The 115,343-nt window shown below is 46.4% G+C and carries 116 protein-coding genes, 2 tRNA genes, 4 pseudogenes and 2 riboswitches (2 of these 124 only partly in view); of the genes and pseudogenes, 74 read left to right on the top strand and 48 right to left on the bottom strand.

Annotated features, from left to right (window positions below):
* From SCIP_RS06680 to SCIP_RS06575, 24 genes are all read left to right on the top strand, one after another.
* Positions 1-514, top strand: the final stretch of a protein-coding gene (locus SCIP_RS06680; protein WP_006293464.1) for a type II restriction enzyme. The gene continues 776 nt to the left of window position 1, outside the view; the window shows 514 of its 1,290 coding nt (coding positions 777-1,290); its start codon lies off the left edge, out of view; its stop codon occupies positions 512-514.
* Positions 515-567: 53 nt separating this feature from the next.
* The gene (locus SCIP_RS07875; RefSeq protein WP_081442843.1) at positions 568-750 is read left to right on the top strand and encodes a hypothetical protein; all 183 of its coding nucleotides are present in this window, start codon (positions 568-570) and stop codon (positions 748-750) included.
* A 394-nt stretch (positions 751-1,144) separates the two neighbouring features.
* The gene (locus SCIP_RS06675; protein ID WP_006293465.1) at positions 1,145-2,116 is read left to right on the top strand and encodes a phosphatase PAP2 family protein; all 972 of its coding nucleotides are present in this window, start codon (positions 1,145-1,147) and stop codon (positions 2,114-2,116) included.
* 114 nt (positions 2,117-2,230) lie between these two features.
* The gene (topA, locus tag SCIP_RS06670; protein ID WP_006293466.1) at positions 2,231-5,107 is read left to right on the top strand and encodes a type I DNA topoisomerase; all 2,877 of its coding nucleotides are present in this window, start codon (positions 2,231-2,233) and stop codon (positions 5,105-5,107) included.
* Positions 5,107-5,757, top strand: a complete 651-nt coding sequence (tmk, locus tag SCIP_RS06665) for a dTMP kinase (RefSeq protein WP_006293467.1) — start codon at positions 5,107-5,109, stop codon at positions 5,755-5,757. The genes topA and tmk overlap by 1 nt, the downstream gene beginning before the upstream one ends.
* Positions 5,754-6,941, top strand: a complete 1,188-nt coding sequence (locus tag SCIP_RS06660) for a DNA polymerase III subunit delta' (RefSeq protein WP_006293468.1) — start codon at positions 5,754-5,756, stop codon at positions 6,939-6,941. The genes tmk and SCIP_RS06660 overlap by 4 nt, the downstream gene beginning before the upstream one ends.
* Positions 6,942-7,088: 147 nt before the next feature.
* Positions 7,089-7,640: a YbhB/YbcL family Raf kinase inhibitor-like protein gene (locus SCIP_RS06655; RefSeq protein ID WP_006293469.1), complete on the top strand. Its 552-nt coding sequence runs from the start codon at positions 7,089-7,091 to the stop codon at positions 7,638-7,640.
* Positions 7,641-7,758: 118 nt separating this feature from the next.
* Entirely contained in the window at positions 7,759-9,297 is a 1,539-nt protein-coding gene (locus tag SCIP_RS06650; RefSeq protein WP_006293471.1) for a C69 family dipeptidase, read from the top strand.
* A 48-nt stretch (positions 9,298-9,345) separates the two neighbouring features.
* Entirely contained in the window at positions 9,346-11,001 is a 1,656-nt protein-coding gene (locus tag SCIP_RS06645; protein WP_006293472.1) for a formate--tetrahydrofolate ligase, read from the top strand.
* 180 nt (positions 11,002-11,181) lie between these two features.
* A tRNA-Lys gene (locus tag SCIP_RS06640) sits at positions 11,182-11,255 on the top strand.
* Between the two features lie 131 nt (positions 11,256-11,386).
* Positions 11,387-12,112, top strand: a complete 726-nt coding sequence (locus SCIP_RS06635; RefSeq protein ID WP_040591255.1) for an MIP/aquaporin family protein — start codon at positions 11,387-11,389, stop codon at positions 12,110-12,112.
* Between the two features lie 201 nt (positions 12,113-12,313).
* Complete coding sequence (locus SCIP_RS06630) at positions 12,314-13,525, top strand: alpha/beta hydrolase (RefSeq protein ID WP_115672852.1); 1,212 nt, start codon at positions 12,314-12,316, stop codon at positions 13,523-13,525.
* A gap of 130 nt (positions 13,526-13,655) precedes the next feature.
* Positions 13,656-14,423, top strand: a complete 768-nt coding sequence (locus SCIP_RS06625; RefSeq protein ID WP_040591383.1) for a YggS family pyridoxal phosphate-dependent enzyme — start codon at positions 13,656-13,658, stop codon at positions 14,421-14,423.
* A 144-nt stretch (positions 14,424-14,567) separates the two neighbouring features.
* A complete protein-coding gene (locus SCIP_RS06620; RefSeq protein WP_006293476.1) occupies positions 14,568-15,386 on the top strand; it encodes a fumarylacetoacetate hydrolase family protein in 819 nt (272 codons plus the stop codon).
* Complete coding sequence (locus tag SCIP_RS06615; protein WP_006293477.1) at positions 15,387-16,523, top strand: homoserine dehydrogenase; 1,137 nt, start codon at positions 15,387-15,389, stop codon at positions 16,521-16,523.
* A gap of 3 nt (positions 16,524-16,526) precedes the next feature.
* The gene (thrB, locus tag SCIP_RS06610; RefSeq protein WP_040591257.1) at positions 16,527-17,462 is read left to right on the top strand and encodes a homoserine kinase; all 936 of its coding nucleotides are present in this window, start codon (positions 16,527-16,529) and stop codon (positions 17,460-17,462) included.
* Positions 17,452-18,999, top strand: coding sequence for a Maf family protein (locus tag SCIP_RS06605; RefSeq protein WP_231288036.1), 1,548 nt, complete (start codon positions 17,452-17,454; stop codon positions 18,997-18,999). Before thrB ends, SCIP_RS06605 begins: the two co-directional genes overlap by 11 nt.
* Complete coding sequence (locus tag SCIP_RS06600) at positions 18,999-19,940, top strand: AEC family transporter (protein ID WP_006293480.1); 942 nt, start codon at positions 18,999-19,001, stop codon at positions 19,938-19,940. The genes SCIP_RS06605 and SCIP_RS06600 overlap by 1 nt, the downstream gene beginning before the upstream one ends.
* 164 nt (positions 19,941-20,104) lie before the next feature.
* On the top strand, positions 20,105-22,168 hold the full coding sequence (gene pulA, locus SCIP_RS06595) for a type I pullulanase (protein WP_040591259.1): 2,064 nt from the start codon (positions 20,105-20,107) through the stop codon (positions 22,166-22,168).
* A gap of 134 nt (positions 22,169-22,302) precedes the next feature.
* Positions 22,303-22,374, top strand: a tRNA-Lys gene (locus SCIP_RS06590).
* A 371-nt stretch (positions 22,375-22,745) separates the two neighbouring features.
* On the top strand, positions 22,746-22,928 hold the full coding sequence (locus SCIP_RS08425; protein WP_050752391.1) for an NAD(P)H-dependent oxidoreductase: 183 nt from the start codon (positions 22,746-22,748) through the stop codon (positions 22,926-22,928).
* Entirely contained in the window at positions 22,928-23,095 is a 168-nt protein-coding gene (locus tag SCIP_RS08420) for an NAD(P)H-dependent oxidoreductase (protein ID WP_269208291.1), read from the top strand. The genes SCIP_RS08425 and SCIP_RS08420 overlap by 1 nt, the downstream gene beginning before the upstream one ends.
* A gap of 264 nt (positions 23,096-23,359) precedes the next feature.
* On the top strand, positions 23,360-23,638 hold the full coding sequence (locus tag SCIP_RS06580) for a type II toxin-antitoxin system RelB/DinJ family antitoxin (protein ID WP_006293482.1): 279 nt from the start codon (positions 23,360-23,362) through the stop codon (positions 23,636-23,638).
* Positions 23,598-23,930 carry a type II toxin-antitoxin system mRNA interferase toxin, RelE/StbE family gene (locus SCIP_RS06575; RefSeq protein ID WP_231851924.1) on the top strand — a complete coding sequence of 111 codons (333 nt, stop codon included), beginning with the start codon at positions 23,598-23,600 and terminating at the stop codon, positions 23,928-23,930. Before SCIP_RS06580 ends, SCIP_RS06575 begins: the two co-directional genes overlap by 41 nt.
* A 90-nt stretch (positions 23,931-24,020) precedes the next feature.
* On the opposite strand, the pseudogene SCIP_RS07870 reads toward SCIP_RS06575, so the two are convergent.
* Together SCIP_RS07870 and SCIP_RS06570 are read right to left on the bottom strand one after the other, a co-directional pair.
* Positions 24,021-24,149: pseudogene (locus SCIP_RS07870) on the bottom strand (TraM recognition domain-containing protein); the annotation flags it as partial.
* A gap of 197 nt (positions 24,150-24,346) precedes the next feature.
* On the bottom strand, positions 24,347-24,640 hold the full coding sequence (locus SCIP_RS06570) for a hypothetical protein (RefSeq protein WP_040591261.1): 294 nt from the start codon (positions 24,638-24,640) through the stop codon (positions 24,347-24,349).
* An 824-nt stretch (positions 24,641-25,464) separates the two neighbouring features.
* On the opposite strand from SCIP_RS06570, the gene SCIP_RS06565 reads away from it, so the two are divergent.
* Positions 25,465-26,748: a mannose-1-phosphate guanylyltransferase gene (locus SCIP_RS06565; protein ID WP_006293484.1), complete on the top strand. Its 1,284-nt coding sequence runs from the start codon at positions 25,465-25,467 to the stop codon at positions 26,746-26,748.
* 153 nt (positions 26,749-26,901) lie between these two features.
* A complete protein-coding gene (gene pgi / locus SCIP_RS06560) occupies positions 26,902-28,596 on the top strand; it encodes a glucose-6-phosphate isomerase (protein ID WP_006293485.1) in 1,695 nt (564 codons plus the stop codon).
* A gap of 154 nt (positions 28,597-28,750) precedes the next feature.
* Here the strand turns inward: pgi and SCIP_RS08000 are convergent, their stop codons facing one another.
* Positions 28,751-29,044, bottom strand: coding sequence for a hypothetical protein (locus SCIP_RS08000; RefSeq protein ID WP_144427354.1), 294 nt, complete (start codon positions 29,042-29,044; stop codon positions 28,751-28,753).
* A 73-nt stretch (positions 29,045-29,117) separates the two neighbouring features.
* Here SCIP_RS08000 and rho point away from each other — a divergent pair, with 73 nt between their 5' ends.
* Positions 29,118-31,253, top strand: a complete 2,136-nt coding sequence (rho, locus tag SCIP_RS06555) for a transcription termination factor Rho (RefSeq protein ID WP_081442844.1) — start codon at positions 29,118-29,120, stop codon at positions 31,251-31,253.
* An 822-nt stretch (positions 31,254-32,075) separates the two neighbouring features.
* On the top strand, positions 32,076-32,390 hold the full coding sequence (locus tag SCIP_RS06545) for a chorismate mutase (RefSeq protein ID WP_050752392.1): 315 nt from the start codon (positions 32,076-32,078) through the stop codon (positions 32,388-32,390).
* Positions 32,391-32,526: 136 nt separating this feature from the next.
* Here SCIP_RS06545 and valS read toward each other — a convergent pair whose 3' ends face one another.
* From valS to nth, 3 genes are all read right to left on the bottom strand, one after another.
* On the bottom strand, positions 32,527-35,502 hold the full coding sequence (gene valS / locus SCIP_RS06540) for a valine--tRNA ligase (protein ID WP_006293488.1): 2,976 nt from the start codon (positions 35,500-35,502) through the stop codon (positions 32,527-32,529).
* Between the two features lie 59 nt (positions 35,503-35,561).
* Positions 35,562-37,277, bottom strand: coding sequence for an ABC transporter substrate-binding protein (locus SCIP_RS06535; RefSeq protein ID WP_115672850.1), 1,716 nt, complete (start codon positions 37,275-37,277; stop codon positions 35,562-35,564).
* Between the two features lie 109 nt (positions 37,278-37,386).
* A complete protein-coding gene (nth, locus tag SCIP_RS06530) occupies positions 37,387-38,019 on the bottom strand; it encodes an endonuclease III (RefSeq protein WP_006293490.1) in 633 nt (210 codons plus the stop codon).
* 266 nt (positions 38,020-38,285) lie between these two features.
* Here nth and SCIP_RS06525 point away from each other — a divergent pair, with 266 nt between their 5' ends.
* Positions 38,286-39,080, top strand: a complete 795-nt coding sequence (locus SCIP_RS06525; protein WP_144427353.1) for a hypothetical protein — start codon at positions 38,286-38,288, stop codon at positions 39,078-39,080.
* A 180-nt stretch (positions 39,081-39,260) separates the two neighbouring features.
* On the opposite strand, the gene SCIP_RS06520 is transcribed toward SCIP_RS06525, so the two are convergent.
* Positions 39,261-39,851, bottom strand: a complete 591-nt coding sequence (locus SCIP_RS06520) for an Hsp20/alpha crystallin family protein (protein WP_040591265.1) — start codon at positions 39,849-39,851, stop codon at positions 39,261-39,263.
* A 286-nt stretch (positions 39,852-40,137) separates the two neighbouring features.
* On the opposite strand from SCIP_RS06520, the gene SCIP_RS06515 reads away from it, so the two are divergent.
* Both SCIP_RS06515 and SCIP_RS06510 read left to right on the top strand, forming a co-directional pair.
* Positions 40,138-40,875, top strand: a complete 738-nt coding sequence (locus SCIP_RS06515) for a glucose 1-dehydrogenase (protein ID WP_006293493.1) — start codon at positions 40,138-40,140, stop codon at positions 40,873-40,875.
* A 173-nt stretch (positions 40,876-41,048) separates the two neighbouring features.
* Positions 41,049-41,465, top strand: a complete 417-nt coding sequence (locus SCIP_RS06510; protein ID WP_040591398.1) for a hypothetical protein — start codon at positions 41,049-41,051, stop codon at positions 41,463-41,465.
* A gap of 178 nt (positions 41,466-41,643) precedes the next feature.
* Here the strand turns inward: SCIP_RS06510 and SCIP_RS06505 are convergent, their stop codons facing one another.
* The 8 genes from SCIP_RS06505 to SCIP_RS06470 all read right to left on the bottom strand — a co-directional run bounded on the left by SCIP_RS06505 (position 41,644) and on the right by SCIP_RS06470 (position 49,146).
* Positions 41,644-42,858, bottom strand: coding sequence for an aminotransferase class I/II-fold pyridoxal phosphate-dependent enzyme (locus tag SCIP_RS06505; RefSeq protein WP_040591400.1), 1,215 nt, complete (start codon positions 42,856-42,858; stop codon positions 41,644-41,646).
* A 167-nt stretch (positions 42,859-43,025) separates the two neighbouring features.
* Complete coding sequence (locus tag SCIP_RS06500; RefSeq protein WP_006293497.1) at positions 43,026-43,313, bottom strand: hypothetical protein; 288 nt, start codon at positions 43,311-43,313, stop codon at positions 43,026-43,028.
* 29 nt (positions 43,314-43,342) lie between these two features.
* Positions 43,343-43,756 (bottom strand): hypothetical protein, encoded by a 414-nt coding sequence (locus tag SCIP_RS06495; protein WP_006293498.1) that lies wholly within the window; start codon positions 43,754-43,756, stop codon positions 43,343-43,345.
* A gap of 2 nt (positions 43,757-43,758) precedes the next feature.
* Positions 43,759-44,427 carry a hypothetical protein gene (locus SCIP_RS07575; protein WP_006293499.1) on the bottom strand — a complete coding sequence of 223 codons (669 nt, stop codon included), beginning with the start codon at positions 44,425-44,427 and terminating at the stop codon, positions 43,759-43,761.
* Between the two features lie 2 nt (positions 44,428-44,429).
* Positions 44,430-45,101 carry a hypothetical protein gene (locus SCIP_RS07570; RefSeq protein WP_006293859.1) on the bottom strand — a complete coding sequence of 224 codons (672 nt, stop codon included), beginning with the start codon at positions 45,099-45,101 and terminating at the stop codon, positions 44,430-44,432.
* Positions 45,102-45,103: 2 nt separating this feature from the next.
* Positions 45,104-47,272, bottom strand: coding sequence for a hypothetical protein (locus SCIP_RS08365; RefSeq protein WP_006293501.1), 2,169 nt, complete (start codon positions 47,270-47,272; stop codon positions 45,104-45,106).
* Positions 47,273-47,438: 166 nt separating this feature from the next.
* On the bottom strand, positions 47,439-48,107 hold the full coding sequence (locus tag SCIP_RS06475; RefSeq protein ID WP_231288042.1) for an endonuclease III domain-containing protein: 669 nt from the start codon (positions 48,105-48,107) through the stop codon (positions 47,439-47,441).
* Positions 48,108-48,120: 13 nt separating this feature from the next.
* On the bottom strand, positions 48,121-49,146 hold the full coding sequence (locus SCIP_RS06470; RefSeq protein WP_006293503.1) for a LacI family DNA-binding transcriptional regulator: 1,026 nt from the start codon (positions 49,144-49,146) through the stop codon (positions 48,121-48,123).
* A gap of 226 nt (positions 49,147-49,372) precedes the next feature.
* On the opposite strand from SCIP_RS06470, the gene SCIP_RS06465 reads away from it, so the two are divergent.
* From SCIP_RS06465 to SCIP_RS08520, 8 genes are all read left to right on the top strand, one after another.
* The gene (locus tag SCIP_RS06465; protein WP_006293504.1) at positions 49,373-50,293 is read left to right on the top strand and encodes a carbohydrate ABC transporter permease; all 921 of its coding nucleotides are present in this window, start codon (positions 49,373-49,375) and stop codon (positions 50,291-50,293) included.
* The gene (locus tag SCIP_RS06460; protein WP_006293505.1) at positions 50,290-51,291 is read left to right on the top strand and encodes a carbohydrate ABC transporter permease; all 1,002 of its coding nucleotides are present in this window, start codon (positions 50,290-50,292) and stop codon (positions 51,289-51,291) included. Before SCIP_RS06465 ends, SCIP_RS06460 begins: the two co-directional genes overlap by 4 nt.
* A gap of 179 nt (positions 51,292-51,470) precedes the next feature.
* Positions 51,471-52,826 carry an ABC transporter substrate-binding protein gene (locus tag SCIP_RS06455; RefSeq protein ID WP_006293506.1) on the top strand — a complete coding sequence of 452 codons (1,356 nt, stop codon included), beginning with the start codon at positions 51,471-51,473 and terminating at the stop codon, positions 52,824-52,826.
* A 275-nt stretch (positions 52,827-53,101) separates the two neighbouring features.
* Positions 53,102-53,728 carry a YesL family protein gene (locus SCIP_RS06450; protein WP_006293507.1) on the top strand — a complete coding sequence of 209 codons (627 nt, stop codon included), beginning with the start codon at positions 53,102-53,104 and terminating at the stop codon, positions 53,726-53,728.
* 171 nt (positions 53,729-53,899) lie between these two features.
* Positions 53,900-55,192, top strand: a complete 1,293-nt coding sequence (locus tag SCIP_RS06445; RefSeq protein ID WP_115672887.1) for an ABC transporter substrate-binding protein — start codon at positions 53,900-53,902, stop codon at positions 55,190-55,192.
* 87 nt (positions 55,193-55,279) lie between these two features.
* A complete protein-coding gene (locus SCIP_RS06440) occupies positions 55,280-56,158 on the top strand; it encodes a carbohydrate ABC transporter permease (RefSeq protein WP_040591267.1) in 879 nt (292 codons plus the stop codon).
* Entirely contained in the window at positions 56,158-57,021 is an 864-nt protein-coding gene (locus SCIP_RS06435) for a carbohydrate ABC transporter permease (protein ID WP_006293510.1), read from the top strand. Before SCIP_RS06440 ends, SCIP_RS06435 begins: the two co-directional genes overlap by 1 nt.
* Before the next feature lie 175 nt (positions 57,022-57,196).
* Positions 57,197-57,958, top strand: coding sequence for an IS30 family transposase (locus tag SCIP_RS08520; RefSeq protein WP_050752393.1), 762 nt, complete (start codon positions 57,197-57,199; stop codon positions 57,956-57,958).
* A 192-nt stretch (positions 57,959-58,150) separates the two neighbouring features.
* Here SCIP_RS08520 and SCIP_RS06425 read toward each other — a convergent pair whose 3' ends face one another.
* Complete coding sequence (locus SCIP_RS06425; protein ID WP_006293511.1) at positions 58,151-58,684, bottom strand: response regulator transcription factor; 534 nt, start codon at positions 58,682-58,684, stop codon at positions 58,151-58,153.
* Positions 58,685-58,934: 250 nt separating this feature from the next.
* The gene (locus tag SCIP_RS06420) at positions 58,935-59,297 is read right to left on the bottom strand and encodes a hypothetical protein (RefSeq protein WP_006293512.1); all 363 of its coding nucleotides are present in this window, start codon (positions 59,295-59,297) and stop codon (positions 58,935-58,937) included.
* Positions 59,298-59,366: 69 nt separating this feature from the next.
* Here SCIP_RS06420 and SCIP_RS07860 point away from each other — a divergent pair, with 69 nt between their 5' ends.
* Both SCIP_RS07860 and SCIP_RS08515 read left to right on the top strand, forming a co-directional pair.
* The gene (locus tag SCIP_RS07860) at positions 59,367-59,678 is read left to right on the top strand and encodes an ArsR/SmtB family transcription factor (protein ID WP_006293513.1); all 312 of its coding nucleotides are present in this window, start codon (positions 59,367-59,369) and stop codon (positions 59,676-59,678) included.
* A 158-nt stretch (positions 59,679-59,836) separates the two neighbouring features.
* Entirely contained in the window at positions 59,837-59,941 is a 105-nt protein-coding gene (locus tag SCIP_RS08515) for a putative holin-like toxin (RefSeq protein ID WP_006293514.1), read from the top strand.
* A 401-nt stretch (positions 59,942-60,342) separates the two neighbouring features.
* Here the strand turns inward: SCIP_RS08515 and SCIP_RS06410 are convergent, their stop codons facing one another.
* From SCIP_RS06410 to SCIP_RS06400, 3 genes are read right to left on the bottom strand one after another with little or no spacing between them, the layout of a single operon-like run.
* The gene (locus SCIP_RS06410; RefSeq protein WP_006293516.1) at positions 60,343-60,918 is read right to left on the bottom strand and encodes a DNA-3-methyladenine glycosylase I; all 576 of its coding nucleotides are present in this window, start codon (positions 60,916-60,918) and stop codon (positions 60,343-60,345) included.
* A complete protein-coding gene (locus SCIP_RS06405; protein ID WP_040591273.1) occupies positions 60,919-61,512 on the bottom strand; it encodes a helix-turn-helix domain-containing protein in 594 nt (197 codons plus the stop codon).
* Entirely contained in the window at positions 61,513-62,637 is a 1,125-nt protein-coding gene (locus SCIP_RS06400) for an ArsR/SmtB family transcription factor (protein WP_006293517.1), read from the bottom strand.
* A gap of 95 nt (positions 62,638-62,732) precedes the next feature.
* Between SCIP_RS06400 and SCIP_RS08360 the strand changes: the two genes are divergently transcribed.
* The 3 genes and pseudogenes from SCIP_RS08360 to dcm all read left to right on the top strand — a co-directional run bounded on the left by SCIP_RS08360 (position 62,733) and on the right by dcm (position 64,848).
* Positions 62,733-62,942, top strand: a complete 210-nt coding sequence (locus tag SCIP_RS08360; RefSeq protein ID WP_219851386.1) for a hypothetical protein — start codon at positions 62,733-62,735, stop codon at positions 62,940-62,942.
* On the top strand, positions 62,939-64,309 hold the full coding sequence (locus tag SCIP_RS06390; protein ID WP_006293518.1) for an MFS transporter: 1,371 nt from the start codon (positions 62,939-62,941) through the stop codon (positions 64,307-64,309). Before SCIP_RS08360 ends, SCIP_RS06390 begins: the two co-directional genes overlap by 4 nt.
* A 282-nt stretch (positions 64,310-64,591) precedes the next feature.
* Positions 64,592-64,848 (top strand): annotated as a pseudogene (gene dcm / locus SCIP_RS07845) (DNA (cytosine-5-)-methyltransferase).
* On the opposite strand, the gene SCIP_RS07985 reads toward dcm, so the two are convergent.
* The gene (locus tag SCIP_RS07985) at positions 64,781-65,404 is read right to left on the bottom strand and encodes an IS30 family transposase (protein WP_048349379.1); all 624 of its coding nucleotides are present in this window, start codon (positions 65,402-65,404) and stop codon (positions 64,781-64,783) included. The pseudogene dcm and the gene SCIP_RS07985 sit on opposite strands and share 68 nt — an antisense overlap.
* Positions 65,405-65,514: 110 nt before the next feature.
* Between SCIP_RS07985 and SCIP_RS08230 the strand changes: the two genes are divergently transcribed.
* Entirely contained in the window at positions 65,515-65,952 is a 438-nt protein-coding gene (locus SCIP_RS08230) for an MFS transporter (protein WP_258190539.1), read from the top strand.
* Entirely contained in the window at positions 65,943-66,554 is a 612-nt protein-coding gene (locus SCIP_RS08225) for an MFS transporter (protein WP_196792709.1), read from the top strand. The genes SCIP_RS08230 and SCIP_RS08225 overlap by 10 nt, the downstream gene beginning before the upstream one ends.
* A gap of 48 nt (positions 66,555-66,602) precedes the next feature.
* Here SCIP_RS08225 and SCIP_RS06375 read toward each other — a convergent pair whose 3' ends face one another.
* From SCIP_RS06375 to hemH, 5 genes are all read right to left on the bottom strand, one after another.
* Positions 66,603-67,283, bottom strand: a complete 681-nt coding sequence (locus tag SCIP_RS06375) for a TenA family protein (RefSeq protein ID WP_006293520.1) — start codon at positions 67,281-67,283, stop codon at positions 66,603-66,605.
* A gap of 20 nt (positions 67,284-67,303) precedes the next feature.
* Entirely contained in the window at positions 67,304-67,945 is a 642-nt protein-coding gene (gene thiE, locus SCIP_RS06370; protein ID WP_006293521.1) for a thiamine phosphate synthase, read from the bottom strand.
* Positions 67,946-67,954: 9 nt separating this feature from the next.
* Positions 67,955-68,752, bottom strand: coding sequence for a bifunctional hydroxymethylpyrimidine kinase/phosphomethylpyrimidine kinase (gene thiD, locus SCIP_RS06365; RefSeq protein WP_006293522.1), 798 nt, complete (start codon positions 68,750-68,752; stop codon positions 67,955-67,957).
* Positions 68,753-68,754: 2 nt separating this feature from the next.
* Positions 68,755-69,543, bottom strand: coding sequence for a hydroxyethylthiazole kinase (thiM, locus tag SCIP_RS06360; RefSeq protein WP_006293523.1), 789 nt, complete (start codon positions 69,541-69,543; stop codon positions 68,755-68,757).
* A gap of 80 nt (positions 69,544-69,623) precedes the next feature.
* Positions 69,624-69,732, bottom strand: a riboswitch (TPP riboswitch).
* A 159-nt stretch (positions 69,733-69,891) separates the two neighbouring features.
* Entirely contained in the window at positions 69,892-70,908 is a 1,017-nt protein-coding gene (hemH, locus tag SCIP_RS06355; RefSeq protein WP_006293524.1) for a ferrochelatase, read from the bottom strand.
* Between the two features lie 257 nt (positions 70,909-71,165).
* A riboswitch (TPP riboswitch) is annotated at positions 71,166-71,255 on the top strand.
* Positions 71,256-71,344: 89 nt separating this feature from the next.
* On the opposite strand from hemH, the gene SCIP_RS06350 reads away from it, so the two are divergent.
* Genes SCIP_RS06350 through SCIP_RS06340 form a run of 3 tightly spaced genes read left to right on the top strand, consistent with a single transcriptional unit; the run spans position 71,345 to position 73,962 of the window.
* Entirely contained in the window at positions 71,345-71,923 is a 579-nt protein-coding gene (locus SCIP_RS06350) for an ECF transporter S component (RefSeq protein WP_006293525.1), read from the top strand.
* A complete protein-coding gene (locus tag SCIP_RS06345; RefSeq protein WP_006293526.1) occupies positions 71,923-73,308 on the top strand; it encodes an ABC transporter ATP-binding protein in 1,386 nt (461 codons plus the stop codon). Before SCIP_RS06350 ends, SCIP_RS06345 begins: the two co-directional genes overlap by 1 nt.
* Entirely contained in the window at positions 73,309-73,962 is a 654-nt protein-coding gene (locus SCIP_RS06340; protein WP_006293527.1) for an energy-coupling factor transporter transmembrane component T family protein, read from the top strand. It begins immediately after the preceding gene.
* 28 nt (positions 73,963-73,990) lie between these two features.
* Here the strand turns inward: SCIP_RS06340 and SCIP_RS06335 are convergent, their stop codons facing one another.
* Positions 73,991-74,941 (bottom strand): IS30 family transposase, encoded by a 951-nt coding sequence (locus SCIP_RS06335; RefSeq protein ID WP_048349283.1) that lies wholly within the window; start codon positions 74,939-74,941, stop codon positions 73,991-73,993.
* Positions 74,875-75,042 carry a hypothetical protein gene (locus SCIP_RS08220; protein WP_006293530.1) on the bottom strand — a complete coding sequence of 56 codons (168 nt, stop codon included), beginning with the start codon at positions 75,040-75,042 and terminating at the stop codon, positions 74,875-74,877. The genes SCIP_RS06335 and SCIP_RS08220 overlap by 67 nt, the downstream gene beginning before the upstream one ends.
* A 144-nt stretch (positions 75,043-75,186) precedes the next feature.
* On the opposite strand from SCIP_RS08220, the gene SCIP_RS08105 reads away from it, so the two are divergent.
* Positions 75,187-75,669 (top strand): hypothetical protein, encoded by a 483-nt coding sequence (locus SCIP_RS08105; protein ID WP_196792710.1) that lies wholly within the window; start codon positions 75,187-75,189, stop codon positions 75,667-75,669.
* A gap of 366 nt (positions 75,670-76,035) precedes the next feature.
* On the opposite strand, the gene SCIP_RS06320 is transcribed toward SCIP_RS08105, so the two are convergent.
* Complete coding sequence (locus SCIP_RS06320; RefSeq protein WP_006293533.1) at positions 76,036-76,428, bottom strand: hypothetical protein; 393 nt, start codon at positions 76,426-76,428, stop codon at positions 76,036-76,038.
* A gap of 80 nt (positions 76,429-76,508) precedes the next feature.
* Here SCIP_RS06320 and SCIP_RS06315 point away from each other — a divergent pair, with 80 nt between their 5' ends.
* A complete protein-coding gene (locus SCIP_RS06315) occupies positions 76,509-77,441 on the top strand; it encodes a helix-turn-helix transcriptional regulator (RefSeq protein WP_171821040.1) in 933 nt (310 codons plus the stop codon).
* A gap of 176 nt (positions 77,442-77,617) precedes the next feature.
* Here the strand turns inward: SCIP_RS06315 and SCIP_RS06310 are convergent.
* The 3 genes and pseudogenes from SCIP_RS06310 to SCIP_RS06300 all read right to left on the bottom strand — a co-directional run.
* A pseudogene (locus tag SCIP_RS06310) lies at positions 77,618-78,082 on the bottom strand (DUF711 family protein); the annotation flags it as partial.
* A gap of 67 nt (positions 78,083-78,149) precedes the next feature.
* Entirely contained in the window at positions 78,150-79,394 is a 1,245-nt protein-coding gene (locus SCIP_RS06305) for an ISL3 family transposase (RefSeq protein WP_006293536.1), read from the bottom strand.
* A gap of 192 nt (positions 79,395-79,586) precedes the next feature.
* Positions 79,587-80,609 (bottom strand): zinc-binding alcohol dehydrogenase family protein, encoded by a 1,023-nt coding sequence (locus tag SCIP_RS06300; protein ID WP_006293537.1) that lies wholly within the window; start codon positions 80,607-80,609, stop codon positions 79,587-79,589.
* 91 nt (positions 80,610-80,700) lie between these two features.
* Here SCIP_RS06300 and SCIP_RS06295 point away from each other — a divergent pair, with 91 nt between their 5' ends.
* Positions 80,701-81,099 (top strand): winged helix-turn-helix transcriptional regulator, encoded by a 399-nt coding sequence (locus SCIP_RS06295; RefSeq protein ID WP_219851382.1) that lies wholly within the window; start codon positions 80,701-80,703, stop codon positions 81,097-81,099.
* Positions 81,100-81,229: 130 nt separating this feature from the next.
* Here the strand turns inward: SCIP_RS06295 and SCIP_RS08510 are convergent, their stop codons facing one another.
* Both SCIP_RS08510 and SCIP_RS08210 read right to left on the bottom strand, forming a co-directional pair.
* The gene (locus SCIP_RS08510; protein ID WP_196792715.1) at positions 81,230-81,388 is read right to left on the bottom strand and encodes an IS3 family transposase; all 159 of its coding nucleotides are present in this window, start codon (positions 81,386-81,388) and stop codon (positions 81,230-81,232) included.
* Positions 81,389-81,400: 12 nt separating this feature from the next.
* On the bottom strand, positions 81,401-81,943 hold the full coding sequence (locus SCIP_RS08210; protein ID WP_196792712.1) for a DDE-type integrase/transposase/recombinase: 543 nt from the start codon (positions 81,941-81,943) through the stop codon (positions 81,401-81,403).
* Here SCIP_RS08210 and SCIP_RS06285 point away from each other — a divergent pair.
* Positions 81,931-82,287, top strand: coding sequence for a transposase (locus SCIP_RS06285; protein ID WP_048349282.1), 357 nt, complete (start codon positions 81,931-81,933; stop codon positions 82,285-82,287). The two genes, SCIP_RS08210 and SCIP_RS06285, sit on opposite strands and share 13 nt — an antisense overlap.
* On the opposite strand, the gene SCIP_RS08205 is transcribed toward SCIP_RS06285, so the two are convergent.
* Positions 82,284-82,682: a hypothetical protein gene (locus tag SCIP_RS08205; protein WP_196792713.1), complete on the bottom strand. Its 399-nt coding sequence runs from the start codon at positions 82,680-82,682 to the stop codon at positions 82,284-82,286. The genes SCIP_RS06285 and SCIP_RS08205 overlap by 4 nt on opposite strands.
* Before the next feature lie 720 nt (positions 82,683-83,402).
* On the opposite strand from SCIP_RS08205, the gene SCIP_RS06275 reads away from it, so the two are divergent.
* From SCIP_RS06275 to SCIP_RS06265, 4 genes are read left to right on the top strand one after another with little or no spacing between them, the layout of a single operon-like run.
* Complete coding sequence (locus tag SCIP_RS06275; RefSeq protein ID WP_006293539.1) at positions 83,403-83,849, top strand: hypothetical protein; 447 nt, start codon at positions 83,403-83,405, stop codon at positions 83,847-83,849.
* Between the two features lie 12 nt (positions 83,850-83,861).
* A complete protein-coding gene (locus SCIP_RS06270) occupies positions 83,862-84,311 on the top strand; it encodes a hypothetical protein (RefSeq protein ID WP_040591280.1) in 450 nt (149 codons plus the stop codon).
* Positions 84,304-84,447, top strand: a complete 144-nt coding sequence (locus SCIP_RS08100; protein WP_006293541.1) for a hypothetical protein — start codon at positions 84,304-84,306, stop codon at positions 84,445-84,447. Before SCIP_RS06270 ends, SCIP_RS08100 begins: the two co-directional genes overlap by 8 nt.
* A gap of 2 nt (positions 84,448-84,449) precedes the next feature.
* Positions 84,450-84,839, top strand: coding sequence for a hypothetical protein (locus SCIP_RS06265; protein ID WP_006293542.1), 390 nt, complete (start codon positions 84,450-84,452; stop codon positions 84,837-84,839).
* A gap of 154 nt (positions 84,840-84,993) precedes the next feature.
* Here the strand turns inward: SCIP_RS06265 and SCIP_RS08505 are convergent, their stop codons facing one another.
* The 6 genes from SCIP_RS08505 to SCIP_RS08345 all read right to left on the bottom strand — a co-directional run bounded on the left by SCIP_RS08505 (position 84,994) and on the right by SCIP_RS08345 (position 87,855).
* Positions 84,994-85,131 (bottom strand): putative holin-like toxin, encoded by a 138-nt coding sequence (locus SCIP_RS08505; RefSeq protein ID WP_006293544.1) that lies wholly within the window; start codon positions 85,129-85,131, stop codon positions 84,994-84,996.
* A 316-nt stretch (positions 85,132-85,447) separates the two neighbouring features.
* Positions 85,448-86,425, bottom strand: a complete 978-nt coding sequence (locus SCIP_RS06255) for an LtrC-like protein (protein ID WP_115672848.1) — start codon at positions 86,423-86,425, stop codon at positions 85,448-85,450.
* On the bottom strand, positions 86,422-86,925 hold the full coding sequence (locus SCIP_RS07975; RefSeq protein ID WP_006293551.1) for a DUF3991 domain-containing protein: 504 nt from the start codon (positions 86,923-86,925) through the stop codon (positions 86,422-86,424). Before SCIP_RS07975 ends, SCIP_RS06255 begins: the two co-directional genes overlap by 4 nt.
* A 92-nt stretch (positions 86,926-87,017) precedes the next feature.
* The gene (locus SCIP_RS06250) at positions 87,018-87,488 is read right to left on the bottom strand and encodes an IS5 family transposase (RefSeq protein ID WP_040591282.1); all 471 of its coding nucleotides are present in this window, start codon (positions 87,486-87,488) and stop codon (positions 87,018-87,020) included.
* On the bottom strand, positions 87,485-87,691 hold the full coding sequence (locus SCIP_RS08350; protein ID WP_048349281.1) for a transposase: 207 nt from the start codon (positions 87,689-87,691) through the stop codon (positions 87,485-87,487). Before SCIP_RS08350 ends, SCIP_RS06250 begins: the two co-directional genes overlap by 4 nt.
* A 38-nt stretch (positions 87,692-87,729) precedes the next feature.
* On the bottom strand, positions 87,730-87,855 hold the full coding sequence (locus SCIP_RS08345) for a recombinase family protein (protein WP_219851403.1): 126 nt from the start codon (positions 87,853-87,855) through the stop codon (positions 87,730-87,732).
* 171 nt (positions 87,856-88,026) lie between these two features.
* Here SCIP_RS08345 and SCIP_RS06240 point away from each other — a divergent pair, with 171 nt between their 5' ends.
* On the top strand, positions 88,027-89,358 hold the full coding sequence (locus SCIP_RS06240) for an FAD-dependent oxidoreductase (RefSeq protein ID WP_006293552.1): 1,332 nt from the start codon (positions 88,027-88,029) through the stop codon (positions 89,356-89,358).
* A 69-nt stretch (positions 89,359-89,427) separates the two neighbouring features.
* On the opposite strand, the gene SCIP_RS08200 is transcribed toward SCIP_RS06240, so the two are convergent.
* Together SCIP_RS08200 and SCIP_RS08500 are read right to left on the bottom strand one after the other, a co-directional pair.
* Positions 89,428-89,979 (bottom strand): hypothetical protein, encoded by a 552-nt coding sequence (locus SCIP_RS08200; RefSeq protein ID WP_040591284.1) that lies wholly within the window; start codon positions 89,977-89,979, stop codon positions 89,428-89,430.
* Positions 89,980-90,087 (bottom strand): transposase, encoded by a 108-nt coding sequence (locus SCIP_RS08500; protein ID WP_407695027.1) that lies wholly within the window; start codon positions 90,085-90,087, stop codon positions 89,980-89,982.
* Positions 90,088-90,472: 385 nt separating this feature from the next.
* Here SCIP_RS08500 and SCIP_RS08495 point away from each other — a divergent pair, with 385 nt between their 5' ends.
* Together SCIP_RS08495 and SCIP_RS06230 are read left to right on the top strand one after the other, a co-directional pair.
* The gene (locus tag SCIP_RS08495) at positions 90,473-90,721 is read left to right on the top strand and encodes an ArsR/SmtB family transcription factor (protein ID WP_006293553.1); all 249 of its coding nucleotides are present in this window, start codon (positions 90,473-90,475) and stop codon (positions 90,719-90,721) included.
* Positions 90,722-90,769: 48 nt separating this feature from the next.
* On the top strand, positions 90,770-91,414 hold the full coding sequence (locus SCIP_RS06230; protein WP_006293554.1) for a glutathione S-transferase N-terminal domain-containing protein: 645 nt from the start codon (positions 90,770-90,772) through the stop codon (positions 91,412-91,414).
* A 153-nt stretch (positions 91,415-91,567) separates the two neighbouring features.
* Here the strand turns inward: SCIP_RS06230 and SCIP_RS06225 are convergent, their stop codons facing one another.
* The 3 genes from SCIP_RS06225 to SCIP_RS06220 all read right to left on the bottom strand — a co-directional run bounded on the left by SCIP_RS06225 (position 91,568) and on the right by SCIP_RS06220 (position 95,362).
* A complete protein-coding gene (locus SCIP_RS06225) occupies positions 91,568-93,112 on the bottom strand; it encodes an MFS transporter (protein WP_006293555.1) in 1,545 nt (514 codons plus the stop codon).
* Between the two features lie 161 nt (positions 93,113-93,273).
* Positions 93,274-93,681: a hypothetical protein gene (locus SCIP_RS08490; protein WP_006293556.1), complete on the bottom strand. Its 408-nt coding sequence runs from the start codon at positions 93,679-93,681 to the stop codon at positions 93,274-93,276.
* A gap of 574 nt (positions 93,682-94,255) precedes the next feature.
* Positions 94,256-95,362, bottom strand: a complete 1,107-nt coding sequence (locus tag SCIP_RS06220; protein WP_006293557.1) for a lactate oxidase — start codon at positions 95,360-95,362, stop codon at positions 94,256-94,258.
* 145 nt (positions 95,363-95,507) lie between these two features.
* Here SCIP_RS06220 and SCIP_RS06215 point away from each other — a divergent pair, with 145 nt between their 5' ends.
* On the top strand, positions 95,508-95,960 hold the full coding sequence (locus SCIP_RS06215; protein ID WP_006293558.1) for an Rrf2 family transcriptional regulator: 453 nt from the start codon (positions 95,508-95,510) through the stop codon (positions 95,958-95,960).
* 65 nt (positions 95,961-96,025) lie between these two features.
* Here SCIP_RS06215 and SCIP_RS06210 read toward each other — a convergent pair whose 3' ends face one another.
* Positions 96,026-97,063, bottom strand: coding sequence for a LacI family DNA-binding transcriptional regulator (locus tag SCIP_RS06210; protein ID WP_048349280.1), 1,038 nt, complete (start codon positions 97,061-97,063; stop codon positions 96,026-96,028).
* Between the two features lie 248 nt (positions 97,064-97,311).
* On the opposite strand from SCIP_RS06210, the gene SCIP_RS06205 reads away from it, so the two are divergent.
* The 10 genes and pseudogenes from SCIP_RS06205 to SCIP_RS06160 all read left to right on the top strand — a co-directional run bounded on the left by SCIP_RS06205 (position 97,312) and on the right by SCIP_RS06160 (position 111,182).
* On the top strand, positions 97,312-98,601 hold the full coding sequence (locus SCIP_RS06205; RefSeq protein ID WP_040591285.1) for an ABC transporter substrate-binding protein: 1,290 nt from the start codon (positions 97,312-97,314) through the stop codon (positions 98,599-98,601).
* A gap of 192 nt (positions 98,602-98,793) precedes the next feature.
* Entirely contained in the window at positions 98,794-99,846 is a 1,053-nt protein-coding gene (locus tag SCIP_RS06200; RefSeq protein ID WP_006293563.1) for a carbohydrate ABC transporter permease, read from the top strand.
* Positions 99,847-99,855: 9 nt separating this feature from the next.
* Positions 99,856-100,734, top strand: a pseudogene (locus SCIP_RS06195) (carbohydrate ABC transporter permease).
* A 102-nt stretch (positions 100,735-100,836) separates the two neighbouring features.
* The gene (locus SCIP_RS06190) at positions 100,837-102,534 is read left to right on the top strand and encodes a glycoside hydrolase family 43 protein (RefSeq protein ID WP_006293570.1); all 1,698 of its coding nucleotides are present in this window, start codon (positions 100,837-100,839) and stop codon (positions 102,532-102,534) included.
* A gap of 498 nt (positions 102,535-103,032) precedes the next feature.
* Positions 103,033-104,028 carry a LacI family DNA-binding transcriptional regulator gene (locus tag SCIP_RS06185; protein WP_006293572.1) on the top strand — a complete coding sequence of 332 codons (996 nt, stop codon included), beginning with the start codon at positions 103,033-103,035 and terminating at the stop codon, positions 104,026-104,028.
* Between the two features lie 140 nt (positions 104,029-104,168).
* Positions 104,169-105,506, top strand: a complete 1,338-nt coding sequence (locus tag SCIP_RS06180; RefSeq protein ID WP_231288047.1) for an ABC transporter substrate-binding protein — start codon at positions 104,169-104,171, stop codon at positions 105,504-105,506.
* 61 nt (positions 105,507-105,567) lie between these two features.
* Positions 105,568-106,524, top strand: a complete 957-nt coding sequence (locus SCIP_RS06175; protein ID WP_006293576.1) for a carbohydrate ABC transporter permease — start codon at positions 105,568-105,570, stop codon at positions 106,522-106,524.
* A 2-nt stretch (positions 106,525-106,526) separates the two neighbouring features.
* On the top strand, positions 106,527-107,396 hold the full coding sequence (locus SCIP_RS06170; protein ID WP_006293578.1) for a carbohydrate ABC transporter permease: 870 nt from the start codon (positions 106,527-106,529) through the stop codon (positions 107,394-107,396).
* Complete coding sequence (gene yicI, locus SCIP_RS06165; protein WP_006293580.1) at positions 107,396-109,810, top strand: alpha-xylosidase; 2,415 nt, start codon at positions 107,396-107,398, stop codon at positions 109,808-109,810. The genes SCIP_RS06170 and yicI overlap by 1 nt, the downstream gene beginning before the upstream one ends.
* A gap of 448 nt (positions 109,811-110,258) precedes the next feature.
* Complete coding sequence (locus SCIP_RS06160) at positions 110,259-111,182, top strand: alpha/beta hydrolase (protein ID WP_006293581.1); 924 nt, start codon at positions 110,259-110,261, stop codon at positions 111,180-111,182.
* Positions 111,183-111,223: 41 nt separating this feature from the next.
* On the opposite strand, the gene SCIP_RS06155 is transcribed toward SCIP_RS06160, so the two are convergent.
* Positions 111,224-111,859, bottom strand: coding sequence for a YesL family protein (locus SCIP_RS06155; protein ID WP_006293582.1), 636 nt, complete (start codon positions 111,857-111,859; stop codon positions 111,224-111,226).
* A gap of 262 nt (positions 111,860-112,121) precedes the next feature.
* Here SCIP_RS06155 and SCIP_RS06150 point away from each other — a divergent pair, with 262 nt between their 5' ends.
* The 3 genes from SCIP_RS06150 to SCIP_RS06140 all read left to right on the top strand — a co-directional run.
* Positions 112,122-113,018 carry an ABC transporter permease gene (locus tag SCIP_RS06150; RefSeq protein ID WP_407695026.1) on the top strand — a complete coding sequence of 299 codons (897 nt, stop codon included), beginning with the start codon at positions 112,122-112,124 and terminating at the stop codon, positions 113,016-113,018.
* Between the two features lie 77 nt (positions 113,019-113,095).
* Positions 113,096-114,049, top strand: a complete 954-nt coding sequence (locus SCIP_RS06145) for a carbohydrate ABC transporter permease (protein WP_006293584.1) — start codon at positions 113,096-113,098, stop codon at positions 114,047-114,049.
* Between the two features lie 49 nt (positions 114,050-114,098).
* On the top strand, positions 114,099-115,343 hold the 5' portion of the coding sequence (locus SCIP_RS06140; RefSeq protein WP_006293585.1) for a type 2 periplasmic-binding domain-containing protein. The gene runs 513 nt beyond the window's last position; only the first 1,245 of its 1,758 coding nucleotides appear in the window; it begins with the start codon at positions 114,099-114,101; its stop codon lies beyond the right edge, outside the window.

Raw genomic sequence — 115,343 nt, 5'->3', positions numbered from 1 at the left:
TATTTCCAATGCATGGTCATCTGTTAATAACAATCTTGTAGAAGATCGTGCTGACGATAATACAATTTTCATTCAGGCAGATAGTGTTGGAAAAGTTATAGCGCTTGTAGAGAGTCTTTCTCGTGTTGGAAGCATGAGTAAAGAAGAGATTGCAGAAGAGTTGGAGTTTACTACTAGGCAAAGTGATTATTATTCAAATGCTGGGAAATATCTGGGTTTGATTTCTAAAAAGAACTCTTATTCAGAGCTTACCGCAGAAGGAAAGAAAGTAGCATCACTACCATACAAAGAAAAGCAGCTTCGTATGGTTCAGCTTATGTGTAAACACAGTATATTCCACCACTTTGTAGAAGTTGCGATGAACACAGGAGATATTGCACCTGTGGAAGAAATACAGCATTATATGTATGAGCATAATACAACGACAAAAGGTGTCATAGAGCGTAGGGCTGGTAGTGTGAGGCGCTGGCTAACTTGGATATTTTCTTTGCCGAAAGTCACTAATGCTGAATAATGCTGTTGTGCATTGAATTGTAACGTTCGTTTCTTGTAGAAGGATTTTAAATAATGACTAACGATCAAAAACCGATAATTAATTCAAATGGATATAATGGCTCTGAACCCACCAGAGAATGTCCGAATTGCGGAAAAACAAAACCAATTAGTGAATTTGGCTACCGTAGTATGTCAGATGGTAAAATAAGAAATCAGTCTTGGTGCAGAGAATGTAGAGCAAAGAAGAAGATGTAAAGGTCATCACTACAGCTTTGTGTTTTATCCTTAGAAATGAGCGTAGCTCCAAGATATTTACTTAATTGAATCAATTCTTTCCTTAGACTATACGTTTCCACAGTACAATATGGTTACATTGCCTTTAGTAGTCACTGTGTGTCTTTAAGCGAAACGCTTGCAAAGCTTATACATATTTATCTAATCAATCTTCTTTCTTCTTTTGCAAGTATAAATTAATAATTTATTCAGATGTTTCATTTAATTAGTTGTTATATATGTATATGGGAAAATTTTCTATCTGCTTTTTATATACACCCGAATGGGGAGATGAATATTTTCCTCAGTGCAGGGCTTGTGGGACTATGGGAAGATAGATTATACGACAGGCAGTCACAACAGTAAGGTGGTTGAAATGGCTCGATCAGAAGCGACAGAGGAAGATAGTCTGTCAAGGCGGGAAGACCGACTCCTGGTACGGCCCCGACCGGCAGTAATTGTTGGATCTGCCCTGCTGGGTCTGTTTTTTCTTGCAGCAGCGGCAGCGGTCTGGGTCGCCGGAGTAACCACTTACCGGGGACAGAAATTTGATGACTGGGTCTGGCAGCGCTTCTATGAAACCTATTCCAAGGCCAATATTTTGAACTCGGTTTTTGCTAATTCTCACCTGGTTATTGGGGTCTCCATTGCTATTATTGCTGTTTCTCTTGTGACTGTCCTGATACGTCGGCGCTGGCAGCTCCTCCTGCAGGTGGCAGTTTTTGGGGCCATGTCTTTCATTACAGCCTGGAGTCTCAAACGGGTTCTTATCAGGCCGGTTATTGACAGGACAATCAGCAATCCAGCTAATTCCGCTCCCTCTGGACATACTGCTCTGGCGATGGCGGCAGCGGTGATCCTCGTCATGTGTGTTCCCAGAGCCCTGAGAGCCCTCTGTGCTCTGGCGGGAACGGCTTTCGTTGATCTGGTTGCCTTCAGCGTGATGGCGGAGAAATGGCACCGCCCCACCGATGTGCTCATGTCTATTTTGCTGGTTGCTGGCCTGGGCCTGATTGTTCTTGCTTTCAGTCATGGAAGCGGGATGGATCAACCTGGCAAGAGGTTCTCTTCTGTTGGTGTGCAGGTTTGTTCCTCTATTTTAATCACCGCCGGCATCATGATGGAAGTTTATGTAGGTTATATGGTCTGGCAACTGTGGGATTATATTCTTAACCAGCCGATAGCTTTTGCCCGCCAGGTAAACATTACTATTATTTTTGCGGTCCTGGGCTGCAGTTTTATATCTTTTGGTGTCTTGGCAGCTTTTCGGCAGGCGACGGCCGCGCCCCTGTCCAGATCTGGCATGGTTGGCGCTCCTCCGGCTCCTCCCAAGCAGTGGGAAAACTAATGACTGGATGCTGACTGAAGCCGCAGACTGCAGAGGAATTTTTACGCTTGTAGGTGCGTGTGTTATAGTACCTTTCGGAAGACCACACCAGAAGGTGCCAAGAAAGGGGCCTAGATGACAGGGAACAAACTTGTGATTGTGGAGTCGCCAACGAAGGCGCGAAAGATCGGCGGTTACCTGGGTAAAGGGTACACGGTCATGGCCTCGGTTGGTCATATCCGCGATCTGGCTCAGCCCTCACAAATACCTGCTGCTGACAAAGAAAAATATGGCAAGTTCGGGGTGGATGTGGACGACGGATTCCTCCCTTATTACATTGTTGGCAATGACAAAAAGAAAACCGTATCTGACCTGCGCAAAGCCCTGAAGACCGCTGATGAGCTTTATCTGGCAACTGATGAGGATCGGGAAGGTGAAGCCATTGCCTGGCACCTGGTTCAGACCCTGAAACCCAAGGTTCCTGTCAAGCGCATGGTTTTCCATGAAATTACCAAAAATGCCATTGAAAATTCTCTGGACCAAACCCGGGATGTGGACCTGAACATGGTGGATGCACAGGAGACTCGTCGTGTTTTGGATAGGCTTTATGGCTATGAGCTTTCCCCCGTCCTCTGGCGTAAGGTTGGACCCGGCCTGTCGGCTGGCCGTGTTCAGTCTGTTGCTACCCGCCTGATTGTGGAACGGGAACGGGAACGGATGGCTTTTGTAAGGACTTCTTACTGGGATTTGGTGGCCCGGGTATCCGCTTCAGCTGCGGTCGGCCGCGATTCGCAGGGACAGACGGTAACAGGTGATAAGGCCGAGGACACCTCTTTCCGCTCCCGTCTGGTTTCTCTGGGTGGCCGCAGGATTGCCGGCTCCAAGGATTTCGACAGTGTGGGCCAGCCTACGGCAGCTATGACCAAAGATAATGCCTGGGCCCTGGACCAGCAGACTGCCACAGCTGTGGCCGAGGCTCTTGCCGATCAGGATTTCACTGTTGATTCTGTGGAGACTAAGCCTTATCATCGCCGACCTCTTCCTCCCTTTACTACCTCAACCCTTCAACAGGCAGCTGGAAACAGGTTGGGCATGTCGTCCCGGATGACGATGAGGGCAGCCCAGGGATTATATGAGAACGGCTATATCACCTATATGCGTACCGATTCCGTTACCCTATCGGGAGAGGCTATTTCCGCAGCCCGCGAGCAGGTGGAAGACAAGTGGGGACATCAGTATTTATCCGACAAGCCGAAACAGTATGCCACTACCTCTGCCGGAGCTCAGGAAGCGCATGAGGCTATTCGTCCGGCCGGAGCACACTTCAGGACTCCAGAATCCCTGGAAGGGAAAGTCCCCTCTGACCAGCTGCGTCTTTACCGCTTGATTTGGCAGAGAACCCTGGCTTCTCAGATGGCTGATGCGGCTGGTTCCACAGCAACGGTACGCCTGTCAGCCCCCGCCGGTCAATTTGGGCAGGCAATCTTCCAGGCCTCGGGAACAGTCATTGATTTTCTTGGATTTCTGAGGGCTTATGGTGATGGGACTCCTCATAGAGGCTCTCAGGAGGCAGCCTCCTCAGCAGCTGCTTCTTCAGCTGCAACAGATAATGAAGCCTTGCCAGCTCTTAATAGAGGAGACACCCTCTACGTTCGTGAGATTGAACCCGCCGGGCATGAAACCCAGCCCCCGGCTCGCTATACGGAGGCTTCTCTGGTCAAGACCTTGGAGGCCAAGGAAATTGGCCGTCCTTCAACCTACGCCAGCATTATCACCACCATTATTGATCGCGGATATGTATATGAGCGCGGGCGGGCCCTGATCCCCTCGTGGCTGGCTTTTGCTGTTATTAAGCTGTTGGAGCAGAACTTCCCCCAGTATGTGGATTATCAGTTCACAGCAAAAATGGAGAATGGCCTGGACATGATTGCCCAAGGCAAGGAGACAGGCAAGAGCTGGCTGGCGGATTTTTACTTTGGATCTGGGGCGGATTCTGCTCACAATGCCCGTGAAGCTCACGAAGGTCTGCACGATCAGGTGGCTCAGCTGGGGGATATTGATGCTCGTGCCATCAACACTATCGAGATTGGAGATGGGCTTCAGGTGAGGGTCGGCCGGTATGGCCCCTATCTGGAAGATACGGTCAATCTCGATGCCGAAGGCAAGCCCAGGAGGGCCTCTCTGCCTGATACCATGGCTCCAGACGAGCTGACAGTGCAGGCTGGCCACGAGCTGATCAACAACACTTCTGCCGGCCCCCGTCAGCTGGGTACCGATCCGCAGACAGGCGGAACTGTTGAGGTGAGAACTGGCCGTTTTGGCCCCTATGTTGCCCTGGTCATCGAGGGAGAAGATAAGCCTAAAATGGCATCTCTCTTTAAGACCATGGATGTAGAATCCATCACCCTGGATGATGCCCTGAAACTCCTGCGCTTGCCCCGGCTGGTAGGAACACTTCAGGAGGCTGATGGAGACTCTGGTCAGACGAAAGATGTTGAGGTTCTGGCCAATAACGGCCGTTATGGTCCCTACCTGTCAAAGATTGGCGCTGATGGAAAGCAGGACACCCGGTCTCTGTCCAGCGAAGATGAGATTTTCACTGTCGACCTGGCCAAGGCCCAGGAACTTTTTGCTCAGCCCAAGTATGGCCGCCGAACCAGGGCAGCTGCCAAACCTCCGCTGAGGGATCTGGGTCCGGATCCAGAAACCGGTAAGCCGGTAACCATTAAAGATGGCTTCTACGGCACATACATTACTGACGGTCAAACTAACCGGACTCTGCCCAAACAGTATACAGTCGAATCGATTGAACCAGCTGAAGCCTTCCGTCTGCTGGCAGAAAAGCGGGCTGCCGGGCCTGTTAAGCGCCGCAGCCGACGCTCAGCCGCGAAAAAGACAGGAAGCAGCAAATCGACAACTAAAGCACCTAAAATAGGCAAAACTGTTAAAACGGCAAGGAAAACAACTGCCAGAAGGACATCTATCAGGAAGACCTCAGTAGAAGGCATATAATGGCAGCCAAGAACAGCAGGAAATACCCCTTCCCAGGTCTCTTTGTGACCTTTGAAGGCGTTGATGGAGTAGGGAAAACCACTCAGGCAACCCGACTGAAGAATTACCTGATTCACCAAGGCAGGCAGGTTCTCATAACCCGGGAGCCGGGCGGCACCCACTTAGGTGAGCAGATTCGTCAGCTCCTCCTGCATGGAGATGATGAAGCTCCCCGAACCGAAGCCCTGTTGTATGCCGCTTCTCGGGCACAGCTGGTTTTTCAGGAAATTCGCCCCGCCCTGAATATGGGGAAAGTCGTGATTAGTGATCGTTATATTGACAGTTCCCTGGCCTACCAGGCAGGGGGCAGGGAACTGACCATGGAGCAGATTCGGCAGCTGAATGAGTGGGCAACCAACGGTCTCTGGCCCCAGCGGACCTACCTCTTAGATATGGATTTTGAGCAGGCTCAGGCCAGGCTCAGCGGGCCCAAAGACCGGCTGGAATCATCCGGAGCAGACTTCTTTAACCGTACCCGGCAGGCTTTTTTGGATTTAGCCGGCCAGGAACCTGACCGATTTGTGATTCTTAATGCTTCCCTGTCAGTTGACCAGGTGTGGGATGCTGTTAAAGCCGACATAGATTCTTTGCTTGCCCGGAGAGACTCATGACTGTGTGGGATTCAATTGTGGGGCAGAAGCCGGTAGTAGATCTGCTCAGGGCTACAGTCCGTTCTGGACGTTCCGGAGCTGACCTGACTGGCTCTGATGTGCCTGATTCCCCAGCCATTGCTCAATCCTGGCTGATTTGCGGCCCTCCGGGATCCGGTCGCTCACAGGTAGCCCGGGCTTTTGCTGCCGCTCTGGAATGTCCTCGGGGAGGTTGCGGAACTTGCCCTGTCTGCAGACAGATTATGAAAGATGAGCACCCTGACGTAACCGTGCTGGCAACAAATAAAATAACGATTTCTATTGATCAGGTTCGGAGTCTGATTGCCGATTCTGAACAAATGCCAGTGACTGCTCCCTGGCGTATTATCATTATCGAAGATGTGGATCGGATGCTGGAAAGAACAACCAATGTTCTGCTCAAAGAAATAGAGGAGCCGGCCCCTAAGACTATCTGGCTTTTATGCGCTCCCAGTTCTCAGGATGTCCTGCCGACCATCCTTTCCCGGACCAGAATAGTCAACCTTGCTGTTCCTCAAACCCGTGATATTGCTTCTTTCTTAGTGTCTTCCCTGGAGGTTGATCAGGCAACCGCTGCCCGCTGTGCCAGGCTGGCCCAGGGTCACATTGGCATTGCCCGTCTGTATGCCCGGGATGATCAGGCTCTGGCAGACAGGGATGAGATTGTTGTTGGTGTTCTCAATCTGCACAGGACCTCAGACGCTGTTGTTTTAGCTGCGTCCATGGTGGATAATGCCAACCGTCAGGCTAAGGCTGAGGTTGATCAGGCCGTAATGCGTGAGCAGGCTGAATTCAGAGCCCTGAATGGCCTAGCCGAGGGGGAGAAAATCTCTCCTGCTTTAAGAAGCGCTTACCACGCTATTGGCAAAAAAGACGATGTTCGCCGCCGGACTACCCGCTTGTCCCGGGATATCCTTGACCGATTCTTGACCACCATTACTAGCATCTATCGTGATCTGACCCTTATCCACAATGGGGCAGAGGAGGTATCGGGCCTGATCAATCTGGAGAATCGGGCTGCCATAACTGACTTATCTGCCGCCATCTCCCGTCAGCAGGCCATTGCCAACCTCGCTTCCATAGATACCGCCCGCCGCCGGCTGATGCACAACGGTTCACCTCAGCTGGTTCTGGAAGCCCTGCTGTCATCTTTGATTGTCTATTGAGAAAATTTCTTGACAGGCCTGAAAGAAATCCGGTACCGGGGGTATGACTACGGTAAGATAGAAGAGCCTGGGCCATTTCCAGACGGTACTTCCACAAGTATTTTTAGATGGTCTTTCCAGAAAGCAAACAAGGCGGTAATGGTAATAATGAGACTTTCGACAGATTTCACCGTAATCCCTGAGGATTATGGCAAACAGGCAGACGATAGCAAGAAAACAGACGGAATTCCGGTCGTATCTTTTCCCTTCTATATCAATGGGATTAATCCTCAGGCCCACTACCTGCACTGGGAGTTTGTAGATGATGATTCCATTCCTGTCTGTGGTTTTCAGTGGATTCATTGGTCAGTAGCTAATCTTCCCCTGGATGCCCTGATGTATGATTTCAACGATTCTCAAGCTTTGCAGATTCCTGAAGATTTCTCCCGCCAGCTTCCGGCTATGATTCCGGAGGCGGTCCAGGGCCGCAACTCACAGGCTTCTCGCTTTGTGGGGTCTGTCAATCCATCTGTATTTCAGCGTTACAACGGCCCCCAACCTCCGGATCGGCCGCATGATTATATGCTGACCGTTTATGCTACCATTGATCCTCTGCTTAATCTGAGGGAAGGATTCTGGTTGAGTGAGCTTCGCGATGGGCTTAGGGCCAGCAGGTCTGTGGTGGATTCCGATGCCATGTGGCTGACAGGGGAAAACTGATCAGCAGGTGGCAAGACAGTCGGGCAGCAGAACAGATTAGTCAGCAGAACAACAAAAAAGCAAAATCGTCAATAACCAGTACAACGTAGTCATTAGCTAGAATAAAGGAGAAAAAAATATGGCATGCACCACCATTCTCGTGGGGAAAAACGCCAGCTATGACGGATCGACCATTATTGCCCGCAATGAGGATTCTCCCAACGGGGAATTTACGCCTAAAGAGCTTCTTGTGGTGAATCCTCAGGATCAGCCCAGGGTCTATAAGTCGGTCATCAGCCATGTAACAATTGAGCTTCCTGATAATCCTCAGCGTTATACTGCCGTTCCTGATGCCCTGCGGACTCAGGGAATTTGGGGATCTCACGGGGTTAATGCCAGCAATGTAGCTCTAAGCTGCACCGAAACAATTACCAGCAATGAGCGGGTTTTGGGGGCTGACCCCCTGGTTGAGCTTCAGCCGGCACAAGGCAAGGAAGGTGACCCTGATTATCAGCCTGAAGTTCCTGGCGGAATTGGGGAGGAAGATATTCTAACCCTGGTTTTGCCTTACGTTTCTACTGCCCGCCAGGGAGTTAAACGGTATGGGCAGATTTTGCATGATTATGGCACCTACGAGATGAATGGGATTGCCATTTCTGACGTCAATGAAATCTGGTGGGTGGAAACTGTGGGAGGCCATCACTGGATTGCCCGCCGGGTTCCTGATGACAGTTATGTAACCATGCCTAATCAGTTTGGAATAGATGAGTTTGATTTTGATGATGCTCTGGGAGAACAAGAAGAGTTTATGTGCTCAGAGGATCTGCCGGAATTTGTCGAGGATAATCACCTGAATCTGGCCCTGGAGAGCACCAGTCCTTTCAACCCCCGCTGGGCTTTTGGCTCTCATTCCGATTCTGATCATGTCTACAACACCCCCCGAGCCTGGTATATGCAGCGCTATTTCAATCCTCTGGATGCTTCCTGGGATGGAGAAGATGCTGATTTTACTCCTGTCAGTGATGATTTGCCCTGGTGCCGTCAGCCTGATCACAAGATCACTATTGAAGACGTCAAGTATATTCTCAGCGCTCATTACCAGGGAACTCCTTACGATCCCTACGGGAAATTGGGTACTCCTGCAACCCGCACCCTTCTGCGTCCCATTGGCATTAACCGAACCAACCACCTTTGCGTCATCCAGCTGCGCCCCTATGCTCCTGAAGTTTCCCGGGCTATTCAGTGGACTGCTTTTTCTTCCAATGTTTTCAACGCTTTGATTCCGGTTTATGCCAATGTTGCTGAAATGCCTGCCTATTATCGAGGCGAGGGAGAAGATCCCAGCACAGATAACTTCTACTGGGCTAACCGCATTATTGCTGCTTTGGCTGATGCTCGTTTTCACGACAACGCCGCTTTTGTTGACCGGTATGTAGAAAAGGTAGGCGGTCTGGGCTACGCCATGATTGCTGCTACCGATGCGGCAGTGAACGACTTGGTTGGATCCGGCAAGGCGGCAGCTGATGAAATGGATAATCCTGCTGTTCGCCAGATTTTGACTGAGGCTAATCAGACCTTTGCCCAGAAGGTCCAGAAGGAAACCAATAAGCTCCTCTCTCAGGTTTTGTATACCACCAGTATGGGGATGACTAACGGCTACCACATGTCCGATAATTAAAATCACCACCGGTCCAGTACTGAAAATCAGAAAGGATCACAATCCACAATGACCCAGCACACTATTCCTGGCCATCAAGCCAGTCCTGCTCTAGAGGCGATTTTCCGGTCCCATCCTGATTTTGCTGCCTTTGTTGCTCCTTATGGAGATCTGTATAAGGTTGATGCTTTTGGCTATTTGCAACAAGCTGCCAGGAAGGCTCAGCTGGCGGAGAAAACTCAGTCAGCGGAGAAAACTCAGTCAGCGGAGAAGGCTCAGCTCGCTGAGCAGGGGGAAAAGAAAAGGGGCGCTGTTGTTCTGGTGACTGCTGATACCCCTTTGAAAGCTTCCCGGGGTGAAGGGAAGACTACAACTACCATTGCCCTGATTGATGCTCTTCGTGCCCGCGGAGTGGATGCTGCTGCAGTTCTGCGCCAGCCCAGCATGGGTATTACAGCTGCTGGGTCGAAAGGCGGGGCATCCGGCGGCGGCAAGGCCAGTCTGGCACATGCTCAGCTGGCTGATTGGGGTCTGACCGGGGAGATGAGCAGAATAGCGGATGCTCAGAACCTCCTGGTCGCCTTCTGCGAGAAAGCTGTTGACGATGGCATTCTGGACCGGATTTTGATTCCCCGGGTGTCTGAGACTCCCTCCCGATCTTTGCGGCGGATTGCAGTTGACGCAGGCAAGCTCGAAGAGAAAACCGTCATCACTCCTGCCAGCGAGATGATGCAGATTGTGGTTTTATCCCGCAGCCAGGAAGAGGTCAGCCGGAGGGTGAGGGGAATGATCGCCGGTACCAAAGCCGGCAAGCCAGTTATGGTCGCTGATTTTGTTGATGTTGACAGGATTGTTAATGTTCTGGGCAACGCTCTGCAGCCTGCTTATATGGAGACTGTCCAGGGCAGCCCGGTGTATATTCACTGTGGCCCCTTTGCCAATGTGTCCCTGGGAATCCCGGGCCTGGCAGCTATTGACCTGGCCTGTGCCTTGCATGATCTGGTGGTGGTAGAGGCCGGCTATGGAGCAGATGCCGGTGCTCAGAAGTGGATTGATGTTGCAGCCCGTGAATATGGGGCTCAGTGGCCGGCTGCCGCTGTGGTGGTCACCAGGGCCAGCACCTGGCAGGATGACCCAGCCCTGCGGTGGCGTTATCCTTTCCATGTCCGTCGGCTTGAGGGATTAGGCATTCCCACTTTCCCCCTGATTAACCTCTGGGAAGGCGAAGACAGCCACATTCCTGCCCTCCGCCAGACTGCTCAGTCTCTGGGCTTCCGTCAGCCGATGATGGGTAATCTCTTCCGCGATGGGGGAGAGGGTATTGCTAATCAGCTGGATGATTTTCTTTCTGCTATTTCTGCCCAGCACCAGTCAAGTATTTCCATCAGCCAGGATTCTTCCAGCCGCAAAGGCAGACCTATCATGGATAATCTGTCCCAGATTATTTCTGAGGCTTATGGGGTTCCGGCTGAACGCATTAAAAGTAAAGATGGTTTTGACCAATCCCTGCATGAGGCTCGGGATCTTGCTGCTCAGGCAGGTCTCAACCTTGATGATTTGGCTGTCTGTGCTATTAAGTCTCCGGCAACTATGACTGATAATGATGCCTTGCCTGAGGGTCAGCGCACGGTAACCCTGAAGAAAGTTTCTATCAATGCCGGTTCCGGTATTGTGGGAGTTAATCTGACAACCTCTCTGACCACCCCCATGCCCAAGATTGTCTAGATAGGGCCTGTTTTTACTCTCACTGCGCTCTTATCTGCAAAGCAGGCTGAGCAGCTGCTCTGTCTCCTCTGTTGCGCCCTGAGTGCAACACACGGAGTTTGCAATAGTCCAAATTGTGAGTATAGTAAGAACTCGGTTACTTGGCTGTATAAAAATTAGGTATGAAGCCAAGACTGATATGCCCCTTTAGCTCAGCTGGCTAGAGCAGCGGACTCTTAATCCGCGTGTCGAGGGTTCGAGTCCCTCAGGGGGCACTTTTTTGTGCCACGGTACCAGCTCAAGCTCATCTTTCTTTGTCTGCGTGTTCACACTAATATAGTTTTTGACGTTTCAATTATTTACTATGTATCATGGTGCAACGCGCATCATGGGATGGGAAGGAAAAATGACAGATCCGTTATGGACCCGTGTATTGGCTGAATGCGTCGGCACAGCTATTCTGGTACTCTTTGGCAATGGTGCTATTGCCGCATCTACCCTCAAGGGGTCCAAGGCCCGCGGTGCCGGCTGGTTGAATGTTGCTTTGGGATTTGGCGTGGCAATTGGCCTGCCGGTTATGCTTTTTGGAGGCATTTCCGGCGCTCACCTTAATCCTGCTATTACCCTGGCTGTGGCTATTTTTGGACAGTTCTCCTGGGCTGAGGTTGTTCCTTATATCCTGGGTCAGTTGGTTGGTGCTGCTGTGGGCCAACTGATTGTTTTCGCCATGTATCAGCCCTACTTCGAGCAGGAAGAGGATGCTGACACCATCTTTGGCGCTTTTGCCACCACCGATGCCAACAATTCTGCTCTGAACTACTTTATCAGTGAGTGCGTGGCAACCATGCTTCTGGTCTTGGGCATTTTTGGATCCCTGAACCTGGCAGGCAAGACTTCCAAGGCTGCTGGTTTCATCATGATCGTTGCCCTGGTCGCTGCCCTGATTGCTTCCATGGGCGGTCCTACCGGCGCTGGTATGAACCCCGCCCGCGATCTAATGCCTCGTTTGCTTCACCAGATCCTGCCTATTTCTCACAAGGGTGAATCCCACTGGGCTCAGGCCTGGATTCCAGTTGTAGCTCCTATCGTGGGTGCTATTCTGGGCTATGGAATTTATACTCTTTTCATCTAAATTTTCTGGATTATGATAAGTGCCAGTCCACCATTGGGCTGGTGAGTAATCTTGGGGGGCCAGCCAAGCTGGCTCCCTCTTTTTTGTTCCTTTTTTATTCCGTTCGGTTTTTGTTTTTTGCTTTCTGTTTCTTTTGTGGTTTGCTTTTTCCTCAATCTGATATACTGATGACACTTTGCCTGGAAAAGACGGGAGCTTCAGATGGTATCACTTAATGATGCATATCCTAATGACACTATGGGGAAAAGGTCCAGTCGTTTCCGGGCACTGATGACCCAGGTGCCGCTTGCTCTGTTTTCTCTTCTCCTCGTTCCGCTTTTTCTCCTGTCTGCCTGTTCCCTTCCAACGGTGAAAGATAAGGGGGAGGAGGCTGATGGGAAGGGGTATCATCAATCAATTATGTCCCCTGATGAAAGAGAGCACCAGGCCTTTGCCCGTCGGGCTGCTGCTTTGAATAAACGCAACCGGAGTAAACTGACGGGAACCTTGTCTTTTGCCCGCCTGCCATCATCGTATGGGTCTGTTTTAACGGCAGGGAAAAGGGGAAAAGTTGAGAAGATATCGTACTCAACTACCTATCAGGGCAAAAGGTATCACAAACAGGCTCTGGTCTACTTGCCTCATGGCTATGGAGAAAAGAAATGGATGCGCTATAACGTCATCTATCTTTTGCATGGTTTTGGGGGAAGCATTACCTCTTACCTGTTCTGGCCGCATGACGGGGGAGGGAAGAATGCCGGTTCTTCATCCGGATTAAGTGCTGCTGCCCGTCCCAGTAAGATTCAGTCCCTCCTGGACCATGTGATGGCAGATGGCCGTATGAATCCGGCTATTGTAGTTTTCCCTACTTATTACCCAGATCCCAGTTTTCGCACAGAAACTTATCTGACCGACGGTCCCTTAGTGAAAGCTTTCGCTCAGCATGAATTCAACCATGATCTGGTGCCTGCTGTAGAAAGCCATTATCAGACGTACAGCAGGCTGCTCGATTCCGCCGGGCAGAAAGCTTCCCGGACTCATCGGGCTTTCGGCGGATTCTCCATGGGAGGAGCCGCAACCTGGTACTCCTTTCAATACAATCTGAGCACTATTTCTTACTTTCTGCCAGTCGCTCAGAGCAGTTGGGCTTTGTATCCTCATGGGGGTCTGACCGATCCCTCTGGAACTGCTCGGATTTTGGCTGATACTGCTGGGAATTCTAATGATTTTCTTATAGCTGGCGGTGCAGGAAGCGATGATGTTGCCTCAATCACTATGGAGAAACAAATCACCGCTATGAGGAAACAGGGGAAGGCTTTTAGCACAAGGAATCTGGAGTTTGGCAAAGCTGATGGCCAGGGGCATACAGTTGATGCTTTTGCCACTGTCCTGTACAACGTACTGCCTTTTATGTTTATTAACACTAAGTTCTAGAATCTAGTTAAGTTCTAGAATCTAGCTTGAATCTAGAATATAGGCTGATTCAGGTCTGAGGGATGAAACCTGATGAGTCAGTGCAGGGCTCATTCTGGCCGAGTAAGGCCCCCGGGGTATGGTTGGGACCATGACGGCTTATTTGGAACACAAGGATCTGACTAGAAGGGATATTAGTAGTAAGAGAGCAGACCAGATTGCAGAGAATGTTCATCGCTGTCTGGATTCTCTTGCCCAGGCGGCTGATCAGGCAGGCCGCAGACCATCTGATGTTCAGCTTTTGGCTGCAACTAAAACCAGAGACGTAGGCGAGATTATGGCAGCAGTCACAGCTGGAATTACCCTGATAGGGGAGAATCGTCCCCAGGAAGTGGTTCTTAAAGGGGGAGCAATCAGGGCTGAATCCACTTCTCCCTTGGGCTTTCATCTGATTGGCCAGTTACAAAGCAACAAAATCAACAAAATTCTGCCTTATGTCGATACGATTGAGTCTGTGGACTCAGCTTCCCTGGCGAGGAAAATTTCCGACCGAGCCCTAGCTGCGGGGAAGACTGCACGAATTTTCCTGGAGGTCAACGTTTCCGGAGAGGAATCAAAATCTGGCTGTCAGCCCCAGCAGGTGGGACAACTGGCTGACCAGATAGCTTCTCTCCCTGCTCTTACCTTGGCTGGGTTGATGACTGTGGGCCCTCATGTGACCGATGAATCCGCCATCCGTCATGCATATTCTGACTTGCGCCAACTGCGGGATGGCCTGCTGGAACAAAACGACCCTGCCTGGGCTTCCTGTACCGATCTGTCGATGGGTATGTCCCAGGATTACCCCCTGGCCGTGGCTGAGGGAGCGACCATTGTTCGCCTGGGAACCGCCATCTTTGGTCCCCGTGCCTTTGTTTAAGAGTACCTTTGCCGACCTCAAGTATTCCCAAAGGTATCCCTCAAGTATTCCGAAGGGTATCCTTAAGGTTATTTCCCATACTTCTTACCGCGTTTGCGCTTTTACTGATCGGAGCCGTTCGTGTGCTCAGGTTATTCTTAGAATATGAGGATCGCGCGTTTTAGTCATGATGACCTTGTTTCTTATGCCTTTGTTCAGAAGGATGATTCCGATGGCAGGGACTACCTGGTTGAGTTATCCGGCTACCCCTTTGGGGCTGATACCGTGGAGCCCACAGGCAAACGCTTCCCTGTGGACGCGGATGGGGTTCGCCTTCTGGCTCCCCTTATTCCTTCCAAAGTTTATGGTCTGGCTAAGAATTACAGGATTCCCACCGATGCTCCTGATGATGCCCTCCTGGCCCGGCAGGCAGCGCAGGAGCCGGCAGTCATCTTCACCAAACCCTCTACCTCGGTAATTGGCCCAGATGATCCTATCGTTATCCCTCCCTTTTCCAGGAAAATGAATTTTGAGCCTGAACTGGCTGTCATTATTGGCCGAATTACCAAAAATGTGTCTGAAAGTGACGCTATGTCACATGTTCTGGGCTATACCTGCGTCAATGATGTAACCTTGCTGGATGTTTCAGCTGAAGATCCTACCTGGACCCGAGCCAAGGGTTTTGATACTTCCTGTCCTCTGGGGCCTTGGATTGAGACTGATCTGGACTATGCCAATGCGCATATTTCCTTTACCCTTAATGGTCAGGATGTTCCCCAGGCCCAGGGTACGACTGCTTATCTGATCCATTCCATTCCTGAGCAGATTTCCACTATTTCTCATTTTTCCACCCTCTTGCCCGGCGACGTTATTATGACAGGAACTCCTTATCCTGCCGGAACCCTGAAGCCAGGCGATGAGGCTATTGTTACCGTGGAGGGAATAGGAAGTCTGCGCAACGTTATTGTTCAGGGTGGTAAATAAATGTCAGAAACACCAAATAAGCGGTCTTTTATGCCCAGGTCCGAGGTAAGAGTTGCTCTTTTGGGGGTAGGTACTGTCGGCTCCCAGGTTGCCCGTATACTGGCAGTTCACGGCAACCGTTTGTCCCGTTTGATTGGCGCTCGCTTGAGGCTGATCGGCATTGCCTGCCGCCGTCCTGCCGATGTGAGCGATCAGTGGATTGACAAGAGTCTGCTCACCGATGATCCGGCCAGTCTTTGCCCCCAGGCTGATGTTGTTATTGAAGTTATGGGTGGGTTGGAACCGGCCCGCAGCCTGATGATGTCAGCCTTTGAAAACGGAGCTTCGGTGGTCACTGCCAACAAGGCTCTTCTGTCGCGCGACCTAAAATCCTTGCAGCAGGCGGCTTATGATCATCATGCAGACCTCTATTATGAGGCAGCTGTTGCAGGAACAATTCCAGTGGTCCGGGTTTTGAGGGAATCTCTGGCCGCCGATCAGATTATCAGCATTTCCGGAATTGTTAACGGAACTACCAATTATATTCTGGACCAGATGGCCTTGAAGGGAATAAGTTTTGATCAGGCTCTTGCCCAGGCTCAGGAGCAGGGGTACGCTGAGGCTGACCCCAGTGCCGATATCGATGGGTATGATTCAGCGGCGAAAGCAGCAATCATGGCCTGCCTGGCATTTGGACAGGAGATAAAGCTTGACGATGTAGATGTTGAGGGGATTCGGTCTGTCAGCCAGGCAGATGTGGCTGCTGCTGCTGCCAGAGGAGAAGTTATTCGCCTTCTGGCTTCAATCAGCAGAGATAAGCCTGGCAGCAAGAATGGCTCTGACTGCTACACTCCTGGATCATCTTTCCCTCTGCATGTTTCTGTGAAACCGGTAACCTTGCCCAAAGATCATGAACTGGCAGGCATCCACGGGAGCTATAATGCAGTCGCCATTAAAGCCCGTTACGCCGGTGACCTCATGCTAACTGGGCTGGGAGCGGGAGGAGAACCTACGGCATCTGCGGTGGTGAGTGATCTTATTACCGTTGCCGGTAATAAGGTTTCCGGGGTCGTTTCCCCGCCTATACCTCTTACTTCCTTATCCGGTTCAGACTGCAGTGCAGAAATATCTGCTAAAAATTACGGTCAGGGGGTGTAAGCTGTGGCTATTTCATCTGATGTTGTATCTGTGAGCGTTCCGGCAACTAGTGCCAATTTGGGGTCTGCTTTTGATGCTGCCGGCCTGGCTGTGGATTTGCGCAATGAAGCCACTTTCGAGCTTCTTCCTTCCACAGATGTTGATATTACTGTCCACGGACAGGGTGCTTCCAGTCTTCCTAAAGACAGAACCAACTTGGTAGTTTCTTCTTTTTACCGCGCCTGCGATGTTTTCAATGTTTCTCCCATGGGTTTAAGAATAGAGATGACTAATCGTCTTCCTCTCAGCCGGGGTCTGGGCTCTTCAGCTTCTGCCATTGTCTGCGGGGTAGCTGCTGTGGCTGCTTTTGGAGATTATGATTTAACTCAGACTGACGTGAGGGCAGCTATTTTTGAGCTGGCGTCTGAGATTGAGGGTCATCCCGATAATGCTGCTCCCTGCATTTACGGGGGTCTGACCTTTTCCTGGAATCGAGACGGTTTTCATACGGTTTCGTATCCGGTCAGCAGTCAGGTAACAATCTGCCTGTTTATTCCTGATTTTGAGCTTTCTACCGATGAGGCCCGTCAGGCTCTGCCCCTGTCTGTTCCCTATTCTGATGCTGTATTCAATCTTAACCGTTCTGCTCTTCTTCCTCATGCCCTGGCTTCAGGTCAGCAGGATGAGCTTTTTGACGCCACTGATGATCTGCTCCATCAACAGTATAGGGGGGCTTTGATGCCTGAATCGTTCGAACTGGTAAAATCCTTAAGAGCTCAGGGTTTTCCTGCTTTTATTTCTGGAGCCGGCCCTTCTGTAGCTGTGCTATCTGCCGACCTGGATTCACCTGAAACGATTCAGTTTCTGAAACAGACTGCTGCCAGCTCAGCTTCGGCGGACCACTGGTCTTTTTTGCAAGCTCAGATTGATACTCAAGGGGTTGTGGCCCATGCTGCCTGATACCATGCTGCCTGATAAGGTTCAATTTCAGGGGAAAAACCCTGGCCCCCTCCCCCTTATCTTGGCTTCCCAATCCCCTTCCCGCCGCAAGCTTTTGCTTACAGCAGGGATTCGGCCCACTATCAGCGTCTCTCATGTTGACGAGAATGCGGTTGTAGCCCAAACTGCCGCAGACCGCATGATAGATCCGGTCGATCTTCCAGCCCGGGATCGGGTTCAGGTTCTTGCTCGGGCTAAGGCTCAAGCGGTAGCCAGCCGGTATTCAGATATTCATAAGGCTGTTCTTTCCACGGAAGGGAATAGGGAGGTCTATCGCCCTTATGGCATAGATCCCACCTCTCAGAGGAGCTCTCACTCTCAGACAGGCTCCACCTCTCAGAAGGACTTCCGCTCTTTTCAACCTCTCCAAGATTTTCTGCGCATTCACCCTGGTTTATCTGCATACCCAGAGGTTTATGGGGCTGGCCCTTTGGTCATTGGTTCTGATTCCCTGTTCGAAATAGGCGGTACCATATATGGCAAGCCTCATACTGCCCAAATTGCCCGTGACCGCCTGCAAGCCATGCGGGGATCTACTGGTATTTTATGGACTGGTCACTGCTTGATCGATCCCTATTCGGGCAGAAAAGCAGAAGCAGTCAGCAGGGCAGAAGTCCATTTTGCTGATTATTCCAATAAAGAAATTGATGCTTATATTGCAACAGGCGAACCCCTGGAGGTGGCAGGATGCTTTACTCTGGAGGGGATAGGGGCAGCGTTTATCGATTCCATCCACGGCAGCCCCAGCGGAGTCATAGGACTCAGCCTTCCCTTAGTCAGATCTTTAGCCTCGCAGTTGGGAGTCTCCTGGACAGATCTGTGGAATATGGCTGTAAGCCGTCCTGCCGGGAGTTCTGAAGAAGACCATAGCCAGAGCAAAGGTAAGAACCTTAGCCGTGACTATCTGAGCGGTCAGGACAGGCGGGCTGCTGTTGACGTTCCCTCAGACAACATCACTCAGCCCGGTGATGGCTGGATTCCCTGCGTGTGCGGACACAAGCACTGGGGAACCAACGGAGCAGCTGGAGTTTTGTTGATCAGGACCGACCCGGTGACTGGTCAGGCTACTCATATTGTTATGCAGCATAGGGCAGCGTGGAGTGCTGAAGGTGGAACCTGGGCAATTCCGGGCGGGGCTGTGTCTGAGGGGGAAAATTCTGTCGAAGGGGCCCTGCGGGAGGCTTGGGAAGAGGCAGGCATTGCAGCTAATGATATTTCCATTGTGGGAGCTTATGATGAAGACCATGGGCCATGGAATTACACAACAGTATTTGCGGTAGAAAAAGAGGGGCATCAGGTGCAGCCTTATGTGGGTGATGATGAAAGCATTGAGATTACTTGGGTTCCTCTGGATGATGTAAACAAGCTCAATTTGCTCTCTGCTTTTCGCAGTGATTGGCCTCATTTCCGTGAGCTAATTAGGAAAATGGCAGACAAACGAGCAGCAGCCGGACACGCTGTAAACAGGCAGTCCGCATCTGGACAGGCGGCTGCATAATGACTTCCTTCGTCAGCTCCCTCCAGGGTTTCTTCATCATTGGTGTTGTTATTGCTGTTGGATATATAGTTGCCCGTTTACGCATTGGTGGCTCTACCATCGAGATGGTTTTTCACAAGTTCTCCTTCTTCGTAGCCAATCCTTGCCTCATGTTTACTATTCTGTCAAAAGAAAAGCTTGATACGCTTTTTGACAGGACTATTATTGTTGCCTTTGGATCTGCCCTGGCTGTTGGTCTGATCTTTCTGATTATCAATGCCCTAGTTTTTAAGATGGGGCCTCCGGATGCTACTATCGGCGTGCTTAACTCCCTCTATCTGAATTCCAACAATATTGGTCTGCCGGTCGCAACGTATATTTTGGGCAGACCCACCTTGGTGGCCCCCATTTTAGTCATGCAGCAGGCTCTCTTTACCCCTATTGCCCTGACTGTCCTGGATGCTACCACCCATGGGAAGATCTCAGTCAAGCGGGTTGCTACACAGCCCCTGCGCCAGCCGCTTTTGATCGGGTCTCTGGGAGGTATTGCCATATCAGCTATCAGCGAGTCTGCCGGACACTACATCATTCCAACCTTCATCATCCAGCCCATTTCCATGATTGGTCAGTGTGCCGTCCCTATGATTCTTATGGCTTTCGGCGTGTCTTTGCACGGCAGCCGGCCTATGAGGAAAGAATCCAATAGAGCTGCCACCGTGACTGTGTCGGTGCTGAAACTGCTGGTTATGCCCACTATTGCTTTCCTCCTTGCCTGGTTCATGGGCTTTAGAGGAACTGTTCTGTATGGATGTGTGGTTTTGGCTGCTCTGCCCACAGGGCAGAATATTTATAATTATGCCTCTCAATATAACGCAGGAATTGCCTTCGCTCGCGATGGGATTCTTGTCACTACTGCAGCCTCTCCCATCATTATTGCTATTATTTCCCTGCTCCTGGGGTAGGGTAGTCGGACTCTTATGGGGTTTTATGAAGTTTTATGAGGTTGTACTTTTATGAGGTCATACTCACAGCGAAAATTCATACATGCCCAAACTATCTTCAAATACGGGTATTAAACTTGATGGGTATTAAACTTGTACAGGTCAATAATGGGGGGTATAAGAGCATGAGTAACTCGAGCGAAACCAGTCTCACTCGCGACGAGGTGAAAAAACGAATCAGCCAGGTGGCTCAGACGCGCTGTCAGGGACAGCTGTTATCCAAAGCTTTGGATGGGGTCTTCGGGAAGGCTTTCGATAAAAACTTTTCTTACTTTGGTCAGCTGGGGTATTTTTATCAGCCCGACAGCACAAGCTTTACCCTCTGGGCGCCAACCGCCTATTCAGTAAAGTTGAATATTTATGAGTCGTACGATCAGATGGCTTTGGCTGACAGGACCGTATCCATGTCCAGGAAGAGCCGAGGGGTTTGGCAGACTACGGTAACTGAAGACCTCCAGGGCAAAGCCTATGACTTCACCCTTGAATTTCTGGACGGTGCCCGGACTGTTTCACCTGACCCTTATGCTCGGGCTTGCATTGCTAATGGTTATCGATCTGTTATTCTGTCGGATCAGTCCATGCGGCCGAATGGCTTTCCTGTCCATCCCAGGGAGCGCTCCCTGTGGGCATCCAGAACCATTGATCATGCCGGTGCGGCTCACGATCCTATCGTAGAAATGCATATCAGGGATTTCACTATTTCTGATTCCAGCGGAGTGGAGCGGCCTTTAAGGGGTACTTTTCTGGGGGCTGTTCAGCGGGGAACTCATACCCCCTTAGGCAGCCCGACTGGTTTGGATTATCTCCTGTCGCAGGGGATCCGCTATGTTCAAATCCTGCCTATGTATGATTACGGTACGGTAGATGAGCTTCAGATCCACCGCGATTTTGGCACCCAGTACAATTGGGGTTATGATCCGGTAAATTACAATGTCCCCGAAGGATCCTATTCGACGGATCCTGCCAATCCTTCTTCCCGTATTCTGGAAATGAAGCAGATGGTAGACAGTTTCCAAAAGGTGGGCATTCGGGTCATCATGGATGTGGTTTACAACCATGTATACGATGCCGAAACCCATCCTTTCCAGCTGACCGTTCCTGGCTACTTCTTCCGTAGAAACAGGGATGGGAGTATGTCTAACGGAACCGGCTGCGGCAATGACCTTGCTTCTGAAAGAACCATGGCTCGTAAATATATAGTCGATTCTGTAGTCTACTGGGCCACTGCCTACCATGTTGACGGTTTTCGTTTTGATCTCATGGGTAATCTGGATATTGACACTATGAATGCTGTCCGCAGGGCTTTAGACGCGATTGACCCCACCTTGACCATTCTGGGAGAGGGCTGGGATCTGAACACTGCTCTCCCCTTAACTTTACACGCCTCTCAAACCAATGCCCATCGCCTGCCCAGGATTAGTTTCTTTAACGATACTTTGCGTGATGCCATTAAAGGAGACACTTTTGAGGCTAAGAAGCCGGGCTTTGCGGCCGGCAGCCAGGGCCAGGAGAAAATTATCGCCAGTGAAATGCTGGGCGGGTATTATCAGCCTCACTATTTCCTTGATGCTTCTCAAAGAGTGCAGTATGTTGAGGTTCATGATAATTTTACCCTTTTTGACAAGCTGTCGATCAGCCTGCCTGGAGAAAGCCTGCCTCGTCTGCAAAGACGCTGTAATTTGGCTACGTCCATGATCCTTCTCTCTTTAGGGATTCCTGAAATTCAGTTGGGTCAGGAGTTCTTAAGGACAAAAAACAAGATTGAGAACAGCTACAAATCACCTGACACAATCAATTCTATAGACTGGTCCCGCAGCGAGGATTTCCGCAGTAGTGTTCAGTATGTCAAGGATCTGATTGCTTTCCGCCGTACTTGTCCTTATCTGTCAATGACCGACTATCAGCAGATTTCTCATCATGTTCGCATACTTAGGCAGGACGCGGGGCTGGTCGCTTTTGAATATTTTGACACCACTAAGAAAAATGAATCTTACGTCATGATTTTCAATGCCACAGACCAGTCTCAGCAGGTGGGTGATATTGATTCGGGGGTCTGGCAGATTGTAGTCAGCGATGGGCATGTTTGGCCCTACTCTTCCCTGCCCAAGACATACCGTCTGGCAGTTGATGATCAGTGCGAGGTGGGTCCGCTTGATACTCTGGTCCTGCGGTCCACCTATAAGCAGTGATTCTTTTGTCCATCGGTAGGTCAGTTAGATGGCGAGACAGATGACAAAATATATGGCAAGACGGATAGCGAGACAAAAGGCAAGACCCGCCGAGTGGCGAATTTCTGCTTACCCTTGTACAATATAGTTTCGTTGCCCCTTTAGCTCAACGGTAGAGCAGCGTCCTTTTAAGTCGTGGGTTGTCGGTTCGAATCCGACAGGGGGCACAACTGAGAAATCAAAGAATCATCAAGAAGTGTCGCTGGGAAGTGTCATCGGCTTTATATTAAAAAAGCTTGCGGCTTTGTAGTGTGCCAGGTTACTGTGCATTCATCTTTTGGTCAGGTTCGTGAAGAGTCCACGAGGCAAGATAACTGCGGGTGGCCACTTATCTTTCCTTGCCGTAGGGAATGATTACCACTGGCAATAAGCAGTAAGGACAGCCTGTTATACCTGCCTCGAGGAGGGGAGAGCGATAATAAACCAGTCGATGCTATCCATTGTTCTCTCCCTTGACCCTACTACCATAAACGAGCGAGTTTTCCGCTAGAAACAGAACTTATATACATCATTATGCATGAGCTTTAGAATAACACATGTGAAAGTTGCTCTTATCTATGCATATCCGAACGACAAGGGATATAATCATGCTGTCTATGATGCAGTTAATAGAGGCCTGCATGCTAATGCAAATGTTGACGAAATTTCTGTAATTGACCTATATCGTGACCATTTCAACCCGGTGCTTTTTTCGATGAGACGCATAGAAGAAGAGATTTAATGAATGATCCAGAAACGAAGAAATATAGCGATGTTATCACTCGATCGGATATTTTAATCTTTGTTTACCCTATTTGGTGGTCTGGTATGCCCGCTTCTTTGAACCAGATTACGGGAAAGTACTTCACCATCAAATCCTCGGCATTATGTGCGGGATTAAAACAGTGAAGCATCACCAAATGTCGTATTTGAGGGGGAGTACTCTTAAATCGAGGCAACGTTTTCTTCACAAAATTCATAATTATGCGATACACCTTAGATAACACCTGGTTAACCAGTCTGGTTGTTGCACCTATGGGATAACACAGTGAGCTACTATATTTCTTTCTTGAAAAGAATGCAATGCCACTCTTCATTGGCGTGAGTTATGGCGTGTTGTTGAGTATACGGATTGTCGTACGATTGTAAGCATACTGAATGGAGCATATGATAATGAGTACTACTGTTATTAAAAATAAAACTATTTCTACTCGGGTTACTTCTGATGTGAGCGAACGAGCGAAGGCTAATTTGGCTAAACAGGGGCTTACTGTTTCGGAATATGTGCGTTTATCGTTAGTTAAGGCTGCTAATAATGAGGTTAAGCTTGTGAGTTTTTTGGATTCGCCCGAGGCATTGGCTGCGAAAAAGGAGGCTGAGAATGGTCAGGTAGAGACTGTGGGAACTTTAGATGATTTCAATGAGTGGATTGACCGGATTGATGCAGATTAAAACAACCCGGTTGTTTAATCGTCAGGTGAAGAAGCTAGCTAAAAAGCATTTCCCGGTTAAAGTTTTAAAGCCTTGTGTGCGGGGTATTGTTGATCATGATGAAGTGGTTTTACGGCGGATTAAGGATCATGCGTTGCAGGGTAGGTGGAAAGGGTATCGAGAGTTTCATCCTTCTCGGTATGGCAATTATGGGCATTCCTATGATGGTTGGGTGGTTGTTTATCGTTTAGACCTTGATGAATTAGTTTTGCTGCTCGTAGCAACTGGTTCCCATGAAATTCTGGACAAATAAACCACCAACAGTTATTAAAAGTCGTCAGGCCACGTATTTGGCGACTTCTAGCGGGCTATTTCTCAATGGTGATTAGGTGAGTTTCTGGCTGAGGAAGGGTGTGCTGTCACAGTTGACTGTGAGGGTTTCCCAGTCGTCTTTGTATAGTGCTTTTATTTGGCTGATGGTTTGGAGTATGACAGATACGCTGATGTTTCGGTTGCGCATGGTGCTGATGATGTAGAGGACTGTTTTTCTTTATGACTTCCTAGCTAAAACAATGGATGTTTCTCGTGTTTACCGATTATGTATGAATCCTGCTATGGATTATGGATATTGCCGGGGCTAAGTCGCTTTCCTTCCTTATGTCGCTTTATATTTTTATATTGTTTAAATTTTGTCCTGCTCGTTTAAGAAGGCCGGGAATCTGTGAAAAGTCACTGAACTTTTTCAAACAAGATTACGGCTAAAGTGCAGCCATGCTCAGTATGAAAAGAGTGTACCCTATATCCTTGAGCAGCCTGGTCATTAATCACGTCTTCCACTGCGGTTAACCGTAGAGGGGAAGGTTCAACGGAAAAAAGTTTATTTTTGGGATTTATTTGCACTTTTATAACTCTGTAGTGATCTTCAAAACTAAAAGAGTGATTTAAAGATGATGTCTGCTGACCCCAGGATTGCCCGGCATTCCCTTGATTTTCTCCTGACAATTGGCCTTCATAATCTCGCATATTGAGCCCTTCCTATGCTATATAACCAATATAAAGATAACAAATATGAATAATAATACTATAATTGTAGATGGACATGATTAGACTACTTATACTAAAAGAACTAAAAGACCGACTGAGGAAAAGGCGTGCATTGAGTAGTCCTCAGCAGTCGGTTGTTAACTATGTTAACTATTACTGGCTTCTCAGTGCTCCGATCCTGAATTCGGCAAAAATTGTTGTGATAGGAAAACAGGCCTCACCCAACTGCATAGATTAAAATAAGAATCGGCGTAATTCCAAGGTTTCAATTTTTTTACTGTGCAGTTGGGTGAGGCCTGTTTCCCTATCAACCTCTTTAGGAGGGGAATCGAAAGATAATGTATTATCAACTTTCCCCATTTTTATGCGAAGGACTCCAGTAAAGTAGCCATTTTTGGAATTTAATAGTGTTCGTTTCCCAGAGAGTGCAGGGTTGAATGGAGAAGTTTAAAAAGTCGAGGTCGAAGATGAGGTCGATAGGGTTGTAGGTAAGGAAAGGAGTAGAGTGCAACGCTGAATGCGAATGCAGGAGCCAAAGGTGGGGAAAGATAAAGCGGTTGTGTGGTGTATATTTTCCTGCGCGGTGGATAGAACATTTTGCTGCTATGCTTGTTGTTATGATGGGCGTTAAACCCGTATGATTTCTGCGTATGATTTCTGCACATGTGTTTTTATGAGTATGCTCTAATGAATGCATTTTCATACTCGTTGTGCTGAATAAGTCCAAGGAAGTTAGAACCCCTTAAACGGTTCACGAAAAATAAATCTATTCGATATACCCGATGGCTGAGGTGGTAAGAAGCATGGTAGACAACGTTTTCACTGGTAATTTCGAGAATGTTCCTGCGGCTAATCGCGAATATGCTGTACAGAATAATCACTATATCCCCAATTTTTATGCACTCATTCCAGCTGGGGGAGTAGGGTCCCGCCTGTGGCCGCTCAGTCAGCCGGACAGGCCTAAGTTTCTGTATGACCTGACTGCCAGCGGCAAGACTATGCTGCGGAGCACTTTTGCTCGTCTGAGCATGGTAACCCCACAGGAAAATATCTTAGTATCCACTGGTTCCCGGCATGTACCAGCAGTGTGTGCCCAGCTGCCAGAGCTTCGGCCAGCCAATATTGTTGCAGAGCCTTCCGGTCGTGACTCCATGGCTGCCATTGCTTTAGCTACGGCAATTTTGGCCAGGAGGCATGGTGACAGGATTATTGTTGGCTCCTTTGCGGCAGATCACGTGGTTGCGGATCCGGCAGAATTTGCCCGGGTACTTGCTCAGGCAGCAGCCCTGGCAGAGGCCGGTTATATAGCGACCATAGGCATCAGGCCAACGAATCCTTCCACCGCTTTCGGCTACATTCACCAGGGTCAGGCGCTGGGGTCTGTTGCTGGTGCGCCAGACGCTTTTGCAGTACAGGAATTTGTGGAAAAGCCGGATGCTACCCGGGCACAGAAATACTGCAGAACCGGGGAGTATGCCTGGAATGCCGGCATGTTTATTATGCGGGCAAAAACTTTGCTGGATGATCTGCACCGGCTTTTGCCCCGCATGTACGATCAGGTGAGTGCAATTGCCCGCATGTGGGATGGCCCCCAGGATCAGAAAGAAGAAGCATTAACCCGAATATGGCCCCAGGTTGAAAAGATCGCTTTTGATTACGCCATCGCTGAGCCAATTTCGCGAGAGTCTGGGGTGGCTATGGTTCCAGGGGATTTTGGCTGGAACGATATTGGTGATTTTGCCTCCCTGTCTGCTTATGTGCCTCCGGTTGATGGGGATGATAACCGGCTGCTGGCCATGTCAGATTCCGGCTGCCGCCCCAGGATCATCAGCCTTGGTTCAACCCACAATCTGATAGTTGTCCAGGAAGACAGCAGCCTACGGGGCAGCTGCTCCTCTGCTGCAGGAAAACCCGACAAGGGGGAAACCGACAAAGAGAAAAACGGCCAGGAAAAAACCATAGCCTTAATAGGCATGGAAGATATGGTTGTGGTGGAAACGCCGGAGGCTCTTTTAATCATGCCTAAATCTGCGGCTCAGGATGTCAAAAAAATATCCGAAATCCTTAAAAATCCACCAAAAAAGTGATTTTTCTGTCAAGGCGAGTGTCCTTTAAACCTTATAAAATAGTAAAAGTAACCGGGCAGCTCATGATGGCTCATGATGATGGCTGAGCCGGCTGCGTAGGGCAGCCGCTGTGGGCTGCGCAATAACAATAGCAATAGGAAAGGGAAAGCCATAATGGCCATTAATCCTCCAGTAGATGCTACAAAGACCCAGGCTTGGGCTCAGTTGCAGCAGCATTTTACCAACCTGCAGGGCCAGGGCATTAACTTGCGTCAGTGGTTCGCTCAGGATCCTCAGCGTGTGCAGAAGCTGAGTTTTGAAGCAGGTGATCTGCATTTTGATCTGTCCAAGAACCTGATTACCGATGAAACAGTGCGGCTACTGGTTAATCTCGCCCGCGAGGTGGGTCTTGAACAGCGAATCCGTGACCAGTATACCGGTGTTCATATCAACAATACGGAAGACCGGGCTGTGCTCCACACTGCTTTGCGTCGCCCCAGGGAAGATGAGGGCAAATATGTTGTTGATGGCCAGGACACAGTGAAGGATGTTCACGAGGTTCTGGACAAAATTTATGCTTTCGCCAATAAGGTCCGTTCAGGTGAGTGGGTCGGTATAACTGGCAAGAGAATTGAAACTGTTGTCAATATTGGCATTGGCGGTTCTGATCTTGGCCCCAATATGGCTTATGAGGCTTTGAAGGTTTATGCTGATGCAGGTATTTCTGCCCGCTATGTATCGAACATTGATCCTAACGATCTGGCTGAAAAGACCAAGGATCTGGATCCTGAAACAACCCTTTTCATCATTGTTTCCAAGACCTTTACTACCCTGGAAACCCTGACTAATGCCCGCTGCGCTCGCTCCTGGCTCCTAAATTCTCTCAAGAACAAGGGTGCTGTCGATGGTTCTGCCCAGCAGAATGCCGATGCCATCCGCAAGCATTTTGTGGCTGTTTCTACCGCTCTTGATAAGGTTGAGGCCTTCGGCATTGATCCTGCTAATGCTTTTGGTTTCTGGAATTGGGTTGGCGGCCGTTATTCTGTGGATTCTGCCGTAGGCACCTCCCTGGCCGTAGTTTTGGGTCCTGAGAACTTCGATAAGTTCCTTCAAGGTTTCCATGCTATTGATGAGTATTTTGCCAACACTCCTCTGGAGCAGAATGTGGTTGCTCTGATGGGCCTGGTCAATGTATGGTATGTCAACTTCTTCGGTGCTCACTCTCACGCTGTTTTGCCCTATGACCAGTATCTGAGCCGATTCCCTGCCTATCTGCAGCAGCTGACTATGGAGTCCAACGGTAAGTCTGTTCGTTGGGATGGGACTCCGGTTACCTATCAGACTGGTGAGATTTTCTGGGGAGAGCCTGGCACCAACGGTCAACACGCTTTCTATCAGTTGATTCACCAGGGAACCCGTTTGATTCCTGCTGATTTTATTGCTTTTGCTAATACCCCTAATCCCACCAAGGACGGGGACCAGGATGTGCATGAGCTTTTCCTGGCCAATTATTTGGCTCAGACCCGTGCTCTGGCCTTCGGCAAGACTGCTGATGAAGTCCGGGCAGAAGGTACAGCTGAGGCTATTGTTCCTGCCCGCGTTTTTTCCGGTAACCGTCCGACTACTTCTATCCTTGGCGATGCGTTGACTCCCTTCGCTTTAGGCGAGTTGATTGCCCTTTATGAGCACATTACCCTGGTTGAAGGCACTGTCTGGGGACTTGACTCCTACGATCAGTGGGGTGTTGAGCTGGGCAAAGTCCTGGCTAAGCAGATCACTCCTGCTATTTCCAAAGACGATAATGCTCTGGCCGCTCAGGATGCTTCTACCCAGGCGCTGATTCAGTTCTATCGCGCCCATCGCCGTTAGAATTCAGCAGGAGGACTGACAGACAGCCTTTGCTTTCTCTCTCCTCCTGTGGATTATGTTATGGCGCACTGTACCTCCTGCTGTCTGTGCTGGTTCGATTTTTATCTGGAATTAATTCGAATCTGAAATTAATTAGGCAGCAGGAGGCTTTATCTTATCTCCTTTTCGCAGAATGTTTCCGCAGAATACCTCCGCAGAGTGCTTTCCTCCTCCCCTCCACTTTTGTTCCTCCCTCTTTGCATCCATTCTCCTGCTTCAGTCTCTTTCGTTTCTTTCGTTTCTTCAGTCTCTTCCTTTTCTTCCGTCGGATGACCCTCCGTGCCTCATAGTCGGGAGTTTGCTTTATAGTAAAACTATTCAAGCCAACGATTTTGGCAGATTTATCGGCGAATATCTGATTTAATGAAGATAATCTTAAGGCAGATATCTCTGTTGATAAGTCATCCATACCGCATAAAGTCTGAAGTCTTTAAAGCTTCACTATGTGGGTGCGAATATTCGAACAATGAAAGGTTGATCAAGTGCCACAGAGCCAGGATCTTTCTCGCATGAAATTACCTGAGCTGCGCGAGATTGCGAAAAAAGCCGGGTTAAAAAGTATTACTGCACTGCGCAAAGCGCAGCTGATTGCCGCAATTGAGAATGCACGCAGCGAGGCGGTGTCATCTATCGAAGCAAAACAGGCTATGTCGGCCCAGTCTACGCAGACTCCTCAATCCGCTCAGTCTACTCAGGCCTCTCAGACTTTTTTGGAAGAGGGTAGGGGACAGCAGCTGGAAGAAGACAAAACTTTTTCCAGAGATCAATCTTTCCGCCGTGGAGATAAGCCGCGGGGACGCAAGCGGAATACCTATTCTGACAGCCGGTATGGTACCGGTCCCCGGGTGCGTGTTTCTCATCCTCAGGAAGAGCAGGAATCTTCTGCCCTCAGTGGTCTGGATTTGCAGCTTCCTGATGTTCTCAGCAGCACCAATACAACCGCTTCTGCTGATTCCAATCACGAATCTGCTGGCAGCAATGCCGGTAGCAAGAGCAGTGCTGGTAGCAGTGATGGCCGTCGCAGGCGGGCAGCAGAAAGTGGGGATTCTCAGAATAAGTCAACAAATCAGGATCTCCCGGAAAATGAGCGCCTGGCCCAGCTGAATGCAGATTTGGATAATCTTCTGGCAGCAATTCCTGATAGATCCAAGCTAGCAGGAGACAATCGCAGGACATCAGGAGGAAAAGATTCTGGTGACTACCGTGACGATCGGTCAGCACGCCAAACTCATGAGGAAACTCCTGCGCGTTTCCGCTCCGAACAACAGGATCGTCGGAACCGTAAGAGTCGTGCTGGGAATGGCTATGATAATCAGGATCGAACCAGTCGCACTGATCGTCAGGATCGTCAGGATCGTTTTGACCGGACGGATCGGACTGACCGGACGGATCGGGCTGAACGCCTCGATCGGGAAAATGACAGAGATCGTTCTGCCCGCCAGAATCGGGTTAATACTCACGAAGAGCAGGAGCCACAGCAGGAAACACTGGTTCCTGTAGCTGGTATAGTCGATATTCTCGAGTCCTATGCTTTTGTGCGCACCAGTGGATATCTCCCCGGCCCCAGTGATGTTTATGTGTCTATGGGCCAGGTCAAAAAATATGGTCTGCGCAAAGGCGATGCAGTTAGGGGCTATATTCGTCCCCAACGCGAAGGAGAAAAACCCAATAAGAGGCAGAAGTTTGTTCCCTTGCAGACCTTGGAATCCATCAATGGAATGAGTATTGAGGACGCAGCTGCCCGGCCGCAGTTTGCCAAGCTCACTCCGCTCTACCCTAATGAGCGGATGAAAATGGAGACTGTGCAAAATAAACTCACTGGTCGGGTCATTGATCTCTTTGCCCCTATCGGTAAGGGGCAACGTGGCCTTATTGTTTCTCCTCCTAAGGCCGGCAAGACCATCACCCTGCAGGAAATTGCCAACGCAATTTCAGCCAATAATCCTGAGGTTCATCTTATGGTCGTTCTGGTGGATGAACGTCCTGAAGAGGTGACCGATATGCAGCGAACTGTTCAGGGCGAAGTAATTTCTTCCACCTTTGACCGACCTGCGACAGATCATACCACAGTTGCTGAGCTGGCTATCGAACGGGCAAAGCGCCTGGTTGAGCTTGGGCAGGACGTTGTAGTTCTTCTGGATTCTATGACTCGTTTGGCTCGCGCATACAACATTGCTCAACCTGCATCAGGGCGTATTCTTTCTGGTGGTGTAGATGCTCAAGCTCTGTACCCGCCTAAGAAGTTCTTTGGCGCTGCCCGCAACATTGAAAATGGAGGTTCACTGACTATCATCTCATCGGCTCTGGTGGAAACCGGGTCCAAGATGGATGAGGTTATTTTCGAAGAGTTTAAGGGAACCGGCAACATGGAGCTTCGCCTATCGCGTGATCTTGCTGAAAAGCGTATGTTCCCGGCTATAGATCTCAATGCTTCAGGCACTCGCCGTGAAGATCTCATCACCGCTCCTCAAGAACTGGCTATTATTTACCGACTTCGCCGTGCTTTGGGCGGGCTTGAGCCCGAGGCGGCTTACCAGCAGATTGTCACCCGCCTCAAGCAGACCAAGTCTAATCGAGACTTCTTGGCCTTGATGGCTCAGGGGTCTACCTCAAATTAAATTAAGCCGAGACAAGATAGGAGTTACCTCTGAGAGAGTCCTCTTCCAGGAATCTCTCAGAGGTAACTCCTTAGGAAGAATTTCTTAGGAAGAATGGCGCACCATGTTCTGCTATGAGGCCTATTCTGATGGCGATTCCGTCTTACGAGTTTGACGAGTCTGGTGAGTGTGAAAAGTAAGAGCCGGTGAGCCGGGGCCCCGTGTTTCGTGGGGATCGGCTTTCCCCCTATTATTACCTTATTGTCGCCGTATTATCGCCTTCTTATTATTCCCCCTTATTTCCTTTTTCCAAATCTTTCCCTTTTGTGTCCTTCCACTTGGATCTCGTCGTTGCGTCTTAGGCTGCCTTGATGACATTTAGGGCGTATTTAGATACTGTTTAGACACTGTTTTCAGCCACTCGTCAATGAGTGGAAGTGCTTGCTTGCGTGTTTTGCTTTCTTACAAAATTTATCAAATGATTTTTATGGTCTCAATATACTTTTTCATGTGAATGTCCCCTTTCGCAATAATTTTAATTTTATGAGTAATGCTGTTCCAGCGAGTTTTGTTGTCAAATAAGGTATTAAAATTATAAAAATGCACTACGTAAAATTTTATAATTTTGGAGTGCGGGACTTTGATTGATAAAATCATGGTTATTTCCCCACCACCCCTCACCCAACTGTATCGGTAGAATTTTATTTTGGCTATTTTTTGCCATTTTATTTTTCGTATAGTGCAGTTGGGTGAGGGGTGGTTCGCTATAACTCGTATCGGTCTGGTCGTGCAGGAAGAGGGTATGGATAAAATCCATTCTGACTACGGTGTACATTCGTAAATATGATGGAAAAAGCTGAAAATTCATATGCTTCCCAAGTGAATTTCCAATTGAATACTTGTCGCTGCCGCATTGACGATATTGACCATCAGGTCATAGCGTTGCTAGCCCAGCGTTTTGCCGTGACTAAGTTGGTAGGCGAATTGAAAGCAGAACATCATCTCGATGCTTTTGATCCTGATCGTGAAAGAGCACAGGAAGAAGACATGCTACATGTAGCTGAAGAATATGGGTTGAATCCTTCGATTGCTCTTGCCTATGTGAAGATGGTCAGGGAAAAGGCAAAAGAACAAGAGCGTTCTGAGGGAGCACGATAAGATACGATAAATGGTACTTTTTGGTATGTGTGGAGTCTCGAGGATTGAACGAGATCCCACACAGAAACCCCACACATACCGCACATGAGATTTTAGTGCACCAGAAGAGCCGAAGATGAAGAGAATTAAGGAAGATTTACTTCTTTCGAGGTTCTTTCTTGGGAGCTTCACCTAATTCGCTGCTGATAACGAGAACAGGATTTTGCTTTTCAGACTCAGAACCGCTTGCGCCACCAGCAGTGTCGGCCTTAGCAACACTATTGACATCTTCAGGAACAGCATCGGCCGCTGGCTGGGCAGAAACGATAGTAATCGGTCCGGTGACATGACCTGCTTCGGCTATGTCAACCAGGGCAGAGCGAACAAAATCGGCGGGAGAGGCAGGGACTGAATGGTTGCTGTTCTCCTGTTGGCCCTCATTCGCTTCATTTGTGCTCTGGGCTGATGATGTTCCCTGGGCTGATGCTCCTTGGGTCGATGTTCCCTGGGCTGATGTGCTCTGAGCCGAACCGTTTATCGACAAAGTTGCCCTGAGGATCGGTGTCTTCATGGAGACCTTATTCTCGGACTTAATTTTACGCAGGGCAGCCAGAGCATCACCACACCACTGAAGCATAGCCGGATCGGCACCCGCAGCTGCAATCCTGTAGGGGGTCGAAACCGGCCAAGCAGCCCTGTGAACTGAACCGCCGTTTTCATGCATCCAACTGTATGTTTCCTCACTGGCATAAGGAAGGTAGGGAGCCAGAAGGCGAGCAAATGCATCCAAAACCAGACCTAGAGTGGTGCGAGCGGACAAAACTTCTTCCTTCGTCGGTACTTTCCCTGTGGCTTTGGCCGTGCCGTAAGCTCGGTTCTTTGCAAGTTCAATATAGTCATCGCAGAACTGCCAGAAAAAGGTTTCAATGATTTCCAGGGCTTTGGCATGATCATAGGCATTCAGAGCTTCGGTGGCTGTATCGATGACAGAAGCTAGGGCAGCCATTACCGACCGATCCAAGGCGACAGTTACATCAGAGAATTTCCAGGTTGTCCGGGCAGATTGTCCGACGTGATGATTGGCGTCTTCCCGGCCTATGGACAGGGCGAATTTTGTGGCGTTCAGGAGTTTAATAGCCAGCCTGCGGCCAATTTTCATTTGGCTAATTTCGTATGCAGCGTCAGTCCCCAGTCGGGCAGAAGCGGCCCAGTAGCGCACTGCGTCAGCTCCAAATTTTTCAATCGGTTCTGAGGGGACGACCACATTTCCCTTGGATTTACTCATTTTCTTGTGGTCAGGATCCAGAATCCAGCCAGACAGAGTAGTGTGAGTCCAAGGCAATTGGTGATTTTCCAAATACGCCCGGTCCATAGAGCTGAAGAGCCAGGTACGAATAATATCCTGTCCCTGAGGCCTCAGATCCATAGGGAAGGTAGCGTTAAAGATTGCCTGGTTTTCTTGCCCCGCTTCTTCCCAGCGGGTAACAATCTGAGGGGTAAGGGAGCTGGTTGCCCAGGTGTCCATAATATCTTTTTCAGCAGTAAAGCCACCAGCCTGATCCCGCTGATCTTCCTTATATCCTTCAGGAACGTCGGTCGTGGGATCAATTGGGAGTTGATCTTCAGTCGGAGTCAGGGGATGAGCGTAATCCACAGCTCCAGATTGCGAAATAGGATACCAAAGAGGGAAGGGAACTCCAAAGAATCGCTGCCGGGAGACTAGCCAGTCACCGTTGAGCCCATTTACCCAATTTTCATAACGCACCCGCATAAAATCCGGATGAAAATCGAGTTGCCTGCCCAGGTCAATTAAATCCTTCCGAATCTTTGCATCTGTTCCTCCATTTTTCAGATACCACTGGCGGGAGGTCACGATTTCCAAGGGTTTATCGCCTTTTTCGTAAAAATTGGTCATACGTTTGGTTGGCCTGGGTTCTCCATCCATATCGCCAGATTCGTGCAGAAGATCAACGATTTCTTTACGGGCAGAGAAAGTGGTCTTTCCAGCCAGATGAGCAAAATTGCTTCGTCCTTCTGAATCCTCAATCCAGTCAGGAGTCTCCATAATCAGCCGGCCGTTCCGCTGAAGAATTGACCGGGTGGGGAGCTTTAAATCGCGCCACCACTGAACATCTGTCACGTCACCAAAAGTACAGCACATGGCAATACCGGCACCCTTGTCCATTTCAGCTGCAGGATGTGCTACTACAGGGACTTTTACCTTAAAGAGGGGAGAATAAACATGGTGGCCAAAATACTTCTGGTATCGCGCATCATCGGGGTGGGCGATCAGTGCAACGCAGGCAGGCAGGAGCTCGGGTCGCGTAGTTTCAATATAAAGGGGGGTTCCGTCTTCACAATGGAAGGCGATTTTATGATAGAATCCGTCGTACTCGCGGCTTTCCAGCTCAGCCTGAGCCACAGCAGTCTGAAAAGTTACGTCCCACAGTCCGGGAGCATCCTGCTGATAGGCTTCTCCCCGGGCAAGATTACGCAGAAAGGCCTTCTGGGCCACCCGTCTGGGATGGTCGCCAATGGTGTGATAGGTCTGAGACCAGTCTACTGACAATCCCAAAGTTCTCCATAGATCTTCGAAGAGTTTTTCATCTTTGGCGGTCAGCTTTTCACACAGTTCAATGAAGTTCTGTCTGGAGACGGGCACCTGATCCTTCGCCTGGATCTTCTTCCCCTCTGTCCCTTCGAAAGGTGGCTTGAAATCAGGGTCATACTTGAGGGATGTGTCAACCCGAACTCCGTAATAATTCTGTACCCGTCTCTCAGTAGGGAGCCCATTATCATCCCACCCCATGGGATAGAAGACATCAAAACCCTGCATTCGCTTAAACCGGGCGATAATATCAGTATGAGTGTATGAAAAAACATGACCGACATGGAGAGAACCAGACACGGTAGGAGGAGGGGTATCAATAGAATAGACAGCCTTGCGATCACTGGTATTGCGGAATTTGTAGGTTCCTTCTTCTTCCCAGCGACGGGTCCATTTTTCCTCTAGGCCCTCGACTCCGGCCCTGTCGGGCAGAGGAGCCAGGTCGGCTTTCACTGATTCGGTTTCAGGGCTTGACGCATGGGTTGTCTCATCAATATTTTCAATGCTTTTGCTCGTGTCAGTCATAATGTGAATTCTACGTTTTTGTGCTGACATGCCCTAAAACTAGGTCGTCTGAAGAGCCTCTAATCTATCGTCTGAAGACCAGACCAGAGGGGCAGATAGGACTGGGGAGATGTGGTACTAATTGCGCTTAAAGAAGGCTTGCGGGCGATAGCTGATTTTTCCTGATACAGCCAGGCAAAGGCAGCCTTCTGAGCAAGTCTGGCGGCAGTCTTGGTTAAACCCTTGATATAGGCGGCGTCTGAGGATGCGCTGGAGGTGGCTGCCCAGTTTTCATCGGTGATTGAATCGGTGTATGAAATAAAATAGTCAGGATCAACCAGGGTTCCCAGGTCGTGGCTACCGGTGTATCTGACCAGGGCCATATCAAAGTTTTTGTCTTTTTCTACCCTTTGGTGGTAGTCCTTGTCGTTGAGCATGAGAACTGTAACTGATTGTCCTGCCAGAGCACATTGCTTTTTGAGGATTTCCCCAATGCGGGGGCCCATGCTTTGAGGATAAACCAGGGTGCTTGACGTGAAACCAAAATACCAGAGTTTATTTTTTGCGCTGGGTATATTTTGTGGATAAAATTTATTCAAATCCTGGTATCCTGGATCGACTGAGGGGATAGGCCCAGCCAGAGCAGAAGCCTGGTAGCCTAAAGCCGATATCAGGGCATTCCTATTGATGATATCCCGATAGGCCTCCCGGGCATGCTGTTCGGAGAAGATAGAATCAGCTGATTCATTGAAGGCCAGGGCAACCCGAGTCCCGGTGTCGGCTATGTCCACAGCAGTTCCATTTTTCTTAGCTTCTGCAATGGTGGCGATACTGACCGGGCCTGAAGGCACATAGGCGTCTATATCCCCTGTATGAACAGCCTGAAATCCTTTGTCTTGAGAGGGGTAAGCCCGTAAAGTTACCTTGCTCAGGTTCGATCTCTGGTACTGATGATCCCTTCTTGCTTCCAGGTCCAGGCTGGAGCCTTTCTTGAAATTTCCAATGGTAAAAGGCCCCGTCCCTGATGCCTGGGAAGTTTCCTGCCCGTAAACAATTCCCATCCGACCTGCCAGGAGCCAAGGTAAATCCGGCTGAGGGCTGGAAAGGGTAATAATGAGTTTAGTGGAGGCTGCACCAGCAGAGGAAGTAACAGAACGAGCATTTTTTAAGCTGCTGTAACCTGGATAATTATTCTTAACTCCGGTTTGCAGGCAGCGGATAATGTCATTGACTGTCATTTCCTGGCCGTTAGAAAAGTAGACTCTTTTTTTGATCTCAAAAGTATATATGAGACCGGCTTTGTCTACAGTCCAGGAGCTGACCAGATCAGAAGAGGCTTCTACTGAGTTGGTCGTTTTTTTCCGCTGGAGCAAGGGTTGATAGACGTTGCCCAGCAAAGCCTGGCTGACAGCATCATCGCTGCTGGAGGCCAAATTGAGATTTTCAGGCACAGAGCTGACTCCGACAGCGACAGGAGTATTCCCGGCTTTTCTATTTTTGCCCAGCAGAGCGGAAAAAGTAGATGATGGGCTGATGCTCCCCGTGACCGTATAGCTATAGACAAGAGAGGCGACCAGGCTTGTGACCAGAACAATAACTAAGAATAGTGCCCATTGACCAGGGGTTGTTTTCTTTTCAAGCAGCGGATTATGCCCTCTATACTCTTTATGCCACTCTTTATGCCCGTAATGTTTTTTCCCCGGGGAAAACCTGGTATTACCAGTGCCCTGCCTGGTTTCGGAGTCCATCGGTTGCTTTGAAGACTCGTTCGGGTTGCGCGGTGAGGAAGATGTCATGATACCCAGTGTAGCCTGTCTTTTGCCCTATGGCAGGAAAAGTGGCAGCAGAATCCGCGGATGGACTTGCATGTATCCTTGCATTGTATTTTGATAGTGCTGATAGGACTCATATAAAGAGCCCAAAACTGGGACAGCTTTCCCGCACAGGGCAGACTAGGCATTCGGGTTTGCGGGCATGGCAGGTATCCCGGCCCAGGTTGATGAGCCTGTGGCTTAGGTCTTTCCATTCTGAGGGAGGGAAAGCAGCTGTGATTTCTGTCTCGATTTTTTCCGGATCGCCCTTGGCTGTCCTCCAATCACTTCTCCAGTGGAGTCGGCCTGTTACCCGAATTACATGGGTATCAACCGGGAATCCTGGCAGATCAAAGGCGTTGCCCAAAACTACATTGGCAGTCTTCCTTCCCACTCCTGGCAGAGATGTCAGTTCCTCCATGGTGGCAGGAACCTGGCCGTCAAAGCGGGTAAGCAGTTCGTGGGCAATCATGATTGCCCGCTGAGCTTTAGTATGGAAAAAGCCAATAGTTCTGATAATTTGTTCCACATCCTGCACATGAGCCTGAGCCAATGCCTGGGGAGTGGGGTAGCGGTTAAAGAGCTCGGGAGTAACTTTGTTGACCTGAACGTCGGTGGTTTGGGCACTCATCATAGTGGCAATAAGAAGTTCAAAGGCATTGCGGAAGTTAAGAGCAGACTGGGGATGAGGATAAACCTGGCGCAGGATGTCGTACTCCCTGTGCATCCGCTGGCGCAAGGCTTTCCGGCTCTCTAGCCGGCGCTCTGATTTTTCTGCGCGTTTTTGAACGGATTTTTTTACTTGCTTTCCTGGCTGTTGTCCTGTATTTTTTTCCGCATTTTTTGGTTTCGATGCCGACTTCCTAATCATAATTTTTAGTATACGCGGGAAATAAGGAAGAAATAAGGGAAGAGTCCTTCGGCTTGGCCGACGGTGTTCATGAGACCAGACAATGCATTAAACTGGTAACTATCTACCCTCCGGGAGGTTTCTTGACGACAACAGACGATGCTGCGGTATTATCAGCATTACCATCAGGCCGCGGAAATGACCAGAACAACCATAAAAATATGAGCGTTGGCTCCACTCATGGCTTGGCCTTTGTCATCATGATCTGCATGGTGATTTTGCGCTACCTGACTGTTGGCCGCGGGCCTTTCAGCATTTTTACTGCTGTTGCCGCCTGCATGGTTACCTTGGTTTTTGTATATTTTTATCCTTTTGGACGGACTGCACAAACGGCTTTGCCTCCGCGCCTGTCCGCTGTCTTTATGGTCTTGGCTGGCCTGGTCTCTTCCATGGTCGCGCTTACTCCACCGGTTTGGCTGCGCATCATGGGAATTGCTGCTGCCATCATGGTAATTGCGGCTTTTTTGGTTGAGCTTCTGCGCAAGGAACGCAGACATTTAATTGCTTCTCTGTCGACTACGTTGATGAGTGGGGCCATGGGATTCCTTGCATCGGGCTGGGGTGTTTTTCCTTCGCCCAGAGGATTGGGATCCTTCTGGTCTGTACATCCGCTTTTCTCTTTCTGCGCGACCCTGCTGGCAGCGGTGCTGCTTATTGCGGTTATGGGAGTCAGCGCCCTTTGGGTGAAAGATGAAAATCATCAGCTTCATGACCGGACTCAGCGTTCTACCGATCGGTCTGCTCCTGCTCAGGCCCAACCGTCTGCTCGCACTTCCCGCCGAGCTGAGCCTTATGCCTGGGTAGGCCTTGCAATGATTCCTGTGATGATCTGCGGCCTTATTCCCCTCTTTCTCGCTGCTGCTCAAAGTCTGCTTTAACGGCCAAAACCAGCGCAATAAAAATAAAATAAAATAAGGCCCCCGAACGGTTCCAGCAGAACGTGAGCTGGACTATTCAGGGACCTTATTTATTTATGGTCTTTAAGATTTTACCTTTTCCAGACCCTATATTTTTCCTTTGGTCTGTTGATGGCGGCCTTCCTTGTCAGCTTCTTAGCCTCATCCTTCAATGGCAATAGTATGCTTTTGCTCTACCTGTGGTTCGGGCTCAACCTTGGCTATCTGCAGATTCAACGTACCGTCTGTGTACTGGGCATGGATATCAGAATCTGTGACTTTATCTCCCACATAAAAGCTGCGGGAGCAGGTGCCAACGTAACGTTCGCGGCGGATCCATTTGCCATCCTGAGCCTTGTCGTTGCTGTCTTTGTCAGTGCTGTCAGCGTTGTTGCCATCCTTGGATTCTTCCTGGTGAGTTTCGTCTTTGTGAGCCGATACGGTCAGATATCCGTCATTCAATTCAATAGATATGTCATCTTTCTTAAAGCCTGGCATATCAATGCTAACATCATAACTGTCCTTGTTCTCGCGGACATCAGTGCGCATCAGGTTAGACGAAGCGAAATTCGCCGGGACCAGGCCAAAGCCGTGGCCGTGATGACGGTTGTTATCCTTGTCATCAGCATTTTTGTCGCCAGGGTTCAGGCCCAGAGCTGCCCTACGCATACGGGCAAAGAAAGGATCATCAAACCAGTCATCAAAGGTATCCTCGAAGAGAGGATCATCAAACAATGCCGGTAACATAGCCATAATTTATACTCCTAACATCGCGGTTATAGATTGGTATGAGCCCAGAGAGCGAAGTCAATTAAGGCATCAGCTCTGATGTGCCCATCTGATATTCTTAACTCTGTCCCTTGCGCAGACTTCCTCTTTTTACCTGTAAGAGAAAAATTGAGTTTTTTGAGATACAATAGAAAAGTCCGTTGTAGTCAGCTGGGTTAAATCTGCGACTGGCAAAGCTAGCAAAGATTTCGTATAACCAGCAAAGATGAAAAAATTACGGATCGCAAGTTTCCCAGACAAAGGAGTATTTATGGGACGCTTAGATGACAAAGTAGCAATTATCACCGGTGCAGCAAAAGGCATTGGATTGGCAAGCGCTCAGCGATTTATTGAAGAAGGCGCAAAGGTTGTCATGACCGATATTGACGACGCCAATGGTCAGGCCGAAGCTGAAAAGTTGGGTGACAGCGCTTTCTATATTCATCATGATGTTGCCAAGGAAGATGAATGGCTGCATGTTTTTGCTCAGACCAGGAAGAAGTTCGGCAGGGTAGATGTGGTTATGAACAACGCCGGAATAGCTACCTTCGAGGATATTGAGCAGACCACTATGGAATCGTGGCATCATCTCCTGTCTATCAATCTGGACGGTATGATGCTGGGGATGAAATACGGCATTGAGAATATGAAAGATCATGGTGGTTCCATCATTAGTCTCAGCTCTATTGAAGGCTTGATTGGAGACCCGGATCTGTTTGCGTATAATGCTTCCAAGGGAGCTGTGCGCATTATGAGCAAGTCCGCTGCCCTAGATTGCGCCCGCAAAGGGTACAATATTCGCATCAATACTATTCATCCTGGATATATTCATACCCCTATGATTGATTCTCATCCTGAGATGTTGGATCATTTGGTTTCACTCCACCCGGTTAAGCGGCTGGGTGAGGCAGTGGAAGTAGCTAATATGGCTGTTTTCCTGGCTTCTGATGAATCTTCCTTCTCTACAGGCAGCGAGTTCGTCTGCGATGGAGGATACACCGCTCAGTAATTCTTCTCTCAGTCTGTCTGAAAGCTAGTCTGCCTGAAGGCAAAAAAATGAAACGTTTTTACCCCCAGTCCAAAATATGCTAATCTTACAGTATGCGTTTCATCGAGGATGATGATGATCATCAGCGGTGGATGCGCATCCACGAAACATCTTACAAAGCGGAAGGAGTGTTTGTGGAAAACGATAAGACTATCATTGTTAATACGGCTTTGTTCAAGGATGATGCTGCGGCTAAGACTGCAGCCGCCAATGAAGTTGCCAAGCGTTTTGGCATTACCGATGAAGAGCTTGCTCAAGTTGAGGATTACAAGAAAGCTTTAACCGATCATAATGCATGGGACTTGCCTTTCATGGGCTATGTCAACGAAGATGGTTACGGCTATGCTTATGTCCCTGACCAGGCCATTGCTCCTCCTAACTGGGACGCCCACAAGGCTTTCCGGGATCTGCCCTACAATGTGCAAACAGCGTTTGCCATTCGTATGCTCTTTACCCACCGTGATGTGGATCGGTATGGGGCAAATATGTTCCTTCATTATGAGCGTGGTTTTACTGTCCATTTTGAAGGTCCTGGCGCTAATAACTACTGATAGGCAAAAATGTAAGCTACAATATCTACATAGCTTACATATAGTGACCAGTCCTTTTCTGCTGATCCCTGTAAGGCTTCCTTATAGAGATAACGAAACCTCTGGGTTTTATGGGGTCTCACCTGATAGTGGGGCCCCATAAACTTGCCGCAAGTTATTGTTGATATTATTGTTGATATTACTGCTGGTAGGAAGAGAGGAAATCCTCCAGTTTTTGGCTGGCCGTCTTAAGCGTTCGCCTGTGAGGCAGGTAGACTATGCGGAAGTGATCAGGCCGAGGCCAATTAAAACCTGTTCCCTGAACAACCAGGACCTGCTTGGTATGGAGAAAATCATAAGCAAACTGCATATCGCTGGTAATATTAAATTTTTTCACATCTATTTTGGGGAAAATGTAGAAAGCAGCCTTGGGCTTAACTACACTGATTCCAGGAATATCGGACAGGAGTTTGTAGATGCATTCTCTCTGCTCATAAATGCGGCCTCCCGGAACCAGGTACTCCTGCACACTCTGGTAGCCGCCCAGAGCCGTCTGCACAATAGACTGGGCTGGAACGTTGGAGCACAGACGCATATTGGACAGCATATTGATGCCCTCCATGTAGTCACGGCCCAGGTTTTTGTTTCCGCTGATAACCATCCAGCCCACCCGGAAGCCAGCTACCATGTGGGATTTGGACAGGCCGGAAAAAGTGACGCAGAAAAGATCAGGAGCCAGGGCAGCGATGGATGTGTGCTGGAATCCGTCCATAATTAAACGGTCATAGATTTCATCGCAGAAAATCATCAGATGGTGGCGGCGAGCCAGATTGACAATTCCTTCCAGAACTTCTTGAGGATAGACCGCCCCTGTAGGATTGTTGGGGTTAATAACAACAATGGCCTTGGTTTTATCGGTGATTTTCTTTTCCATATCTGCCAGATCGGGATTCCAATCAGACTGCTCATCGCACAGGTAATGGACGGCCTTGCCTCCGGCTAGAGTGGCGCAGGCAGTCCAGAGAGGGTAGTCAGGGGCAGGGATGAGAATCTCGTCGCCATCATCTAAGAGGGCCTGCATAGCCAGGTTGATGAGCTCGCTCACTCCGTTGCCGGTATAGATATCTTTGATGTCAAGGTTAGGAATTTTCCTGAGCTGGTAGTACTGCATGATGGCTTTGCGGGCAGCAAAAAGGCCCCGGGAATCAGAATAACCTTCGCTGTCTGTCAGGTTGCTCATCATGTCATGGATGACCTCGTCGGGGGCAGTGAAATCGAAAGTAGCGGGGTTGCCTATGTTGAGTTTGAGTATCTTTTTACCGTCTTCTTCCATGCGGGCAGCTTCCTGCACCACGGGACCACGCACGTCGTAGAGAACGTTGCCCAGCTTCGATGACTTCCTGAATTCCTGCATATGTGCCTCCGATTTTCTGCCATCATATCGCACAGCTTTGGCAATGTGCGCTCTGTAAAACCTTTCCTGAGGAAGAAGATACCTGAGGCAGGTGGTTAGTGGGCACAATCAAAAAGATTGGCATATTGTGAGATGAGGAGGCGTAGCGGTTTCTTCAGATCCTCTGTTTATTGGAAGTTTTTTGCTGCGGTTTTGTCTGCCTGAGTAAGCTGGTCATTGATTCTGATGAGTGCGGTACTGTCTTTGGTAAGGAGACTTTTCCAAGAGTGTCCGGCTTTGATTAAGCTGCTTATGATAGGGCTGTCATGGCTGCTGATACCTGCCACGGGATCGATAGAGGCTAGAGACTGGAGCCTAATGGCAGTATAGGAGGCCAAACCTTTGGTCAGGTCTGTTTGGGCGACCTGTGTTGAGGCTGATGAGTGGATGGTAGTACTGGTGGCTGAGGTTGTCATAGTTTCGCCTTCATAATTTATCTGAGGGTTTAGCGGTTGTTCAATTCTCGTTGACGGTCGAGCTGTCTGATAGCAGTCTGATGTTCCTGCTCATACTGGTTGTAGAGGTCGTCGAGTCGCTGCCTGGCTTTTGCCTGTTCCTGGGCTAAATCGTCCAGTTTGCTCAAAGCCATGATGCGTAAACTCTCCAGATTGTTGACATCTGCAAGGAGCTGTCTGCCTTCTTGCCCTATATCTGTCAGGGCTGCAAGGTATTCGTTAACGAAGCGAATGGTGGTGATAGTCTGCTGGTTAGCCCCCTCCATCTGACTTTGAGCGTAATGATAGGTATGAGTAATGTTTTTATCCTGTTCTTCTAACTCTTTTTGATGGCGATTCATTGTCTGATCGGCTTGCCAATATGCATCTTGCAGGTACTGGGAAGTACTGGTGTTTTCTAGCATGGTTACTGTCCTGCTTTCTGCTCCGCTAAATATTGGGAACGTGGGATGAAGTCTTTGTAATCATTGTTCATTGCTTTTGTGTATCGGTAGTTTGTTGGGGGATCATCCCGGTTTGCAGGTTCTCCTTTGTGGTGGACGGTTCCGTCTGGGTCGGTGACATTATGCTTGTAGACTAAATCAGCATCTTGTCCGCACCAGAGGGTGAATTGTTGTACTGGGTTGTTGGTGTTGTTGGTGCAGTTGGTTTTCCAGTTTTTGCCGTAGTAGTCTTGTATTTGGGTGATGTTGGTTTTCTGTGTGGGGTTGTCTTGATTGTATGCGGTGATGAGTTTTGCTAATAGTTTTTTTCCGCTGGGTTTGATGGGGTCTGTCATCCAGGTGTTGGGGTTGTTGTTTTTGGTGAAGTTTTTGGGTATTGGTTTGAAGATGGTGCCGATCATGGTGGGGTCGGCTTGGCGTAGGGTGGCGGTGTAGTAGAATTCCATGTTAGCTACTTGTGTTGCTTGTTCTCGTTGTGGTTCTTCTATCTTGTTTTGGATGGCGAGTATTCCTGTTTTACTGAGAAGGTAGAGTAAGGGTGAGAGGATAATCAGAAGAATGAGGATAATCCACAGCCAGTCGCGGGGGTTGGCGGAGTTTCTACTGGTTTGGTTCTCATGGTCTTGAGTCATGGTTAGTGTCCTGCTTTCTGCTCCGCTAAATATTGGGAACGAAGCTGATAGTTATCGTATTGTCCGTCTGTATCTGTGTAGTACTGGTAGTTTGATGGTTGTGTGGAGGTTAATATTACCGGGGATCCTGCCTTGTGCAGCGTACCGTATTTATCAATAAGATCATGCTTGTAGACTAAATCAGCATCTTGTCCGCACCAGAGGGTGAATTGTTGTACTGGGTTGTTGGTGTTGTTGGTGCAGTTGGTTTTCCAGTTTTTGCCGTAGTAGTCTTGTATTTGGGTGATGTTGGTTTTCTGTGTGGGGTTGTCTTGATTGTATGCGGTGATGAGTTTTGCTAATAGTTTTTTTCCGCTGGGTTTGATGGGGTCTGTCATCCAGGTGTTGGGGTTGTTGTTTTTGGTGAAGTTTTTGGGTATTGGTTTGAAGATGGTGCCGATCATGGTGGGGTCGGCTTGGCGTAGGGTGGCGGTGTAGTAGAATTCCATGTTAGCTACTTGTGTTGCTTGTTCTCGTTGTGGTTCTTCTATCTTGTTTTGGATGGCGAGTATTCCTGTTTTACTGAGAAGGTAGAGTAAGGGTGAGAGGATAATCAGAAGAATGAGGATAATCCACAGCCAGTCGCGGGGGTTGGCGGAGTTTCTACTGGTTTGGTTCTCATGGTCTTGAGTCATGGTTAGTGTCCTGCTTTCTGCTCCGCTAAATATTGGGAACGAAGCTGATAGTTATCGTATTGTCCGTCTGTATCTGTGTAGTACTGGTAGTTTGATGGTTGTGTGGAGGTTAATATTACCGGGGATCCTGCCTTGTGCAGCGTACCGTATTTATCAATAAGATCATGCTTGTAGACTAAATCAGCATCTTGTCCGCACCATTCCAGGAATTTTGCAGTATCACCAGTTGCTTTTTTTGTCGAAAAAATATCGATAAAGTGATGGCTAATTGCGTTAATGAAATCGTTATATGAATAATATTTCCCTGTTGCCTTGTCATACGCACTGAGAAGGTTGAGGAGCTCCGCTCGCTTGTGATTGTCAACGAGTATGTTGAGGTGGGATGGATCGGTGTAGTTCCCTTCGCCAGTTATTCCTGGGTTGTTTATGAAAGTGACACCTAGACCGAATAAGTTGGTATCGGATCTGTTGAAAATTGGGTTGCCTGATATCCGGTCTATCAGTCCTGCAAGCTTGTTAAGTCGTTTCGCCTGTAAGCGTTTTGCTTCAGCTTGATTCTTATCGTCATTGCTGGTTAGTATAACATCAAGAATTCCTTGAATTATAGAAATTCCAGTGCCTACTCCTGGTATTAATCCAACGCATTCACTGGCGGCTTCTTTGAAAGATAGTTTTGCCAGATCCCACCAGAAGTTGTAATCATCGTTGTCTTCTGGATTATTCTGGAGAGTGTGTAAGAGGGTGGCTACTTTATTAGCAGTCCCACTGAACCCTACTGAATATTGGCTTAAATCAGGTGTGGGGAGTCTGTTGCCGCTGAATGGCAGAGTATAAGTGGGTTGGATAGACAGGACAATCATGCGTGCAGCATTAGGATCTTTTTTGGGTGTTCCTAAGCCAGCTTTTATTGTTAGCCCCGTTTTGGACCAATCCCAGATAGAGTTTTTGTCATTTAATTTTTTTGTGCGGACGGAGGCAAGCATCTGCAGCATCTGGTTTATCATTGCCCTGTTGGACCATTGATATTTTTCTGCTGAATTTTTTGTTGATGATTGTTGGTTCACGAGAGCCTTGGAGCTGGAAAGCATGCGCAGAGAGAAAGGACTGAGCTTATAGCCGTAGGCTTGTAAGGTGATATTATGTACATAGTTTGCTGGATCTGTAGGTGCGCGATCAAAAACTGTAACGTTTGTTTTCTGCCCATCTCGAATAAATGCCCAGCGAATTACTTTATTGAGGTTTGTTATGTCTGGCTTATTTGTGTTGTTTTGCCCTGATGCCATGTTTTCGAGAGCTTTGACGGCTGCGGTGCTCATGTTCTCGGTGATGTATTGGGCGGGCAGGTGGAAGAGGGCCTGCCACAGGTTTGTGTTAATTTTCCCATCAGAGTATAGCTTCTTTGGGTCCAGACTGCCTAGCTCTGGCCGCCCTTTGGTTATTATCAGGGCATCCATGAGTGCTTTATATTGTGCCGGGCTGAGGGCGGCTTTAATACCTTTAAGGTTGTTGGAATCATAGGTGGTGTCTACTGTGGTGGTCCAGGTCATGGTGGGGGTCTGCCCGCTGGCGATGGCTTGCATGGCAGTGTTCGCCTGGTTTAATAGGTGTGCTTGGCTGGTGGATTGAGCATAAATAGAACGGGCTTTGCACTGGTAATCGTTGAACAGGTCGAGCTGATGCTGCAGGCTGGTGCGCAGAGCAGTCAGCAGGTTGATGTTGCTGCTGAGAAGATTGATTTGTGGGTCGGGGTAGGTCAGAGGGTTGGGAGAAGTAGTGGGGTCGTTAAGTTGATTGTTGCGCGGGATTCCAAGTTGGTTTTTCTGTTCATTGATAATGGTGATTCTGCGGTTGCATTCTGTTATGCGTCCGGTGATCTGGTCAGTATCGATAACCGAGGGTAGTCCTTTGCCCATGAGACTGGTGATGAGGGTGATGTGATGCTGGTTGTCTTGGCTGAGCGCGTTCCATGTGTTCCATTGGGCTTTGAGAAAAATTATTCGACTGTGGAGCGTTTTTTCCCAGGCTCTGTAAGCTGCTCCTTCTAGTTGGTAGGAGGATAGTGAAAATGTTGAGATGCGGGTGATGAAGGTTTGGCATTGAGAAAATTTCTCTTTCGCAATCCGGTTTTCTTCCCGCAGTCGGGAAAGAACCTGCTGAAAATCTACCCGCATACCAAACCCCTTCCGGATAACCTCTATTGGTCTTCCAGAATCTCCATCCTTTGTGTGGAGACTCTGCGGAGACTCTCATCTTCCTGAAATCCTAAATAAAGTATATTTCCGTACTTCAAACTCTACCACTGCGCAGGACAAGTGTCCTGGTTAAGAAATCATCTAGTCATCTGTCTGGTTGTGAAATTATTTGACTTGTCAAAAACTCCCAGCTTTTTTCTTTCCCAGCTCTCTTGCCTGCTTCAACAATCAGGCCATGGTATTCGCCAAGTTGGTCTAGAGAATAATCATCAAGGCTAATGAAAACATCCTGATTTTTCAAAGCTGCCTCATAAGTGGAATAGGAGGGATAGCCCAGGGCAGCAAGCATTCTGCGGGCATAGACGTCCCAGATAAAGCACTTTTCTTTGAAGGCGTAGAGCCGAATAACATCAGCGGTTTCCTGACCGATTCCCTTGACAGACAGCAGGCTCTCTCTCAAACGGGGGATTGAAGTATCTTCCGGAATGTTATCAGATTCGCATTCATGGTCGAGCAGCCAGTTTGACAGGGCATGACAGGTACGCGCTTTTGCTTTCATGAACCCGGTCGGCCGTATCAGAGCCTCCAGATTCTGAGGTTGGGCTTCAAAGATTTTTTGTGCAGACAAAATACCGGCATCCCGCAGATGATTGAGAGAGTATTCTACGTTCGCCCAGGCGGTGTGTTGAACCAGGATAGCGCCAATCATCATTTCAAAATCAGTTGCCGCAGGCCACCATCCTTGCTTACCTTCCAGCTCAAGCAGGGTAGCGAAAATTCTCTTGCTGGCATTGGTTGACATCGTAGGCGTCATATGAGTCCCTTCGCTAAGCAGTTTGCGGCCTGTCTGCCGTTTTTCGTTTAATGAGTTTGGCGGGAAGAACTATTTTCGTATTCACATCAGGCCCATTGCCTGCTAAGATATCCAGAATCAAAGTAAAAGACTGCCTGCCCAGTTCGTCGAAGTCAATGCGCATAGTAGTAATATCAAGATGGGGGATGATTCCTTTCAAAGAATCGTCAACACCCACAACACTCACGTCCTTAGGAACTTTTTTGTTGCAGGATTCTAAACCAGCTATGATACCGTTTGCAGTTTGATCATTGGCTGCAAACACAGCAGTGCAGGTGGGATAGGAGGCTAAGGCACATCCGTTCGCGTAACCACTGTCTGCAGTCCAATCACCAACTAATACCTGAGGAGGTTGTATCTTATGTTTCAGCAGGGTCTCGCGCCAGCCGCGTTCTCGTCCGTCTGCTGTGATGGAGTTGATGGGGCCGCAAACATGATATACCGTTTTGTGGCCCAGGGAAAGCAGATATTCTGTGGCTTCTGCCGCGCATCCGTACTGGTCATTATCAATGGTATGGCAGTATGTAACCGGTCCTTCTGTGATCAGAACCAGAGGTAGATTTTGAGGAGGAACATAGCTGTTAATGTTCTGAAGGTGAGTTCCAGCCACTACGATAACCCCATCAATTGCTAGATTTTGTATATGGTTAATTGCCAATTCAAGAGATTTATCGTTCTTGTCATCCGCAATGAGCAGAGTTATGGCGTACCCGGATTTTTTTGCAGCGGCAGAAATTCCTTTGAGCAGATTGATGTTACCAACTGAATCAAAGTTAAAGAGGATTACTCCTATTGTCCTGAAACTTCCTCTTTTAAGCATGCGGGCTGCCGAATTAGGGTGGTAGCCCAGAGCATCCATAACATGCTGCACTTTGACTCTGGTATTCTCTTTAACGGCTGGGCTTCCGTTGGCAACGCGGGAAACAGTTTGAGTGGACACTCCGGCTGCCTGGGCCACGTCGATTAAAGAAACAGGGTGAATATGGTGAAGACGTGACATAAGTTACCTCGTTATCGTTGCGATAATCTTTATCCCTACAACTATGCTAACGCAAACATCGATAATCGATAAAATGGGCGAATCATTTAATTTTTTCGATGACGCAAAAATCTTGTATCCTGGTTCATGGTACAACGTTAACGCAAACATTTTAATCTGTCGAGGATAATGATTGCATACGGTCTTTCAGCAAGGACTTGTGCGTTCTCACAGAGGAGGGCTGCCGATGTCAGGTACTCGGGATGCGACTACTGAAGCGGAGATGATAACGAAAAACAGGCATAAGGCTGATTGGCGCGGCTGGAAATTTATGTGGCCGTTCGCAGTAGTTTTCGTCTTTGTTTTCATCGTCCCTATTTTTTATGCTATTTATATCAGTTTCTTTCAGAAGAGATTGATTGGAGGGGAGCAGTTTGCCGGTTTTAGTAACTATATCAGGCTCTTTCACGATCCTGATTTCTGGAGTTCAGTGAGGCGGGTAGCCCTGTTCACCGTAGTACAGGTGCCTATTATGCTAATTCTGGCAGCACTGCTGGCCCTGGCTATTGATTCCATGAAACTGCACGGAACAAAATTCTTCCGAATTTCAACCTTCCTGCCCTATGCTGTTCCTGCTGTGGTATCTGCTTTGATGTGGGGTTTCATCTACGGAGCAAAGTATGGTTTGGTCGGCTCTCTGAACAACTGGTTGGGAACAGATTGGGATGTTTTGTCTCCTAAAGTTCTACTGGTATCCATCGGGAATATTAACACCTGGGAATTTACAGGTTATAATATGCTGATTTTTTATTCATCCCTGTCTACTATTCCTCACTCTCTGTATGAAGCAGCTTCTATCGATGGAGCTACCGAATGGGATATCGTCAGGAAGATTAAGCTTCCTGAGTTAAAGGGATCTTTAGCTATTACCGTTATTTTCTCCATTATTGGTTCCTTCCAGCTCTTCAACGAACCATCAGTTCTTTCTTCCATGGTTCCGGGCAACGGAATAACCACCTATTACACGCCCAATATGTATGCCTATAACCTGAGTTTCCTGGGAGGGCAATCCAATTATGCCGCTGCGCTGGCAATCGTGATGGCTGTTATCACCATGGTTATTGCTTACGCTGTTCAGTTAAACAGTATGAAGGAGCAGATGAAGTGATTGAAGCAACAACTGAGACTATTAGTGACAAACGCAGCTTAAAAGAGCAGGAGAAAGCTGCAAAAAAAGCAGAACGTCAGCGGCAGAAGCGGGTTGCCAAAGATGAAGCAGCGGAACGCAAAAGAGCTGCCAAGATAGGATTTTCGAATCCATCTAATCCTCGTCGGAGTACAACTCTAACTATTCTCACCGGAATTTTTGCCATATACTGTCTTTTCCCTTTGGTCTGGCTGATGATCAACGCAACAAAGATCCAATCTGATTTTGTGTCTACCTTTGGTTTGGGTTTCGGCCATACCTTCGCCCTCTGGGATAATATCGTTGCCACGTTCACCTACCAGGGTGGTATCTTTACTCGTTGGTTTCTTAATACTCTGCTTTATGTAGTGGTTGGCGCTGGCGGGGCGACTCTCCTAGCTATTATGGGCGGTTATGCTCTGGCTAAGTTCCGTTTCCCGGGTCGTAAAGCTGTTTTCGCTATTATCATTGGTTCTATTAGTGTTCCTGGCATTGCTCTTGCTGTACCTCAGTTCCTCCTATTTGCCAAGATTGGTATTACTGATACTCCTTGGGCTATGATTATCCCCAGCCTTATCAGTCCTTTTGGCTTGTATTTAATGTGGATCTTCAGCGAGCAGGCTGTTCCTACTGAACTTCTGGAAGCTGCCCGAGTCGATGGAGCAGGGGAGATGAGGACATTCTTCACTGTTGCCCTTCCGTTGCTGGCTCCGGGAATCGTAACAACTGCCCTCTTCACTATTGTGGCAACCTGGAATAATTACTTCTTGCCTTTAATTATGCTGAAGGATTCCACCTGGTATCCTTTGACAATTGGCCTGAATCAGTGGAATAAGCAAGCCAATACCGCTGGTGCCCAGCCGATCCAAAATTTAGTTTTGACTGGGTCGTTACTGACAATTATTCCTCTGATTATTGCTTTTCTTCTCTTACAGAAATACTGGCAATCCGGATTGGCAGCTGGGGCTGTCAAGGAATAAAGGAGGCAAGGTAGATAAGAAGGCTGGAATAATATTCAGCATTTTCATTACGAATAATCAGCAGCTCTGTTTTCTGCTGTTCTCTTGGCGGGAAAACAGCAGACAGGAACAGAGATGCTATATATAATCAGCTCTTCCCTGTAAAAAGAAGGGGAGAGCTCAAAAGAAAGGGATTAACGATGAAGTTTTCCATTGGAAAAAAATTAGTAGCACTGGCAGGGTCTATTGCTATGCTCGGCGCTTTTGCAGCATGTGGTTCCTCTGAGTCCGGCCCCAAAGATGTGTCTGCTGATGCCAACGCTAAGGTAACAATTTCGGTGTGGGCCTGGGAACCAACACTGAAAAATGTGGTAACTAAGTTTGAGAAGAAATACCCTAATATTAAAGTTAAACTGAACAATGTAGGTACCAACCTTGACGCTTATACTGCTCTGAATAATGCGGTTGATGCAGGCAAAGGCGCACCAGATGTAGCTCAGATTGAATATTATGCCTTGCCTCAGTATGCGATTAATGGAACTTTGAAAGATCTGAGCTCCATGGGAGCTGCAAAATATAAGGGCTTCTACACCCCAGGTACCTGGGCATCGGTTCATTGGCAGAATAAGTTGTATGGTCTGCCTATGGATTCTGGCCCTATGGCGCTCTTCTACAACAAGGCAGTTTTTGACAAGGCTGGTGTAACCAAGGTCCCTACCACCTGGGAAGAGTATTATCAGGCTGCGAAGAAGATTAGGGCAGTTGGTTCTTACATTACATCAGATTCCGGTGATGCGGGTTTCTTTGACTCCATGGTCTGGTCTGCTGGAGGGCATCCCTATAAGACATCCACTGACGGGAAGACAGTTTCTATAAGCTTGACAAAGAACGCTGGAACTAAGGAGTTTGTCAAGTGGTGGCAGAAGATGATTGATGAGGGTCTGATCAACACTAAGGTGAAGGGTTGGACCGATGACTGGAATCGTGGTTTGGGCGACGGCTCCATTGCTTCTCTGATGACCGGAGCGTGGATGCCGGCTACCCTGGTGGGGAGTGCTCCGCAGGCAACAGGCAAGTGGCGCGTAGCTCAGATGCCAACCAAAGATGGGAATACTGCCAATGCTGAAAACGGCGGGTCCACTTTGTCTGTGCTGAGCTCTTCTGATAAAGCAACTGCTGCCTATAAGTTCATTGAGTATGCCAATCATGATGCAGAAGGTATCAAGACTCGTGTGGACGGCGGTGCTTTCCCTGCTGACAACAACACACTCAAGAGTGACTCCTTCCTGAGCGTGAAGACTGTTAAGAATTCTGCCGGCAAGGATATTGAGTACTTCGGCGGTCAGGAGTATAACAGGGAACTTGCTAAGGCTGCCTCGCGGGTTCTGACCGGTTATGAGAACCTTCCCTTCGAGGTCTATGCCCGTAAGATCTTTGCTGATTCAGCTGGTGGCGCTTACACCGATAAATCCATTACCCTCAGCAAGGGTATTGCCAACTGGCAGGCCAAGCTGATTGAGTACGGCAAGCAGCAGGGTTTTACCATGGGGGAGTAATGCCCAGTATTTAGGTGATCGCTGCCAGTGAGTAATAAGTTATCCTAATACTTAATAAATGGGTAGCTGCTCAGGCAGCTGCAAAGCAAAACTGAGATGGGCGCTGCCTCCGCATGGAGACACCGCCCATTGCGTATGAAAATACTCGATGGACGAGTTACCGACAGAGAGAAAAAACCTGAGGATTTTTCCTTGTCTTCGATTACAATCACAGACAAGCAGCTAATTCCAGTGCTTATCTGTAATCTCTGCTAATCAGCGGAAGGTGATGCGTAATGTCCAGATTTTTTGACCAGAACAATCTGTTTTTTCGCATTATGGGTGTCGTCTTTGATTTGATCGAGCTTAATCTTCTTACCGTGCTTTGCTGCCTACCTTTATTTACTATCGGCGCTTCTTTGACTGCCATGCATAGCGTTCTGTGGCATATGGTTAAAGGAAAAGAAACCTATATTTTTCGGCAGTTTTTCGATGCTTTTAGGAAGGATTTCAAACAAGCAACGCTGTCCTGGCTAGTATTTGCAGCTATAACTATTTTTATTGTGGCAGATTTTACCATAGTAAAGTCAATGGATGCTGGCAGCCGCCATTTGTTTACTCCTGTCATTGCTATAGTATCTGTTTTTTCTTATATTATTTTTCATTATTTTTATATATTGCTATCCCGATACGAGGATAAAACCTCACATCATGTTAAAAATTCTATAAAACTTGCTGTAGGTTTTTTCCCTCGGACTATGGGTATGCTGGCTATTGTCATTCTTTGTAGTATCGTTTATGCGAGCTTTTATAAGTATCTAATCCCTTACTTTTTTCTGCTCGGCCTTTCTCTTCCCATGTATGGGTGCGCATGGCTTTATGTGCCTATCTTTAAACGGATTGAGAGTCTGAATTCAGCGTAATTGCAACGAAAAATGGTGGTTCTTTTTTGACAAAACTCAAGATGTACTATACGATGGAGTAGGTTGCTGGTTAGCAATCAGAAGCAGAAATAGCTGTTATCTGGTTCTTTTCACAGTGTGCTCAGCACCAGAAAAGTTTTCTCAGATACGGTGAATGCAGAAAGGACCTTAATGATGAGGTTAAAGTTAAAGAAAATTCTCTCTGTTGCTGTAACATCCGTGTTAGCTGTAAGTTTACTTGGCGCCTGCGGCGCATCGGGGTCTTCAGGATCCAATTCCGATGGCAAAACTATTACAATTTTTAATTCAAAGTCTGAGATTCAATCTCAGATGAAAGCGATGGCCAAGCAATATACCAAGAAGACAGGCGTTAAAGTTGAGGTCTATTATTCAAGCGATACCGTGGCATCTCATCTTGCTACCAAGTACGCTTCCAATGATCCGTACACTATTTCTATGGTTGATGCCAAAGATGTTTATAGTTTAGCCAAGGAACATGCGGTTGATCTCAGTGATCAGTCCTGGGTTAAGAAGACCAAGTACGCTATTGCCATTGGCGGCAAAACATACGGTTTCCCTGTTTCGATCGAAGCTCGTGGTCTTATTTACAATGCTGATGCTATTAAAAAGGTAACAGGAAAAACTTTTGATCCTTCCCAATACAAGACCCTTGATTCCTTCAAGGCTCTAATCAAGCAGCTGAAGGCTGGCGGCATGAGCAGTCCCACCGGTGTGATGAAGGAAGATTGGTCTCTGGCGGCGCATTATCTTCCTCAGGTCTATGAGGAACAGAAAAATGTAAATAGTTTTATTTCCAAGCTTCAAAAGGGGACGGTAGATCTTAACAAGAATGCCAAGTGGACTTCTTTAATGGATACTTTTGATGTTCTTAAAGAGAACAATTATGCTAAGTCTTCTGCAATTTCTGCGGAGAGGGAAACAACGGAGCAAAAGCTGGCAACCGGACAGATTGCTTTCATGTTTGGTGGCAACTGGGATTGGTCTGTTATCAATAAGTATGATTATTCCAAGAATATGGGCATGATGCCTGTTCCGCAGAACACAGACGATGGGACCAATACTAAACTAGTCGGTGGCGGTTCCAAGTACTTCTTCATTGACAGTTCCTCCAATACCACTGCTAAACAGCGCAAAGAGGCAAAAGATTTCCTCAAGTGGCTTGTGGATAATAAGGATGGGCAGAAGTTCATAGTAGATGATTGTGCTCTGGTATCTCCTTTCTCGAACAATAATCTTGAAGTTAAAGATCCTCTGGGCAAATCTGTCAAGAAGTTTGCTGATTCCGGATCCTTGATTCCTAATTACAACTATCTGCCTGATGATCATTATTCCATTCTCGGTGCTGATTTCCAGAAATATCTTGCTGGTCAGGAAGACCGCGCAAGTCTTGCTAACGAAATCACTACTTACTGGAAGACGGCAAAACTGTCGGGTAGCAAGTAAACTGACTGTTCGCCAGGCTGCGGCTAAGGTTTTAAAGTGTAGTATGAGCAACTGCTTTAGCCGCAGTTTGTAACAAATGGATTGATCATGAAATGCAACAAATTCTCTTATAAAGCTGGGCAGTTCTTTATTTTTGCAGGTCCGGCAGCTATTCTTTTCTTCGCGGTTGTCATCATTCCTTTTATTTATGGTCTTTATCTGACTTTTACAAGCTGGGATGGTGTCTCTCGCAATAAACCTTTTGTTGGCTTCAATAATTATAAAGAGGCTTTTGCAGATACAGCCTATTGGTCTTCTCTAGGTAAAACCGCTATCTACTCTGTCATCTCTGTAATCCTAGTCAACATGGTTGCCTTCCTTCTTGCTTATTTGGTAACGAGTGGGATCAAGGGGCAGAATTTCTTCCGGGCAGGTTTCTTCATTCCTAACCTTATTGGCGGTATTGTTTTAGGCTATGTGTGGAAGTTTGTTTTTAATCATGCATTTGTGACCATAGGCAACTTCATTACTGGGCATACTACTGCATCGCTTCTTTCTTCGGCAAATGGGGCTCTTTTCGCCTTAATCCTCGTGTCAGTCTGGCAATATGCAGGGTATATGATGCTAATTTATGTTGCTGGCTTCATGAGTGTCGACCGGAGCCTAAAAGAGGCTGCTATGATTGATGGCTGCTCATCTTCACAGGCAATGTGGAATGTCACTATTCCATTGATGCGAGCATCATTTGTGCAATGTATCTTCCTGAGCACTACTCGATGCTTTATGGTTTATGATCTGAACCTTTCGCTGACTAAAGGTGAGCCGTTCAATTCGTCAGTCTTGGCAGCAATGCATGTGTATAACAAGGCATTCGTTTATAAGAATTATGGAGTTGGCCAGGCAGAAGCATTGGTGCTTTTCATCGTATGTGCAGTAATTGGTCTGCTTCAGGTTTATTTTGGCAAGAAGGGTGAGGTGGAAGCATAATGACACCGAATCGAAAGGCGCAAGTTCGTTCCCGCATACTTCATGTTCTGCTGTGGATCGTTCTGTTAATACTGCTCTTTATATTTGTAGCTCCCTTCCTCCTGGTAGTTATCAATGTGTTCAAGAACATGTCTGATATTACAGCCAGCCCTTTGTCGCTAGTTGGCAAGCATGGATTCACTTTTGACAACTTTACCAATGCCATGCAGGCAATGAATTTTTGGCAGGTATTTGGCAATTCTGTCATAATCACAGTGTCTGCCACAGTTCTCACTGTTCTCTTCTCTGCTATGGCTGCCTATGTAATGGCGCGGAATCCAACATGGCTTGCTAATCGGGTGCTGTTTGCTTTGTTAGTCGCGTCTATGGTGATTCCCTTCCAGGTGTTGATGGTTCCTTTAGTATCGGTTTTTGGTGGTATTTTTGGGGTACTTAATCACCGTATTACGCTGATCCTCATGCATGTTGGATTCTCAGTTGCTCTAGCGACATTCATGTTCCATGGTGCTATCCGCACTACAATTCCTGCTGAGTTGGAAGAGGCTGCTGAAATTGATGGCTGCAATAAGTGGCGTACTTTCTGGACAATTGTCCTTCCTTTAATGAAGCCAATGATTGCAACAGTTACTGTGATTGATGCTATGGCTTTTTGGAATGATTATCTTCTGCCCTCGCTGGTCTTGGGCCGGACTGACTTGTATACCATTCCAATTGCAACTCAGATGTTCTATGGAACATACTCAACAGATACAGGGCTTGTTATGGCAGCCCTGCTTCTGGCAATGCTGCCTATCTTGATCCTCTATCTGTTCTTGCAGCGATTCATTGTTGAGGGGGTGACCTCTGGAGCGGTGAAAGGCTAATGGACTACTAGTGAACTACTGATAGTTCTTCTACTTAATGGCGTCAGCAAAAGTTGCTGACGCCATTTTCATTTTTATCCTGATTTGCCATTTTAATCGTTACACTCACTAGCTAAAGAAAAAGGGTCATTGATATCCTGTGAATTACCACAAACAACAGGAAAGAAAATATTCAATGACCCATACACAACTTACCACATCTGAGGCAGCACTCATACACGGATACTTACTTTCTGGTATCCCCATCACCAAGATTAGTCACCTCACGGGCAGGTCTCGTCCAACTATCTACCGGGTCAAACACTGGATAGATGTGGGTAAGAGTATTTCAGACTGGGCGCAGCACTGTCATGATATGAGACACCACAGAGGTAGACACTCTATCCACCTATCCGAGGACTGTGTTCTCCGTATTAAACAGTTTTTGTCCTATGGGTATAGCCCTGACGTTATCGCTCACACCCAAAATATTGGATGCTCCACGCGCAGTCTTTACCGGCTCGCTCAGCGAGGAACGTTGTCTATCACGTTACTGCCGTGGAAAGGAAAACGCAGAAGCAACCATCACAGTGAGAAGCGCGGTCGTTTAACCGGCGCGGTCTCTATCCACGAAAGACAACAAATCTTTCCTCACTACGCGTCTACTTTTGGGCATTGGGAAGGCGACACCATCGTAGGCAAAGGCAGACAAAGCTGCATCATTACCCTAGTTGAGAGACTGAGTAAACGTATTATCACATTGCCTACCAAAGGTCGAAAAGCCGACGATATAGAAACCTCACTCCATACATGGCTAGTAAACCAGCCTATAAACTCGGTAAAATCTATTACATTTGATCGTGGTCTTGAATTTGCCCGGTGGAAACAAGCCATCCAGGGTACTGGCACGAGAGTGTGTTCTTTGCTGACCCCGGAAGCCCTGGTCAGCGTGGATTAAACGAGAACTCGAACGGGTTACTACGTCGTGGTGGGCTTCCTAAAGTCATGGATTTCAATCAAGTAGACGACTCGTATATCTACCACGTTGCTTCTAAACGAAATAATATTCCCCGCAAGAGTCTACACTGTAAAACACGGCAGGAAATTTATGACTTCTACCGCACCAAGTTATAACGATTAAATTGGCAAATCAGGCATGATTATTTTCGTAATCGATAACGCTGAGAGTCATAGCATCAGAATCAATAATCCATTTGCCAAACGTTGCAGCATGAGAGAAGTTGTGCGATTGTGAGAGGTCATTTTTATCTGCCGCAGATGCCGATGAAATCAACGCTTTCTTGCGAAGCTGGGCCTCTGCCCGGGCTGCGAGAACACCTAAATCAAATGGCTTGGCAACGTAGTCATCAGCACCCATGCTTAGCAAATCAATCATGTCATCCGCAGTATTGCGTGCCGAAATTACAATCACAGGAGTATTATCTCCACTGTGCCGCTGCTGAGAAACAATAGATTCTCCCGCTGTGCCCGGCAGCATAAGATCGCTGATAATCAAGTCAAATTTTTCGTTCTTTAAAACTAGCTGAGCTTCGGTCCCCGAATATGCGCTAATGCAGCAGGCACCGTGGTTAGAAAGATATTCGCATACAACGGAATTAATATCTGCATCATCTTCTACAACAAGAATATGAGCATCGTGCAGGAGCTTAAAATCAGCTGCCAAACCATACCTCTTTCATAGCAATCGGATTTCCTGTACATAGTCATTTATAAAAATGTGCTGCATAATCAGGTATAGCGCATTTTTACTACGAAGACCATTTATCTTCTGGATATCAAGCGGCGATGGCTCGAACGTCGTGTCATTCTGAGAGGTGTACGAGCAGTATAGAGAATCAGCTCTGGTCTCTTTTGCACTATTCTGTCACATGCCTTCTAACTTTTGACTATACCCTAATGGACGTTACTGATTTCTATTTTTCAAGTTTAACTTTCAAGAAACTTATTTTGTTTTGTTGGTCAAATTCGTATGTGTCAAAACCATGAAATGCAAATATTTTCCCACTACGTTTACGTCCAGCAACGGCCCACTCGGCTTGATATTTATCATCATTGACGGCTACACGGAAAAGATGCCTTAATTCTCGATTATCTTTAAAAAAGTTTTCAAAAAATTCTTCAACTTTAGTTGGATTATCAGCAATAAAACCATTAGCGCCCTTGATTACAGCCCTTTTTGAAAAAAGTTGAATTATTTCATGTAATACTTGTTCATCATTAGAAGCTAAGTCAGATAACTTAAAGTATTGTTCAATTATTTGTGATTTTGAATCCATATACTTACCTTCTTTCAACTGTTTAGTATATACTAAACAATTGAAAAGTAAACAAAGGAGCGGCTATGTATGAAAGAAAACTTACCTAGTATTGATCTCAATAAAGTTACTCTTACACAAATACTAAAATCCTTAAGTGACCCTATTCGTTTAGAAATTGTCACTAAGTTGTCTAAAGAAAGCAAGGAATGTTCATGTGCTATTTTTAATGATCTAGGGAAAAAGAGCAATCTATCTCAACATTACCGAAACTTACGTTTAAATGGCTTAATCTCCGTTAGGCGTTCTGGTATTCATAGTTATCTTACGTTACGACAAGCAGAACTAGATCACAGATTTCCAAATCTTTTAAAAAGTATTATTGATAATTGGCACCATTAATTTTGAAAATAGCTTTTTGAGTGCTTGGTTATATAGTAAATTCTCGGTATAATTAAAGCCTGTAGAGAAGTTAAGGCGGTGGCTATTTCCGATCGGAGGTGGTGCTTATGGTGTTAAACCTTTAAAGCCCATAAATCCTAACGAAAGGAGTAGCCTAAGTGTCCGTGTCGGACGCTTTACAATTAATGCTGGCTTTCGGTACCTTTATCGTAGCCTTAATCGCATTGATTGTTGAGCTGATCAAAAGTCAGCAAAAAAAATAACCGCCTTAGCTCTGGCAAGCTAGCGGTTATTTAAACTGTATAAATTTGTCACCGTCTTAAGCGGCTCTACACGGGAAGTCCTGTTCACGCGGGGCTTCCTTTTTCTTACCAACATTATAGCATGACTTAACAAAACTGGCTAACGTTTCAGAATTTGATTAGATTCGGGATCAGGTTGTTTGATCTTGGGATTTTGTCTTACGAAATCCTGTAACTGTTTTTGGGTACGATTACTTATTTCCTGGTGCACATCATTTAACTGGTTTTTTAGTTCTGATTTTTGTTGGGTCAGTCGTTTGCTTAATTTGTTGTTGCAAGCCTTGATATACCGGTATCAGCGCCAATATTTTATGTAACCATATACACGACCGCTTCGAATAACTAAATGGAAAGCGACTTTTTTACTTTTTTGGCTGGCTTAATTTACTATAGCGAAAACAGGTGGTTTCATGGTCATTAATAATTCCGGCTGCCTGTAAAAACGAATAGCTAACGACCGGTCCGGTAAATCGAAATCCAGCAGACTTCATTGTCTGACTTATTTGTATAGCTAACTGATTGGTTTTCGGGATTTGTAGATGACTTTGATAGTGATGTTGAATCGGTTGATAATGAACAAATTGCCACAAATAGGCGTCAAAAGATTGTCCCCGCATAACCATATCAGAAACAATTCGTGCATTATGGATAATCGCTAGCAGTTTCCTTTGATTACGAATGATTGCTTGATTAGTTAATAACTTCGGTAATTGACCCTCAAAAGACGATAATATTTGAAAATCAAAATTCGCTAAGGCATCGTCAAGGGCCTGGCGCTTATTGAGAACAGTTTGCCAACTTAATCCCGCCTGAAAGATTTCCAATGATAATAATTCAAACAACTTCTGATCACTATGGCAAGGCGTTCCCCATTCACGATCGTGATAGTGTTTAAGCAACTCATTCCCACCGGCTGCCCAGGTACAACGTTTTGGCATTTAAATCAACTCCTTAAATAGCTCACTAATTGGTTTATGAAGAATGACTGTTCGTTGGTTGGCGCTTGAAACAACTTTTTCTGTTGTTAATTTTTTGAATAACCGTGTTCCCAAGATACCCGCCAAATGTGGCTGCCTTTCAGAAAAATCAATACAGGTTTTAACCTTAGTTTGCTGAATCGGCTGGTGTATTGATTCTGCGAACTTAGCTTTACCGAGTTGAGTAAATGCATAACCATTTGTCTCTGCTGGGGCTATCCAATTGGCTGTTAACAACTGCTGAAAAAGGGTTACGCCGGCCTTACCAGCCAGATGTTGATAACAGGTACGCGCCTTTCCGAGTTGAATTGCCTGTTTTCGCCGGCTTAAATAGCTCTCGGCCTCTTTACCAAGGTCAGTAATGCTCGTGGCGGACCCATTGATAAAATAGTCTCTTCCCGCAAATCGCCGCCTATAAATCAAATGGTGGTGCTCTAAGTCAGTCAAGCTTTTTTGACAGTCGATTGGACTTACTCGGGCTAACTTAGCCAGTTCATTAACCGTTAAAAAACGATGGCAACTTAAAAGCGACAAAATATTAGCCGATGTGATCATTTACCCCATCTCCTTAATTATTTGACCTTCGTTACTTTCCAAATATGTGTAAAACCCTGGCATTAGGTCATTCACAATTTCCGTTGGGGCATATAAAACAAATTTCCCCTTTTTGGTAGTAGTTACCAACCCAGCATCTTTTAAGAGTTTGAGATGATGAGAAATGGTGGAATCACTCATCATAAGAATTTGGCCCAATGCTTGAGTTGTGGCCGGTTGATCAGCTAAATACTTCATAATTTTAAGTCTAATAATATCACTAAGGGCGTTAAATACACCGGCAAGATGCTTTGGGCTAATTTTGGCTGTTAATTTGTTCAGAGCGTCATAGCATAGAACAATCCCGTGCGAAAAATGGTCCACAAATAAGTGCGGCCATATAAAATAACTGGGTAATAATAAAATCGTATCTTGATCAGTCAGATGAATGGTTTCGTCAAATGGTTTAACAATGACCAGTTGTTTTTGCTGCCAAAACATCCGGTCGATTTGTAAATGATTCACCAGGCTGGTAAAACCATATTGCCGCAAATAAAGCGATTGTTGTTTGATCTCATTTAACAAAAAGCGATCTAGCGACTTTATTTCCCAGGTTCTATCAAAAACCGCCGCGCGATATTTGGTGATAAAAGTCAGTAAGCGTTGATAAACAGCGGTAGGATTGTCCGCTAAATCAATTAATAAATTCTGAGAATGGTTAACTGCAAATCCTTGCCATTCCAAACTCTTGGCCAGGGTTGGAATGAATTGATTTTCCCGATCTGAAGTCACCTTTTTTAGGCTAGCTAAAATAACTTGTGGGTCGGTTTTATCCAGAAATGTTTTCAGTTGATCAATTTCGGTGTCCAAATCTGGCGCCAGGCTTTCGAAATTATTAAGGAGAATCGGTGGCACCCCTAGCTCATAAATTAAAGAAAAATAGTGGAGATCGTTAAAAAAATCGTTTGAGAGCTGTTGCTGTGCCGTCAAAGCCCAATCAATGTTCATACCGTGGTGACGCGGATTTAATAACACATGCAAACTACGAAATAACTCGTTTAAGGGCGAGTAAATAAACTGGATGCGTTGGGTAAGCGTTTCATTATTTTGTAGGGAATACATACTCAAGCTAATCTTGATTGCCATAACTATCTCCTATGATTTGAGAATTTAGAAATCGTTTGAATAATTAACAACCCTATTCTATCATTATCGTAGTCAAAAAGAAAAGAGGTATGCACATGATTCATGATCAGGAGCATCTTAAGTTTACGGCACAGCCGAATAACAATATGTACTGGGAACGGGTTGATTGCAGTTTAGGATGGTTAGGTAATACTAAAACGGAGCAGCATCAACGATTTGTTGGCTACACTAAACGCCCACACTCAATTTATGTCCATCTAAAGAACGGTAATTTGTCATTTCTAGCTAAGGAAGTTAAAAATTGAACGATAAAGTAAAAAACAAACTAATTATTACTATCGCTGGTATGGGTATGTTGTTATCAACACTGGATACTGGGATTATAAATGTCGCACTTCCCTTTCTTGAAAATCAATTTCATACCTCAACCAGCGTGGCTGCTTTAAGCGTGACAGATTATACCATGAGTTTGGCGATTTTTATTTTACCTTTTGGCTACCTAAGTGATCGTTATGGCAAATTAAAGTTATCTTTAATTGGTTTGCTTCTCTTTGGAATTGGTTCGGTTTTATGTGGACTTGCCAATAATATGATTGCTCTAATTAGTTTTAGAATTTTGCAGGGTATTGGTGCAGCCGGCTTACAGGCAACTTCAGCCGCTTTAATTACAACTTTAATAGAACCCAAGCATGTCCCTAGTGCTCTAGGTATTTTAGGAATTATGATTGGTCTTGGACCCGTACTCGGCCCGTCTATCGGCGGTCTATTTTTAGCACTTCACCTTTGGCGACTTATTTTTTGGATTAACGTTCCCTTTGCTGCTTTAGGGTTGATCTGCAACTACTTTTTGATTAAAAACGTTTCAGAACAGCAAAAGGTAGCCCCATTCGATTTATGGGGGAGTGTCATCAATGCGCTATCAGTAATGTCATTGCTGTCAGGCTTTTCTTTATTAAGTAACCGCCGAAATTTAATTCCGGGAGTAGTTTTAATTGGTATAAGTCTCCTGTTTGCCTTAATGCTATATATTATGGAAACTAAGCGCAATTTCGCTTTAATTGACTTTAAAGGTCTTAATGCTACGCCTAAAAGCTGGCTTTATTTACTGCAAACCGTTGTGTTTGGCTTTGCTTCAGCGATGATCTTTTTGTTGCCACCCTTTATCTTTGAGAAGTTGCTAAACTTAAATGTTGGTGTAACCGGATTACTCGTCTTGGGCGCACCGGTAGGTTTAGTCATATTTTCTAAAGTATCTGGAAAATATAATGACGGTCATCAGAACACACGCTTCAGCTTACTAGGTCTAAGCATTATCGCCTTTGCTTTAGCTGGTTTATGTATAGCTAGTCAATACTGGCCAGCGCTCGCAATTACCTTATTGTTATTCATCTACGGTGTTGGGGGTGGCTTCTTTCAACCGGCAAATATTGCTGCGATTATGCAGGTGGGGGATCAAGCAAGCCAAGGTAGTTTAGGCTCGCTACAAAGAATGGTTCAAAATATCGCCATTGCGAGTGGAACCGCCATTGGTTCAACCGTCCTAAATCTGTTCTCAGGACGATTAGCAACCAGTATTCAAATTAATTGGGGCATAACATTAGCCATGGTTGTTGTCACACTTCTATTGAGCATAATCTTTAAAAGAAGTGTGGCCGCTACTAATTATTGTTAGAACCTCAGGGTACAAACGTTTGCTGTTAAAAGTCCCTGTAAAGTCAGTAACTCATAGACTGATTTTACAGGGACTTTTTTGAATCTCTTTTAGTTCCTTGTTTTGAGGAGAAATTTGGAAAATGTTGTGATCTTATTAATTCCATTAATAACTATAAACTTATAGCAGGACATAAAAGTCTTTATTTTGGTTAATCCCACTTTCAACTTCTTTTAATAATTTATCAATACTTTCTTTCATTCCAGAGTTTTCGGCTATATCCCACGAGATTGTGAAATTGATTTGTTAAGTGGTGGATACCCATGTCAAACTTTTTCTTATGCAGAGAAAAAATGGGCTTAGCTGATACAAGAGGAACGCTATTTAATCATTATGCTAAGATATTGGAGCAAGTTAATCCTAAAATATTTTTAGTTGAAAATGTTAAGGGATTAACTACACATGACCATGGACGCACCTTAAAAACCATGATTAAAGTTTTTGAAGATTTAGAGTATAAAAAGACTTATAGTGAGAGTTTAAGACAATCTCAACTTTAGAGAGACGTTCCACCAAAGTTGTCACAGCTCCTTGATGATTTCTACCTTGAATAGTATCACCTTCGAGATGGCCAAATTCCTGTCGGAATTTAGGATAATCAGTTTTTCGATTATGAATACTCCGGCCTAATTGGCCGGCTTTACCACGATGTTCAACATAACCATTAGGGTGATGTTTACCTTTCATGGGAAGCGTTGAAACATCAAATTGGCCACGTTTAAACATTCGATAAAGAGTCCGCATAGAACAGTCAATATTAACTTCACCACGACCAATAATTGTGTCAGGAGTCCAGCCTAACCCCACCTTTTGTCGAATATATTTAACTTGATTTGAAGGTAGAGTCGCAGGCTGTCTGCCGTTGTGAGACTTATTTACTTTGTACTGCTCATAGTATTGAGTAATGGTGTTACCGCAGTTCAAATAGCGGTAAACTCGGTAAATTGTTTCTCCACTACGATGGAGTAGCTTCGCTACTCGATAGGCTTTAACCCCCGAGCGCCCATAATCAGATATAAATGAAAGTTCAGTTATGGTAAGATGCTTATAGGTCATTTGTGATTACCTTCCTTTTGATTTTTGCAGATATTCAAAAGTCTATCACAAATGGCTTTTTAAATTTCTAACTTAATTTTACAAACCGCGTTAATGGCTATGCGCAAAAGCTGGGAGCCAGCAGCACGTTTGCCGGCGTGATCGCGGGGATGATGAGTCTGGTGGCAATGTTTCTCAGACCAATTGCTGGTAATCTGACGGATCGGATCTCAAAGTATCGGCTGGCTTCTTGGGGTGGCCTGCTGAGTTTTATTGGTGTGACTGGCTATATTTTCGTACCTAACAGTGGTCTGCTGCTGTTTTTTCGCTTGATCAACGGGACGGGGTACGTTCTGTGTACCGTCTGCATGACGACTTGGCTGGCCAGCTTGGTCCCATTGTCGCATGTTGGTGAGGCGATGGGACTGTATGGAATCATGAATGCACTGGCGATGGCGTTTGCACCGGCAGTCTCCATTAATCTGTATCATGTCATCGGCTACCGGCCTGCCATTATCATCTCGGCCGCGGCGGCGCTTTTGGTTGCGGTGATCGTTCCGTGCCGGTAAAGAAATTACGCTCAAATGGGTCTAGCCGAATCAAGATCATTCAAAAAAGCGCGCTGCCAGTTGCGGCCATGACGGCTCTGTTTGCGATTCCTTACTTTGCCACGCAGGCTGATATCGTGACCTATGTTGAGCAGCGTCACTTAACGGTTGCCGTGGGCGCGTACTTTATGATCTATGCGGCTGTTTTGCTGGTAATCCGGCTTTGTCTGCGAACAAAATTCGACACGGTTCGTTTCGGTAAATGGCTGATTGTCAGTTTGTTGGCCAATGTTTTTTATTTGATCATGCTGTCAATTATGAAAACCAATTGGGAAATGGCTTTGGCGGCCGCTGGCATGGCAATGGGATATGGCATCATCTACTCAGTCTGCCAATCAACGGCCTTGATGCTGGCGCCACAAGGAGAACAGGGACTGGCCAGTTCAACGTTTTTCCTGGGCGTTGACATTGGGATGACGCTGGGACCGGTTCTAGGAGGCTTGATTGACCAGTATCTGCCGCTTAAAGCTTTTTACCCGGTCATGCTGATCATCGTGCCAATCATTTTCTTGATCTATTTGGGAGATCGCAAAGAGTTAAACGGCGCGGTTGCAAAACATTAAAAAACGCTGGGTTGTCAGAGGCAATCCAGCGTTTTACATATCTGTTGCTTAATTATTAGCCAGGTCAGCCCAGGTCTGGTGAGTATAAGCCATTTGCCAAAAGCCCAGCTCATAGCTGCTGCTGCGCAAAAAGGCCGTCATCATCTGTTGTTTGACGGTTTCATTGCTGTTGGCGGCCAGTTCATTGACCAAGCCGATCAGCTGTTGGGTACTGGTATCAAAACCGACTGTCTGATAGCTGTCAAAAAATGCTTGGTAGACGGGAACGGGACTGGTCTGATCTTTCCAGTAGTCGGCAATCTCATCATAAAGCCAGTAGCAGGGTAAAAGAGCGGTCACGGCGGCAGCGGGATCAACGTTCAGCTGATACTCCATATGGGTGATGTAAGCGTAGTTGTTAGGAGCGATGGGAGCTTGCTGAATCTCTGCTGGACTGAGCTTGAGCTGTTGCAGCATAGGACTGCGCTGAACGTCTTCCCCGGAACCGTTGGCCAGCTTTAAGAGCAGCGCGCCCTGTGATTGAGGAAGCAGGGCGGCAGTTTTTTCGTGCAGCTTTTCAAACGCGGTCAGGTATTTGGTATCCTGCGTCAGATAATAGCGAAAGGTTGCCAATGGCAGTTTACCGCTGGCCAGTTCAGTGATAAATGGATGGTGAATGCTTTTTTGCCAGAGTGGTGCAGCTGCTTGATGCAGTTTTTCAGAAAATTTAGTGGTTTTTGAGTCGTTCATAAAAATTTCACCTGGTTGATCTAGTATAAAGAATTGATATGCTGAACGGTTTTTTGAATGTCAGCGCTTTGCAGAATCATTGAGATCATTGAAAGACCAGCGACTCCGGCAGCAAGCGTCTGGGCCATGTTGGCTTCGGTAATGCCGCCAATGGCCACGATTGGATGGGTGCTTATCGTGACCAGCTCATGCAGTTTTTCAAGTCCCATCGCTGGATCAGCATCATTTTTGGAGCTGGTTGGGAAAATCGGTCCACTGCCGACATATGCTACCGGCAATTGGTTGGCGTGCTTGATCTGTGCTGGCTGATTGCATGAATAGCCGACAAACATAGTGTTCCCAACCGCGGCTAAGACCTGTTCGACACGCTGATCCTTTTGACCAACGTGGATGCCGTCAGCATTGATTGCCTGGGCCAATTCAACGTCATCATCAACGATCAGCGGAATATGATGCTGATCGGCAAGTCTGCGCAGCTTCAGTCCCAGCTGCACGCGCCGTTCTTGGTTGAGTTGGCTGGTGCCTTTTTCGCGATACTGAAAGGCGGTAATGCCGCTGTCCATTGCGATTGATACGTCATTTAGAAACCGTTTTGGATCATGATTGACGTCTTGGGTACCGCCAACCAGATAGCAGTGAAGCATTTCTTCTCTAAATTGCATACTTCCCTCCTAGACGGCCCAGTGATTCAAAGGACCATGCCCGTGACCAACCTGGATGCCGTCGCGAATCGTGGCTTCCACGTAGGCCTTGCCGATGCGAATCGCGTTTTCCATTGATACGCCCTTAGCCAGCTCGGCGGTAATGCAGGCAGAGATCGTATCACCAGTACCATGCGTGCGTTTGGTGTCGATCCGAGGCGAGCTCATCCAAAAGCTGGATCCGTCAGCCAGCAATACAAAGTCACTGGCCTGTTTTTGATCATTAAAATGACCGCCCTTAACTAAGACGTTCTTGGCACCTAAAGCCTGCAGCTGTTGCCCAGCTTTTTTCATATCGGCGTTGTTTTTGATCGTTATTTCAGCCAGTGCCTCTGCTTCCGGTAGGTTGGGCGTTACCAGATCGGCGAGGGGAAGCAGCTTGGTCCTGACCGTGCTGATTGCCTCATCGGTCAACAGATGTGCGCCGCCTTTGGCAATCATGACTGGATCAACTACTAGTGGTCCAAAGTCGAATTGTCCAAGATTGGCAACGACGGTTTCAACGGTTTCAGTATCAGCCAGCATGCCCGTTTTGCAGGCGCGAATCTTTAAGTCGGCGTTTAAAGAGGCAAACTGTTCATCAATGATTTTTTTAGGCAGCGGCATGGCGTCTTGAACGCCCAGCGTGTTTTGTGCCGTAATGGCGACTAAAACAGTCGTGGCAAATACATGCCGCATCTGCATGGTTTTTAGATCTGCCTGCATGCCAGCGCCGCCACCTGAATCAGAGCCGGCAATTGAAAGGGTTTGGGGAAATTCGTTGATCATCTTTAGTCTTCTTTCTGTAATTCGGTTTGCCAGGCTGCAATCAATTGATCATCAGCTTGGTAAAGATTGTCCAAAAACATGTCATACCAGCGGCTTGGCATCTGGGTCTTGTTAGCAGCGGCCTGGCCGGCTAAGGCAAATACCTCACAAGCCGTGGCAGCCGCTTCCAAGACACTGCCTCCCAAACCGATAAAGGCCGCGATAATACTGGAAAGCATGTCGCCAGTTCCTACATGAACGGCAAACAGCGGCGAGCCAAATGGAACCTTGATGACTTTTTGACCATCAGTAATAATATCTACGGCTCCAGTCATTGCAACGACGGTTTGATATTTTTGGGCACATTTTTGCGCGATGGCGGTCAGATCACCATCCCCAGATCCCGCGTCGATTCCGTGGCTTTGCCAGTCAATTCCGGCTAAGGCCGCAATCTCGCCGGCGTTTCCGCGGATACAGGCAAAATGATACTTATTTAAAAGCTCATTGGCGACCTGGGTACGATAGGCGCTGCCGGCACACGCAACCGGATCAAAAACGGCTGGGACCTCTAAAAACTGCGCGGCGTCCATAACCGCTAGCATTTCTTTTCTTTGTGCGGCTTCAACGGTTCCCAGATTAATCGTCACGACCTGGGCGATCTTAACCATGTCTTCAGCTTCTTCAGGGGCCTTGGACATGATTGGCGAAGCACCTAAAACGTTTAAGCCATTGGCAACGTCAGCGGGCGTGACCATGTTGGCTACCGTCAGCACTACTGGATTTTGCTTGCGCAGCTGTGCAATCAGACTCATATGAATTCCTCCTTTGATTGGCTGAAATAAAAAATCCGCGAACTCGTTAAAACGCTCGCGGATCTGGTTGATTCCAATTTAAAAAAGAAAAAGCACTTTCCTTCGCAAGCATCGACTTAACAGGTTCAAAGAGTTTACGCGTCGCTGCGCGCGTCTCAGTCCAGAACATGGACTCCCCTAGTGCGGAAAAATATTCAACTTAGTTTTTAGTATAGCAGAAAATCCCGAATTGTCAAATTTCTAACTTAATTTGACAATTCGGGAAAGGAAAACGGAATTAAATGAAATCCGAAGATTTCATCTAACTCCGCTTATTATTAGGGACTTATGTCACAGCCCCTTTTGATCCTATTCAGTCTGCAGATTAGCTGATGGCAGATCCATAGCTGCGTTCTGAGCCGGCATAACAGCATTTAGAAGCGTTAATTGCGCTAAGGCCTCAACCCACTCGGCATCATCATTTAAAGCTGGCAGCAATTGATATTCGCTTCCACCAGCAGCCAAAAAGGCAGCGCGGTTCTCCTCGCCCAATTCTTGAATCGTCTCCAGACAGTCAGCGGTAAAACTAGGCGCGATGACCAGTACCTTGCGATAGCCTTGCTTAGGCAGCGCGGTCAAAAGATCTTTGGTGGCCGGCGTCAGCCACTTTGCCGGTCCAAAGCGCGACTGATAGGCTTGAAAACAGGGAACCTGCAGCCCCAAACGCTCAATTACCGCCATGGTCGTTTGCCGGCAGCGCTGGGCGTAAGGATCCCCGGCCTTTTGATAACTGAGCGGAATGCCATGATATGAAAAGACGATTGCATCTGGATTCATTTTAGCAACCGCTTTTTGCAGTTTATTCGATAATGCTTTGACATACGGCCAAAAACTGCTGTAGTCACTGACGAATCTAATTTCCGGAACCGTTTTGCGATCCTGGTAAAACCGAGCGACATCATCTTGAACCGAAGCCGTGGTTGTAGTTGAATACTGCGGATACATTGGAATGATCGTTAAATCGGTGATTCCTTGAAACTCAAATTCTTTTAAGACCGCACCAATCAGCGGCTGACTGTAGCTCATGGCATAGCGAACCGTATAATCCGGCAGTCGCTTTTGCAGCAGCTGGGCCTGGCGCTGAGTATAATGCAGCAAAGGTGAGCCAATCTCTGATGACCACAGCTGCTCATAATTGGCAGCCGACTTGGGAGCATGTTTGGGCAGCACCATCATGTTTAGAATTGGCTGCCAGATCAATGGCGGCATATGAATGACCCGCCGATCGCTTAAGAACCGCCGTAGAAATCTGGTAACCGCTGGAACGCTGGGATCACTTGGCGTTCCAAGATTAACCAGCAGAATGCCTTTTTGATTTTTTTTCATAGTCTTGCCTCTTACTCTTATTTGAAATTCAATAGGATCATTCTACCACGACATCTAGTAGCTATTTTTAGGATTAAATGCTATATATTGTGTTCAGGCTGATCAAATGATTATCAGTGAATCTCAATAAATTTAAACCCGACTTGATTCAAATCAATTTCTCCGCTTAAATCTCTTTTTATTTCAAATTAAACTTCGATAAAATTTCTGCTGGCTTGCACTATGCCAAGTTATTTTGTAAGATGAAAACGATCAATCATTCATGTCTGGGGTGCCATACGGCTGAGATAATACCCATTGAACCTGCTCTGGATAATTCCAGCGAAGGGAGATACGGTAAATAATCTGTCGTAATCAGCCCCACTGTGGATCTTTTCCATAGTGGGTTTTCTTTTGGACAGGTGATTGAAAATTTCAATCATTAGGAGGGTCTTTCATGGCCAAAAAAAATAACAAGTTTCATCTGCGCGACATCATCCTGCTGGCATTGGTCGGCATTATTTTTGGGGTGATCTACTGGGCAGCTGCCTTTATGTACAACGCGCTGACCATTGTCTTTACGCCGCTCAAACTGCCAATGATGGGTAACGATCTAACCATGGGACTTTGGTGCATGGCCGGTCCGATGGCAGGATTTATGCTGAAAAAACCTGGGGCGCCTTTCCTTGGCGAGTTTTTAGGCGCCGCTGGTGAAGCCTTGATTGGTGATCAATGGGGCGCGGCAAATCTGATTTCTGGTGCCGTCCAAGGGGTTGCCAGCGAACTGGGTTTTACGTTTACCGGCTACAAACACTACGACTGGCTAGGGGCCGTTTCAACAACCATTACCACGACGATCGTAACTTTTGCCTGGGATTGGTTCCGCAATGGCTATAACAAGTTTGGCTTCAAAAACGTTTACTACTTTAGCGGCCGGCTGCTTTCAATGTTCTTCTTCTGCGGCGTTTTGGTAATGCTGATCGAACGGCTGTTGGAACGCTCGCACGTCATGAAACGCGAGGAATTTAACGACTAATGAATCATTTGGCAATTGACAATCTGACTTTTGCATATACGCCAAAGCACCCAACGTTAAAAGACGTTGCGCTGAAAATTCCGCTTGATTCCTGGACGCTTTTTTATGGTGCTTCCGGCAGCGGCAAATCTACGCTGATGCGCCTTTTAGCCGGCTTATTGCCCAAATATGGCGGCAAGATTCTAAGGGGAAGAATTCAGCTGCCTAACAATTTAACCGTTGCGATGATGTTTCAGGATCCCGGTATGCAGTTCGCGCTTGATACGCCGCAGCATGAATTGGAATTTGCTTTGGAAAACCTGCAGCTGCCTGCTAAAGAGATGCCCGCTCGCATTGAACATGCCTTAAAATTCTGCGGCATTGAGCATCTGCGCGACCGCCAGCTGACTACGATGTCAGGCGGTGAGCAGCAGCGGGCCGCCTTGGCCGTTTTAGTCGCGATGGATACCGACATTTTGCTGTTGGACGAGCCATTTGCCAGCATCGACAACCATAATCGGACTTTGTTGATTCAGCAGCTGACCTTACTGCAGCAAAAGTATCACAAAACGATTATCGTTGCTGATCATGATCTGCATGGCTATCGCGGCTTGGCTAAACAGATCATTCATTTTGAAAATCAGCGTGCCCAATTGCTTGATGCCGCTGCCAGTGATGCACTGCTTCAGTCTGCCGATCAGCTGGCCGCCATAGTCCACCATGTCAAACTGCCGACTGCCAGCGACCAGCCGATTCTAACGCTCAAAAAAGTAGTGATTGAACATGGGGATCAAAAACTGATCATGGCAAATGACTTTTCATTTTTCAAAAATCGGACGACGCTGCTGACTGGCGCCACGGGAACCGGGAAATCCTCATTGTTTAAGGCTATTACACACTTGGCGGCCTACCAGGGAACGATCGTCTATAATGACCAGGACAGTCAAAAAATCAAACCGCGCCGTTATGCTCAACAGGTCGGCTACGTCTTCCAGCATGCCGTCGACCAGTTTCTTAGCATAACGGTTAAAGAGGAGTTGGCGCTGAGTCTTAAAAAGGGCCGTAATCCCTACTTTGACGAGGAACACCTAACCGTGGCACTAAAGCTGCTTGATTTGAATAAATTGCAGGATCGCGTGGTCTACTCGCTTTCTGGCGGTCAGCAAAAAAAGCTGCAGCTGCTCTTAATGCTGATGATGGGGCAGCCGGTTCTGCTGTTGGATGAGCCTTTTAGCGGCCTTGACCTTCATTCGCTGCACAATGTCGTTGATCTGATCAAGGCCAGCCAAAAAGTCTACCCGCAAACAATGATCATTATCAGCCACCAGCTGGAGGGGCTAGAAAAGCTGATTGATCGGCACGTAAAACTGGCAGACTGTCAGCTCAGCTATCGGGAGGAATTTTAAATGAATCCAAGTTTTAAACTGTTGTTGGTGCTGATCATTGCCTTAGAAGTCTCGTTTACGCGCCATTTAACGATTAATCTGGTCTTAATCGCCGTTGCCATAATCTATCTTTTGACTAAGCGCATTCGGCCTCGCTTGTTTAGCTGGCTGTTTTTAATGCCGTTATTTCCAGCAGTCGCGGTATTTATTACGATTGCCTGGTTCAGTCCCGGTCATGACTATTTTTATGCCTGGGTGCTGTTTTCACGAATCTATGTCTACGTTTTTACCGGCGCGGCTATTACGCAGACCACCAGTCCCCTGGAGCTCACCCGCTCTTTGGAACAAAATCTGCATCTGCCCAGCAAGTTTGCCTATGGAACGCTGGCGGCCGTCAATCTGATTCCTCGGATTAAAATGACGGTTAAAACGATTCGCGCGGCTGGTCAAATGCGGGGCATCTATTTATCTTGGTGGTCGCCAACGCTTTATTTCAAGGCAATCCTGCATGACATCACCTGGTCGGACCAACTGGCGCAGGCTATGGAATCACACGGCTACGTTGAGGATCGCGCGCGGACCAGCGTTCATCAGATTGCATTAACGACTCGTGATTGGTCAATATTGATAATAAGTGTTATTTTGATACAAATTATTACATTTGCCTTACCATAGCAGATTCGATATAATTAAACCCGAATTGTCAAATTAAGTTAGAAATTTGTTGAGTGTCAGAAATATGACTCATGAATACTTCTAGTGGTGTACGATAGTTAAGACTTTTACGTGGAATGTGGTTGCGACGACTGGCAATGGCTTGTATTAATTCATCAGGCAAACTTCGAAAGTCTAACGACTTTCTTAACCCGTCGCGACGCAGAAGACCATTATTATTCTCATTGAGTCCTCTTTGATTAGGAGCACCGACATCCGCAAAGTAAATATTCAAATCAAACTCATTGGCTATTGCTCGCCAGTTGGCAAACTCTTTCCCATTATCAAAGGTAATGGACTTAAACAAGTGCCTAGGCACCCCCTGGAGCCACTTTCTCAGGGTGCTAGTTACAGCATTAGCCGACTTATAGTGAGAGTTTAAGACAATCTCAACTTTAGAGAGACGTTCCACCAAAGTTGTCACAGCTCCTTGATGATTTCTACCTTGAATAGTATCACCTTCGAGATGGCCAAATTCCTGTCGGAATTTAGGATAATCAGTTTTTCGATTATGAATACTCCGGCCTAATTGGCCGGCTTTACCACGATGTTCAACATAACCATTAGGGTGATGTTTACCTTTCATGGGAAGCGTTGAAACATCAAATTGGCCACGTTTAAACATTCGATAAAGAGTCCGCATAGAACAGTCAATATTAACTTCACCACGACCAATAATTGTGTCAGGAGTCCAGCCTAACCCCACCTTTTGTCGAATATATTTAACTTGATTTGAAGGTAGAGTCGCAGGCTGTCTGCCGTTGTGAGACTTATTTACTTTGTACTGCTCATAGTATTGAGTAATGGTGTTACCGCAGTTCAAATAGCGGTAAACTCGGTAAATTGTTTCTCCACTACGATGGAGTAGCTTCGCTACTCGATAGGCTTTAACCCCCGAGCGCCAATAATCAGATATAAGGCGCCACCAGGATAATTTGATTGACTTTTGTGACTTTTGCCGCCTCCATACCCACTGCCGGGTGAAAAATCACTGGCAACTCTTTGAACGGCCCTCAAGAAAACCGCCCAGTCCAACGACATTTTCTTCACCTCCTATGAGAACCTGGTCTCGCCCAAACTGTCGACGGTTTGCCTGACTGAGGGTAAGCACGGCTCGATCTTGCCCCAAATTATAGCTCTGTTGATTTTAAGGGGGCGGAGGTCGGCGACACAATTGACTACGGCTTGCGCTACATTCAAAACCGCGACTTGGGCGACCACCGCCTGCGGATTACGACCCGCCACGGCGTCCGGAGCTTGCGCTTGTCCGACCGGGAAGAGGAACTGCTAAAGCAACTCGTGGGGGAAAACGAGGATAAGGTCGGCTGCTATTTAATTCACGGCTGCCGGCGGGTACAAAACCAAACGATCAAGCGGTGGGCGATTAACCATAAGCTGCGCCAGCTAGCGGCTGATTTCTACGGCAATCAGGAGCTAATGAGCTACCGGACGATTCGCCGTAGCGGGATGATGTATTGGCTGACCGAGCGGGCCCAGGAACGCTTCGGAGCCGTCAGGGGGCTTTCGGTTGACCAGCGCAACGCCCTGATTGATGAGTTGATGGCAACTTGGGATTTCACCGTCGCCGCCACCAACGGCCGGGTAACCATCCAACGGGTCTGGGATCAGTACTTGGCCTCAACCAAACACGGGATTACGAGGGAATAGCCACGGAAGTAACCACGTTTTCAAAGTGAGTGCGGTCTAACCTCCTCGACGGGCCGTAGGGCTAAGGATAGGGGACAGGTTAACGCCCTCGGCGGTGTTCTGTGGCCAGACTTAGCCACAAGGTCCGTGGTTGGGAGCACGTTATCTGCCTAACATTCGTGAACACAGCAAGAGAGTGGGAAATAACCTTCTCGGCAGGTCGTATGACTAAGCTAGGGCGAACGGTTAGTGCGGAACGCACTGTTCTTCAGCCTGCTTAGGCACTAGGACTGCGGTTATTTACCACGTTTTCTGTCCAACATTCGGGAATACAACAAGAGGCTGGGAGAAAACTGTGTTTATCCCAGCCTCTTTAGTTATTTATGGTCAGATCTTTTGTTCTACGTCGGTTACGTGCACGACCAGGACTTCCCGCAGCCAAGGGAAGTTAGCCTTCATCTGGTCAAAGTATTCACCGCTGGCTAAGAACTCCCCGGTTGCGTGGACATGGTAGCCCCGCCCCATCCCATCGGTTCCTGCAAACTTCTTGGAGCCAAAGGCGATCGTTAACGGACTGGACTTTTTCTGGACGTCGGCTTCAATTGACCGCATCCCGGCGGCCGGAATTAAGAAGGTTTGGTCATCAATAACCTGAACGGAGTCGCTCCAGGTGTTAACGACGTGCGCCGGATTACCTTCGACGGAGACGATGGTGACTGGCTGCGGATCTGGCATGATTTCTAATAAGCCCTTGGTAAGGGTGGTACTTTTTTCAAGCATTAAAATACCTCCATTCTTTTTGATGTACTTATTTTATCGTATAATGGTGTCAGATCTTGTCACCATTGCAAAAAGGGGAAATGAACTTGCAAAAATCCGCCCGCCTCAACCAAGAATTGATTTACCTCAGCGATAAGCACTCCTTTCACTTAAGCGACCTAATGACCACCTTCAAAATCTCTAAGCGGACTGCCCTCCGCGACATTGAAAGCCTAGAACAGTCAGGTCTCGCCCTTTATTCAACGCCTGGTCCGGCTGGCGGCTACCACCTAATTCAAGAGGGGTTGTTAACGAAGGTCCACTTTAACCCTGATGAAATCCACGCCATCTTCTTCGCCCTCAAAGCGATGTCAATGATGAGCGAAACGCCCTTTAACGAACCTTTTAAACAAATTAGGGCCAAGCTCCTCATGAATTTAACCCCTAATCACCAAGCGGGGGTTCGGCGGCTAGAAGATGCGGTCACCTACTACACCGTCCCCGCGGTCAAACACAACCCGTACTTGCGGAACCTATTGACGATTATCTCGCACAATCACTTAGCCAGCGTCACCTTTAACGGTCAGGCTCTGACCATCCAGCCCTATCAGCTTCTTTACCGGGACGGATATTGGTTGGTGGCTAGCTGGAACCCGACCAGTCAAACTTGCTGGAACTACCGGTGCGACTGCCTAACTAGTTGCCAAGAGCTAGCCTCGCCCCTAGCGCTAACCAAACAAGAGCTCCAAGCAAAAATTAAGCTCTTTAATCACGGCGAGGGTGGGGTCAAGTTCAAGGCGTTGCTAACAGAGCATGGTCGGGACCACTTCTTGCGGAGTAATTACCCCAGCATGCGACTGGAAGAAAACGCCGGCCGCTACTACTTGACTGGCTATTATAACGAGCGGACCTTCGATTACGTCGTCGACTACCTCTTAACCTTTAGCGACCACGCCAAGCTTCTAGAGCCCCAACCGCTAATTGACGGTTATTTAAAAAAATTGCGCACCCTGCTGAATCAGTATGCCGATTAAGTGGGTGGAAAATAACTTTCTCGGCAGGTCGTCTGACTAAGCTAGGGTGAGCGGTTGGTAGGGTACGCACCGTTCTTCAGACGGCTTAGACACTAGGCAGGCTTGGCGGTTATTTGCCACGTTTTCTTTCTAGCATTTGGGAATACAACAAGAGCCTGAGAGAAAAAGTGGCTCTTCTCCAAGGCCGCCTTAACGACCCCGGGACCGGAAACCCCGGCGTTGATGACGACGTCTGGTTCGCTGACCCCGTGGAAGCCCCCGGCCATAAAGGGGTTACCCTCGACGGCGTCCATGTTAATTCCGCTGCGGGTGGAACCAACGTTGACCGAGGCGCAGACCAACTCGGTTTCGGCCAGGGCTTGGGGAAGGGAGTTAATTAAAACGCGATCGCCGCTCTGGTAGCCTTTTTGGGTAAGGGCCGAGAAACCGCCGATAAAGTCGATCCCCACAGCGTGCGCGGCCCGGTCGAGGGTCTTAGCGTACTTAACGTAATCGGCATCGCCACTCGCGGCGGCAATTAAAGCGATCGGTGTAACGGTGACCCGCTTGTTAACGATTGGCAGGCCAAATTCGGCTTCGATCTGGCGCCCGATCTTGACCAGATCCTGGGCCTTAGTCGTGATCTTGTCGTAAATTTTTTGGCTCTGCGTCAACTGGTGTTGAAGAATAAATTTGTCATTTGAGGCGGTTCTAGCCGTCTTTGTCATGTTATGCCGTGATTTGGTAGATTCGTTTGAAGAAGTTCAGCTGATTCTTGAAGCCAAAACAGGATCGTTTGAGTGACTTGATGAGGCGGTTAACGCCTTCGATCGGACCGTTGGAATAAGGGCTGGTGACAGCGGTGAGAACAGCGACTTTGTGTCGCTTAAGCGTCGCGATCGTCATGTCAATTGCCGTACCGTTTGGCTCGTAAGTAGCTAACAGGTTTGCCAGTTCTGCGGGATGTTTCTTCACCATCAAGGCATCATGAAGCGCTAAGTAGGTCTCGTAGGTTTGCTTGAGCTTGGGCTCAGTATCAAGTGCGATATCGATGGCCTCCTGTTGCGTGACGTATTCATTCAAACCAAACAGGAACTGTTTGTGTTTAGCGTCAGGCGCAGTTTGATGAAAAAGCCGCCAGTTTGTCTTCATGATCTTATAAGGACGGCTGTGCTTGTCATCAAGCTGTTTGAGCGCTTGGACGCGTACCTGATCAAGGGCACGAGCCGCAAGTTGAATGATATGGAACCGATCAATGACGATTTGGGCCTTGGGGAAAACCTCATGAATAATCGTCTGATAAGCTGCGTTCATGTCCATGGTGACCGTCTGGACCCGAGTGCGTTCAGCGAGTGAATAATGAGCGATGAAGAAGTTTTTAATCGTGCGGTTGAATCGATCACCAAGCAAGGCAATCAGACGATGTGAATCGGCATCAAGACAGATAAACGACATCATGCCATGAGTGGAACGGAACTTATCAAAGCAGAGTCGCGTGGGTAGCCGGCGAGCCGGTCGGAATTTTAGATTTTGGTCAATGATCCGTTGAACCGAGGAAGCTGAGATCCCGATAATACGGGCGATGGTTTTGACTGGCAACCGTTCATGCGCTAACTTCATGATTCGCTCTGTCATGTGAGCGACGATCGTGTGGTTGGGTTGCACGAGTGGCGTCTTGGCACTGACTGTGTGGTAACAGTTATGACAGCGCCATCGTTGCTTGTGCAAGTCAATGACTGTCGGTATTTCAATCCCGTTGAGGATGCGCACGTGGGCTGTGTAAAACCCGTTAGGGTGCAAGGCCTCAAAGCCACACAGTGGGCACCGGGTTAACCGGTAAGTCAGCTCGGCATCAATCACATGATACTGGCGGCGACGTACCCCGTTGCCGCGATATTCATGACGAACAAAGGCAACTTTGATATGATGGTCTGGTATTCCAAGGACGGACAGTGTAGGATCGTATTGGGACATTTACTCATAACCTCGCTTGCTTTTGGTTTCGACGCTAACAAGCATAGCATGGACACTGAGTAGGTATCTTTTTGCGTTATCCAAAAAGAGCCTACACGTTCAGTGTTGATTATTTCTCAACACCAGAAAGTGTAGACCCATTTTTAGTATCCTTGTGTGTCCTTATCAAAACTGCTCAGTTGATTGCCGATATTAAGCCCAAGGCCCATCAACCACGACTTTACCAATCATATGTCCTGACTCAACCAATGCGTGGGCTTGTCGCAGATTTTCAGCATTCAATGGCTGCAGGGTTTTGGTTAGCGTGCATTGAATAGTACCATCATCAAGCAGCTTAGCCACCTGGTCGAGAATGTGACCTTGTGAGGCAAGGTCATAACCATACCAAGACTTAGAAAACATCCATTCCCAGGCGAACGTCGCTCGTTTTTTAGTTAGTTTCTGCAAGTCAATGCCGCGCCGATTTTCGGTAATCGCAGCAACCCAGCCATCAGGACGAATCATCTCCGCGATCTCGTTCCAATGGTCATCAAGATGGGAGAGATTTAAAATATAATCGACGTTTTTGAAACCAGCCGCTTTTAACTGTGGTGGCAATGGCTGCCGATGATTGAGAACGAAATCGGTACCGTGGTCTTTGATCCATTTTTGCGAATCAGGCCGTGAAGCAGTGGCGAGTACCTGCAGGCCGGCCCAATGTGCAAGCTGCGTCGCGACTGAACCGACCCCGCCGGAGCCATTGATGATTAGAATGGTGTGCTCAGCGTCCGTGGCTCGATCATGCAGTGGTATGTGCAACTTTTCGAATAAAGCTTCCCAAGCGGTTAAACTGGTTAATGGCATTGCGGCGGCTTGCGGATCACTTAAAGATGCCGGGGCATGCCCGACAATGCGTTCATCAACTAGCTGATATTCAGCATCACTGCCAGACCGCTTGTAACTGCCAGCGTAAAAGACGCGATCACCAATCTTAAAGCGGGTGACATCGCGACCAATACCGGCAACGGTTCCGACTGCGTCCCAGCCGATCACTTTTGGATGAGCTAAGCGACCATGACCAGCGCCGCGCGTACCGGTATCGACAGGATTGACTGAGACGGCATGAACGTTAATCAAAAGATCATGGCCCTCAGGTGTTGGTGTCGGTAACGTTATATTTTCAAGACTATGTTCATCAGTAATCGGCAAATGCTGGGTGAATCCAATTGCTTTCATGACGAGACTTCCTTTCAATGACTTAAGCTTCACCTTGTATGTTAACTGGAAGGCACTATCATAGTAAGTGAATAAATTGTAAGTGAAAACGATGTGGAAGTCAGCTTCTGCATCAGCAAATGTGTTTTTAAGGGAAGTCCTATTGATGTCACGAGAAATTTACGATTGTGCTGCAGGCTGTCCCGTCCAAAATACGGTTGACGTGATTGCCGGTAAATGGAAGAGCGTCATTCTCTATCATCTTTTTCAAGGCGATGCGACTCGGTTCAGTACACTCAACAAAGCCATTCCATCTATTACCGAGCGCATGCTGGCATTACAGTTGGCGCAACTCGAGGCCGATAATATTATCGTCAAGAGAGCTGGTTATGCAGACGGACGGGCTACAGAATACCAATTAACCGCACTAGGCCAGACCCTAGCACCTGTCATTCAGGCTATGGCAGCTTGGGGTGAAGCATATAAAGTGCGGCGAAAAGCATTAGCTTAATTAAGAATAACCTTTATGGCGAAAAAAATCCACGGCATGTCAATTTCAACACCACTTTGTCAAAAGGAAAGTGGTGACCCTATATTGGCGCTGGTCCGCGTCAAGTAGACAGGTGAAATAATTAAAGTGCCTATGCAGTTTCCTTTACGGCATGATTCCGGTATGTCATCGGGGTCATGCCGTTTAGTGTTTCTTGACGGCGTTCGCTGTTATACCAGTTTATTGCCGCCTCAATACGCTTCATCATTTCTAGTTCCGATAAACAGTGCTCAAAGGCAAATCTCTCGATCTTGAGGTGACTCTACAAGCTCTCCATAGGGCTGTTATCGCCTGGTGTCCCGGGTCGTGACATGCTGTGCGTGATACCTTCGCCCGCCAGGAACGTGTTGTAGGTGCTACTTGTGTAAGCCGTTCCCTGATCACTGTGTACGGTATCAGGCTTGATACCGTCATTATTCACGATGGCCAGTTTCATTGTTTTAGTAGCCAAATCAACCGTCTCTGGCGGTGCTACGCACCAAGCAATCACGCTGTGGTCATGAAGATCCTTTACGGCGCTTAGCCGTAGCCTCTGTTTGTTGTCCTTGCCGTAGGTGATCTCTGAGCAGTCGGTCACCCAGACTACGTTAGGAGCGACTGGGTGGAAAGCGTGACCCAGGTTGACGGTGTAGAGCTTATTGACGAGGAGAAACTCCTTCTTCTCCTCTTGACGGTCACGCTTTGCCACACGAATGGAGGCGCGGATACCTGCCAACCGCATGATTCGGCGAACTCGGCCTTGACCCACGTAGTATTGCGTCTCCGCGTTGATGTAGGCAAGAATGATATGGATTGCCTGCGGCAACCCATATCATTCTTGCCAACGTATCAGATCGCGAAGGCGCTCTTGCTATGTTCAGTTTATCGAATCAAACGCTCGAATCAGTTCAGCGTGTCATGGTTGATGGTGGTTATATTGGACCAGACTTTTCGGATCAAGTGAGACTTATTTTGGGTGCTAATACAATAGTGGCTAAGCGCAATGAGCTTCATACGTTCAAGGTATTGCCACAACGATGGATCATCGAACGCTCATGGAGCTTGCTAGATAAGTGCCGGCGGCTATGGAAAAACTGCGAGCGCAAGCTCAATTCAAGCCTCCAAATAGTTGTGCTAGCTTATTTAGCGCTGGTTCTCAGAAGATACTAGACAGGTTCTAAGATCACATTATGTGTCTGCATATCGCCACTTAGCGACCACGCTAACAGGTGGCTTTTATTATATAGGTATCCACGGTAACCGTTGAGCTGGACAATGCGATTGTTGTTGCTACGCCCAAACCATTGTTGCAGGTTCTTGTTATACACGCCATCAGCGTACTCACCGGAAATCTTTGTCGTTTTAGGAAAGGCTGGTCGCTTGCGCTCAGAGCTTGCATGACTGTGCATCATACTGTAGGTCACAATGGCAGATACGCTTTGCGTCCTTCCCAGATCATCCAAACCGTCAAAATAAGTTTGAGCGCGTGTGGTTTTCGCTTTTTGTGCGGCTGCTACCGTTTGCTTAAAACTATTTTCAAAAATTGGGACGTTCTGATTAACCATTGTGTAGTTTTGCGGGTACTTTGCCAGATCAAACGGTAAGTTGGCAAGATCGCTGTTGGTCTGCGCGGTTTCAGTGTGCTTGCTGACATAGCAGAGGAAGTCGCAGATTTAGTTTTGTTCGACTGACTGGCATTCGAGTTTCCAACTGCTGAACAACCACTGATGCTAATTGCTAATACTGTACTGAGGGCTAAAAGCCATTTCGTTGTTAATTTCATATGGGATCCCTTTCTGATTCATAGTGGAGGCCTTGCTGAGCAAATAACGCTCAGTAAGGCTTAGTTTGCGTAGGGGCGGCGGGCCCTAAGCCGACCCGCACGCCCTGGCAACGTCTTGTCGTCTCAGGATAGGTAACTGGCAAGTCCAGATTGTACCTAAACTCGCCAATTCTAGCTTGCAGGATAGCACATTGCATACTCAAGACTTGTACATAAAGCTTGTGGCGTGCCGCCACGCGGGCATGCCCGCAGGTGCCTTTCTACTGCCGGTTTTTGCCTTGCTTTGATTCCGCATTCAACCAGCAACAAAGCCGCTAAGGAACAAGTTCCTAAGCGGCTCTAGCAGAAAAAACAAGGGCCGGACAAGATTTTGTTCCGCAAAGACCGTTCCACAAATTTTTGCCACTTTCGCTACGCTCACCCTTGCGTTTTCTGCTGTGGCTGGTGTGGCTGTTACATCAAAGGCGGCTTCAAAAAACCGCCGGTAGAAAGGGTGACAACCATGAAAAAATTACCATTTTATCTGCCAATGATTGAAGACGATGAGGAGGGTGTTTTTGAGAGTTGGCCAAACGGACAACGAACGCACGATAAGTTGAGTAGTGGCCTACTTGGTTTTATTCAAGAAATTGCTCGCAAGAGTGAACTCACTAGTCAAATTGAACGTGACCGTCTTGGCAATCAGCGGCTTGCTTTTTATGCCAATGGGTGCGAAACCCCGTATTACGTCACAGAAGACTTCCTGTTTGCTTCTACGCAAGCCCATGAAGCAACAAAGCTATTAGTAACAGCGCTTATGCTAGGCGATAGCAAGCTGACGGCGGTTGTATCTGACAAGTTACTAGCGAAGCTCACGCCAGAGACGCGCACCTTTGCAAAATATCAGCTTATCAATCAATCTGCGCAACGGTTTATGGACGAACACGTCAGCGTAGTAGTTATCAAATAGGAGGAATAACTAATGAAAAAAGGGAAAATGTATCAGGTCAGCATTGACGAAATCGAATATCAACCACACTTCATTATGGTGTATGCCAGCGAAGACGCAAAGGACAAAGATCTACAACGGCTCGCAACAAACTTTATTTTGAGTCAAAACCCAGAATTGCCAGAAAGTGCATTAGTCGATAGCGTCATCGTTGAACCCGGGGATATGAATGAGGAACCAGACGTTGTGGCCGCTGGGTTTGGATTTCCAAAAATTGAATGGGGCGTCAAACTTGGCTTACTTTACGCGCAAGCTGTTCACCATGCTAGCTACGATGACGATGAGTTTGATGAGGTGGCTTACGTTCGGGACGAAACACAGGCGAAACGATTTGAAACCGAGGCCGCCGCAAAAGAATTTGCTAAATGGCTCAACCCGAATTGTGAAGTTGTTCCACTGGAAGAAGGTGACACCCATGATTGACCAACAACAAGCACAAGCGGCATTGAGTGAAGTCATTGAGGAACTGGACAGCGATACCTTTAACCGCCTGCGTCACGCGTTAGAACTCGTTGATGCCTATATTCGGCAAGAAAAAGAAATCGAAAGAGGTCTTTAACTGTGAAAACTACCTACGACGAAATTGTGAAACAGCCATGTGACAAACTCGCCCAGACCATGCAGGACATGACTTATTGTTACAACGAGACTGTGGTACCTAAGAAGCACTACAAGAAACTTCTGACGAAGCAACTTGAAGAGGTCGTGGCTGACAGCGTGGCTGTGAATATGGTCAATGCCTACTACAAAACACTTGCTAAATTCAACAAAGGTAATCGAGAGTGGTTCGTACTTGCTATCTTGTGTATTGAATTAGGAGTTAAGCCTGACAAAGCCAGTGCGCAGGAGTTAAGCACCCTGCAGATGATTACTAGCAACGTTACTGGGAACCAAGCACCACTACTCAATCCAGACATCAAGAATGCCTTTGAAGGTGCTATCAAGGCTTAAAGAGTGCAAGCATAGTCTAGTCAGATTGTGCTTTTTCTGTTATAATGAGAATACAAACAGGGAGTACCCCCGTAAGAGTACTCCCCTAGCAGAGCCGTTAAAGACGGCTGGCATAGAATTTCAATCTAAAGACCGTTAACTCCAGCCAAGAAGTTTAATGACGGTCTTTTTGATTGTCTTGCATTGCTTTTACAAGGGTCACAAAGGTGTTCACAAGTGACAGTACGAAACTGCCAAATGCTAACATCAGCGTGATTGCCTCAGCAACGGACAAACAGGCACCTCCTTTCACTTGGATTTTGAACGTCTTTCATAGGCGACCACCTCTTTGTGATTGGATTTACCAACCGTCATTAACTTTTCTGCTAATAATATTATAGCACATAAACGGCTATATTCCTAGAGCCACAAGGGATATAGCCGCTTTTGCGTTACAGAAAAAGCCGCTTCGGCCAAGGCCGAGAAGCGTGGGGCGCCTGCCCCGCCCACGCGCTTCGGGCCTCTGCCTGCCGCGAGGATTAGATCCGATCTCGGCAACATAATGCAACGGAACGGCAAAACCCAGCCGTTCTCGTCGCCAGCTCGACTGAAACCCAGCAGGTAGGGCATTACATACTTTGCTCTAGTCCTGCTGCACGTTGCTTTTTATGCTGCTGTTGCGGCTTAACCGGCTGAGTTTGTTGATACTTCTGCTCATCTTCTTTGTCTACAGCGTTGTACCCGTACTGCTTAATCAAATAGGCGCACTGTTGAGGATCGTTAGCTTCAAAGAACCCAACTACTTTATCTGGCTGCTGACGATCAACGAGCGAGAATTGATCTTGGCCGTTGGCAATTAGTTTGGCAGTTTTTCCATCCTGACGACGATAGGTCTTTTCTAACTGCTGATTGATCGGTTCTTGCTGTTGAGCTAACTTGGCTAGCTCATTCCAATCTTTAGCAATTTTAGTCACCGGCAAAATGCCATTATCAGCTTGGTAACGTGTGTTGTAGTAAGAAGACTTGGTAGCTAAATGTTCGAGGTCATGATCCTCAATACCAGGATTTAGTTTCTTTGTAATGGCGTCCCAATCAGGCTCGTTATCACTGGTGCGGTTAGCTTTGATGAACTTTGCCGCGGTTAGTAAAGCCTCATCTGAATTAAAGTTAGTTTTTCCAGGGTTGGGATCGATCAGTACGCTGTTTTTGGCAACGGCTTGTGGCAGCGGAAAAGCTTGCTGGAAGTTCGTTGAAAGATTGGTTGTTGCTTTAACTGCTGCTGCCAACTCACGCCAGTCAATGCCCGCTTGATCCGCAGCTTGTTTCAAGCCTTGGTAAGTCGTCTGGGTGATCGCATTATCCTGTGGAAAGAGCGGCTTAAAGGTGGTCACCTCAGCCTCGGTATTCGCTAAGATGGAGTCTTGCAGTTTGTCATAAAGCTGATGACCAGCTGGGTCATTGTCGGAACCGACATAAATAGTGGCTGGCAATTGTCCTTTTGTTTTATACATATTGACCGCCATATTCACGACACTTTCAACTTCGGTACCATCAACTGAGGCAATCATGCAATTAGTCAGCTGCGGGTGTTGTGTCCAGTAACTCAACGCATCAATCGGTGACTCAAAGACATATACAGATCTTGAGGTTTTCCCAAACTAAAATTGAAGCCAAAATCTGATTGCGAATTAGCGGCAATCTTTTTTTGCGTGCCGCGTTTACCGTATTTTTTAAAATCAATTTCGGTACCTTGAATACTAGCACCAACTGCTTTACCGTTGCGTGCCCATTGAAAGATCAGATTGTTTTGTGAGTCCTGAAAAATGAGTCCTTTTTGGTACAAGCGGTCAACCATATGAGGATTAATCCCTCTGGCGATGGTGAGGTAGTCCCGTGCTCGATCAAAACTATCAGCTCGTTTCAAATAGTTATGATAGGCTGCCTTCGGCGCAGTTTGAATCTTTGTTTCATCGTAGTGACCAGCGTTGAGAAACTTGACAGCCTGATAGAAACCTTTCTGATCTAAAAAGGTGGTGGCGAATTCAATCGTACCACCACCTAAATTCTGGGAGTTCCATTTCCATAGATTCTTTTTTGTATCAATCACTAAGGAATCGTGATCGACACCGCAGTAGTAATCACGTGAATCCTCCTTGAGATCAATGCCAGCACTACGCGCAATATCAACTAAGAGCCTGTTTAGTGTCTTTTGAGCATGAAGCGAAGAAAAGCTAACGTAACCATCATTGCGCTGGTGTGAAGCTTGCGTTCACAGTTTTTCCAGAGGCGACGGCACTTTTCTAACCAGCCAAAGCTTCGCTCGATCACCCACCGTTGTGGGGTTACATGACCATGCTTTAAATCACTTTGCTTGGCAATGATGACATCTGCTCCAATGCTATTGCCAACTAAGCTGGCAAACTTATCTCCTGTATAGCCGCCGTCAACCATGATCTGCTGGACAAGGTTAAATTGATCTGCATGTAACATCAATAGCGTACTCGCCGCGTCACGATCAGATACGTCACCCGTAGTGACGTGAATTTCCTGGGGAAACCCTTGATTATCGACGGCTAATGTTCGCTTGATGCCTTTAATTTTTTTGCCGCCATCATAACCGGAATATTTTGCTGTGTCGGTGTTTTTAACACTTTGAGCATCTAATATCAAGAACGAGGTTCTTGTTGACCGACCTTGGTTGAATCGTAGGGAAGCGACAGTTTTTTTAAAACCCTAGTTAATAGGGTCATCTTCATTGGGGTGTCTTGTTTTGTCCAAAGTACCCAGTAATAATAAACGGTTTGCCACTTCGGAAAATCACTCGGAAGGTCACGCGTAATATCGCTACCATAGTGATGAGTAAAAGTTTGCATGAGCTAACTCCATTTTTTATACAAAGCATACCTGAAATTTAGCTAGTCTGCAAAGACACTAAACAGGCTCTAAAGTGTGGGTCGTTTCGTTTAGCATATGCCTTGCCTTCTTGTGTTCGGGTAACGATCATATCACGTTTAAACTGCGCAAACGCACTAAAAATCGTAAAGGCTTGTGGGTGTGGGTAAAATCCACGGTTTGTCTTGAATTAAAAACAGGAAGTTACTTTTTATAAGCGAAATTGTAGACAGCTGACATCTATCGTGCTATTTTGTAAAAGAAATATGTTACTGATAAAAAATAAGTAGCGAGAATTTGGATTAGGAGTCTAAGTATGAGACATTTTAAGAATATTATTATTGGTTTTGGTAAAGCTGGTAAGACTTTGGCAGGGAGCCTGACAAGTCATGGTGAAGAAGTGCTTTTGATTGAAAAAGATCCAATGATGTACGGCGGAACATGTATCAACATCGCATGTTTGCCAACTAAGAACTTGGTAATTAACTCTCAAAGAGGAGTTAAGTATGAAGAAGCTTTCGAAATTAAGGAAGCTATGACAGCAAAACTACGCAACAAGAACTACCACAAGGTAGCAGACCAAGACTTGGCAACTGTGCTTGATGCAAGTGCTGAATTTATTGATGATAAGATAATCAAGGTAACTGATGAATCAGGTACAGAAGAATTAACATTCGACCGTCTTTTCATTAATACTGGTGCCGAAAGTAATGTACCAAATATTGATGGCCTAAAGATTGACGATAAGATATTTACTTCAACTGAAATGCTTGCTAAAAAAGAACTTGCTAAGAATCTGGTTATTTTAGGTGGTGGACCAATCGGACTTGAATTTGCTTCAATGTATGCTGGCTTTGGCAGTAAAGTAACTGTAATTGAACCAATGCCAAGTATCTTGGGCCGGTTTGAACCAGAAATTGCTCAAGCAGCTAAGGCTGATATGGAAGCAGATGGCGTTACCTTCATGCTTAAGTCTTCTTTGACCAAGGTTGAAGAAACTGAAGCTGGTCTTAACTTAACCGTTAAAACCGAAGATGGTGTTAAGGACTTGCAAGCAGATGCGATGCTTGTGTCAGTTGGCCGGCACCCAGCCACTGCTGCCCTTCACCTAGAAAAAACCAGTCTTGAAGTTGGCCAAAGAGGCGAAATTGTCGTTAACGACAAGCTTGAAACCAGTGTTCCTAATATCTACGCTATGGGTGATGTTGCCGGTAGCTTGCAATTTACCTACATTTCGCTTGATGACTGGCGGATTATGGACAATCAACTCTTTGGTGACAAGACTAGGACTAAGAAGAATCGTCCAGTTTTTGCTAACTCAATCTTCATTAAGCCAGCAATTTCTTCAGCTGGACTAACTGAAAGCGAGTTAAAGGCCCAAGGTAAAGCTTACAAGGTCTTAACAATGCCTGCAGCTGGTGTGCCAAAGGCCCAAGTCATCGGCAACCCAAGAGGCTCATACAAGGCTTTGATTGACCCAGAAACCCACGAAATCTTAGGTGCTACTATTTACGCTGAAGAAGCTTACGAAACTATCAATGTCATTACTTTAGCAATGCAGCACCACTTAAAGGCTGAAGACTTGCGTGACCAAATTTATGCTCACCCAACTATGACAGAAGCTCTTAATGACTTATTCAAATTCTAAAAACTAAAAAAAACTGACTTATCTCATAACTTGAGTAAGTCAGTTTTTTATCGCCTATTTTCTTTCCTATTAGATTGCCTTTACCAGCTGGTTAGCCAGCCATTTAATCCCTTGCTCGCTATAGTGCTGGCCATCATCAATAGTGTAGGATGAAAAATCCCCTAGCTCTTCCATTTTAGCAGTTAAATCCAAGAATTCTTCCTGGTATTTAGTAGCTGTTTCTTTAGCTACTTGTTCATAATTACGTAGGATTTCGCTGGTATAGTAGCCAGCAATTTCCTGGTTGGTGAAACCTGGGACTGATGGTGATAGGAAAATCAGCCTTTCTGGTTGAAGATCCGATCCGCTAGGAATTTCATCTAAAAGTTGCGCCTCGCGCAACTCACCTAATAAAGCGACTAGTTTTTCTCGATTTAACTGATCAAAACGAATCGTATTCTTCTTCCAGACAAAACTATATTTATTAGCATCAGCCAGAATCTTCGTACCATCAATGAAAGTAGCCTCATCCACAAGGCCGACCGATTTTAAGAAATGCGTCAATTGAGTGATACCACTTTGAGTAATATCTTGAATCTGATCTGAAATTCTAAAACGACAAATTGTTCGATAAGACGGCACTTAGCCATCTAACAGCCACCCAGCGGCTTTGTTTTCGCGCGCAAAGCGTTCAATTTTCCGACTACTAAAGATTCCATAACTATAAGCTAAGAGGATCAACTTAAACATCGCCCCCCATATCGTATTCGTGAGGCCGACCGAATTCATATCGGTATTCCAATTTCAGCTGTTCAACTAATTAATTAATGTACCTAGCAGGATGATTTTCTTCAGGCAGATAGTCGATTGCGATACTCAAAGTCGTTTGATTGATGTTATAATGATTGTACATTTATTTGTATATCCTTTCTGGGGTATTGAAGCAGTTGGTCGGGGTTCAAATTGTCCAACTGCTTTTTAGTTAAGTTATGACCTACTTAATTCCTTTTTTGGTATCTTGGCCGTTGTAGGTCGATATTTGAATAACTATATACAAAGTACATTGACTTTATAGATATGAAGTAGTAAGCTACTTCCATGAATGTCGAAATAGAAAAAGAAGAAAAAAGCTAAATTGTTCCGTGCCTTAAGCGAACCTAATCGAATTAGGATTATTAAGATCCTGAGAGATAGTGATAGGGAGTTAACTTGCGGTCAAATAAGTCACTCTTTGAAAATTGCCCCTTCAACAGTTTCTTATCACTTTAAAGCCCTGCGCAGAGCTGGATTAACTCGAACAAGGAAACAAGCTCAAATTAAGTATTTATCTCTAAATCAACAAACGTTTCAAGAATACTTGCCTAATTTATTAAATACACTGTAATAATTCTTCGCTTGTATTTCGATAGCTATCAAATTAAGGAGAAAATTTATGCAATTATTTTATGCTTCGGGAGCTAGCTCACTGGCGCCACATATTTTATTGGAAGAAAGTGGCTTAGACTATGTGGCCGAAAAAGTTAATTTGGATGTAAAAACATGGTCTAAGGGTAATTATAATGTAATCAACCCCAAGTCATATGTCCCTTCTTTAAGAATTGAAGATGGCACAGTTTTGACTGAATGTGCTGTGATCTTAGAATACATTGCTTCTCAAGTACCTGATAAGCAATTGATGGGACAATATGACAGTGCGATCTATTGGGAACAAAGAATTTGGCTAAATTACGTTGCTACTGAACTGCACAAAAATTTTATTTCTCCTTTCAGAAAAGGAAACTGGTTACCAAATACAGTTGAGTCAAAAAAATTAGTATATGATCGTGTCCTCCCAAGACTAAAATATGTAGATGAAGCCTTAAAAGGGTGCGACTATTTAGTTGACCATCATTTTTCAGCTCCCGACGCTTATTTATTTTTATTTGTTATGACTAACTGGCTTACTCGATTAGAGTATGGCTTTGATCAACTTGATAATCTAAAGAAGTTCGATAAAAATATGAGAAAAAGAGACTCAGTTCAAGCTGTTTTAAAGCAGGAAGGGCGTCCCCATTCTCTGCAAGATCAAGCAAAATAATTATTACTTGGCAAAACGTCCAATAGGGTTAACCTATTGGACGTTTTGCTTAAGGACCTCTGTTTGCTAATTGGAGTGATAATCATCATCCAATATGGGCAATGTTATTTAACTCTTATAAACGATATCAGTTCGTGCAGACAAGTATGGCCACTAAGGTATACTTTTCTTCACACTGCACGCATGAAGTAAAACAATAAGGATAAGCAGTATCACAAAAATAACCAACGCGCTTATAACAAAATTAATTGATCCTGCAGTTTCGTAGGCTTTGATTGCACTTACTTTTAATAATTTCCCACTTGCGCCGCTGACTTTGCCTGCTTGCTGCAACGAAATAGTAATAGTATGCGCAGCAGTAAGTCGTGTATTGTTTAACTCTCGCGTGAGCTCCTGAAAATAGAGCGCACCTTGTACGGAACCAAATATACCAATACCCAGAATTGATCCGAGCTGTTGGAAAACAGTGAGCAGAGAAGAGCCTTTACCCATCCGCTCTACAGGAACGTCTACGAATGCCCAACTAAAAGCTACAGGCTGTCCAGCACCCATTCCAATGCCAGCAATAATTTGCCCGAGGGAAAGAAGAATATATAAGTCCAAGTGGATTGCAAGCGCCATAACAGCCAGACCAAATCCTATACACGCCAAATTAATAAAGCACGCTGTTTTCTCTCCAAATCTGCCGATAATATTCCTGCTCAGCAGCGCACCTACAATAGCAGATAGAATCATTGGCATAAGCATAATCCCGCTCATTAATGCATTATGCCCCTTCGCTTCCTGGAAATATGTAGGAAGAATAAAGGAAATTCCGAACACAACAAAGTTCAGCAGAAGCAGTGCTATAGAGCTTACCTGAAATGACGTGAAACGCATAAGTGTCAAATCTGTAAGCTGGTGCTTAGCATGAAGAGTCAGAAAACTGAAGGATACAGCAAATAATATGCCACAGCACAAAGGAAATAGCGTAGTAAATGAGAGGAACGATGTCTGTGCATTAATCAGCCCAACAGACAGTGCGCTCATCGCCACAACGATCAGAGTTGCTTGAATAATTGGAAAGCGTGTAGATATTTTGCTGTTTTTCAGCTGATGATTTTGCCTATTTTGATTATTTTGTATATGAGATTGGTGTTGACGTGGCATAAACAGATAGTTGAGCACTAATGCGATAACAATTGCGACAGCATCGAAAACAAAAAGACCGCGCCATCCCATTAGCAATGTCATTAACCCACCGATAACAGGTCCGAGCGGAATACCAAGAGTGCCGGCAACAGTCCAGAGAGTAACCGCTTTACTATTATCCCCTGGGGAGACAACAGATGTAATTGTAGCTAATCCCATTGGTATAAACATTCCTGCAGCGAGACCTAAGAGACCTCGTGCGACAATAACCAGAATAATAGTGTGTGCCACGCTTCCCAAAACAGCTGCGACAGCATATAAAACAAGCCCAGACAACAATACGCGCCGGTACCCAATCAAATCACCAAAAAATCCGGAAACCAATAAGATTGCAAGGAAACAGAGAGAATATATAGAAACCATCCACTGTTGTGCGGCGGTGGATGCATGAAGACTGCCAGCAACCGACGGCAGAGCAAGATTGAACGCAGTGGTATTGATGAAAATAATCGCTTCCGCTACGCATAAGCTAACAAGCATTAATAATATTCTGTGTTGCTTTTCCACTGTACAATCCTTAAAGAAATTTCTATTCTTTACTTTGTATTATCTGTTCACTTTTGAAAGCTGAACACAACTATGGGACTCAATTATAGTCCAGTGTCCCCAAAAAATACATCCTTTCGGTTTTTCCACCGGAAAATGTACAGAAACTCTGTTTCGCACTGTTAAGAGATATCAAGATAAGAATTAAAACTTATCCGCATTCTAGTTTGCATGTAATAGGCTTTAATAAGTGATTCTTTAATCAAGAAGTAAAGCTTGCCCCAATGTACGTTTGAATTCTTAAAATTCGATGACGGCACATGAGCCTTTTTCTGGGAACATATTAATTGTAAAACTCCATCAGGTAAAGGAACGTTCTCTTCCATGTCAATCCCTATAGTAGAAAACTCAGATTCTGAACAAACAACGGCGGGACAATAAAATTGGCGGTGGGAAATACTTTCTCTTGTGCTTTCTAGCAAAAGAGGTTCGCCGCCTTCACCTATACCAATATAACTAACGTTTTTACCAATCGATTCAAGTGCATGATGAACACACCAACGCCCAGTCGAGAACTCTCTCTTCCTCAAATGTCGCAGCAGGTAAATCCAAAATAGTCCAATGTGCTATTGTTCCAAATATAGGATGCGTTACATCTTCTAATGTAATAGCAATCGTCTGGGTTCCTTCGGGGGGCTATTCAAATGGAAGCTTGGTGAAATATCTTCACCTCTCCGAGTAAATTTTTTAAGGAATCTCCCCCGTGTATCAATTCCATCACAAACAATAGATAGGTTTTGTACTTCCATTTTTATTCTCTCTTTTCATAGCTGATCTGCAAGAATATTCTTAATTTCTTGCACAAAAGTCTTTGCTGAGCAGCATTTAGGCGTAGTGAACTGCCCAAAACGATGAATTTCAACATGGTCAAAGACTCATATATACGCTATGTGGCAGTTAAACGGAACCGTATTCCCCGCAAGAGTCTACACTATAAAACACGGCAGGAAATTTATGACTTCTACCGCACCAAGTTATAACGATTAAATTGGCAAATCAGGATTCTTATATAGCCAGACTGTAACGATAAAATTGGCAAATCAGGTAAATATAAATGTTCAGTATGCTCTGTTGCCTGGTATCGGCAGCTAGACGTTATATTGATCAGCGGGAACGCACCAACTTAGCATGCTTTACGTCATCGATAGTTTTGGTTCCTGCTAATTGCATGTCAATCTTCAACTCATCATTAAGGTGCTCAACAACACTTTGTGCGCCTTGAGCGCCGCCCAGAGCCAATCCGAAAATTACTGGCCGGGCTAGCGCCACTATATCCGCCCCGCTTGCCAAGGCTTTGAAAACATGAGAACCACGACGGATACCACTGTCAAAGAATACGGGCACACGATGGTTAACCTGATCTGCTACAGATTTCAGCATATCAAAGGACGCTGGACCCCCGTTGAGCTGGCGACCGCCGTGATTGGAAACCCACACTCCTTGAGCGCCTGCCTGGATAGCCCGCTCGGCGTCTTCAGGATCTTGAATTCCTTTCACAATAACTGGTAGATGCGTGTATTCTGCTATGCGCCTTACATCATCAGGGCCAATTTTCTGAGCCGCTGCTGCGTAAATCTCGCTGATACCCTTGCCTTCACCATCAACACTGGCGTATCTTTCAAGATTAGCCATAGACAAGGGGAATTGGAAATTGTTGATCCTATCTGCTTCGCGGTAACCGCCTACAGTAGCATCTACGGTGAGGATGATTGCTTTGATTCCCGCCTGTACAGCCTCATTCAGCAGAGCCTTGTTGAAATTCCAATCCTTGCTCATATAAAGCTGGAAGAATTGGGGAGCTCCCTTTCCTGCCCGTGCTGTGTCTGCGATGGTAGTATTCCCATAGGTACTTTGAGCTATAATGGTTCCTGCGGCAGCCATTCCTTCCGCAGTTGCCATTTCTCCCCTGGCATGAGCCAGGCCCTGAGCCGCTGCTGGAGACATCATAATAGGCATCTTCATGGGGATTCCGTAGACGGACGTTTCTGTAGAAGGATTCTCCATATCATTCAAAGAGCGGGGGACAATCTGCACGTGGTCAAAAGCTTTGGTGTTTTCGCGCAAAGTCCATTCATCCTCTGCACCACTGGTAATATAGCCGAAACCGCCAGCAGGAATAATCTTCTGCGCTTCTTTTTCCAGGCTGGGAAGGTTGAGAATATCGAGAGGACGTTCAAAATCGGATTGCTGGTAGCCGTTAGTTACTGTCATAATACATTCCTTCCTGATAGGTTTATATGTATTTTTATTTTATACAACTATAGAAAGACATAAGAAAATTTGTCAGATTCTTGTCTTTTTAATTTATACATGTAATAATAGAAACAGATATTACACGTACTCTAGCTAAGGAAATATGAGGAAGGCCATGAAGCAGTCTGTTCAATTGAGTGACAGTGTTCATATTATGCTCTACCTGGCAATTAAGCATAACCCTGATCAGTTGACCAGTGAAGCGATTGCGCAGAGCGTCAATACTAATCCCAGCGCTGTGCGTAAGATCATGAGCAATCTAAAGAAAGCCGGCCTTATAAGTAGCCATCGGGGGAAAGCTGACCCCGTTATTATTCGTCCCCTGAAAGATATTACACTTCTGGATATTTTCCATAGTTTGCCTGGCACCAACGATCTTTTGCAGCCCGACCGGCACACCAGCCGGAGCTGTCCTGTAGGGGCGAACATTCAAACTGTGCTCAATGAAAAGTACCATCAGATTCAGCTGGTAATCGAAGACCAAATGTCCCGCATCACCTTAAAGGAATTGACTGATGAGATCAATGGGTTGATCGGGGAAGGCGCTGGTAGCTAGAATGTCGTTGATTTGGGGAAAGAACAGCAAAGGATCAGTAGCGGAACAGCAGACTAGGAGAAGATTTAGCAGAACCGTTTAGAGAGTTCTCTGGTGCTTTTCCGTCGTACTAGGGTTGTTGGCAAAATTCTTGATTGGATCGCGTGAGGCATTCTCTTATCAAAATTGATAATCATCTCCGTAGCTGTGGAACCCATTTCTTCCAAGGGCTGACGGACTGTCGTCAGGGGAGGGCTTACAATTTCTGTCATTTGAAGATCATCGAATCCTACTACGGACAGATCTTCAGGAATCCGTATTCCCAGCTGCCGGGCTGCTTCATACACCCCCAGAGCCTGCAGATCGTTGCAAGCAAAGATTGCTGTAGGGTGTTCTTCAGTCAGAAGAGACATGGCGCATTCCTTACCTCCGGGAGTAAGAAAGTCTCCCTCTCTGACCAGATTAGGGTCAAACTCAACTCCAGTTTTGCTCAGGGCTGTTTTATATCCATCAAGCCTGGCCTGGGAGCACATAATGGATAAAGGTCCTGTAATAATGCCGATTTCTCTATGTCCTAAAGAGAGTAAATGTTGGGTAGCTAGAATGCCGCCGGTCCAGTTGTCTGCCTGAACCGAGTGGCTATCGGTGAGCATGTTTTTTGTTGCTGGGTCAAGAATAACGTAAGGAATATCCATAGAATTCAGGCGCTCGCGTTCTGTTGGAATAAGGTCGGAGAAGATAAGAATAATCCCATGGGGACGGCGACGGATAACATCATCGATCCAACCTGCATTGGGGCGGAGTCGGTCCTGGCTTTCGGTTAGAACGATCGAGTAATCCATGCTGGAACTGGTTTTTATAATTCCTCTCAGAATTTCCAAGGACCACATGTTGTCGACGGTTTGAGAAACGACTTCAATCGTATTGCTTGTTCTACGCGTCCGGCTGGTCAGAGTGTAACCCGATTCTCTCAGAATTGTTCCCAATTTTTTTCTAGTTTGGGAGGAGACATCACTATAACCGTTAAGAACCTTTGAAACGGTTGATAAGGAATATCCATGAGCATCAGCAATTTCAGTAAGAGTGGGTTTGTTTGCCGGGGCAGAAGGGGAGGATTTTTGCACGGTAACTCGCAATTCTTGATAAGATACTTTTTCTGTTGATTATTTCTATTTATTATAGAAGAATTCGAAACTTTCGAGAGCCAATATTTCCTATAAATAGATGATTCTCGTTGGAATTAAAGGGATTTATCGGGGTGGCCTCGGTTCGTATTGTCAGCAATAATTTTCGAAAGTTGCTAAAATAAAACTACGAAAGGAAAATACACCTTTCGTAGTTTTAACCTATATCATTGTTCAAAGGAGACACAATGAAGTTTCGGCTCAAGGCTGTGGGGGCATTGGTGCTCTCCATGGCAATGTTAACAGGAATTTCAGCATGCGGCAGTGGTGATTCCAGCGGTGAATCTAATGGTAAAACTGTTATCACTTTCTGGCATAATTCCACTACTGGTGAAGGGAAAGCTTACTGGGAAAAGGTAGCGAAAGCTTTCGAAAAGAAACATTCTACAGTCGACATTCGGATTCAGACCATTCAGAATGAAGATCTGGACGGCAAACTGCAGACTGCTTTGCAGGATGAGAAGTCGGCACCTGATATCTTTCTTGCCCGCGGCGGTCAGAAAACCAAGGACATGGCCGATGCCGGCCAGCTTATGGATTTGACTAACTTAATTTCTGACAATGTCAGGACTAACCACGCAGCAGCTTTAAAGGGAGTAACCTTTGATAATAAGGTATATGCCGTTCCCATGACTACTCAGCCTGAAGGATTTTGGTATTCCAAAGATCTTTTCAAGAAGGCGGGAATCAGCAAAGTTCCTACTACGATCAATGATCTCTACAGTGTTGTCAGGAAGCTCAAAGCTGCAGGGATCTCGCCCATCGCTCTGGGAGCCAAGGACGCCTGGCCTGCTGCTCACTGGTATTATTCCTTTGCTTTGCGGGAATGCTCAGATGCAACTTTCGCCACGACCATGAAGACCATGAAGTTCACCGATCCCTGCTGGGCCAAGGCCGGACACGATGTGAAGAAGTTCGCTGATATCAAGCCTTTCAATGAAGGATTCCTTACCACTTCTGCTCAACAGGGTGCTGGTTCTTCGGCAGGTCTGGTGGCCAATCACAAGGCAGCCATGGAGCTGATGGGAACCTGGGATCCTGGTGTTATGGGCGATCTGACTCCCGATAAGAAGCTGGTTCCCGATCTAGGCTATTTCCCCTTCCCTGAAGTCCCTGGAGGCAAAGGAGAAAAGGGAGCCATGATGGGTGGATCCGACGGCTATGCTGTTTACATCCATGCTCCCAAAGAAGCAGCAGACTTCCTGAATTTCGCAGCGCAGAAAGAGAATCAGGAAGCCTATGCCAATGCCTTCCACACCATTCCTGCCAACACTCAGGCTCAGGGTGTGGTAACGTACTCTGCCCTGAAAGATGTTCTTAAGTACTACAGTAAAGCTCCCGCCATGTATCAGTACCTTGATACCCAGTTCGGCTCCAATGTTGGCAATGCCATGAATGAAGCCGTGGTGAATCTTTTGGCCGGAAAGGGAACACCTGAACAGATTGTATCGGCAACGAACGCTGCTGCTCAAAAGTAAAGAGCAAGTAAGCGCAAATGCCGAGTTCGCAGTCGGATTGCTCGGCCTCAGTGCCCGGCTGAATCCTGAATCCTTCCCTGTCAGAAGGCTGGCCTGGGGCAGCAGACACTATTCTGCTGCCCCAGCCGCTTCAGGAATTCAATCGCCATCGCTGCCAGCGCCGTCAGCCTGACAGAGGACATAGGAGCTTATATGTCAACTAGTGCATCATCACAGACCGTTATCAAAAAGAACTCTCTGTGGAAAAATGATTCCTTCCTTAAAGGAGTAGAGATTGCCGTTCTGTCTCTTCCAGCCCTGATTCTTTTTCTGGGATTCGTTATTCTGCCTGTGATTATGGCAGCATATTATGGGTTCTTCAGGTGGAAGGGGTATGGAAATCCCACAGTAACCGGCCAGTTTATAGGCTTTGATAATTATAAAATTATTTTTTCTGATCCTAACTTCCAGCAGGCTGTAGGGCATACTTTTCTTATTGCCATTCTTTCCCTGATTGCCCAGGGACCTTTGGCCATCCTCTTTGCCCTCCTGCTGAACCAGAAGTTTAAGGGGCGGGCCATCATCAGGACCCTGATTTTTGTACCTTATGTTGTGTCTGAGGTGATTGTGGGAACCGGCTGGGGGCTGATGCTTCAGTCAAACGGAGCCATCAACGATTTCCTGAAGAAAATCGGTCTGCATGGGGCAGACTGGATTTCTGATCCTAAAATAGCTATCTGGACCCTTCTTTTTGTTATCACCTGGAAATATATAGGATTTGCCGTCATCCTCATGCTCGCCGGCATGCAGTCCATTCCCGATGAGCTCTATGAAGCCGCCCGGGTAGACGGGGCCGGATTCTGGCGTCAGCAGTGGAGCATCACCCTGCCCCTGCTGGGACCGACAATCCGTATTTGGGCTTTTATGTCTATTATTGGCTCCCTCCAGCTTTTCGACCTGGTTTATATTATTTGGGGGCAGTATGTATCAAGCGTTGCCGGCACCTCTACTATGGCAACCTATATGGTTCGTGAGGGGCGTCTGGCCAGCAATTATGGTTATGGCAATGCTGTTGCCGTTGTTCTCTTCTTCATCTCTCTCATTATTGCTCTTCTTTACCAGCATCTGATTCTTAACCGTGATCTGCAGGGGGCTCTGACTGAAGAGCGAAGCCAGGAAAAAGCTGAAAAAGCAAGGAAGAAGAGGATGCTGAAAATGAAAAATCAGCAGGTAGTTCCCTCCTCTGCGGCAGTTGGTTCTAAGTGAGGTTGCATTATGTCTCGCAGTAAAAAACAGACAAAAGATTATGATTATATGGCCCTGCGCAAGTCAGCCAAAACTCCCTGGGGAAATCCCCTAGTGTATTTTATTTCCCTGGTCTTGGTCGCAATCTGCATTGTTCCTGTTCTCTATATTATTCTGGGAGGATTCAGGAGCAACTCGCAGATTACCAACGATCCATCGGGACTTCCTCATCCCTGGCAGGTTAGCAACTACCTTACTGTTATTAAGGCCCCTACCTTTTGAACAGAGCTGGGCAATTCGCTGATAGCGGGGGTCAGCGTTATGGTGGGGACTGTGGTCCTTGCCCTCATGGTCAGTTATGTTATTGCCCGCTATCGGTTCCGCTTCAATGGAGTTCTTTACTCCCTCTTTGCTGCCGGTCTGATGTTCCCCATGACTGTGGCCATTACCCCGCTGTACTTGTTATGCAGGAATCTGGGATTGGTCAACTCTCTTCTGGGCATTATTCTGCCGGGAATAGCCTTTGCCCTGCCTCAGTCAATAATCATTCTGGTTCCTTTCCTCCAGTCCATTCCTAATGAGCTTCAGGAAGCTGCTCTTCTGGATGGATGCTCCCGGCTGGAATTCTTCTGGCGCATGGTTCTGCCTCTGTCCCGGGCAGGGGTTGCCACTGTTGCAATTCTGACCTTTGTGGGCAGCTGGAACGGGTATATGCTTCCTCTGTATATGCTCAACGATCCTGAAAAATATACCCTGCCTTTAGGCGTACAGGTGTTCAGCACCCAGCATTCGGTGGACACCGCTATGGTTCTGGCTTTTACCTCCCTGTCGATGATCCCCGCCCTAATCTGCTTCTCTATTTTCCAAAAGCAGATAGTCGGCGGTCTCACCGGAGCGGTGAAAGGGTAATAGACCGCAGCAATATCGAGAAAACTTATACTAGCATGCAAAATATTACAAGATTTAGTAATGCGTAACGTGGATAACCTATATCTATATAAAGGAAAAATTATGAAAATATCCAATCCTATCCTTACTGGCTTCAATGCTGATCCCTCAATGATTCGGGTAGGGGATACCTATTACATTGCCAATTCAACTTTCGAATGGTGGCCAGGGGTGAGACTGCATTCCTCCCGGGATTTGGTACACTGGCGTCTTCTTCCTAGTCCTCTTACCAAGGCATCTCAGATAAATATGAGAGGGAACCCTTCTTCTGGCGGTGTCTGGGCTCCTGATCTATCCTATGCTGATGGAAAGTTTTATTTGGTTTATGCGGATGTCAAGGTAGTAAACGGGGCTTTCAAAGATGGGACGAATTATTTAGTGACTGCAAAGCACATTGAAGGCCCATGGAGCGAGCCTGTCAGGTTAAACGGAGTAGGTTTTGATGCCAGCCTTTTCCATGATACTGATGGACGAAAATACCTGGTTCAGCAGACCTGGGATTTCCGTGAATGGCGGCATGCTTTTAATGGTATTACTCTTACTGAGCTTGATACTAAGACCATGAAGCTTAAACCTCGTACTGCTCGTCGGATCTGGAAGGGAAGTGATGTAAAGGTTACTGAAGGGCCACGTATTTATAAAATTAATGATTACTATTACCTTTTCACAGCTGAAGGGGGAACTCAGTATGAGCATCAGGAATCTGTGGCCCGCTCGCGGACTTTGGATGCTGACTCCTTTGAGAGCATGCCAGGCAACCCTTTTATCAGCAATTTCGATACCCCGGATTTCTATCTGCAAAAGCAGGGTCATGGGGCCTTGGTCGATACTCCTACAGGGGAGTGGTATTATGCATCTCTGTGTGCCCGGCCCTGGTGGCATGATCCGGAGCCCCGGCACGGGGTACGCGGTTGGTGCACGCTGGGCCGGGAAACATCGATTCAGAAAGTTGGATGGACGGATGATGGCTGGCCTTATATTGAAGGAGGTCATGGCGGACAGCGGTATGTGGACGCGCCGGCCGGTGCTTCTGTCGTATCTGGCGAATCTGACTTGCCTGGTGAATCTGACTCGGTTAGTGCTTCTGCCTCGTCTTCCTTGGGTGAGGGAGCAGATGACGACCATTCCTGCCGGGATGATTTTACCGGCGATCAGCTGGATATCAACTGGAACACTCCTCGGGTGCCTTTCAGTCAGATGGGAACTGTAGGAGCAGGTAAACTCACCCTGATCGGCAAAGGGTCGCTCAGTAATGAGTTTGATCTCTCTCTGGTTGCCCGCCGTTGGCAGGCTTTCAATTTTGATGCCGAAACTAAGGTGACGTTTAATCCCTGCTCCTATATGCAGATGGCTGGTTTAACCAATTATTACAACACCAAATGCTGGTCGTGGGTCTTTGTAACCTGGGATGAAAAACGGGGTAAGAGAGTTATCGATGTTGCCCAAAATGATTTTTATACTTATACAACATACCTGAGAGACAAGGCGATTGAGATTCCTGACGACTGTGCATCGGTCTGCCTGCGCTCGCGGATTCGTACCAGTAGTTACAGCTATGAATATTCCTTTAATGGCGCTAACTGGCTGCCAATTCCTGTAACCCTGGACGCTGCCATCCTGTCTGATGATCATGTTGCTCAGCAGTATGGAGGCTTTTTCACAGGGGCTTTTACCGGAATGGCTGTCGTTGATTTAAGCGGCTACGATTGCCCCGCAGACTTCTCTTATTTTGATTACAGGGAGCTTCCAGACCGGGCATAAGATTCATAGCAAACAAATGTTTGCAGACTTGGCGCCTGCTCTGCAAGATATCGCTCTAAACCTGCTCACCCAACCGCACTATGGCAGAAAAGACTTGCTGGAGGTAAGCCGGTAGATTTTTTGATATGACAGTTGGGTGAGCGGACGTTATTGTGATTTCTCTTTCGCGGGAGTAATTGCCAGTGGTGAACTGCTGCAGCACTTATGGTCTGTATGGTCTTTCAAATTTTCCTGTTTGATAATGGCAAAGAGAGAAAAATTTTTTATAAAAGCCATAAAACCGTTGGGAATAAAAGCATCTGCTGCTTAGTTTATCGAACTGACAAAAGAAGAACGGTTGATATACTTATTTTTGCAATGTGGCTACCTCCTTAATTTTTGAGAGGTTAGCCGTACCCAGCCAAGATCATTATGATCGATTCAATGATGAATGGAGAATCGAATGAAAATCGGGAAAATATCCAAGGCTGAGGTCTCTCGAGAGTTTAGAATAAGGATATGACGAATATCAAGGATGTCGCCCGTTTGGCTGGCGTCTCTATCAGTACCGTATCTTATGCCTTTTCTGGGAAACGCCCTATTTCCAGTGAAACTAAAAATCGTATTGTGCAAGCTGCGGAGGATCTGCATTACCATCCTAATTCCAATGCTCAAGTTCTACGCGGTGCCCGTACTAGGATTATTGCCCTAAGCGCACCGATTCATTCTTACACCAGTACAGCTGGATATTCTATATTCTTTTTTGAGATGCTCAAGGCTGCGCGCCGCAAGGCATATGATATCTTGTTGTTGGCTGGTGAGGATGAAGAAATTGAGCGGGTTGCGGATTCTCGTTTAATAGACGGTGTTATTCTGCTCGACGTAGAGGAAAACGACTCCCGTGTTGCCCAAGCGTATAGTCTTCCTCTCCCTGTCGCTTCCATCGGAATTCCCCTCGATTCTCAGCCAGTTTATAGTGTTGATCTTAATTTTACGCTTGCAGGATATATGACTATAGATCGAGCGGTGCTTCACGGGTATCAACGAATTCTATTCTTAGGTGCTAGACCAGGAGCGTATGACGCTCAGTCTAACTTCCTTATGTACTACCGATCTTCAGTTCTTGATAATGCGAGAAAGAAGGGAATTACTATTCTCTTTCGCCCAGTGAAGTATCCACGCAGCGAAATCATTGAAACTATATTAGATGATATTTTAACTAATGACACGATTGACGCTATTATTCTTAACGGTGATGCAGAAACAGCTCCTCTTTTAGTATCTTCTCTTTTACGGAGACATTTAAGAGTCCCAGAAGATGTAGCGGTTCTGTCCGTTGGCAGTTACGGGAACCTTGATTCCGGTTTAGTTAAACTCGATGAAATCCCGCTTGAGCCACGAGATGCTTGTAAGTATGCAATGCAGGCCATCACGGATTTTATAGAAGGAGACACTTCTCATATAGGGCGAGTGCATTATCTTACTCCGCAGTATCTTGACCGAGGGTCTTTTTAATTAACCCCTATCCCTTGTCACAGTTTTATTCATCGAAATCATCGAAGCAATTCGACAAGCAATTGTGTCTTCAATAGACTGATGATATCTGGGCAGTTGAGATAACCAACTATCCAGAATAAAAGTACAGTTCATTTGCAATGAAGCATGATAAAGGACAAGGTATTATGAGCATAAAAAAGAAGATTTTTGCCATGGCACTGGCATTTGTCACTATTACGGGGACACTGGGCTTGGCTGCTTGCGGAAGTAGCGATAACGCCCAAGAAACAAATCCTCGTACGCTGAAAGTTTGGTATTATGAAGAAGCCACTTCGGCACAAGGGATTGCCTGGAAGAAAGCAATTGAGAGTTTTGAAAAGAAACACCATGTTACTGTTCAGTATGAAAAGAAATCATTTGAACAGATAAGGAAGAATGCAAGTCAAATTCTGAATTCAGATAATGCTCCTGATGTAATGGAATATAATAAAGGTAATGCGACCGCAGGTTTGCTGGCAAGTCAAGGGTTACTAACCAATCTTAACAGGTACGTTAAAAAGTATGGATGGAATACGATACTTTCCGGTGCGATTGGGGATACTGGGCGTTATTCCTCGAAGGGAGTTATGGGCTCAGGCAATTGGTATGGAATTACCAATTATGGCGAAGAAGTCCTTATGTATTATAATGAGAACTTATTTAAGAAGTACGGGGTCAGTATTCCACGTACGAGTGCTCAGCTCGAATCAGCTATGGCAAAGTTCGCTAGGGCTGGGATAACTCCCCTCTCTGAAGGAGTTAAAGAATATCCGCTTCAGCATTTATGGTATCAGTTAGTTCTAATGAAGGCGAATGAAGAATTTATTCAAAACTATCAGATGTATAAAGGACCTGTAGATTGGCAGGGCGAAGCCATAACTTATGCAACCAAAACAATTAAAAAGTGGGTTGATAAAGGTTATATCTCGAAGAATTCCACCGGTATTGATGCTGAATCAGCAGGGCAAGGTTTTATGAAAGGAACGTACCCTATGTTCTTTTCGGGAACGTGGTGGTTTGGCCGTTTTCAGAGTGAATTAAAAAACTTTGAATGGACGGAATCTATCTTTCCTGGTGCTCACAAGATCCCAGGGTCGTCTGGTAACATTTGGGTTATTCCACAAAAATCTAGGAGAAAAGATCTAGCTGCTGCCTTTATAGATATTACTATGAGCAAGCAGATACAGAATCTTATGGGTAATTCTGGCGGAATCCCTGTAAATTCTGATGTCTCTTCCATTAAGAATAAGAAATTCAGAACACTGGTTGGGCAGTTTAATACCGTCCTGAAAAAGAATCAGCTTGGGTTCTATCCAGATTGGCCAACATCCACCTTCTATGATGAGCTGAATTCTTCTTTGCAAACACTGGTTAATGGATCAACAACTGTGAATCAGACAATCGAACAGTTGAAAGCTGATTATGACAAAGGCGTTTCGGCTGCAGATGTCAAATAGAAAAATGGCAGTCGCTCTTCTGCATTCATTCTATTCGGTTAACGCATAAGGAATAAAACTCATGACTAGTAATCATAATTATTCTGGCGTATCCACGCATAAGAAAAATCTATCTCGGATTCCGGGAAACTCATCGAATACATTCTGGCCTTACCTTATTCCAGGTGCGGTTATGCTCATCTGGATTATTATTGTTCCCACTATTGGGAATGTTTATCTAAGTTTTACGGATTATAGAGGGATACGTCCACCCCAATGGTCAGGGTTGAAAAACTGGTTGGCTCTCGGTAAGGACGCAACATTCTGGATCTCTTTTAGAAATTCAGTATGGATGATTATAGCAATGGTGGTTATACCCATACTATTGGGATTGATCATTTCCACGCTTCTTTTTGATGTTGTTCAAAAGAGATTCGGGCAGAAAGTAGCATCAACTTTGAGGGCTGTGTATTATCTTCCTCAATTGCTGCCTATATCTGTAGCATCGTTAGCGATGGGATGGATCCTGAGACCGGATGATGGCGCGTTAAATTCTCTTCTTAAAGCTGTTGGTCTGGCTAACCAGGAGCGTAACTGGTTGGGCGCACCTGAAACTGCGCTGATTTGTTTGATGGGAATAATGATTTGGATACAGTTAGGATACCCCATTGTAATCTTTATGTCTGGTCTCCAGAGAGTTGACCCTGAATTATACGAAGCCGCCAGCCTTGATGGAGCAAATTGGTGGCAACGATTTAAGGTTGTTACCTTACCTTCAATTAAACCGGAAATATTTGTAGTGTCCCTAACCTGTACTATAGCGGCTTTGAAGGTTTTTGCTCCTGTGTATATGTTGACTCGCGGCGGCCCAGGAACAGCTACGATTGTTCCTTCTTACTATTCGTATTCAGAGTTTTTCCAAACACAACAGGTCGGCTATGGGGCTGCCATTTCAACAGCACTTTCTCTAATGATTGTTGTTGTATCTATTATTTTTACTCATGTACAACAGAAAGTGCAGAAAGAGGATGAGGAATAATTATGTCCACATTATGGCACAATCACAAGAATAGTTATCGAGAGCATAAAATTATTGGTTGGCAGGACTGGCTCATTCTTATAGTACTTATTATTGGTGGGCTTCTCATGTTTTCGCCTTTCATTGTTATTTTGCTAAATTCTTTTAAGACTGCAGCAGATTATAATACCTATGGAGCGTTAGCCTGGCCAAAACAGTTCAGTCTAACAGGTGTAAGAACATTTTGGGAACAGTCTAATTTTCCTCAGAAAGTTTTTAACTCAGTATGGATCAGCTCTTTTGTAGCTGTGGCTGCTGTTGGCCTATCTGTGCTAAATTCCTTTGCCTTAGGGATTGGCCGCGTTAAGGGAAGAAACTGGATTATTTTGCTTATCATGCTTGCTAACATGATGCCGCAAGAAGCGTTATTATATCCTTTATATGTTATGTTCAAGGAAATTCATCTCTATAATTCCCAATGGGCGATCATTGTCATTTTCACGGTTATTCAAAGTGCTTTCGGTACCTATTTACTCTCCTCAGTTTATGGGACGTTCCCCAAAGCTATTCTCGAGTCTGCAGCGCTGGACGGGGCTAACCGATGGCAAATTCTTAAAGACATTGTATTCCCCATATCTCGTCCAACTCTGAGTGTTATGCTAGTGTTTTTCTTTATATGGACTTGGAATGAGTACATGATTCCAATGGCATTCTTGATTGATAATTCAACTCAAACTGTTCCCATAGCGGTCAGCGCACTGAGCGGAGATAAGCTTATGGATGTTACGACTACAGCAGCCGCCTCTCTTCTAAGTATTATACCAACGCTTATTTTCTTTCTTATTTTCCAAAGGACTTTGTCTCGCGGTATTACTGCAGGGGCGGTGAAATAATGAAATTTACTAATGGTTATTGGCTTACTCAGCCTGGTGTAAAGGCATTGTATGCTAGACAAGATTATGAAATTGCCGTCACCCGTGACGGAAAGGGCATAGAAATTCTCGCACCTGCTGCTTCGGTTCATGGACGGGCAGATACTCTTAATCTTCCAACTTTTGATGTGACCATTACATCTCCAGCCCGAGGCGTGATTCGTATTCGTGCTCGGCACTGGGACGGACAAAATGATATTCCAGGTTTTCCTTTGAATGGCGATCAGCCCGATAAACAGAATTATATTCATGTCACTCAGTCAGGAAATACTGATGGAGAGGTTGGCAGCGATGGTTCATTTATTAGTCTTTCTTCAGGGGATTTGACCGTTACGGCAATCAAAGGAGAACCTTGGAATCTTTCCTTCACATCGCGCGGCGCTGAATTAACTCATTCAAGTGGAAAATCTTTGGCTCATTTTACTCTGAACCCAGAGGCTACGGTGACTTCCTCCCCGGTGGGGGAATTCGGAGCAACTCCTACAGGTAAGGCCTATGATGAGTCTCCAACTTATATGTCAATTCAACTTGCATTGGCTGTTGATGAGCTCGTTTATGGTTTTGGGGAGCGATTTGGAGCGTTTGTTAAGAATGGGCAATCCATTGATATATGGAATGCGGATGGTGGAACGTCCAGTGAGCAAGCGTACAAGAATATTCCTTTCTATATGACCACTCAGGGATATGGGATTCTTGTCAACAATCGCGGACATGTATCGTTCGAGGTGGGGAGCGAAAATACAGAGGCAGTACAGTTTTCTGTTCCGGGAGAAACGCTTGATTTTTGCATAATTGACGGACCCTCGCCAAAACAAATCCTCAGTAGATACACGGCTTTAGTTGGTCGTCCTGCGAAGGTGCCGGCGTGGTCATATGGATTATGGCTTACTACATCGTTCACTACCCAATATGATCATAAAACAATCAATTCTATGATTGACGGTATGCGCGACAGGGGGATACCCTTAAGCGTCTTTCATTATGACTGTTATTGGATGCGAGAGTTTAGATGGATGGATTTTACCTGGGATTCCCGCTTTTTTTCTGATATTGAGGGCACTCTTGCGCATCTTAAGGGAAAGGGGCTTCATATATGTGCGTGGGTAAATCCTTATATTGGACAAAGGAGCGAACTTTTTCAAGAAGCAAGAAGAGAAGGATATTTAGTTCGCAAATCCCAAGGTGATATTTGGCAGACTGATTTTTGGCAGGCTGGCATGGGCCTTGTTGATTTTACTAACCCCTCTGCACGCCAATGGTTTAAGACTAAAATCAAGCATTTGCTATCTCAGGGTATTGATGCAATTAAAACCGATTTCGGCGAACGAATTCCTTCACATGTTTCCTGGTATGATGGTTCTTCTGGCCAAGGGATGCATAATTGGTATACTCAACTGTATAATCAGACAGTATTTGAGGCCCTAGAAGAGACATATGGAAAAGGGCAGGCCGTTCTTTATGCTCGTTCTGCAACTGTTGGTGGGCAGAGACAGCCAGTGCATTGGGGAGGTGACTGTGAGTCAACTTTTAATGGTATGGCGCAGAGCCTTCGTGGCGGTTTGTCTTTATCTTCTTCTGGATTTGGTTTTTGGAGCCATGATATTGGTGGCTTCGAAGGTGCTATTCCTGACTCAGCTGTTTATAAACGTTGGGTGGCATTCGGGCTACTTAGTTCGCATTCCCGTATGCACGGATCAACAGTGTATAGGGTGCCATGGGTGTTTGATGAGGCTGATAAGAAAAAAGGGATAACTAACTCTTCAAGCCAGACAGCGGTTGCTGTTGTACGTAAATTTACTCTTCTCAAACTTTCTCTTATGCCTTATTTATATCATGTTGGTTTACTTCCTGCTGAGGAAGGAATACCTGTGATGCGTAGTATGTTTATGGAGTTCCCTGAAGACAGAACAGCTAGAATACTGGGAACTGAATATATGCTAGGACCATCATTGCTTGTTGCACCGGTCTTCACCTATTCCGGAGATGTAAATTACTATCTTCCTCGTGGGAGATGGACAAATTGGTTTACTGGAGAAATTGCTGATGGAGGGCGTTGGAGAACTGAGAATCATCCTTTTGACAGCATTCCCTTATGGGTAAGGCAGGAAAGTATTATTGTCACTCAGCCACGAGCAAAGACACCTGATTATGATTATACCGTAAATCCTCTCGTATCTGTCTTCGAGATAGGTGATAATCCTGTGATAGCTACTGTAACTAATTGTCTTGATGGTAAAAAGATCACTTTTACTGCCCAACGTAGTGATGGCAAAACTATCATTGTGACAAGATCGGATGGAAATCAATTTACCGCAAGACTGGGGTCCTGTGGGAAAATCATCCAATCAAGTGGCGGGAAGGTTATACTGAGGTAAGACTTATTTTTTCCTTATGATTCGATTGTCGCTTTGCCTGAGAGCAAAATTTATCCCAGGCAAAGCGCAATTCAGGAATAGTAGTGCCTGTAACTGAGGAAATTATTATATCTCAGAACTTAGTAGCAGTTGTTGCGAAGATCGAAAGACTCGGATCGAAATAAAGAATGAGAGTTTATTGAGATACTTGCTAGTGGTCTGATCTACCAGACAGAATAGTTCATATAACCTTGTTTTGCGAATGAAGTTGTATGACCATGATTCCTGGTTATAGTCAATTAGATAATGATCTGCATAGGAGCTGAAGATCGTATATCAGTTGAAGTATCTTTGCTCTTTCTCTGGGAGGGATAATTTTTTACAACAAGAATATAGCGTAATTACAGTTAAATTTGGATGTATATAATAAAAACTGATTTAAACTCTACAAGTACGAAAGTGAGATAATATGCAAAGCCGCGATTATGAGAGTACTGTTCAGGCTGACGATAATCAAGTTGGTGATGAGCCGGAAATTATGGTGTTGCCTAACAATCCTGATTTAGTTGGTGAGGTCGATTATACCCCAAATATTCATTATCGACCGGATAAAGATGTATCTATGGATGTGGTTGTACCCATGGGGGCCAGTCAGAAGGGGGCACATCTGCCTGCGGTTCTTTTTATTCAGGGCAGTGGGTGGACAACTCCTAATCGCCTTTACGCCATACCGCGCCTTCTGCAGTTGGTCAATCGTGGTTTTGCTGTGATCAGTGTTGGCCATACTGATAGCTGTAACGGTTCACATCCTTTCCCTGAGTTTTTGCTCGATGTTAAATCTGCTTTGCGTTATGTTCGGCTACACAGCAATCAGCTGCATGTAGATCCAGGTCGGATTGGGGCCTGGGGCACATCGTCAGGTGGAAATACTGCTTTGCTGCTGGGGATGACTCAAGGGGATCCACGCTATGAGGATTCAACAAATCCCGGAGCACCAGATGTCGTCAATTTTGTTGTGTCTTGCTTTGGGGTAGCGGACCTTGAGGGCATGTTGACCGGGGAGAATCCACAACTTGCTCGAGCGGTCTGCGGCTTATCTGAAGAGGGGAGCCTGGTTACGGAAGTGGCTTTGAAAAGGGCACACGACATGAGTCCTCTGCGAATTCTGAATGAAGGAACCTCCTGCCCTCCGACCCTTCTCCTTCATGGTGACAGCGACAATCTGGTCCCTTACAGCCAAACTTATAATCTTTATAAACGTATGCTTTCTCTGGGCAAAGATGTCAGCATGGTTCGAGTAAAAGGGGCGGATCACGAGGGGGACTTTTGGAGCCATGCAGTTACAGACGCGATCATTGAATTTATTGTCAGGCAGTCTAAGCTGGTTTTCTGACCTCAATCGTTGTGCTGCGTATCAATCATTGCATCGCTGTGTCACGATGTCACGATGTCATTGTGCCCGGCAGGAAACTCCGCAATCTGGAATACTTTCAAAAAGATAAATGATTTTGCATAGGCAAGCCATGAGAATCCTAAAAGGAGAAAAACGATCCGTACATAGCTGGTATAGATAAAGAGAGCAATGGCTGCGATATCTATAGCAGCCAAAGCTAAGGTAAGTCTGCAAGATGTCCAGGGCAGAAGAAAAGAGTTCTTCATTGTTTTCCAGAAGTTATTGTCATAACGAGCTTGAAGAGGGTAGTAATATTCAAATGTAATAAGAAGAAAGAAGGAGGCAATAATGAGGATTGGCAAAGCAAGACTGCTGGAAGCTGTTTTTTGATGAATCCAAAAGAAGAAAGCAAAAATACATGCTGTAGCCAGAATGAGAAAGATAAGAGAAGAAACCAGAGCTTTAAAGAACTCGCGGTAAAAACGTTTCAGGTATTCTCTTCCCAGATTGATGTCCTCATCATTGTGATAGGCAAAAATAGTGCTATAGAGTGCTGCACGTGCTGGACCAATGGTGACTACTGGGACAAGGGTAATGATGAAAAGAAGATTAAGAATAAAATATCGTACACATAGAGACATGAACTGCCAGAATGGGCTGTTGATATTAAAATGCATGCTGCCTCCTTGGCAGTCTTGTTATTCACAACGATGTAATCCTAGACACTCAGCATAGAAAACAGATTTGACAGAGAGAATAGCGGGTGTTATCTTATTTATAAGTTTATAAATAAGAGTCAATGACAACGGCGATTGATTCTTAGTGACAGATGTTCATTGAGCCTGCGCTGCTGCAGCTGTTCAAAGGAGGACAAGGCAAACGATGAGCGAGAAAGTGTCCGCGTCGGATGAACTGAAACCGAAGACAGACAGGAATGCTATGCTTCACAGCATTCGACTGTGGCTGATGACGGTTCCCTTCCTAATTTTGGCAGTACTTTTCTGTTATCTTCCACTTTTTGGATGGATATACGCTTTTTTTGATTATCAACCTCCGATTCCACTGTCAGAGAGTAAATTTGTTGGACTCCAATGGTTTAAAATGCTGGTGGCTAACCCTGCCCAGTTGCATGCTATTGGTCAGGTTCTCATTAACACTTTTGTTATGAGTGGACTTAATATTTTGACTTCTTTCTTTCCACTTATCTTTGCCATAGCTCTGAATGAGATTCGGGCAAAATGGTTTAGAAATCTTATTCAGACTTTGACAACTCTGCCGAACTTTATTAGTTGGGTTCTGGTTTATTCAGTAGCCTTTGCCATGTTTTCTTCGACCGGTATGGTTAACGAGCTCCTGCAAAATATGCACTGGATCAGCCAACCGATCAAATTCTTGGATTCGGACTCGCTGACCTGGGTCAAGATGCTTTTATGGGGAATATGGAAGGGGTTGGGCTGGGGATCAATTCTCTATCTCGCAGGTTTAGCCGGTATTGATCAGGAACTCTACGAAGCAGCGCAGGTTGATGGTGCAAATCGTTGGCAACAGATTATTCATATAACTATTCCACAGCTATTGCCAACATATTTTGTACTTCTTATGCTGTCTATTTCTAATTTCCTTAATAATGGCATGGATCAATACTTTGTTTTCCAGAATGCTTTTAATATGCAGCATATTCAGGTTCTTGACCTCTATGTTTACAATATCGGCATTGGGCAAAATTCTCTTTCCTTGGCCACAGCCATTTCTATGCTCAAGTCTCTGGTCAGCGTCTTCCTTCTCTGGCTTGTTAATTGGTTGTCTAAGCGGACACGCGGGGAATCCATCGTCTGAACGCGCTCTATCGCACGTTTCTTCGTTTACAGATAGATTATGTAATTTGTATTTATAACAAGGAATTATTGATTATCATGAACGCAAATCAAGCAACTACAGGCAGAAAGATAAAAGCTGGAGTAGCACCAGCTATGAGGAGAACCAAAGGTGAGAGAATTTATAATATTTTTAACATTATTTTCTTCTCCCTTTTTGCATTCATCTGTGTGTACCCCTTTTACTATCTGATTATTAATTCAGTTTCGAACAATTCTTTATCTGCTGCCGGTGATATTAAATGGTTTCCTCGTGATCTACATCTGCAAAACTATAAAGAGGTATTTGCTCTCGAAGGCCTTGGGAACGCAGCTTTTATCTCTTTAGCACGAACTGTCATAGGGACTGCTCTGACTGTTATTGCCAGCGCCTTTTTGGGGTTCATGTTCACTCAGAAAAAGATGTGGCATAGAACATTTTGGTATCGATTCATTGTCATCACCATGTACTTCAACGCAGGGATCATTCCTATGTTTATAACCATGAAAAACTTGGGTCTAACCAACAATTTCTGGGTATATGTTCTGCCAGCGATTGTTCAACCTTTTAATATTATTCTGGTTAAAACATATATTGAATCTATTCCCGCAAGTTTGCAGGAGGCGGCAGAAATAGATGGGGCAGGAACTCTGACAGTATTCAGGAAAATCATCCTTCCAATGTGCACTCCGATTCTTGCTACAGTAGCAATTTTTTCAGCGGTAGGGCAATGGAATTCCTTCCAGGATACTCTCATCTACATGACTGATTCCAAGCTCTACTCCTTACAGTATCTCTTGTATACATACATTAACCAGGCCAATGCTTTGGCGGCCTCAGTCAAGGCAACGGCAGGAACATCCTTCAACGTTGCCGCCTTGGCTACTCAGCAAACCCCAACATCGATACGTATGACTGTTTCGGTTATTGTTGTATTGCCTATTTTATTCGTTTATCCCTTCTTCCAGCGCTATTTTGTCAAAGGTATGATGCTTGGTGCGGTGAAGGGGTAAAACCCTCAAAAAAGTTCATAAGGAAAAATAAAGAAAGGCAGGACATAGAATGTCCTTCAAGAAAAAAATCACTGCGGCAATCGCCGCAGTTGTGTCAGCAACGATGCTGTTCAGCGGCTGTGGTGCTGTATCCTCAGAATCTGGCAGCAAAGAGAAAGACGATGGTTCACTCATGACCGTCGATGTTTACGATGATTTGGCCAATTACCAAGGTATTCAAAAAGGATGGTTTGCTAAGATCATCAAGGATAAATTCAATATTAAACTCAACATTATTGCTCCAAACGTTGCAGGAGGCGGCAGTACTCTTTTTGATACCCGATCTACTGCAGGAAACTTGGGTGATATTATCATTACAGGTTATGGCTCGGGTCGTGGCTCCAAACTGGTGAAGGCCAAACTTATTTCTGATATGACTCCTTATCTCAATGATATGTCTAATATTAAGAAGTACGCTGAGGCTGAGCAGGCCTTAAACAAGGCTATAGGCCAGAAATCGGGTGTGTGGGGTATTCCGGGATCTGTTTCTACTCGTAAACCAACAGTGGCAGGCGAAGGGTTGGAGCCTACGTTTGGTCCCTATGTCAGGTGGGACATTTACAAGAAAGTAGGCTATCCTCACATGGATACTCTGGAAGATCTGGTTCCCGTTCTAAAGAAGATGCAGGATGAGGCCCGTAAAGAAAGTGGACGCAAAGACATATATGCCATGAGTCTCTTTAAAGACTGGGATGGCAATATGATGAATAATGCAAAACAGCCTGCTTGCTTCTATGGCTTTGATGAAATGGGTTTTGTCCTTGCAAAAGCAGATGGTTCTGAATACCAATCCATTACTAAGAAAGGCGGAATCTATGAACGGGTTTTACGTTTTTTCAATAAGGCTTACCGCGCTGGTCTGGTCGACCCAGAATCTACCACTCAAAATTATGACACCATGAATTCAAAATATAAGGACGGGAAGGTTCTTTTCTCCTTCTGGCCCTGGTTGGGGCAGGCCGCCTATAACACCACAGAGCATAAGGCTCAGGGTAAGGGGTTCATGCTTGCACCTATCAAAGATATGAAGATTTTCTCTTATGGAGCGACTCCTAATGGTGGAACAACAGCAATTTTCTTAGGATCTAAAACTAAGAATAAGCAACGTCTGGTTAAGTTTATCGATTGGCTCTATTCCACAGAAGGCGTTTACGATTCTGGAGCTCAGACAGGTGGAGCTGCTGGCCCCAAGGGTTTAAATTGGACCATTAAAAATGGGCAGCCGATTTTAACGAAATTCGGTGAAACTGTTCTC

It is taken from the genome of Scardovia inopinata JCM 12537 (assembly GCF_001042695.1).
GTDB lineage: Bacteria > Actinomycetota > Actinomycetes > Actinomycetales > Bifidobacteriaceae > Scardovia > Scardovia inopinata.
The sequence above is the reverse complement of the archived record's forward strand: the minus strand, read 5'-3'. Positions and strand labels throughout refer to the sequence as shown.

Bases quoted from the DNA above. Each gene is read 5' to 3' on its own strand.
- SCIP_RS06605 (WP_231288036.1), top strand. From the start codon at position 17,452: ATGCTGCCTGATACCATGCTGCCTGATAAGGTTCAATTTCAGGGGAAA.
- SCIP_RS06535 (WP_115672850.1), bottom strand. From the start codon at position 37,277: ATGACATCTTCCTCACCGCGCAACCCGAACGAGTCTTCAAAGCAACCG.
- SCIP_RS08350 (WP_048349281.1), bottom strand. From the start codon at position 87,691: ATGCAAACTTTTACTCATCACTATGGTAGCGATATTACGCGTGACCTT.
- topA (WP_006293466.1), top strand. From the start codon at position 2,231: ATGACAGGGAACAAACTTGTGATTGTGGAGTCGCCAACGAAGGCGCGA.
- SCIP_RS08100 (WP_006293541.1), top strand. From the start codon at position 84,304: ATGATTGACCAACAACAAGCACAAGCGGCATTGAGTGAAGTCATTGAG.
- SCIP_RS06645 (WP_006293472.1), top strand. From the start codon at position 9,346: ATGACCCAGCACACTATTCCTGGCCATCAAGCCAGTCCTGCTCTAGAG.
- SCIP_RS06660 (WP_006293468.1), top strand. From the start codon at position 5,754: ATGACTGTGTGGGATTCAATTGTGGGGCAGAAGCCGGTAGTAGATCTG.
- SCIP_RS08520 (WP_050752393.1), top strand. From the start codon at position 57,197: ATGACCCATACACAACTTACCACATCTGAGGCAGCACTCATACACGGA.
- SCIP_RS06160 (WP_006293581.1), top strand. From the start codon at position 110,259: ATGCAAAGCCGCGATTATGAGAGTACTGTTCAGGCTGACGATAATCAA.
- SCIP_RS06630 (WP_115672852.1), top strand. From the start codon at position 12,314: ATGGTATCACTTAATGATGCATATCCTAATGACACTATGGGGAAAAGG.
- SCIP_RS06150 (WP_407695026.1), top strand. From the start codon at position 112,122: ATGCTTCACAGCATTCGACTGTGGCTGATGACGGTTCCCTTCCTAATT.
- SCIP_RS07985 (WP_048349379.1), bottom strand. From the start codon at position 65,404: ATGACCTATAAGCATCTTACCATAACTGAACTTTCATTTATATCTGAT.
- SCIP_RS06600 (WP_006293480.1), top strand. From the start codon at position 18,999: ATGACTTCCTTCGTCAGCTCCCTCCAGGGTTTCTTCATCATTGGTGTT.
- SCIP_RS06315 (WP_171821040.1), top strand. From the start codon at position 76,509: ATGAACTTGCAAAAATCCGCCCGCCTCAACCAAGAATTGATTTACCTC.
- SCIP_RS06180 (WP_231288047.1), top strand. From the start codon at position 104,169: ATGAAGCATGATAAAGGACAAGGTATTATGAGCATAAAAAAGAAGATT.
- SCIP_RS06145 (WP_006293584.1), top strand. From the start codon at position 113,096: ATGAACGCAAATCAAGCAACTACAGGCAGAAAGATAAAAGCTGGAGTA.
- SCIP_RS06170 (WP_006293578.1), top strand. From the start codon at position 106,527: ATGTCCACATTATGGCACAATCACAAGAATAGTTATCGAGAGCATAAA.
- SCIP_RS06650 (WP_006293471.1), top strand. From the start codon at position 7,759: ATGGCATGCACCACCATTCTCGTGGGGAAAAACGCCAGCTATGACGGA.
- thiE (WP_006293521.1), bottom strand. From the start codon at position 67,945: ATGCAATTTAGAGAAGAAATGCTTCACTGCTATCTGGTTGGCGGTACC.
- SCIP_RS06185 (WP_006293572.1), top strand. From the start codon at position 103,033: ATGACGAATATCAAGGATGTCGCCCGTTTGGCTGGCGTCTCTATCAGT.
- SCIP_RS06450 (WP_006293507.1), top strand. From the start codon at position 53,102: ATGTCCAGATTTTTTGACCAGAACAATCTGTTTTTTCGCATTATGGGT.
- SCIP_RS06505 (WP_040591400.1), bottom strand. From the start codon at position 42,858: ATGCAGGAATTCAGGAAGTCATCGAAGCTGGGCAACGTTCTCTACGAC.
- SCIP_RS06305 (WP_006293536.1), bottom strand. From the start codon at position 79,394: ATGTCCCAATACGATCCTACACTGTCCGTCCTTGGAATACCAGACCAT.
- SCIP_RS06455 (WP_006293506.1), top strand. From the start codon at position 51,471: ATGAAGTTTTCCATTGGAAAAAAATTAGTAGCACTGGCAGGGTCTATT.
- SCIP_RS06205 (WP_040591285.1), top strand. From the start codon at position 97,312: ATGAAGTTTCGGCTCAAGGCTGTGGGGGCATTGGTGCTCTCCATGGCA.
- SCIP_RS06375 (WP_006293520.1), bottom strand. From the start codon at position 67,283: ATGAACGACTCAAAAACCACTAAATTTTCTGAAAAACTGCATCAAGCA.
- SCIP_RS06435 (WP_006293510.1), top strand. From the start codon at position 56,158: ATGACACCGAATCGAAAGGCGCAAGTTCGTTCCCGCATACTTCATGTT.
- yicI (WP_006293580.1), top strand. From the start codon at position 107,396: ATGAAATTTACTAATGGTTATTGGCTTACTCAGCCTGGTGTAAAGGCA.
- nth (WP_006293490.1), bottom strand. From the start codon at position 38,019: ATGCACAGGGAGTACGACATCCTGCGCCAGGTTTATCCTCATCCCCAG.
- hemH (WP_006293524.1), bottom strand. From the start codon at position 70,908: ATGAAAAAAAATCAAAAAGGCATTCTGCTGGTTAATCTTGGAACGCCA.
- SCIP_RS06350 (WP_006293525.1), top strand. From the start codon at position 71,345: ATGGCCAAAAAAAATAACAAGTTTCATCTGCGCGACATCATCCTGCTG.
- SCIP_RS06200 (WP_006293563.1), top strand. From the start codon at position 98,794: ATGTCAACTAGTGCATCATCACAGACCGTTATCAAAAAGAACTCTCTG.
- SCIP_RS08420 (WP_269208291.1), top strand. From the start codon at position 22,928: ATGAATGATCCAGAAACGAAGAAATATAGCGATGTTATCACTCGATCG.
- SCIP_RS06410 (WP_006293516.1), bottom strand. From the start codon at position 60,918: ATGCCAAAACGTTGTACCTGGGCAGCCGGTGGGAATGAGTTGCTTAAA.
- SCIP_RS08205 (WP_196792713.1), bottom strand. From the start codon at position 82,682: ATGGTTAATCAGAACGTCCCAATTTTTGAAAATAGTTTTAAGCAAACG.
- thiM (WP_006293523.1), bottom strand. From the start codon at position 69,543: ATGAGTCTGATTGCACAGCTGCGCAAGCAAAATCCAGTAGTGCTGACG.
- SCIP_RS06155 (WP_006293582.1), bottom strand. From the start codon at position 111,859: ATGCATTTTAATATCAACAGCCCATTCTGGCAGTTCATGTCTCTATGT.
- pulA (WP_040591259.1), top strand. From the start codon at position 20,105: ATGAGTAACTCGAGCGAAACCAGTCTCACTCGCGACGAGGTGAAAAAA.
- SCIP_RS06565 (WP_006293484.1), top strand. From the start codon at position 25,465: ATGGTAGACAACGTTTTCACTGGTAATTTCGAGAATGTTCCTGCGGCT.
- SCIP_RS08220 (WP_006293530.1), bottom strand. From the start codon at position 75,042: ATGTCGTTGGACTGGGCGGTTTTCTTGAGGGCCGTTCAAAGAGTTGCC.
- SCIP_RS06520 (WP_040591265.1), bottom strand. From the start codon at position 39,851: ATGGCTATGTTACCGGCATTGTTTGATGATCCTCTCTTCGAGGATACC.
- SCIP_RS06545 (WP_050752392.1), top strand. From the start codon at position 32,076: ATGATGGAAAAAGCTGAAAATTCATATGCTTCCCAAGTGAATTTCCAA.
- SCIP_RS07570 (WP_006293859.1), bottom strand. From the start codon at position 45,101: ATGACTCAAGACCATGAGAACCAAACCAGTAGAAACTCCGCCAACCCC.
- SCIP_RS06495 (WP_006293498.1), bottom strand. From the start codon at position 43,756: ATGCTAGAAAACACCAGTACTTCCCAGTACCTGCAAGATGCATATTGG.
- thiD (WP_006293522.1), bottom strand. From the start codon at position 68,752: ATGATCAACGAATTTCCCCAAACCCTTTCAATTGCCGGCTCTGATTCA.
- SCIP_RS08365 (WP_006293501.1), bottom strand. From the start codon at position 47,272: ATGCGGGTAGATTTTCAGCAGGTTCTTTCCCGACTGCGGGAAGAAAAC.
- SCIP_RS06470 (WP_006293503.1), bottom strand. From the start codon at position 49,146: ATGTCACGTCTTCACCATATTCACCCTGTTTCTTTAATCGACGTGGCC.
- SCIP_RS06270 (WP_040591280.1), top strand. From the start codon at position 83,862: ATGAAAAAAGGGAAAATGTATCAGGTCAGCATTGACGAAATCGAATAT.
- SCIP_RS06500 (WP_006293497.1), bottom strand. From the start codon at position 43,313: ATGACAACCTCAGCCACCAGTACTACCATCCACTCATCAGCCTCAACA.
- SCIP_RS06220 (WP_006293557.1), bottom strand. From the start codon at position 95,362: ATGACAGTAACTAACGGCTACCAGCAATCCGATTTTGAACGTCCTCTC.
- SCIP_RS06230 (WP_006293554.1), top strand. From the start codon at position 90,770: ATGCAATTATTTTATGCTTCGGGAGCTAGCTCACTGGCGCCACATATT.
- SCIP_RS06275 (WP_006293539.1), top strand. From the start codon at position 83,403: ATGAAAAAATTACCATTTTATCTGCCAATGATTGAAGACGATGAGGAG.
- tmk (WP_006293467.1), top strand. From the start codon at position 5,107: ATGGCAGCCAAGAACAGCAGGAAATACCCCTTCCCAGGTCTCTTTGTG.
- SCIP_RS06295 (WP_219851382.1), top strand. From the start codon at position 80,701: ATGTGGAAGTCAGCTTCTGCATCAGCAAATGTGTTTTTAAGGGAAGTC.
- SCIP_RS06615 (WP_006293477.1), top strand. From the start codon at position 15,387: ATGTCAGAAACACCAAATAAGCGGTCTTTTATGCCCAGGTCCGAGGTA.
- SCIP_RS06320 (WP_006293533.1), bottom strand. From the start codon at position 76,428: ATGCTTGAAAAAAGTACCACCCTTACCAAGGGCTTATTAGAAATCATG.
- SCIP_RS06175 (WP_006293576.1), top strand. From the start codon at position 105,568: ATGACTAGTAATCATAATTATTCTGGCGTATCCACGCATAAGAAAAAT.
- SCIP_RS06440 (WP_040591267.1), top strand. From the start codon at position 55,280: ATGAAATGCAACAAATTCTCTTATAAAGCTGGGCAGTTCTTTATTTTT.
- SCIP_RS06620 (WP_006293476.1), top strand. From the start codon at position 14,568: ATGAGGATCGCGCGTTTTAGTCATGATGACCTTGTTTCTTATGCCTTT.
- SCIP_RS06580 (WP_006293482.1), top strand. From the start codon at position 23,360: ATGAGTACTACTGTTATTAAAAATAAAACTATTTCTACTCGGGTTACT.
- SCIP_RS08000 (WP_144427354.1), bottom strand. From the start codon at position 29,044: ATGGATGACTTATCAACAGAGATATCTGCCTTAAGATTATCTTCATTA.
- SCIP_RS06575 (WP_231851924.1), top strand. From the start codon at position 23,598: ATGATTTCAATGAGTGGATTGACCGGATTGATGCAGATTAAAACAACC.
- SCIP_RS07575 (WP_006293499.1), bottom strand. From the start codon at position 44,427: ATGACTCAAGACCATGAGAACCAAACCAGTAGAAACTCCGCCAACCCC.
- SCIP_RS08360 (WP_219851386.1), top strand. From the start codon at position 62,733: ATGATTCATGATCAGGAGCATCTTAAGTTTACGGCACAGCCGAATAAC.
- SCIP_RS06345 (WP_006293526.1), top strand. From the start codon at position 71,923: ATGAATCATTTGGCAATTGACAATCTGACTTTTGCATATACGCCAAAG.
- SCIP_RS06445 (WP_115672887.1), top strand. From the start codon at position 53,900: ATGATGAGGTTAAAGTTAAAGAAAATTCTCTCTGTTGCTGTAACATCC.
- SCIP_RS08500 (WP_407695027.1), bottom strand. From the start codon at position 90,087: ATGTTTAAGTTGATCCTCTTAGCTTATAGTTATGGAATCTTTAGTAGT.
- SCIP_RS06215 (WP_006293558.1), top strand. From the start codon at position 95,508: ATGAGGAAGGCCATGAAGCAGTCTGTTCAATTGAGTGACAGTGTTCAT.
- SCIP_RS07875 (WP_081442843.1), top strand. From the start codon at position 568: ATGACTAACGATCAAAAACCGATAATTAATTCAAATGGATATAATGGC.
- SCIP_RS06515 (WP_006293493.1), top strand. From the start codon at position 40,138: ATGGGACGCTTAGATGACAAAGTAGCAATTATCACCGGTGCAGCAAAA.
- SCIP_RS06340 (WP_006293527.1), top strand. From the start codon at position 73,309: ATGAATCCAAGTTTTAAACTGTTGTTGGTGCTGATCATTGCCTTAGAA.
- SCIP_RS06405 (WP_040591273.1), bottom strand. From the start codon at position 61,512: ATGATCACATCGGCTAATATTTTGTCGCTTTTAAGTTGCCATCGTTTT.
- SCIP_RS06675 (WP_006293465.1), top strand. From the start codon at position 1,145: ATGGCTCGATCAGAAGCGACAGAGGAAGATAGTCTGTCAAGGCGGGAA.
- valS (WP_006293488.1), bottom strand. From the start codon at position 35,502: ATGACTGACACGAGCAAAAGCATTGAAAATATTGATGAGACAACCCAT.
- SCIP_RS06240 (WP_006293552.1), top strand. From the start codon at position 88,027: ATGAGACATTTTAAGAATATTATTATTGGTTTTGGTAAAGCTGGTAAG.
- SCIP_RS06300 (WP_006293537.1), bottom strand. From the start codon at position 80,609: ATGAAAGCAATTGGATTCACCCAGCATTTGCCGATTACTGATGAACAT.
- SCIP_RS06420 (WP_006293512.1), bottom strand. From the start codon at position 59,297: ATGGATTCAAAATCACAAATAATTGAACAATACTTTAAGTTATCTGAC.
- SCIP_RS06400 (WP_006293517.1), bottom strand. From the start codon at position 62,637: ATGGCAATCAAGATTAGCTTGAGTATGTATTCCCTACAAAATAATGAA.
- SCIP_RS06655 (WP_006293469.1), top strand. From the start codon at position 7,089: ATGAGACTTTCGACAGATTTCACCGTAATCCCTGAGGATTATGGCAAA.
- SCIP_RS06570 (WP_040591261.1), bottom strand. From the start codon at position 24,640: ATGCGAGATTATGAAGGCCAATTGTCAGGAGAAAATCAAGGGAATGCC.
- SCIP_RS06625 (WP_040591383.1), top strand. From the start codon at position 13,656: ATGACGGCTTATTTGGAACACAAGGATCTGACTAGAAGGGATATTAGT.
- SCIP_RS06475 (WP_231288042.1), bottom strand. From the start codon at position 48,107: ATGACGCCTACGATGTCAACCAATGCCAGCAAGAGAATTTTCGCTACC.
- pgi (WP_006293485.1), top strand. From the start codon at position 26,902: ATGGCCATTAATCCTCCAGTAGATGCTACAAAGACCCAGGCTTGGGCT.
- SCIP_RS07860 (WP_006293513.1), top strand. From the start codon at position 59,367: ATGAAAGAAAACTTACCTAGTATTGATCTCAATAAAGTTACTCTTACA.
- SCIP_RS06465 (WP_006293504.1), top strand. From the start codon at position 49,373: ATGTCAGGTACTCGGGATGCGACTACTGAAGCGGAGATGATAACGAAA.
- SCIP_RS06635 (WP_040591255.1), top strand. From the start codon at position 11,387: ATGACAGATCCGTTATGGACCCGTGTATTGGCTGAATGCGTCGGCACA.
- SCIP_RS06190 (WP_006293570.1), top strand. From the start codon at position 100,837: ATGAAAATATCCAATCCTATCCTTACTGGCTTCAATGCTGATCCCTCA.